The 114,586-nt window shown below is 64.9% G+C and carries 103 protein-coding genes (1 of these 103 only partly in view); 49 read left to right on the top strand and 54 right to left on the bottom strand.

Annotated features, from left to right (window positions below; genetic code table 11):
* The first annotated feature begins 26 nt into the window (after positions 1–26).
* Genes OC450_RS09505 through OC450_RS09490 form a run of 4 tightly spaced genes read left to right on the top strand, consistent with a single transcriptional unit; the run spans position 27 to position 4,890 of the window.
* Positions 27–3,446 (top strand): CHAT domain-containing protein, encoded by a 3,420-nt coding sequence (locus OC450_RS09505; RefSeq protein WP_410050507.1) that lies wholly within the window; start codon positions 27–29, stop codon positions 3,444–3,446.
* Between the two features lie 6 nt (positions 3,447–3,452).
* Complete coding sequence (locus OC450_RS09500) at positions 3,453–3,929, top strand: hypothetical protein (RefSeq protein ID WP_256806348.1); 477 nt, start codon at positions 3,453–3,455, stop codon at positions 3,927–3,929.
* A gap of 35 nt (positions 3,930–3,964) precedes the next feature.
* Positions 3,965–4,123, top strand: a complete 159-nt coding sequence (locus tag OC450_RS09495; protein WP_249128946.1) for a hypothetical protein — start codon at positions 3,965–3,967, stop codon at positions 4,121–4,123.
* A 2-nt stretch (positions 4,124–4,125) separates the two neighbouring features.
* Entirely contained in the window at positions 4,126–4,890 is a 765-nt protein-coding gene (locus tag OC450_RS09490; RefSeq protein WP_262047743.1) for a hypothetical protein, read from the top strand.
* Positions 4,891–4,989: 99 nt separating this feature from the next.
* On the opposite strand, the gene arsC is transcribed toward OC450_RS09490, so the two are convergent.
* The 3 genes from arsC to OC450_RS09475 are packed head-to-tail and all read right to left on the bottom strand — an operon-like array spanning position 4,990 to position 6,447.
* Positions 4,990–5,391, bottom strand: coding sequence for an arsenate reductase (glutaredoxin) (gene arsC / locus OC450_RS09485; RefSeq protein ID WP_211382918.1), 402 nt, complete (start codon positions 5,389–5,391; stop codon positions 4,990–4,992).
* Entirely contained in the window at positions 5,388–6,092 is a 705-nt protein-coding gene (locus OC450_RS09480; protein WP_211382919.1) for an aquaporin, read from the bottom strand. The genes arsC and OC450_RS09480 overlap by 4 nt, the downstream gene beginning before the upstream one ends.
* Positions 6,085–6,447, bottom strand: a complete 363-nt coding sequence (locus tag OC450_RS09475; RefSeq protein ID WP_262047742.1) for an ArsR/SmtB family transcription factor — start codon at positions 6,445–6,447, stop codon at positions 6,085–6,087. Before OC450_RS09475 ends, OC450_RS09480 begins: the two co-directional genes overlap by 8 nt.
* A gap of 123 nt (positions 6,448–6,570) precedes the next feature.
* Between OC450_RS09475 and OC450_RS09470 the strand changes: the two genes are divergently transcribed.
* The 4 genes from OC450_RS09470 to OC450_RS09455 are packed head-to-tail and all read left to right on the top strand — an operon-like array spanning position 6,571 to position 10,739.
* Entirely contained in the window at positions 6,571–6,888 is a 318-nt protein-coding gene (locus OC450_RS09470) for an ArsR/SmtB family transcription factor (protein ID WP_262047741.1), read from the top strand.
* Positions 6,889–6,938: 50 nt separating this feature from the next.
* Complete coding sequence (locus OC450_RS09465; protein ID WP_262047740.1) at positions 6,939–8,309, top strand: NAD(P)-binding domain-containing protein; 1,371 nt, start codon at positions 6,939–6,941, stop codon at positions 8,307–8,309.
* Positions 8,306–9,526, top strand: a complete 1,221-nt coding sequence (locus tag OC450_RS09460) for an MFS transporter (RefSeq protein ID WP_262047739.1) — start codon at positions 8,306–8,308, stop codon at positions 9,524–9,526. Before OC450_RS09465 ends, OC450_RS09460 begins: the two co-directional genes overlap by 4 nt.
* A 28-nt stretch (positions 9,527–9,554) precedes the next feature.
* Positions 9,555–10,739 carry an MFS transporter gene (locus OC450_RS09455; protein ID WP_262047738.1) on the top strand — a complete coding sequence of 395 codons (1,185 nt, stop codon included), beginning with the start codon at positions 9,555–9,557 and terminating at the stop codon, positions 10,737–10,739.
* Positions 10,740–10,806: 67 nt separating this feature from the next.
* On the opposite strand, the gene OC450_RS09450 is transcribed toward OC450_RS09455, so the two are convergent.
* Positions 10,807–11,607, bottom strand: coding sequence for an IclR family transcriptional regulator (locus OC450_RS09450; RefSeq protein ID WP_211382925.1), 801 nt, complete (start codon positions 11,605–11,607; stop codon positions 10,807–10,809).
* 190 nt (positions 11,608–11,797) lie between these two features.
* Between OC450_RS09450 and OC450_RS09445 the strand changes: the two genes are divergently transcribed.
* From OC450_RS09445 to OC450_RS09425, 5 genes are all read left to right on the top strand, one after another.
* Positions 11,798–12,958: an aminotransferase class V-fold PLP-dependent enzyme gene (locus OC450_RS09445; protein ID WP_262047737.1), complete on the top strand. Its 1,161-nt coding sequence runs from the start codon at positions 11,798–11,800 to the stop codon at positions 12,956–12,958.
* A 19-nt stretch (positions 12,959–12,977) separates the two neighbouring features.
* Positions 12,978–13,886 carry an amino acid ABC transporter substrate-binding protein gene (locus tag OC450_RS09440; RefSeq protein WP_262047736.1) on the top strand — a complete coding sequence of 303 codons (909 nt, stop codon included), beginning with the start codon at positions 12,978–12,980 and terminating at the stop codon, positions 13,884–13,886.
* 68 nt (positions 13,887–13,954) lie between these two features.
* A complete protein-coding gene (locus OC450_RS09435; protein WP_262047735.1) occupies positions 13,955–14,749 on the top strand; it encodes an amino acid ABC transporter permease in 795 nt (264 codons plus the stop codon).
* Positions 14,746–15,441 (top strand): amino acid ABC transporter permease, encoded by a 696-nt coding sequence (locus OC450_RS09430; protein WP_262047734.1) that lies wholly within the window; start codon positions 14,746–14,748, stop codon positions 15,439–15,441. Before OC450_RS09435 ends, OC450_RS09430 begins: the two co-directional genes overlap by 4 nt.
* A gap of 37 nt (positions 15,442–15,478) precedes the next feature.
* The gene (locus OC450_RS09425) at positions 15,479–16,249 is read left to right on the top strand and encodes an amino acid ABC transporter ATP-binding protein (RefSeq protein ID WP_315986385.1); all 771 of its coding nucleotides are present in this window, start codon (positions 15,479–15,481) and stop codon (positions 16,247–16,249) included.
* 291 nt (positions 16,250–16,540) lie between these two features.
* On the opposite strand, the gene OC450_RS09420 is transcribed toward OC450_RS09425, so the two are convergent.
* From OC450_RS09420 to OC450_RS09410, 3 genes are read right to left on the bottom strand one after another with little or no spacing between them, the layout of a single operon-like run.
* Positions 16,541–17,125, bottom strand: coding sequence for a DUF1254 domain-containing protein (locus tag OC450_RS09420; RefSeq protein ID WP_211382930.1), 585 nt, complete (start codon positions 17,123–17,125; stop codon positions 16,541–16,543).
* Complete coding sequence (locus tag OC450_RS09415) at positions 17,122–17,700, bottom strand: DUF1214 domain-containing protein (protein ID WP_211382931.1); 579 nt, start codon at positions 17,698–17,700, stop codon at positions 17,122–17,124. The genes OC450_RS09420 and OC450_RS09415 overlap by 4 nt, the downstream gene beginning before the upstream one ends.
* Positions 17,701–17,709: 9 nt before the next feature.
* Complete coding sequence (locus tag OC450_RS09410; RefSeq protein WP_211382932.1) at positions 17,710–19,998, bottom strand: transglycosylase domain-containing protein; 2,289 nt, start codon at positions 19,996–19,998, stop codon at positions 17,710–17,712.
* A gap of 293 nt (positions 19,999–20,291) precedes the next feature.
* On the opposite strand from OC450_RS09410, the gene OC450_RS09405 reads away from it, so the two are divergent.
* Entirely contained in the window at positions 20,292–20,807 is a 516-nt protein-coding gene (locus OC450_RS09405) for a YcgN family cysteine cluster protein (RefSeq protein WP_211382933.1), read from the top strand.
* A 156-nt stretch (positions 20,808–20,963) separates the two neighbouring features.
* A complete protein-coding gene (locus tag OC450_RS09400; protein WP_262047733.1) occupies positions 20,964–22,550 on the top strand; it encodes an MDR family MFS transporter in 1,587 nt (528 codons plus the stop codon).
* A 3-nt stretch (positions 22,551–22,553) separates the two neighbouring features.
* On the opposite strand, the gene OC450_RS09395 is transcribed toward OC450_RS09400, so the two are convergent.
* The 3 genes from OC450_RS09395 to OC450_RS09385 all read right to left on the bottom strand — a co-directional run bounded on the left by OC450_RS09395 (position 22,554) and on the right by OC450_RS09385 (position 27,338).
* Complete coding sequence (locus OC450_RS09395) at positions 22,554–25,052, bottom strand: GAF domain-containing protein (protein ID WP_262047732.1); 2,499 nt, start codon at positions 25,050–25,052, stop codon at positions 22,554–22,556.
* A 113-nt stretch (positions 25,053–25,165) separates the two neighbouring features.
* Positions 25,166–26,800, bottom strand: a complete 1,635-nt coding sequence (locus OC450_RS09390) for a thiamine pyrophosphate-requiring protein (protein WP_262047731.1) — start codon at positions 26,798–26,800, stop codon at positions 25,166–25,168.
* 142 nt (positions 26,801–26,942) lie between these two features.
* A complete protein-coding gene (locus OC450_RS09385) occupies positions 26,943–27,338 on the bottom strand; it encodes a hypothetical protein (protein ID WP_262047730.1) in 396 nt (131 codons plus the stop codon).
* A 219-nt stretch (positions 27,339–27,557) separates the two neighbouring features.
* On the opposite strand from OC450_RS09385, the gene OC450_RS09380 reads away from it, so the two are divergent.
* Complete coding sequence (locus OC450_RS09380) at positions 27,558–29,003, top strand: hypothetical protein (RefSeq protein ID WP_262047729.1); 1,446 nt, start codon at positions 27,558–27,560, stop codon at positions 29,001–29,003.
* 1 nt (position 29,004) lies between these two features.
* On the opposite strand, the gene OC450_RS09375 is transcribed toward OC450_RS09380, so the two are convergent.
* The 10 genes from OC450_RS09375 to OC450_RS09330 form a co-directional block, all read right to left on the bottom strand.
* Positions 29,005–29,688, bottom strand: coding sequence for a class I SAM-dependent methyltransferase (locus tag OC450_RS09375; RefSeq protein WP_211382938.1), 684 nt, complete (start codon positions 29,686–29,688; stop codon positions 29,005–29,007).
* Between the two features lie 8 nt (positions 29,689–29,696).
* Positions 29,697–30,692 carry a glycosyltransferase family 2 protein gene (locus tag OC450_RS09370; protein ID WP_211382939.1) on the bottom strand — a complete coding sequence of 332 codons (996 nt, stop codon included), beginning with the start codon at positions 30,690–30,692 and terminating at the stop codon, positions 29,697–29,699.
* Positions 30,693–30,864: 172 nt separating this feature from the next.
* The gene (locus OC450_RS09365; protein WP_262047728.1) at positions 30,865–32,427 is read right to left on the bottom strand and encodes a hypothetical protein; all 1,563 of its coding nucleotides are present in this window, start codon (positions 32,425–32,427) and stop codon (positions 30,865–30,867) included.
* A 251-nt stretch (positions 32,428–32,678) separates the two neighbouring features.
* Entirely contained in the window at positions 32,679–34,274 is a 1,596-nt protein-coding gene (locus OC450_RS09360; RefSeq protein WP_211382941.1) for an MBL fold metallo-hydrolase, read from the bottom strand.
* Positions 34,271–35,191 carry a ribose-phosphate diphosphokinase gene (locus OC450_RS09355; RefSeq protein WP_211382942.1) on the bottom strand — a complete coding sequence of 307 codons (921 nt, stop codon included), beginning with the start codon at positions 35,189–35,191 and terminating at the stop codon, positions 34,271–34,273. The genes OC450_RS09360 and OC450_RS09355 overlap by 4 nt, the downstream gene beginning before the upstream one ends.
* The gene (locus OC450_RS09350; protein ID WP_211382943.1) at positions 35,188–36,729 is read right to left on the bottom strand and encodes a thymidine phosphorylase family protein; all 1,542 of its coding nucleotides are present in this window, start codon (positions 36,727–36,729) and stop codon (positions 35,188–35,190) included. Before OC450_RS09350 ends, OC450_RS09355 begins: the two co-directional genes overlap by 4 nt.
* Before the next feature lie 153 nt (positions 36,730–36,882).
* A complete protein-coding gene (locus tag OC450_RS09345) occupies positions 36,883–37,047 on the bottom strand; it encodes a Flp family type IVb pilin (RefSeq protein ID WP_211382944.1) in 165 nt (54 codons plus the stop codon).
* A gap of 192 nt (positions 37,048–37,239) precedes the next feature.
* Positions 37,240–37,422 carry a hypothetical protein gene (locus OC450_RS09340; RefSeq protein ID WP_211382945.1) on the bottom strand — a complete coding sequence of 61 codons (183 nt, stop codon included), beginning with the start codon at positions 37,420–37,422 and terminating at the stop codon, positions 37,240–37,242.
* Between the two features lie 203 nt (positions 37,423–37,625).
* The gene (locus OC450_RS09335) at positions 37,626–37,862 is read right to left on the bottom strand and encodes a hypothetical protein (protein WP_211382946.1); all 237 of its coding nucleotides are present in this window, start codon (positions 37,860–37,862) and stop codon (positions 37,626–37,628) included.
* Positions 37,863–37,920: 58 nt separating this feature from the next.
* Entirely contained in the window at positions 37,921–38,904 is a 984-nt protein-coding gene (locus OC450_RS09330; RefSeq protein ID WP_211382947.1) for a Ku protein, read from the bottom strand.
* Between the two features lie 235 nt (positions 38,905–39,139).
* Between OC450_RS09330 and OC450_RS09325 the strand changes: the two genes are divergently transcribed.
* The 14 genes from OC450_RS09325 to OC450_RS09260 all read left to right on the top strand — a co-directional run bounded on the left by OC450_RS09325 (position 39,140) and on the right by OC450_RS09260 (position 56,505).
* On the top strand, positions 39,140–39,295 hold the full coding sequence (locus tag OC450_RS09325) for a hypothetical protein (protein WP_165448146.1): 156 nt from the start codon (positions 39,140–39,142) through the stop codon (positions 39,293–39,295).
* A 244-nt stretch (positions 39,296–39,539) separates the two neighbouring features.
* Complete coding sequence (locus OC450_RS09320) at positions 39,540–40,214, top strand: response regulator transcription factor (protein ID WP_211382948.1); 675 nt, start codon at positions 39,540–39,542, stop codon at positions 40,212–40,214.
* A 93-nt stretch (positions 40,215–40,307) separates the two neighbouring features.
* On the top strand, positions 40,308–41,684 hold the full coding sequence (locus OC450_RS09315) for a sensor histidine kinase (protein ID WP_211382949.1): 1,377 nt from the start codon (positions 40,308–40,310) through the stop codon (positions 41,682–41,684).
* Between the two features lie 161 nt (positions 41,685–41,845).
* Positions 41,846–43,246 carry a hypothetical protein gene (locus tag OC450_RS09310; RefSeq protein ID WP_211382950.1) on the top strand — a complete coding sequence of 467 codons (1,401 nt, stop codon included), beginning with the start codon at positions 41,846–41,848 and terminating at the stop codon, positions 43,244–43,246.
* A 98-nt stretch (positions 43,247–43,344) separates the two neighbouring features.
* On the top strand, positions 43,345–43,614 hold the full coding sequence (locus tag OC450_RS09305) for a hypothetical protein (RefSeq protein ID WP_211382951.1): 270 nt from the start codon (positions 43,345–43,347) through the stop codon (positions 43,612–43,614).
* 130 nt (positions 43,615–43,744) lie between these two features.
* The gene (gene ccmI, locus OC450_RS09300; protein WP_211382952.1) at positions 43,745–44,851 is read left to right on the top strand and encodes a c-type cytochrome biogenesis protein CcmI; all 1,107 of its coding nucleotides are present in this window, start codon (positions 43,745–43,747) and stop codon (positions 44,849–44,851) included.
* Positions 44,852–44,888: 37 nt separating this feature from the next.
* Positions 44,889–45,395: a cytochrome c maturation protein CcmE gene (gene ccmE, locus OC450_RS09295; protein ID WP_256806339.1), complete on the top strand. Its 507-nt coding sequence runs from the start codon at positions 44,889–44,891 to the stop codon at positions 45,393–45,395.
* The gene (locus OC450_RS09290) at positions 45,392–47,374 is read left to right on the top strand and encodes a heme lyase CcmF/NrfE family subunit (protein ID WP_256806338.1); all 1,983 of its coding nucleotides are present in this window, start codon (positions 45,392–45,394) and stop codon (positions 47,372–47,374) included. Before ccmE ends, OC450_RS09290 begins: the two co-directional genes overlap by 4 nt.
* A gap of 4 nt (positions 47,375–47,378) precedes the next feature.
* Positions 47,379–47,861: a cytochrome c-type biogenesis protein gene (locus OC450_RS09285; protein WP_211382955.1), complete on the top strand. Its 483-nt coding sequence runs from the start codon at positions 47,379–47,381 to the stop codon at positions 47,859–47,861.
* Between the two features lie 108 nt (positions 47,862–47,969).
* Positions 47,970–49,313, top strand: coding sequence for a methyl-accepting chemotaxis protein (locus OC450_RS09280; protein ID WP_211382956.1), 1,344 nt, complete (start codon positions 47,970–47,972; stop codon positions 49,311–49,313).
* A gap of 224 nt (positions 49,314–49,537) precedes the next feature.
* A complete protein-coding gene (locus tag OC450_RS09275) occupies positions 49,538–51,121 on the top strand; it encodes a Do family serine endopeptidase (RefSeq protein WP_211382957.1) in 1,584 nt (527 codons plus the stop codon).
* Between the two features lie 275 nt (positions 51,122–51,396).
* Complete coding sequence (locus tag OC450_RS09270; protein ID WP_038944287.1) at positions 51,397–52,077, top strand: response regulator transcription factor; 681 nt, start codon at positions 51,397–51,399, stop codon at positions 52,075–52,077.
* A complete protein-coding gene (locus OC450_RS09265; protein WP_262047727.1) occupies positions 52,061–53,521 on the top strand; it encodes an ATP-binding protein in 1,461 nt (486 codons plus the stop codon). The genes OC450_RS09270 and OC450_RS09265 overlap by 17 nt, the downstream gene beginning before the upstream one ends.
* Complete coding sequence (locus OC450_RS09260; RefSeq protein WP_262047726.1) at positions 53,518–56,505, top strand: bifunctional [glutamine synthetase] adenylyltransferase/[glutamine synthetase]-adenylyl-L-tyrosine phosphorylase; 2,988 nt, start codon at positions 53,518–53,520, stop codon at positions 56,503–56,505. Before OC450_RS09265 ends, OC450_RS09260 begins: the two co-directional genes overlap by 4 nt.
* On the opposite strand, the gene OC450_RS09255 is transcribed toward OC450_RS09260, so the two are convergent.
* Genes OC450_RS09255 through OC450_RS09235 form a run of 5 tightly spaced genes read right to left on the bottom strand, consistent with a single transcriptional unit; the run spans position 56,462 to position 62,430 of the window.
* The gene (locus OC450_RS09255) at positions 56,462–56,695 is read right to left on the bottom strand and encodes a formate dehydrogenase subunit delta (protein ID WP_211382960.1); all 234 of its coding nucleotides are present in this window, start codon (positions 56,693–56,695) and stop codon (positions 56,462–56,464) included. The two genes, OC450_RS09260 and OC450_RS09255, sit on opposite strands and share 44 nt — an antisense overlap.
* Entirely contained in the window at positions 56,685–57,512 is an 828-nt protein-coding gene (fdhD, locus tag OC450_RS09250; protein ID WP_262047725.1) for a formate dehydrogenase accessory sulfurtransferase FdhD, read from the bottom strand. Before fdhD ends, OC450_RS09255 begins: the two co-directional genes overlap by 11 nt.
* Before the next feature lie 4 nt (positions 57,513–57,516).
* A complete protein-coding gene (fdhF, locus tag OC450_RS09245; protein ID WP_262047724.1) occupies positions 57,517–60,390 on the bottom strand; it encodes a formate dehydrogenase subunit alpha in 2,874 nt (957 codons plus the stop codon).
* A 10-nt stretch (positions 60,391–60,400) separates the two neighbouring features.
* Positions 60,401–61,957, bottom strand: coding sequence for a formate dehydrogenase beta subunit (locus tag OC450_RS09240; RefSeq protein ID WP_256806335.1), 1,557 nt, complete (start codon positions 61,955–61,957; stop codon positions 60,401–60,403).
* Positions 61,954–62,430: a formate dehydrogenase subunit gamma gene (locus tag OC450_RS09235; RefSeq protein WP_211382964.1), complete on the bottom strand. Its 477-nt coding sequence runs from the start codon at positions 62,428–62,430 to the stop codon at positions 61,954–61,956. Before OC450_RS09235 ends, OC450_RS09240 begins: the two co-directional genes overlap by 4 nt.
* Before the next feature lie 224 nt (positions 62,431–62,654).
* On the opposite strand from OC450_RS09235, the gene OC450_RS09230 reads away from it, so the two are divergent.
* Positions 62,655–63,548 (top strand): LysR family transcriptional regulator, encoded by an 894-nt coding sequence (locus tag OC450_RS09230; protein ID WP_211382965.1) that lies wholly within the window; start codon positions 62,655–62,657, stop codon positions 63,546–63,548.
* Between the two features lie 2 nt (positions 63,549–63,550).
* Here the strand turns inward: OC450_RS09230 and OC450_RS09225 are convergent, their stop codons facing one another.
* The 13 genes from OC450_RS09225 to OC450_RS09165 all read right to left on the bottom strand — a co-directional run bounded on the left by OC450_RS09225 (position 63,551) and on the right by OC450_RS09165 (position 79,233).
* Positions 63,551–65,881 (bottom strand): PAS domain-containing sensor histidine kinase, encoded by a 2,331-nt coding sequence (locus OC450_RS09225; RefSeq protein WP_262047723.1) that lies wholly within the window; start codon positions 65,879–65,881, stop codon positions 63,551–63,553.
* A gap of 227 nt (positions 65,882–66,108) precedes the next feature.
* Positions 66,109–67,482 (bottom strand): cation-efflux pump, encoded by a 1,374-nt coding sequence (locus OC450_RS09220; protein ID WP_262047722.1) that lies wholly within the window; start codon positions 67,480–67,482, stop codon positions 66,109–66,111.
* 152 nt (positions 67,483–67,634) lie between these two features.
* A complete protein-coding gene (locus OC450_RS09215) occupies positions 67,635–68,603 on the bottom strand; it encodes a zinc-binding alcohol dehydrogenase family protein (protein WP_262047721.1) in 969 nt (322 codons plus the stop codon).
* Positions 68,604–68,628: 25 nt separating this feature from the next.
* A complete protein-coding gene (locus OC450_RS09210; protein WP_262047720.1) occupies positions 68,629–69,624 on the bottom strand; it encodes an NAD(P)H-dependent flavin oxidoreductase in 996 nt (331 codons plus the stop codon).
* Positions 69,625–70,807: 1,183 nt separating this feature from the next.
* A complete protein-coding gene (locus tag OC450_RS09205; RefSeq protein WP_262047719.1) occupies positions 70,808–71,455 on the bottom strand; it encodes a hypothetical protein in 648 nt (215 codons plus the stop codon).
* 58 nt (positions 71,456–71,513) lie between these two features.
* On the bottom strand, positions 71,514–71,714 hold the full coding sequence (locus OC450_RS09200) for a hypothetical protein (RefSeq protein WP_211382971.1): 201 nt from the start codon (positions 71,712–71,714) through the stop codon (positions 71,514–71,516).
* A 191-nt stretch (positions 71,715–71,905) separates the two neighbouring features.
* The gene (locus OC450_RS09195) at positions 71,906–73,312 is read right to left on the bottom strand and encodes a hypothetical protein (protein WP_211382972.1); all 1,407 of its coding nucleotides are present in this window, start codon (positions 73,310–73,312) and stop codon (positions 71,906–71,908) included.
* A gap of 173 nt (positions 73,313–73,485) precedes the next feature.
* The gene (locus tag OC450_RS09190; RefSeq protein WP_256806320.1) at positions 73,486–74,271 is read right to left on the bottom strand and encodes a fumarylacetoacetate hydrolase family protein; all 786 of its coding nucleotides are present in this window, start codon (positions 74,269–74,271) and stop codon (positions 73,486–73,488) included.
* A complete protein-coding gene (locus OC450_RS09185; RefSeq protein ID WP_262047718.1) occupies positions 74,271–75,290 on the bottom strand; it encodes a 2-dehydropantoate 2-reductase in 1,020 nt (339 codons plus the stop codon). The genes OC450_RS09190 and OC450_RS09185 overlap by 1 nt, the downstream gene beginning before the upstream one ends.
* A gap of 100 nt (positions 75,291–75,390) precedes the next feature.
* A complete protein-coding gene (locus OC450_RS09180; RefSeq protein WP_211382974.1) occupies positions 75,391–75,819 on the bottom strand; it encodes a CBS domain-containing protein in 429 nt (142 codons plus the stop codon).
* A gap of 178 nt (positions 75,820–75,997) precedes the next feature.
* The gene (gene oxlT, locus OC450_RS09175) at positions 75,998–77,320 is read right to left on the bottom strand and encodes an oxalate/formate MFS antiporter (protein WP_256806319.1); all 1,323 of its coding nucleotides are present in this window, start codon (positions 77,318–77,320) and stop codon (positions 75,998–76,000) included.
* Positions 77,321–77,561: 241 nt separating this feature from the next.
* The gene (oxlT, locus tag OC450_RS09170) at positions 77,562–78,848 is read right to left on the bottom strand and encodes an oxalate/formate MFS antiporter (protein WP_211382976.1); all 1,287 of its coding nucleotides are present in this window, start codon (positions 78,846–78,848) and stop codon (positions 77,562–77,564) included.
* Positions 78,849–79,095: 247 nt separating this feature from the next.
* A complete protein-coding gene (locus OC450_RS09165; RefSeq protein ID WP_262047717.1) occupies positions 79,096–79,233 on the bottom strand; it encodes a hypothetical protein in 138 nt (45 codons plus the stop codon).
* A gap of 311 nt (positions 79,234–79,544) precedes the next feature.
* On the opposite strand from OC450_RS09165, the gene OC450_RS09160 reads away from it, so the two are divergent.
* Entirely contained in the window at positions 79,545–80,876 is a 1,332-nt protein-coding gene (locus tag OC450_RS09160) for an Hsp70 family protein (RefSeq protein WP_262047716.1), read from the top strand.
* Positions 80,877–80,952: 76 nt separating this feature from the next.
* On the opposite strand, the gene OC450_RS09155 is transcribed toward OC450_RS09160, so the two are convergent.
* Both OC450_RS09155 and OC450_RS09150 read right to left on the bottom strand, forming a co-directional pair.
* Positions 80,953–81,396 (bottom strand): SRPBCC family protein, encoded by a 444-nt coding sequence (locus OC450_RS09155; protein WP_262047715.1) that lies wholly within the window; start codon positions 81,394–81,396, stop codon positions 80,953–80,955.
* A gap of 130 nt (positions 81,397–81,526) precedes the next feature.
* A complete protein-coding gene (locus OC450_RS09150; protein ID WP_262047714.1) occupies positions 81,527–82,216 on the bottom strand; it encodes a hypothetical protein in 690 nt (229 codons plus the stop codon).
* Between the two features lie 286 nt (positions 82,217–82,502).
* On the opposite strand from OC450_RS09150, the gene OC450_RS09145 reads away from it, so the two are divergent.
* From OC450_RS09145 to OC450_RS09130, 4 genes are all read left to right on the top strand, one after another.
* Positions 82,503–83,474, top strand: coding sequence for a hypothetical protein (locus OC450_RS09145; protein ID WP_211382981.1), 972 nt, complete (start codon positions 82,503–82,505; stop codon positions 83,472–83,474).
* Between the two features lie 324 nt (positions 83,475–83,798).
* The gene (locus OC450_RS09140; RefSeq protein ID WP_211382982.1) at positions 83,799–84,008 is read left to right on the top strand and encodes a cold-shock protein; all 210 of its coding nucleotides are present in this window, start codon (positions 83,799–83,801) and stop codon (positions 84,006–84,008) included.
* A gap of 97 nt (positions 84,009–84,105) precedes the next feature.
* A complete protein-coding gene (locus tag OC450_RS09135) occupies positions 84,106–84,348 on the top strand; it encodes a transcriptional regulator (protein WP_256806316.1) in 243 nt (80 codons plus the stop codon).
* Between the two features lie 56 nt (positions 84,349–84,404).
* Positions 84,405–84,629, top strand: a complete 225-nt coding sequence (locus OC450_RS09130; protein ID WP_211382984.1) for a hypothetical protein — start codon at positions 84,405–84,407, stop codon at positions 84,627–84,629.
* 87 nt (positions 84,630–84,716) lie between these two features.
* Here the strand turns inward: OC450_RS09130 and OC450_RS09125 are convergent, their stop codons facing one another.
* From OC450_RS09125 to OC450_RS09110, 4 genes are all read right to left on the bottom strand, one after another.
* Complete coding sequence (locus tag OC450_RS09125; protein WP_211382985.1) at positions 84,717–84,899, bottom strand: hypothetical protein; 183 nt, start codon at positions 84,897–84,899, stop codon at positions 84,717–84,719.
* 363 nt (positions 84,900–85,262) lie between these two features.
* Positions 85,263–86,540, bottom strand: a complete 1,278-nt coding sequence (frc, locus tag OC450_RS09120; RefSeq protein ID WP_262047713.1) for a formyl-CoA transferase — start codon at positions 86,538–86,540, stop codon at positions 85,263–85,265.
* A 62-nt stretch (positions 86,541–86,602) separates the two neighbouring features.
* Positions 86,603–88,336 carry an oxalyl-CoA decarboxylase gene (gene oxc / locus OC450_RS09115; RefSeq protein WP_211382987.1) on the bottom strand — a complete coding sequence of 578 codons (1,734 nt, stop codon included), beginning with the start codon at positions 88,334–88,336 and terminating at the stop codon, positions 86,603–86,605.
* Between the two features lie 74 nt (positions 88,337–88,410).
* Entirely contained in the window at positions 88,411–89,103 is a 693-nt protein-coding gene (locus tag OC450_RS09110; RefSeq protein ID WP_211383539.1) for a GntR family transcriptional regulator, read from the bottom strand.
* 347 nt (positions 89,104–89,450) lie between these two features.
* Here OC450_RS09110 and OC450_RS09105 point away from each other — a divergent pair, with 347 nt between their 5' ends.
* The 8 genes from OC450_RS09105 to OC450_RS09070 all read left to right on the top strand — a co-directional run bounded on the left by OC450_RS09105 (position 89,451) and on the right by OC450_RS09070 (position 99,637).
* Complete coding sequence (locus tag OC450_RS09105) at positions 89,451–91,580, top strand: acetate--CoA ligase family protein (protein ID WP_262047712.1); 2,130 nt, start codon at positions 89,451–89,453, stop codon at positions 91,578–91,580.
* 61 nt (positions 91,581–91,641) lie between these two features.
* Positions 91,642–92,490, top strand: coding sequence for an IclR family transcriptional regulator (locus OC450_RS09100; RefSeq protein ID WP_211382989.1), 849 nt, complete (start codon positions 91,642–91,644; stop codon positions 92,488–92,490).
* 105 nt (positions 92,491–92,595) lie between these two features.
* Positions 92,596–93,396, top strand: coding sequence for an NYN domain-containing protein (locus tag OC450_RS09095; RefSeq protein ID WP_211382990.1), 801 nt, complete (start codon positions 92,596–92,598; stop codon positions 93,394–93,396).
* 85 nt (positions 93,397–93,481) lie between these two features.
* Positions 93,482–95,284 (top strand): adenine deaminase, encoded by a 1,803-nt coding sequence (locus OC450_RS09090; RefSeq protein ID WP_262047711.1) that lies wholly within the window; start codon positions 93,482–93,484, stop codon positions 95,282–95,284.
* Between the two features lie 152 nt (positions 95,285–95,436).
* Positions 95,437–97,227, top strand: coding sequence for a glyoxylate carboligase (gene gcl / locus OC450_RS09085; protein WP_211382992.1), 1,791 nt, complete (start codon positions 95,437–95,439; stop codon positions 97,225–97,227).
* A 12-nt stretch (positions 97,228–97,239) separates the two neighbouring features.
* Positions 97,240–98,025 carry a hydroxypyruvate isomerase gene (gene hyi / locus OC450_RS09080; RefSeq protein ID WP_211382993.1) on the top strand — a complete coding sequence of 262 codons (786 nt, stop codon included), beginning with the start codon at positions 97,240–97,242 and terminating at the stop codon, positions 98,023–98,025.
* Between the two features lie 217 nt (positions 98,026–98,242).
* A complete protein-coding gene (locus tag OC450_RS09075) occupies positions 98,243–99,130 on the top strand; it encodes a 2-hydroxy-3-oxopropionate reductase (RefSeq protein ID WP_262047827.1) in 888 nt (295 codons plus the stop codon).
* A 123-nt stretch (positions 99,131–99,253) separates the two neighbouring features.
* Positions 99,254–99,637 (top strand): DUF1236 domain-containing protein, encoded by a 384-nt coding sequence (locus tag OC450_RS09070; RefSeq protein WP_211382995.1) that lies wholly within the window; start codon positions 99,254–99,256, stop codon positions 99,635–99,637.
* Between the two features lie 39 nt (positions 99,638–99,676).
* Here the strand turns inward: OC450_RS09070 and OC450_RS09065 are convergent, their stop codons facing one another.
* The 3 genes from OC450_RS09065 to OC450_RS09055 form a co-directional block, all read right to left on the bottom strand.
* Positions 99,677–100,054 carry a VanZ family protein gene (locus OC450_RS09065; protein WP_211382996.1) on the bottom strand — a complete coding sequence of 126 codons (378 nt, stop codon included), beginning with the start codon at positions 100,052–100,054 and terminating at the stop codon, positions 99,677–99,679.
* Positions 100,055–100,130: 76 nt separating this feature from the next.
* Positions 100,131–100,727, bottom strand: a complete 597-nt coding sequence (locus OC450_RS09060; protein ID WP_262047710.1) for a thiamine pyrophosphate-dependent enzyme — start codon at positions 100,725–100,727, stop codon at positions 100,131–100,133.
* Between the two features lie 22 nt (positions 100,728–100,749).
* A complete protein-coding gene (locus tag OC450_RS09055; protein WP_211382998.1) occupies positions 100,750–101,316 on the bottom strand; it encodes a thiamine pyrophosphate-binding protein in 567 nt (188 codons plus the stop codon).
* A gap of 246 nt (positions 101,317–101,562) precedes the next feature.
* Between OC450_RS09055 and OC450_RS09050 the strand changes: the two genes are divergently transcribed.
* Together OC450_RS09050 and OC450_RS09045 are read left to right on the top strand one after the other, a co-directional pair.
* Entirely contained in the window at positions 101,563–102,612 is a 1,050-nt protein-coding gene (locus OC450_RS09050; RefSeq protein WP_211382999.1) for a hydroxyacid dehydrogenase, read from the top strand.
* Positions 102,613–102,731: 119 nt separating this feature from the next.
* Positions 102,732–102,944, top strand: a complete 213-nt coding sequence (locus tag OC450_RS09045; RefSeq protein WP_211383000.1) for a hypothetical protein — start codon at positions 102,732–102,734, stop codon at positions 102,942–102,944.
* Between the two features lie 3 nt (positions 102,945–102,947).
* On the opposite strand, the gene OC450_RS09040 is transcribed toward OC450_RS09045, so the two are convergent.
* The 3 genes from OC450_RS09040 to OC450_RS09030 all read right to left on the bottom strand — a co-directional run bounded on the left by OC450_RS09040 (position 102,948) and on the right by OC450_RS09030 (position 106,825).
* The gene (locus OC450_RS09040) at positions 102,948–103,526 is read right to left on the bottom strand and encodes a GNAT family N-acetyltransferase (RefSeq protein WP_211383001.1); all 579 of its coding nucleotides are present in this window, start codon (positions 103,524–103,526) and stop codon (positions 102,948–102,950) included.
* Positions 103,527–103,532: 6 nt separating this feature from the next.
* On the bottom strand, positions 103,533–105,890 hold the full coding sequence (locus OC450_RS09035) for an Orn/Lys/Arg decarboxylase N-terminal domain-containing protein (RefSeq protein WP_262047709.1): 2,358 nt from the start codon (positions 105,888–105,890) through the stop codon (positions 103,533–103,535).
* A gap of 449 nt (positions 105,891–106,339) precedes the next feature.
* Positions 106,340–106,825 carry an Lrp/AsnC family transcriptional regulator gene (locus OC450_RS09030; protein WP_211383002.1) on the bottom strand — a complete coding sequence of 162 codons (486 nt, stop codon included), beginning with the start codon at positions 106,823–106,825 and terminating at the stop codon, positions 106,340–106,342.
* A gap of 134 nt (positions 106,826–106,959) precedes the next feature.
* On the opposite strand from OC450_RS09030, the gene ald reads away from it, so the two are divergent.
* On the top strand, positions 106,960–108,075 hold the full coding sequence (gene ald, locus OC450_RS09025) for an alanine dehydrogenase (protein WP_262047708.1): 1,116 nt from the start codon (positions 106,960–106,962) through the stop codon (positions 108,073–108,075).
* A 2-nt stretch (positions 108,076–108,077) separates the two neighbouring features.
* Here ald and OC450_RS09020 read toward each other — a convergent pair whose 3' ends face one another.
* From OC450_RS09020 to OC450_RS09005, 4 genes are read right to left on the bottom strand one after another with little or no spacing between them, the layout of a single operon-like run.
* A complete protein-coding gene (locus tag OC450_RS09020) occupies positions 108,078–108,713 on the bottom strand; it encodes a 2-hydroxychromene-2-carboxylate isomerase (protein ID WP_262047707.1) in 636 nt (211 codons plus the stop codon).
* Positions 108,714–108,724: 11 nt separating this feature from the next.
* The gene (locus tag OC450_RS09015; RefSeq protein ID WP_262047706.1) at positions 108,725–110,635 is read right to left on the bottom strand and encodes a flavin-containing monooxygenase; all 1,911 of its coding nucleotides are present in this window, start codon (positions 110,633–110,635) and stop codon (positions 108,725–108,727) included.
* On the bottom strand, positions 110,632–111,279 hold the full coding sequence (locus OC450_RS09010; protein WP_211383006.1) for a TetR/AcrR family transcriptional regulator: 648 nt from the start codon (positions 111,277–111,279) through the stop codon (positions 110,632–110,634). Before OC450_RS09010 ends, OC450_RS09015 begins: the two co-directional genes overlap by 4 nt.
* Positions 111,276–112,769: an AMP-binding protein gene (locus tag OC450_RS09005; protein ID WP_262047705.1), complete on the bottom strand. Its 1,494-nt coding sequence runs from the start codon at positions 112,767–112,769 to the stop codon at positions 111,276–111,278. The genes OC450_RS09010 and OC450_RS09005 overlap by 4 nt, the downstream gene beginning before the upstream one ends.
* 169 nt (positions 112,770–112,938) lie before the next feature.
* Here OC450_RS09005 and OC450_RS09000 point away from each other — a divergent pair, with 169 nt between their 5' ends.
* Complete coding sequence (locus OC450_RS09000; RefSeq protein WP_211383008.1) at positions 112,939–114,198, top strand: ABC transporter substrate-binding protein; 1,260 nt, start codon at positions 112,939–112,941, stop codon at positions 114,196–114,198.
* A 90-nt stretch (positions 114,199–114,288) separates the two neighbouring features.
* Positions 114,289–114,586: the beginning of a branched-chain amino acid ABC transporter permease gene (locus OC450_RS08995; RefSeq protein WP_211383009.1), read on the top strand. The gene runs 605 nt beyond the window's last position; the window shows 298 of its 903 coding nt (coding positions 1–298); its start codon is at positions 114,289–114,291; its stop codon lies off the right edge, out of view.

Here is a 114,586-nt window from a genome sequence, read left to right as displayed (position 1 = left end):
TCATTTTTCGCAAAAGGTCTTTCAAGATGAGCTTAGAGACCAGGAATCCGTTTGAAAGCCGTCTGGATTTCACCCTGCCGCGGAAGCTGCTGCCGTTTGCCATTTTGCTGGGGCTGACCGGTCCGGCCGCCGCGCTGACCAAGGAGGCGGCGCTCGAAAATTGCCGGATGACGGTCGGCAAGCCGATCGTGCAGGCGTGCATGCAGGCGCAGGGAGGCCGCAAAGCCGGTGCCGACATCGAGGGGTGCCGCGCCAAGGCGTCTCCTCAGGTCAGGGCTTGCGTGCTCGCCGCACTCAACGCTGCAAACGGCCGTGCCAACGTCGCCGTCGAGCTTCCGAAGGAGGTCGCGCCCAAGCTCGATCCGGGGGCCGCTTTGCCGAAGGGCTTCGTCGCGCCGCCTCGCAGCATCGCCGACATCACCGCGGTCCTGGATGGTGAAAAACCTGACGAGAAGATGCTTGCTGAATTGCGATCGGACGCCGACGCCGCGCCCACGGGGAAGGAATCGCGCCAGGACCTCGCACAATTCTATTTCGATCGGGCCAATGCGCGCGCACAGCTCGGCCGGCTCGCCGAATCCATCGCCGATGCAGACAAGGCCGTTGACGTGGGGCGCGGGCTCGTCGGGGCGAACCTGCTCGGTCGGATGATGCAACTCCAGTCGCTGCAGCACTCCCTTGCGGGCGATCCGAAGCGTTCTCTCGAGATCATGCAAAGACTTCTGCGCGAATCGGCCAGCATGCCAGGCGCCAAGGGATTGCAGTTCAATACCAACCGTGGGATTGCGTCCGTTCTCATTCAGATGGGCGACGTGGCGCAGGCCGAAGCGTATATGCGCCGCAGCCTGACCGCGATTCAGGAAGCGCGCACCAGCGGACTTCCCGGCTGGCGAGCCTCCTATGCCAAGTTCGGCCAGAGTTGGGAAGGTGAGCTGGAGATGTCCCGCGCCCAGATCTTCGAGGCGCGCGGCCAGTTTGCCGAAGCCGAGGCAGCCTATCGCACCGCGGAGATTCGCAAGCGGTCGAGCACGAAGGCCATCATGGATGCGGACAGTCCGCCCGCGGAAACTATTCTGCTGCAAGCTATCGACGGCATCGTGCTGAATCAGGCACGCATGAAGGCCCGACAGGGCAGGCTGGCCGAAGCCGAGGTCGACGCCCGCCGTGCGCTGCTGTCGCGCTTGAAGGACACCGGCAAGTACAATCCCGTCACGCCGCGCTTCGTGATCGGGTTGGCCAGCATTCTGGTCGATCAGGGCCGTTACGACGAAGCCGAGAAGCTGGGCCGTGTCGCCCTAGAGATCAACAAGACGGTAGGCGTGCCGGAGGACTCGCAGGCGACGGTGCAATTGTTCTCGCAGCTTGCCGGCATTCTGACGATCCAGCGCAAGACTGCCGAGGCGAACGACATGTTTGCGAGGATCGACAAGGCGATCGCCAATTGGGAGCCGCAGCGCCGCCAGGTCTTCGAGCTCAATCCGTCCCGGATCATGTCGCTCTACGGCGCTGGTCAATTGGACGCCGGGATCGCTGCCGCCGAGCAATTGGTGAAGAAGCAGATCGCTCGGGTCGGCGAAAACCATTTCGACGCCGCCTCGGCGCGCGGCACCCTGGCGGTCGGCCTGATGCGCGCGCGGCGCGACGCCGACGCGATCCGGGAATTCAAGGCGGCCATTCCGGTCATGATGGCGAACGCCAACGAAAACGCCGACGACGAGAACACGAGTGTGGTGGCGGCACGCAGCCAGCGGCTGCAGTCGATCGTCGAGAGCTACCTCCTGCTGCTCGCGAGGGCCGAGGGCAACGGCATTGGCGAGGAGACCTTCAGTCTCGCCGATGCCGTTCGTGGTCGTTCGGTGCAGCAGGCGCTCGCGGCCTCCAGTGCTCGCGCAGCAGCAAAGGATCCCGCGCTCGCCGAGCTCGTCCGCAAGGAGCAGGACCTCACCAAACAGGTCAACGCCCAGCTCGGCACACTCAACAACGTGCTCGCGCTTCCCTCGGCGGAACGCGACGACAAGGGAGTTCAGCAGATCCAGGCGTCGATCGCGGCCTTGCGCGGCGAACGCGACAAGGCGCGCCAGCAGATCAAGCAGAAGTTTCCCACCTACGCCGATCTCGTCTCGCCCCGGCCGCCGAGCGTCGCCGAGATTCGCGCGACGCTTGCCGACAATGAGGCGATGCTGTCCTTCTATTTTGGCCATAACGGCAGCTTCGTCTGGGCCGTGCCGAAGTCGGGCCCGGTGGCTTTCGCCGCGGTCAAGGCGGGTATCGGCGACATCGAGACGAAGATTCGCAAGCTGCGGGAGGCGCTCGAGCCGCAGGCCGCGATGATCTCGGATATTCCGCCCTTCGATCTCAAGCTCGGCTACGAGCTCTATGAGCTGCTGCTGAAGCCCGTCGAGAGCGGATGGAAACCGGCCAACAATCTCATCGTGGTCACCAATGGCGCCCTGGGCCTGTTGCCGCTCTCGCTGCTGCCGACCGCACCGGCCGAAGTTGCTCAGGACGAGGATCCGCTGTTCGTCGGCTACCGCAATGTGCCCTGGCTGGCCCGCACCCATGCCGTGTCGACGGTGCCGTCGGCTGCAGCCTTGCGCACGCTGCGACAATTGCCCCCTGGCAAGCCCGGCAGGGGAGACCTGGTGGCATTCGGCGATCCCTATTTCAACAAGGATCAGCAGGCCGAGGCTGAGGCCGAAGGCGATCAGGCCAAGGTTCTGGTCGCCGACGCCGCCGGCAACGTGACGCGCGGCGGGCCGCTCAAGCGGCGCAACAGTCCCAAGCTGGAGGGTGTCGACAGTGCCGAACTCGGTCTGCTGCCCCGGCTTCCCGACACGGCCGATGAGCTGAAGTCGATCGCGCTGGCCTTGCAGGCGGATCCTTCAAAGGTGTTGTTCCTCGGCAAGAGTGCGACCGAGAGCGTCGTCAAGACGATGGACCTCTCCGGCTTCAGGATTCTGGCCTTCGCCACCCACGGTCTGGTCCCGGGCGAGCTCAATGGATTGACACAGCCGGCGCTGGCCTTGTCATCCCCGACGGTGACTGGAGAGGGCGGTGACGGCCTCCTGACCATGGAGGAGATTCTCGGCCTCAAGCTCGATGCCGACTGGGTGATCCTGTCGGCCTGCAACACGGGTGCAGGTGCAGGTGCCGGCGCCGAGGCGGCGTCGGGGCTCGGCCGCGCGTTCTTCTACGCCGGAACGCGCGCCTTGCTGGTCACGAACTGGTCGGTGCATTCGCAATCGGCACGGCAACTGGTGACCGACCTGTTCAAGCGGCAGGCGGATGATCCCAAGCTGTCGCGGAGCCAGGCGCTGCGCGAGGCGATGATGGCCCTTGTCGACGGACCCGGCTATCTCAACAGCGAAGGCAAGACCGAGTTTGCCTATGCGCATCCGCTGTTCTGGGCGCCGTACACGATCATCGGCGATGGCGGCGTACGTTGATCGCAGGTGAAGGCAGGCAAGGGCATGGGTGAATTCACAATGAAGCGTCACATTCTGCTTGGGCTTATTGGTGCGGGTCTGTTGCTTTCGGGCGCATCGCGAGCGACACCTCTCATCACGGAAGAGGAAGCCAAATTGCCGCCGCCAAAGGGTGCGATCGCGGCGGACCGGCGCGGTATCATGCGCGGTCCAAAGGTGGAGTTCGTCTCGCCGGGCGACGCCGTCAACTCGCCCATGCGGCTCGTATTGAAATTCGAGTCGTATGGCGGGGCAAAGATTGATCCGGAGTCGGTGAAGGTGATCTTTCTGCGAACGCCGAATGTCGATCTCACCTCGCGGGTGAAGCCGTTTGTCCAGTCCGACGGCATCAACATGCAGGACGCGGAGTTGCCGCCGGGCGAATACACGGTTCGGGTCGACATCAAGGATAGCGATGGCAGGCCGGGCACGACCATCTTCACCCTGAAGGTCGCGCCCAAGTGATATGTCCGTACTGCCAATCCGTGAATGCGGATGGTGTGCTGGTTTGCACGTCCTGCTCGCGCGACATCGCCGTCCCCGCGACGCTGATCGCGGAGCGGGATGATCTCCTGCGCAAGCGCGATGAGCTGCGCGACGAGCTGAAGCGGGCCAGGGGCGAGATCGAGGCCATCATGCTGCGCCGGAAGTCGCGCTGACGATGGAATGTCCGTTCTGCGCCGAGACGATCAAGGACGAAGCGATCGCGTGCAAGCACTGCTCGCGGGACTTGCGCGTCGTGCGGCCAACGCTTCTCGAGATCGACGACATCGTTTCCGAACTGGACAAGCTCAGGCGCGATCTGGACCGCGTCAATGTCCGCCTTGAGCGATACAACAATCCGCTGCGCTATTTCGGAACGCATGCGCTGCTCTACGTCGTGATTCCGGCGGCGCTGCTGACCGTGGCACATGTCCTCGTGACCATCGCCTTCAACCTGTCTCCGATTCCGCTTCGGATTGCATCGATCGTCATCCCGCTGCTGTTCGGATTCGTCGCCTATCCCCTGCACAGGGTTTCGGCGATGGGGGCGTTTCTGCTGGCGGTCCTGGCCGCGAGCGTCAGCATCCTGGCGATGCTGACGGTCACTGGAATCCACGATCGCGTCCCAATCCTGCCGACGGTGTGGATTGAATGGCGGGAAGTGTTCGAATACGGGGTGAGCATCATGCTGGCCTTCGTCTCCGGAAACATCCTGGGCGTCTTGATCTTCCAGGTGCTGCCGCGTGTGCTTGCCCAGGGAGGCAAGCCGAACGCGTTCGCCTTCAGGATGGGGCGCTTGCTCGGACAGCATGTCGGTGAAGAACAGTTGCGTCGCAGGGCTCGATTGATCCAGGACCTCATGCAGACCGTGGGGCCGCTGGCCGGCATCGCCGCGACGGCCGTCGGCTCGATCTACGCCGGCTTGAAGGGCTTGCTGGGATAGCTGGCCGAGCGGTTCAGCGCCGTCGCCCGCTCCGGTCGGGTTTGCGCCGCTGCTTCTGCAGTTTTGCGACAAGATCCTTCAGCGCGTCCGCCAGCGCAGCTATCGCGTTTCGACCACCTCGCCGTCCTCCTTCACGAAGCGGCCGACGGGGTTGTCCAGGAGGTCGACCACCGCTTCCGAGGGCCGGCACAATCGCGTGCCCTTTGGCGTCACGACGATCGGACGGTTGATCAGGATGGGATGCGCGAGCATCTGATCGATCAGCTCGTCGTCGGACCATTTGGTGTCGTCGAGGCCGAGGTCGCGATAGGGCGTGCCTTTCTCCCGCAGCAGCGCGCGAGCGGACATGCCCATGGCCTTGACGAGCCCGACCAGTGTTTCGCGGGATGGCGGCGTCTTCAAATATTCGATGACGACAGGCTCGACGCCGCTCTGCCGGATCATCGCCAGCGTGTTGCGCGAGGTGCCGCAGTCGGGGTTGTGATAGATCGTGACGCTCATCGGGTCGTCTCCGCGATTGGGATGGGGCCTCGCGCCTCGGGCCGTCCGAGCAGCCAGTTCATCAGCAGCATGCCGGCAAGGGCTCCGCAGAGCTCCGCGAGGATGAATCCGGGCAGGTCGGCGGGACGTATGCCCGAGAACGTGTTTGTCAGCGACCTTGCGATCGCCACCGCCGGATTGGCAAACGAGGTCGAGGCCGTGAACCAGTACGCCGCCGTGATGTACAGGCCGACCAGCCAGGGGACGGCAGTGCGCTGGAAACGGATACCGGCCAGGATCGTTGCGACGAGGCCGAAGGCGGCGACGGCTTCGGCGAACCATTGCGGCCCTCCGGTTCGCACCTTCGTCGAGAGGTCGATCAGCGGGAGTCCGAACATCAGATGCGCTGCCATCGTTCCCGCAATGCCGCCGGCGATCTGCGCGGCCACGTAAAGTCCGGCCTCGTTCACCGGCAGTTCGCGCTTGCCGGTAAAGACCAGCGTGACCGCCGGATTGAAGTGCGCGCCGGAGATCGGTCCGAGCACGGTGATCAGGACGACCAGAATGGCGCCGGTCGGCAACGTATTGCACAGAAGCGCCAGAGCGGCGTCCTTGGTCAGCGTCTCGGCCATAATGCCCGATCCGACCACCGTGGCGACGAGAATGGCCGTGCCCAGCGCTTCAGCCGCGAGGCGGCGCGGAAGATCGAACTGGTCAGGCACGGCTTTTCTCCTTTCGTTTTGGCGAGCAGCAGGCTTGAAGGCTATCGACGACCGGCTCGCAAACTTCCGGCCGCCCGCCGCAGCAATCCCGCAGCAGGAAGACCGCGACGTCCCGGAATTCGGATAGGTTGGCGCGGTAGACGATCGAGCGGCTGCGGCGCTCGGAGGTGACGAGGCGCGCGCGTGTCAGGATCGACAGATGGGCCGACAGCGTGTTCGGAGGGACTTCCAGCAGGCGGGCGAGGTCGCCGGCCGCAAGGCCGTCGGGCTCGTGCCTGACGAGCGTCCGGAACGCCTCCAGGCGGGTCGACTGGGAGAGGGCGGCGAGCGCGAGAACGGCTTCTTCGGTTTCCATATATCCAGATTTATGGAAATACGAGGCTTCCGTCAACCGAATCCGGAGCGCCTTCTCGGTTCATATTTCGAATATTCTAGAAGTACGGTTGACGGCGCAGACGGTCGGACGCAATATGGAGCGATGAAGGTCGCTGACGCAGCCGCACGTCTGGAAGCCTTGGGCAATCAAACCCGGCTCCAGATCTATCGCGCCCTGGTCCGGGCAGGGCACTCGGGCATGTCCGTGGGCCGTTTACAGGAGAAGCTGAAGATCCCGGCGTCGACGCTGTCGCATCACATCAAGACGCTGGTCTCGGTCGGGCTTGTCAGTCAAGTCCGGGAATCGACGACCCTGGTCTGTCACGCGAACTTCGATGCGATGCGGGGGCTGGTCGATTTTCTGGCGGCGGAGTGCTGCGCAGACGAAGTCGGATGCAGGAATGCGCAGACGGCGGCGTGATCCTTCTCGGCCGATTTATTCGATCATTCTAGAATGACGGGAGTAGGGACATGAGCGACGTGAAGACAGTTGCCGTCGTCGGGGCGGGGCCGGTGGGTCTCGCTGCGGCCGCCCATGTGCTCGAACGCGGCATGTCGCCCATCGTGCTCGAGGCCGGACCCGAAGCGGGACACGCGGTTCGCCAGTGGAGCCACGTCCAGCTCTTCTCGCCATGGGAATACAATGTCGACAACGCCGCCGCGCGTTTGCTCGCACCGACGGGATGGAATTCGCCGGATCCCAAGTCCTATCCGACCGGCGGCGAACTGCTCGATCGATATCTGACGCCGCTCGCGAGGCGAACGCCGCTGCGCGAAGTGATCCGGACATCCAGCCGCGTCTCTGCCATCAGCCGCGTCGGTTTCGACAAGGCGAAGACCCGGGGACGAAACCAGGCGCCTTTCGAAATCCGCTACCAGAACGGCAAAGGTCCCGAAGTCCTGCGCGCGGATGCCGTGATCGATACATCAGGCACATGGTTCTCGCCCAATCCGGCCGGCCGTAACGGCTTGCCGGCGATCGGGGAGCGTGAATGCGATGGCTGCATCGCCTACGGCATGCCCGATGCCCGGGGTGCCGGCCGCGCCAGATATGCCGGCAAGACCGTCGCGGTGCTCGGCGCTGGTCATTCCGCGGTGGGCACGCTGATCGATCTCGTGCATCTCGCGGACGAGGTGCCGGGGACGCAAGCGATCTGGCTGTTGCGCGGCGCCGATCCCGCCAAGGCATTTGGCGGCGGCCGCAACGACAAGCTTGCCGCACGCGGCGAGCTTGGCAGCGCCTTCGCCGCGCTTGTTGCCGCCGGGAAGATCAAGGTCGAGACCGAATTCGGCGTCACGCATCTGTCCGAATCCGACGGTCGCCTCAGGATCGCGGCCGGCGGCTGTTGCGGCGCGCGAAGCGTGGTTGCGGATGAGCTGATCGTGTCCACCGGCTTTCGTCCCGATCTGTCGTTCCTGTCCGAACTGCGCCTGCGGCTCGATCCCGCCATCGAGGCACCGGCCGCGCTGGCGCCGCTGATCGATCCCAACGAGCACAGCTGCGGTACGGTGCGCCCGCACGGCGCGCGCGAGCTCGCGCATGGCGAGCCGGGTTTCTATCTCGCCGGCATGAAGTCCTACGGGCGCGCCCCGACTTTTCTCATGATGACGGGCTATGAGCAGGTCCGCTCGATCGCGGCCGAACTTGCCGGCGACAAGGAGGCTGCGGCGAGGGTCGAGCTCGTGCTGCCGGAGACCGGCGTCTGCACGCGCGGCGGCGTCGAGTCCATTGAAGCCGCATCAGGATGTTGCGGCGGGCCGGCGAAGCAGGAACCAACGGCCTGTTGCGCCGCCGACGAAGTGGCGAAGGAGGCAGGTGGCGCGGAGTGCGGTTGTTCATGACGCCGGTCCCTGCGGGCCAGGCCCGAGGTCCGTTCGCCATCGTGTTCGCGCTCGGCACCGCGCAAACCATCGCGTGGGCGTCGAGTTACTATCTCCCCGCCATACTGGCTGCGCCGATCGCGCGCGATCTCGGTCTTGCGCCGACTTACGTGTTCGGCGCGCTGTCGGGAGCGCTCGTGATCTCCGGGCTGCTCGGCCCGCGCGTCGGGCACGCCATCGATACGTTCGGAGGGCGAAGCCTGCTCGCCATCTCGAACCTCGTGTTCGTAGCAGGCTTGCTCCTGCTGTCCGTCGCCCATGGCGTAGCGGTCCTGATTGCAGCCTGGACGCTGCTCGGGATCGGCATGGGCATGGGGCTCTATGAAGCGGCTTTCGCGACGCTTGCGCGCATCTATGGCACCCATGCACGACGAACCATTACCGGCATCACCCTGATTGCCGGCTTTGCCAGCACCCTCGGCTGGCCCCTCACGACGTGGCTGGATTCCGAGTACGGCTGGCGTGTGGCCTGCCAGGTCTGGGCGGTGATCCATATCGGCCTTGCGTTGCCGCTCAATCTCTCGCTGCCGCGTGCGGTCCAGTTGGACCAGCAGTCCCGACCGGGCACCGGCGCGCACCAGCAGACCGGACGCCAGAGCGAGACTCTCGCCATGGTGCTGCTGGCCTACATGTTTGCGGCAGCAAGCTTCGTCAGTTCGGGAATCTCGGCCATTCTGCCGACCATGCTGGTTGCGTTCGGCGCGACACCGGCCCAGGCCTTGCTCGCGGGCGCGTTGGTTGGCCCTGCGCAGGTCGGCGCGCGCCTGCTGGAGGCAGGATGGCTCGCCCGGTTTCATCCGCTGCTCTCGGCGAGGCTGGCCATGCTGATGAATCCAATCGGCGTCGTTGCGCTGGTGGTGGGCGGACCCTTGCTCGCGTCGACTTTCACGGTGCTGTACGGTGCAGGCAACGGCATCATCACCATTGCCCGCGGGACGCTCCCATTGGTGCTGTTCGGGCCGGCCGGATTCGGCAGGCGCGTCGGCATGATCTCGCTGCCGTCCCGGGTGACGGGTGCCGCCGCGCCGCTCGCATTGGGGTTGATGGTGGAGCACATCGGCAGCGGTGCGCTGTGGATCAGCGCGCTGGTCTCGGTCTCGGCCTTCTTTGCGCTTCTGCTGCTTCGTACGGACCAGGCACCATCGAAGCCGCTTCAGGCGGGAGGACAGCATTCGTAACCTGAGCGGCCGGTCCCTGATTGCGGTGATGTGCATCGGCCAGGTCGGCAATCTGCTGCCGCATGTGACGTTGTCCGCGAATCTGGCGCAGCATCTGATGCCGGCGTGGGGGCTGTCGGCGGCCGAAGGCGGCTTGATGGCGAGCGGTTATGCGTTCGGCTACATGCTCGCCGTGCCCGTGTTGACGACGTTGACCGATCGGGTCGACGCACGGCTCGTTCTGCTCTGGGGCTCGATCGTCAGCGGGCTGGCGACCGTAGCGTTCGGAATCTTCGCGCAAGGGTTTTGGTCCGCGACCGCGATCTGGTCCCTTGCAGGGCTTGGATTTGCCGGTGCGTACATGCCCGGCCTGAAGGCGCTGACGGACCGGCTTCCTGCCGGCGACACCTCGCGCGCCGTCACGCTGTACACGTCGAGCTTCTCGGTCGGCGTCGGCCTCTCGTTCCTGCTCGCGCAAGTGATCGCCGACCGTTGGGGCTGGCGGACCGCTTTCCTTGTCACCGGCTTCGGTCCCGTCGCAATGGTCGTCGCGTGCCTCCTCATGCAGGGGCAGCGGCCTGCGCCGAAGGCCGGACGCCTCCTGAACTTCGCACCCGTCTTCGCCAACCGCGAGGCGCTCGGATACATATTCGGCTACGGCGCCCATTGCTTCGAACTCTACGGCATCCGCACCTGGCTGGTCGGGTTCTGGACCTTCGTCATCGCTCATCAAGGCGCGCCGTCGTGGCTGAGCCCCGTCTTGCTGAGCTTCTGCTTCGCAGTGATCTCGATGCCCGCCAGCATCCTCGGCAACGAGGCCGCGCTGAAGTTCGGCCGCCATCGGGCGATCACGATCGTGATGATCGCGTCGGCCTGCGTCGCACTGATCATCGGGCTCAACGCAACTGCGCCGGCATGGGTGCTCGCGCTGCTGCTGCTCGTCTACGGTTTGACGGTGCCGGCGGATTCGGGCGCGCTGACCGCCGGCATGTCGGCCGCCGCGACATCAGAGCATCGGGGTGCAACCCTGGCCCTGCACTCGACGGTGGGCTTCGGCCTGTCAGCGGTTGGGGCCTGGGGGACGGGCGCTGCGCTCGACATTGCCGGCGGCCCGCAGAGCGCGCACGGCTGGCTGCTGGCGTTCATCGTCCTCGCAGCCGGAATCGCGGTGGGGCCGCTCGCACTGCTCTGGGCGCGGAAGCTCCCACCACGGAAGCCGGTGTCGGTGGACTAGCGAGTCAGGTGCTCGCTTCGAGGGGAGTGCAGAACTGGACGGGGTGGAAATGGACAGGGGAACAGGATCAGAATTTCTCGGATGCATCGCTCCCCCCATCCTCATCAGCCTGGAGGATTGTTTCCGATAGCAACGCAGCGGCTTTCTGGAGTGGAGCTATGAACCGGTCCAACTCGGCGAAGCTCACGCGTGCCACGGGAACGGAGACGCCCAGGCACGCGATCAACTCGCGATCCGGAGACAGGATCGGAACAGCGCAGCCAACGACCCCTCTCACATACTCTTCGTTGGTCTTGGCCCAGCCGCGTTTGCGGGTCTCATCGAGGACCTTCATCAGGCTCTCGACGTCGATGATCGTCGTGTCGGTATATTTGGTGAGAGGGAGCGCCCAGCACAGCCTCTCACGCGCCCGCTCCGGCAACCGGCTCATGTAGATCTTGCCGGTGGACGTGCAGTGAAGTGGCGCTGCTTCCCCCGGGTTGAACTGGAGACCTTGAGGTTGCGACACGCGGACGCTGTCGACATACGCAACGACATTGTCACGCACGACGCCGATCTCGCACTGCTCGCCGATTTCAGTGGCGACTGCGCGGAGCACAGCATGCCGACGTGCGGTACGAAAAGCGGCGCCGATGACCCGGGCTGACAACGTGACCAGTTGATTGCCGACCACGTAGCGCTTTGTTCCGAGCGCTCTCTGAAGCAGCCCGCGCTGCTCCAGATTTCCGATGAGTCGATGCGCGGTCGGTAGCGGCAGAGCGAGCGCATTGGCGATTTCTGCGACCGAGACCGCCCTGACTTGACCGGCGACATGGCCGACGATGGCGAATGCACGGTCGAGAGGTCCTTCGGCGTTGTCTTGCGGCATTTTGCATCCTCTCAGGCGTAGTCGTCTCTGTAAGACAAATTATCATTTTTCGGAATTAAAACTACCAAAATATGAAAAATATCTTTGATGCGATCGCTTGTTACCCATATCGTTGGCTCTGCCGAAAGGTGAACAGGATTTGTGCAGCGCAAAGTGAAGCCCTGCCGGGCGCGCTCATCAGGAGAGTGGGATGTCTCGCCATTACAACGTCGATGCCGTGCGGAAGGAATTTCCGGCTGTCGAGCGGATCACCTATCTCGACTCCGGCTTCCAGACGCCCCTCTCGCGTCCCGTCAAAGCGGCGATCGACCTTTTTCTCCGCGAAGGCCTCGAGACGGCCGGTCCGAAAAGCGTGTGGCTCGATCGCGTCGAGCAGACCCGGGAAAAGCTGGCGCGGCTCCTCGGCGCAGCGACAGATGAAATCGCGTTCACCAAGAACACCTCGGAAAGCATGAACATCGCGGCCAACGCGCTGCCTCTGCGTGCCGGCGACAAGGTGCTGATGATCCACGGCGATCATCCGAATAACGCCTATGCGTTCCTCAATCTGCGACGCAAGGGCGTTACGGTCGAGTTTGTGCCGATGACGGCAGTCGTGAATGCCGAGAGCCTTCGTTCGCATATCGACGCGAACACAAGGGCGATCTCGATGTCGCAGGTGACTTTCCATGCCGGTCATCGTTTTGACGTCGAGAGCATCGGCGCCTTGTGCCGGGAGATGGGACTCTATTTCGTCGTTGACGTGATGCAGGCGATCGGCGTCGTGCCGATCGATGCGAAAGCCCTGCGCGCGACCTTCATCGGGTCGGGCAGCCACAAGGGATTGCTCGTGCCGCAAGGGCTCGGGCTCCTGTATTGGGACAAATCCAGGACCGAGCTCGAGCCCGCCTATCTCGCCGCCGCGAGCCTTGCCGAGGTCCCGGCCGATCTCATCGCCAGCTCCGACAAGCTCGACTTGGCCACCAGCGCGCGCCGCTTCGAGCTCGGCAACTTCAACCTCCCGGCGATCCATGCGCTCGGCGCCTCGCTCGACATGATCGAAGCGCTGGGCGTGCAGAATATCCAGAATCATTGCCTCGATCTCGGCGATCATCTCATCGCCCAGCTCGATGCTCTGGACATTCGCCTCGTCGGTCCCCGCAACCGGCAGCACCGCGCGCCGCATATCTACGTCATCGCGCTCCCTGCCGCCGAGTGGCTTGGCCATTTCGAGCAGAATGGTGTCCGCGTGTCGCCGGAGCGGGACGGCATTCGCGTGTCGTTCGGAATGTTCAACAATTTCGCGGATGTCGATCGCCTGATCGATGTCATCAAGCGGCGCGGCCTGAAGCCGTCATCCAGGGCCGCCTAGGCCGTCCATCAAAGGGGAGATGCACATGATGAATTTTGCACGTGTATTCGGTGTTCTGTCCGGCCTCGTGGCCGTCGGCGCCTTTATCCAGCCGTCGACCGCGGCCGATAGTCCCACGCTCGCCAAGATCAAGTCGAGCGGTGCCGTCACCATCGGCTATCGCGAGGCTTCCATTCCGTTCTCGTATCTTGGTCCCGATCAAAAGCCGATCGGCTTTTCGCTGGACCTCTGCGCCGCCATCGTCGAGCGCATCAAGGCCGAAATCAATCTGCCCAATCTCGCCGTCAACTACACTCCGGTGAACTCGTCCAACCGGATTCCGCTCATTCAAAGCGGTACCGTTGACATCGAATGCGGCGGTACGGCGAACGACAAGAAACGGCAGGAGCAGGTTTCGTTTTCGGTCGCGACATTCGTCAGCCAGCCGCGCTGGCTGACGAAGGCGGACAGCGGGCTGAAGACGGCCGGCGATCTCAAGGGCAAGACGATCGTCGTCACCCAGGGCTCCAATGCCGTTGGCTTCGCGCAAGGTGTGAATGCGAAGCAGCAACTCGGATTCAACATCGTCCAGGCGAAAGACCATGCGGAATCCTTCCTGATGCTGAATACCGGCCGCGCCGCCGCCTTTATGGAGGACGATATCCTTCTCGCCGGCCTCAAGGCCGCAGCTCCGAATCCGAACGCGCTGATATTTCTCCCCGAGGGTTATGCGAAGATCTATTATGGCCTGATGTTCACGAAGGGCGACGCCGGCTTCAAGGCGCTCGTCGACGACGTTCTTTCGAAACAGATGGCGTCGGGCCAGTTCGAAAAGACCTACACGAAATGGTTCACCCGGCCGATTCCGCCCAAAGGCGAGAATCTCGCGTTCCCGCTGACGGACGAACTCATGGAGCGGATCGCGCATCCGAGCGACGCGGTCGACTAGTCGAAATGATACCGGAGAATTTTTCGGCAAGCTGATCCTCTCTCGCATCCGGAGCCCCGAGGTTCGCCATGTTCGCAGTGCTTTTTGAGCAGACGGCGGATGGCCAGCGCTATATCGACTGGCTTCTGTCGGGTCTCGGCTGGACCTTGGCGTTGGCTTTCTTCGGCTGGTGGATTGCCTTTGCGGTCGGGGTTGTCGTCGGGATCGGCCGGACCGTGCAGAACCGGGTCGTCGCAGCGTTCGCGCGCCTGTATGTGGAGATATTCCGCAACATCCCCGTCCTGGCGCAGATGTTTCTCTGGTATTTCGTCCTGCCGGAGATCCTTCCGCCCGCGCTTGGAAACGCCATCAAGCAGATACCGCCGCCCTGGGGATCATTCTTCCCGGCGCTCGTGTGCCTGAGCCTCTACACCGCTGCGCGTATCGCCGAGCAGGTTCGTGCCGGGATCGAGGCCTTGCCGAAAGGGCAAACCGAGGCGGCAAACGCGCTCGGGCTCACCGGATATCTGACCTATCGGCACATCATCCTGCCGCAGGCGCTGCGTTTGATCATGCCAAGCCTGACCAGCGAGGTGATGGGCATCTACAAGAACACCTCCGTCGCACTCACGATCGGGCTGATGGAGCTTACGGCTCAGGCTCGCCAGATCAGCGAAGCGACGTTCCAGACCTTCACGGCCTTCGGCGCCGCGACGCTGATCTATCTCGCGCTGGCGCTGATCGCCTACCAGGGGATGGCGCTGATCGATCGGGCCGTGCGCATCCCCGGTGCCGCACGGGCTGGCGATGCGATCGAGCCGAGCCTGGTCGACGACGTCAAACGGGTCGGCTGCTTACCCGACGCGATGGAGGTCGCGAAATGAACAGCCTCGATTTCTCGATTGTTCTTCAGGCGTGGCCCTATCTCTGGTCCGGATTGCTGTTTTCGCTCGCGCTGACTGCTGTGGCTTTCGTGGTCGGCATGATCCTGGGCACCTGTTTTGCGCTCCTGCAGCACTTCGAGCTGCCTGTGATCGGAAAGATTGTGCGCGGCTACATCGCCTTGATCCGCTCGATCCCACTGATCCTCGTCCTGTTCTGGTTCTTCTTTCTGGTGCCGATCGTGCTTGGCCATCTCGCCGGCAACGGCCGTCCGGTTCCGATCGGCGCCACCTGGACTGCCTTCATCACCTTCGGCCTGTTCGAGGCGGCCTACTATTCGGAGATCATTCGCGTTGGATTGCGCGCCGTGAACCGGGGACAGTTTGAGGCGTGCCAGGCGCTCGCATTGTCCACCTTCGAGACGTATCGGAGCGTGATCCTCCCGCAGGTGCTCCGCGTGGCGAGCCCGATCATCCTCAGCCAGACCATCATCCTGTTCCAGGACACCTCGCTGGTCTACGTGCTTTCGCTGACTGACCTGCTCGGTGCAGCCTCGAAACTTGCGCAGCTCAACGGCCGTCTCGTTGAGATGTACCTCGTGGTCGTCGCGGTCTACCTCGCCATCAGTTCGGCGGCATCGCAGTGCGTCGCGTTGCTGCGCAGGCGCTATGCGATCGCGGGAGCGCATCGATGAGGAATCGTTCGAGAACCGCCGTCCTTGGGAGACGAAGATGATTCAGGAGATCGCCGCACACGAGACGAGCCGATCATCGGCCATCGTTGCCGTGGAGGGCGTGGTGAAGCGGTTCGGCCGTTTCACGGCCCTGAGCGACATCAATCTCAGTGTCGCGGCGGGCGAGAAGATCGTCCTTTGCGGTCCCTCGGGTTCTGGCAAATCGACGCTGATCCGCTGCATCAACCATATCGAGAAGCATGATGACGGCCGCATCGTCGTCGATGGCGTTGAGCTGACGGACCGGATGACCGACGTCAACAGCGTGCGCCGCGAGGTCTGCATGGTGTTCCAAAGCTTCAATCTGTTTCCGCATCTCTCGGTCGTCGAGAACTGCATGCTGGCGCCGATGAAGGTGCGCGGCCTGTCCCGCGTGGAGGCGTATGAGCGTGCGATCGGCTTTCTCCGGAAGGTGCGGATCCATGATCAAGCGACCAAATATCCGGGACAGCTCTCCGGGGGCCAGCAGCAGCGCGTTGCGATCGCCCGCGCCCTCTGCATGCAGCCGAAGATCATGTTGTTTGACGAGCCGACCTCTGCGCTCGATCCGGAGATGGTCAAGGAGGTGCTCGAAACCATGGTGGAGCTGGCGCGGGATGGAATGACCATGGTCTGTGTCACGCACGAGATGGGTTTTGCCCGCGAAGTCGCTGACCGGGTGGTCTTCATGGATCGCGGGTCGATCGTCGAGGAAGCCGATCCTGAAACCTTCTTTCGTGCGCCCAGGACCGAACGAGCGAAGGGTTTTCTCAGCCAGATCATCCATTAGGAACGGCGTCCGTGCAGGGTGTGGGCGCTGTGATCATGGCATCCCTTGCTCCGACATGAAAAAACCCGCGGCGGATTGCTCGGCGCGGGTGTTACGATCTTTCGATCTTGTCATTCTGCCAGTGTTTTGCCCGACGTGTCAAAGCTTCCAAGTCCATGGCGCCGCCGCTTCGCCCTGGGATCTGCGACGTGAGTTTTGGGTGATCGGATAGTCCAACGATTTCAATGACCCTGTACTGTGCATGGGGTTGTTTTCGCGCTTTTTGCTTTGAACTGCTGACGCAGCCCCACGTCAGCGCCGTCCGCGCGGCGCCTCGGCCTTGGCGGGCACCTCTGTCTGCGGCGCGCAGGTTGCAGCCTGAAGCGAGGCTTGCGCCTGCGGCATCAGGCCGGGCTCGGCGGCGAGCGCCTTCATGACGATGAGCCCGGTCGCGGTCGGGGAATCGATGATCAGGCGGTCGGCCGCGGTGATCTCCTCGTCCTCGGGCAACTCGCTGTGCTGCGCTTCCGTCATCAGGTCGAGCTCGATCACCTTCCTGCCGGCGGAGCGATCGTTGATGGCGTAATAGGCGATCTCGTTGCGGGTGTAGAACGACACCGAGGTGTAGGCCTGGCTCACCGGCACGGTGAGCTTGATCGGCCCGCTTGTGAGGTCATAGCGGCAGATCGCGAGCGCAAAGGCCGGGTCCATGAACGGCATCGGTGAGGTGTTGGGATCGGCGAGGGGAAGCTGGGTGACGCCGTTGAGCTTGGTCATCGGCGTCAGCCGTGAATAGGCGTCCTGGGTCGCGATCCGCGGCAGCGCCAGCACGCTGACGAGATGGACCACGAGGCCCAGCAGCACGCCCGCGACGATGGTGAACAGGAGCCGGATCATGAGCAGCCCACCGTCGAGATCGTGGGCATCGGCGCATCGCGCTGGGTGCGCGTCGCAACGCCGACCGGGGTGTCGTAGAGCCGCAGCATCAAGGCGTAGCGCTCGATGCCGCCGGTCGGCAGCCAGTTGCCGGCGCGCGAGCGCGAGGCGATGCGGATCTCGAACGTGCCGTCGGACCCCCGCACGATCTCCTGGCTGGTGAAGCCGTAGCGCTGCAGCGTGTTGGCGACGAGGTGGCCCTTGCGGTCGTAAAGCGTCAGCGTCCAGAACCGCGCCGGCGGCGTCACTCCGGAGACGACGACGTCGCAGCGGCCGTCGAGCGGCTTCTTCTTGTCGTCGGCGGTCGCGGTGAAGGCGACGCCGTCGCCGGTGCCGATCGGCAGCTCGCCGTTGCGCACGATGGTGGCGCGCGAATAGGGATCGACGTCCGCGGTGCCGGTGCGCGGGCGGGCGGTCCAGGGGCCGATGGTCAGCGCGCCGATCTCGGTGCCGCGCGTCGTCGTCATCCAGGTCGCGCCGACGCCCACCACGGTTGCGAGCAGAAGGGCCGTCAATGTGATCAGGATCAGCCGCACGGGTTTCGATCAGTTCTTGCGCGGGGCGGATGCGTTCGCATTCTCTTCCGCATAGTTCTGCGGGAAGGCGAGCGCGCTCGTGGACGCGGCCGGCTTGGCTGTCTTGCCGTCGTCGGCAGCGGACTTGTTGGCGGCCCGGGCCGCGTCATCCAGCAGCTTCTCGACGCGGACCAGAATGTCGGCGCCGCGCTTGGTCAAGACGGGCGGCGGACCGGGCTTGGTCTCCAGCACCTTCGGCGCAGCGTTGGCTTGCGCGTTGGCAACGCGTTCCGGCGGCAGCTTCTGGCCCATGCCGACGCCGGGGATCTCCCGGACCTCGACGCCCTGATGCGCCGCGACCATGATGTCGTGCCAGGTCTGTGCCGGCAGCGAGCCGCCGGTCATGCGGTTGGTCGGAGAGTAGTCGTCATTGCCGTACCAGACCGCGCAGGTGAAATTGCCGGTGTAGCCGACGAACCAGGCGTCGCGATACGCATTGGTCGTGCCGGTCTTGCCCGCGGTCGGAATGCCGTCGAGGGCGGCGCGGCGCGCGGTGCCTTCGCTGACGACGTGGCTCATCATGCCGGCCATGTCGGCGGCAATGTTCGGCGGAATGGCTTGCCGCGGCTTCGGCCCGTCGCGGTCCCAGCGCCAGACGAGGTCACCGGCGCCGGTGCGCACCTCCAGCACCGCATGCGGCGTCACCGCCTTGCCGCGGTTCGGGAAGGTCGCATAGGCGACGGCGTGCTCGAGCACGGTGACTTCGTCCGAGCCGATCGGCAGCGACGGCGTGTCGGGCAGCGGCGCCTTGAGGCCGAAGCGGCGGGCGACCTCGACGATCTTGGCGCGGCCGATCTTGGCCGGGTTCGGCGCCTTCGGCTGCTCCTTCTGGCCGATCGCGATCGACAGTTTCACCGGCACCACGTTGATCGAGCGCGTGATCGCCTGTGTCAGCGTCACCGCGCCAGAATAGGAATGGCCATAGTTCTGCGGGCACCAATTGCCGATGCAGACCGGTCCGTCGATCACGATCGAATTCGGCGTGAAGCCGTTCAGAAGCGCGGTGGTGTAGACGTAAGGCTTGAACGAGGAGCCCGGCTGGCGATAGGCGTCGGTGGCGCGGTTGAACTGGCTGGCGCCGTAGTCGCGGCCGCCGACCATGGCGCGGATGCCGCCGTCGAGATCGGAGACGACGGTCGCGGCCTGGGTCGCGTGATAGTCGCGGCCGAACTGGCGCAGCTGGTTCTCGACCGCGTCTTCCGCCGCCTTCTGCACGTTGGCGTCGATCGCGAGCCGCACCACGAACACGCGCTCGGTGTAGGATTTCGGGAAGGTGTCGACCAGCTTGCGCATTTCGTCGAAGGCGTAGTCGAGATAATAGTTCGGCGAAGCCTCGTCGCGGCGGTCGACCGCGAAGGCGGGATTGCGGCGGGCGCCGAACACCTGGCCCTCGGTCATGAAGCCGGCATCGACGAGGTTGTCGAGCACGACATTGGCGCGGGCGCGGGCTGCGGGCAGATTGATGTGGGGGGCGTATTTCGTCGGCGCCTTGAACAGGCCCGCGAGCATCGCCGCTTCCGCCAGCGTCACGTCACGCGCGGACTTGTTGAAGTAGAAATGCGCGGCGCCGTCGACCCCGAAAGTGCCGCCGCCCATATAGGCGCGATCGAGATACAGCTTGAGGATCTCGTTCTTGGTCAGGCGCCATTCGAGCCAGACCGCGAGGAAGGCTTCGTTGACCTTGCGCTCGATGGTTCGCTCGTTGCTCAGGAACAGGTTCTTGGCCAGCTGCTGGGTGATCGAGGAGCCGCCCTGGCGGACGCCGCCGGCCTGGGCGTTGGTGACGAGCGCGCGCGCGGTGCCGGCGATGTCGATGCCAAAATGCTCGTAGAAGCGGCGGTCCTCGGTCGCCAGCGTCGCCTTGATCAGCACGTCCGGAAAATCTTCCAGCGGGATCGAGTCGTTGTGCTTGATGCCGCGGCTGCCGATCGGGTTGCCGTAGCGGTCGAGGAAGGACACGGCGAGATCGGACTTCTTCAGCCAATCCTCGTCCGCGGTCTCGCGGAAGGCGGGGATGGCGAGCGTCAGCATCACGACCAGGCCGCCGAGGCCGAGGGTCGCGGCCTCCGACAGCGGCTCGATGAACACCCAGCGCTTCCACCGCCCGACATAGAAGCGGTCCATGAAGGTCGAGTAGCGCTCGTAGAGCTCGCGGATGCCCTTGGCCGAGGAGAACAGCGAGGAGTCGATGCGCGCATCGAGATCCAGGAAGAAATTCCGGACCTTCTGCTTCCAATGCGGTGGTATGATCTGGCGCACCTAGAACCCTTGAGGCTTGGTTCGAAAGCGTTCAAGCACCCGGCCGGGGCGGCATCGAGACGTCTTGCGGGAATGTTGCGGCAAACCCAAGGCGCCCGGTTCGCGTCCGTGGGGACTTGCCGTTCCTTCTAGCCGAGCAGGGCCTATAAACCAATGGTCACGCTTGCGATTTTGAACAACAGGCCTAATTGACCCCGGTTCATTACGGGCCTTCCGCGAGCGCTGCTTGCAGCCTTACGGCCGCACGCCCTAGATGGCACCAGCCGTAGCTCTTTCGAATCTTGTTGAGGCGCATGACCGCAGCTCCCAAACGACCTTCAGGCCAGGAAGGATTCTTCTGGAAAACCAAGACGTTGGAAGAGATGTCAGGGCCGGAATGGGAAAGCCTGTGCGACGGCTGCGGCCGCTGCTGCCTGAACAAGCTCGAAGAGGAGGACACCGGGGAGATCTATTTCACCCATGTCGGATGCAAGCTGCTCGATGCCGGGACCTGCGGCTGCAAGGATTACGCGAATCGTTCCGACAAGGTTCCTGACTGTGTCCGCCTGACCCCGGCCAATGTCCGCACCCTGAACTGGCTGCCCCCGAGCTGCGGCTACAAGCTCGTCGCGGAAGGCCGCGACCTCTATTGGTGGCATCCGCTGGTATCCGGCGATCCCAACACCGTGCATGAGGCCGGTGTCTCCGTGCGCGGCCGGGTCGAGGGCAGCGAGGAGCAGATCCCGGACGATGAGCTCGAGAACCACATCGTGCAGTGGCCGGCGCAGCTGCCGAAACGGGCGCGCCTGAAGCGACGCCCGAAGGACTGATCCGCCTGCAACGTCGGATCACGGCTTCGGGATGGCCGTGGGGTGGGATGCACCCATGCGCCGCGGTGCCTGCCCGGGAAGAACTTTGCTGTCTACATTGGGCCGCATAGAACGAATCCTTCGCGGCGTTGCGCCGCACCACGGTTTCCGATCGAGATGAACAAGTTCGACCGGCGGAGCAGTTCTGCCGATACCCAGGTGTTGCCCGACGATATCGCCGAAGAGCTATCGCGGCTTCCGAGCGAGGTCTTGAGCGTCGACGACGCTCCTTCGCTCGCGCCGCCGGCGCCGCTGTCACAGGACGAGGTGCGGACCATCGTGCTCAGCCTGATGCTGACGATGTTCCTGGCAGCACTCGACCAGACCATCGTGGCGACCGCGCTGCCGACCATCGGTCGCCAGTTCCAGGACGTCTCGAACCTGTCCTGGGTCATCACGGCCTATCTGCTCGCCTCGACCGCGGTTGCGCCGGTGTTCGGCACGCTCAGCGACATCTACGGTCGCCGCGTCATGATCATCATCTCGCTCAGCCTGTTCGTCGCCGGCTCGGTGCTGTGCGCGGTCGCACCGAACATGCCGATGCTGATTCTGGCGCGCGGCCTCCAGGGCCTTGGTGGCGGCGGCATCATGCCAGTGGTGCAGACGGTGATCTCCGACGTCGTGTCGCCGCGCGAGCGCGGCCAGTATCAGGCCTATTTCTCCAGCGTCTGGATGGTCGGCGGCATCCTCGGCCCGGTCATCGGCGGCGTGTTCGCCGAGCATCTGCACTGGTCGATGATCTTCTGGATCAACCTTCCACTCACGGCCGCGGCACTCGCGCTGCTGCTGCCGAAGATGAAGAAGATCCCGGTGTTCCATCGCAAGCGCAAGGTCGACTGGCTTGGCGGCGTGTTGTTGATGGCGTCCGCGGTGGTCTTCATGCTGGTGCTGACCTGGGGCGGGACGCGCTATCCCTGGCTGTCGTCGACCGTGCTCGCGATGGTCGGAGGCGCCGTCGCGCTCGTTGTCGCCTTCGTGTGGCACGCGCGGCGTGCGGACGAGCCGTTCCTGCCGCTGCCGCTGCTCGGAGGATCGGTCGCGCCGTTCGGGCTGATGGCCGGCGGCTGCGCGCTCGGCGCGATCACGGGCCTCACCGTGCAGCTCCCGCTCTATTACGAACAGGTCTATCACCTCAGCGCCAGCGAAGCGGGCCTCGCCCTGATTCCGCTCGCGGCGGTCTCGACCTGCGGCGCGGCGATCGCCGGTCGCACCATGGCGCGCGCCAAGCATTACAAGCGGGTCGCCATCATCGGCACGTCCTGGGCCGCGCTGTGCGGCCTCGGCCTCACGTTGACGACGCTGCCGCTATGGGCCCTGCTGACGCTGATGGCTGCGTTTGCGCTCGGCCTCGGCACCACTTTTCCGGTCTGCGTGGTCTCGCTGCAGAATTCGGTCGCCCGTCCGCAGGTCGGTACCATCACCGGCGCGTTGAACTTCTTTCGCTCGCTGATGTCCTCGTTCACAGTTGCGGCCTTTGCCGCCATCCTGCTGATCGCGCTCGGCACCGACATTCCGCTCGCCGGCGAGCATCACGCCGCGGGCAGCATCCCTGCGATCCCCGCCGACGACATGCGGCACGCGTTCCGCTATGTCTTCGGCGCCGCGACCGCGCTGATGACCGGGGCCGCGCTCTGCCTGATCATGATGGAGGAGCGGCCGCTGGCCGGCCCCTCCGTCACCAAGCATGTCGAGATGGTGGAGTAGGGCCTAGCCGCCCCGATCGGCAAAGCCGCTCTTTCGCGGCAACAGGATCGTGAACTCCGTGAACGCGCCGGGCTCCGTCGCGACGTCGATCGTACCGCCGTGCTGCTTCACCACGATGTCGTGGCTCATCGACAACCCGAGGCCGGTGCCTTCGCCGGCGGGCTTGGTGGTGAAGAACGGGTTGAACATCTTCTCCTTCACCTCGCGCGCAATGCCGGTGCCGTTGTCGCGGATGCGGATCTCGATCTTGTCGCCGCGGTCGCGCGTGGCCGCGATCACCGTCGGCTCGTAATCGGCGGTGCCGTTGTCCGATTTTCGCTTGGCGACCGCGTGGAAGCCGTTCGAGATCAGGTTCAGCAGCGCCCGGGTGATCTCCTGCGGGAACACTTCGGCTTGCCCGGCCTCGGGATCGAGCTCGCGCTTCAGCGTCACGTCGAATAGCGGCTTCTCGGCGCGGGCGCCGTGATAGGCGAGGTTGAGGCTCTCCTCGACCAGCGCGTTGATGTCGCTCAGCCGGTGCTCGCCGCCGCCTTCGCGCGAATGCAGCAGCATGTTCTTGACGATGGAATCGGCGCGCCGCCCGTGCTGCACGACCTTCTCCAGATTGTCCTTCAGAAGCCCGGTCAGCTCGTCGACTTCGTTGCGGACGTCGTGCGCGAGCCGGACGGGCGTCAGCACTTCGTTCAGCTCATCGGTCAGCTCGGCCGAGAGCGAGGCAAAATTGTTGACGAAGTTGAGCGGGTTCTTGATCTCATGCGCGATGCCGGCGGTGAGCTGGCCGAGCGACGCCAGCTTCTCGGTCTGGATCAGCCGGTCCTGCGCGGCGCGCAGATCCTCGAGCGATTTGGCAAGCTCGCTGGTGCGGTCCTGCACCTCGTTGAACAGGCGCGTGTTCTCGATCGCGATGACGGCCTGGTCGGCAAAGGTCTTGAGCAGGTTGATCGCCTTGTCCGGGAAAGCTCCTGGCTGCGGCCGAGTGACCGCAATGGTGCCGATCGCAACGCCGTCGCGCAGCATCGGCACGACCAGGATGCTGCGATAGCCTCTTATCCGCGCCAGTTCCCTCATGGCGTCCGTGAGGTCGGGTTCGCTCTGCATGTCGCCCCGGAACGCGAACTCTCCGCTCGTCGCCACGCGGCTGTGAATTCCCGGCGACGACAGCGGCGCCGGAAAGGAGCTCAGCAGATCCGCGTTGCCGGCTTCGTTGTCGGTGGTGAAGGCGGCCAGATGCAGCATGCCGTCGATGACGCGGGTGACCGTCGACGAATGTCCCCCGACCAGCGCTTTGGCGCTGTCGGAGATCGCCTGGAACACCGGCGTGACGTCCGCAGGCGAAGCCGCGATCACCTTAAGGATGTCGGCGGTTGCGGTCTGCCGTTCCAGCGCTTCCCGTGTGGCGTTGAACAGGCTGACATTCTTGATCGCGATCACCGCCTGGTCGGCGAAGGTCTGGAGCAGCCGCACATGATGCAGGGTGAACGCGCCGGTCGCGCGGCGCGTGGCGATGATCACGCCGATGGCCTCGCCCTCGCCCATCAGCGGCGCGAACAGCATGCTGCGATAGCCGCGGGCGCGCGCGATGTCTCGCGCGGCCGGCTCGAGCTCGGTATCGGGCAGTTGCGCCGCCGCACCATCGGCCATGAGCTGGTAGGGCGGGAACTGCGCGAACGGCACCGGGAATGAGGCCTGGAGCGCGCGGTCGCCGGCGGCATCCGTCGGCGTGAACGCGGCAAGATGCGCGGCGCCGTCGATGTAGCGCAGCACTGCGGTGGAAAAGCCGCCGATCAGCCGGTTGGCGTTGGCGGCGATGGCGTCGAACACCGGCTGCACGTCGGACGGCGAAGCGGCCATGACTTTGAGAATGTCGGCCGTGGCGGTCTGGCGCTCCAGCGTCTCGCGCGTCTCGTTGAACAGCCGCGCATTTTCGATCGCGATCACGGCCTGGTCGGCAAAAGTCTGGAGCAGCTGCACGACGTCGGCTGCGAACGCGCCGGGCTCGGCGCGCGTCACGCTGATCATGCCGACCGGTGTGCCACGGTTCATCAGCGGCATGAACAACACGCTGCGGAAGCCGCGCAGCCGTGCAAGGTCCCGGTTCAGCTCCGGGACGCCCTCGGCTTCGCTATCGGGAAATTGAATCGTCTCGCCGCCACGCACCAGCGCAAAGGTCGGAAAGTCCGCAATCTTGCGCGGGAACGCCGCCTTGAGCCCCTCGTCCGCCTCGAGGCTGGTTGGTGTATAGGCCACGAGGTGCAGCTCGTCCTCGATGAACTGAAGCACGGTGGCGGAGAAGCCGCCGAGCAAACGTTTGGAGCTGGACGCGATCGCCTCGAAGACCGGCCGGGCGTCGGAGGGCGAGGCCGCGATGGTGCGCAAGATCTCGGCACTGGCGCGCTGACGATCGCCGGCGATCGCAAGCTCGCTTCGAAGCTGCGCATTCTCGGCCGTGGCCGACTGCAATCGGCGCTCGAGTTCCTCGATATCGATGAAAGGGGTGGTCATTCGCGATCCGGCTTGATACCGCGACGTTCGCGGCACCAAGGCGGATTATCATATCTCCTGCGGCCGGGGCCAGCGCCTGCGACAGCAAGGTTTGCCGCCAAAACCGGCCGGGCTCACGTGCCGGGCCGCGACACCTCGGTCTCCTTGCTGGTGATGAACTCCAGCAGCACAGGGGTGCCTTCCTGCGTCTTCTGGATGCCGCGCTTGATCGCGGGGATGATGTCCTCAGGCCTGGTCACCCGTTCGCCGTAGCCGCCGAAGGCGCGCGCCATCGCGGCATAGTCGCCGGAAATATCGGTCGAGCGATATTTCTCGGTCGAAACCGGCATCACCTTCAGTTCGATCGCCATCGAGAAATTGTTCAGCAGGATCGACATGATCGGGATGCGCTCGCGCACCGCGGTCTCGAAATCCATGCCCGTGAAACCAATCGCCGCATCGCCCCAGACGTTGATGCAGAGCTTGTCGGGCTTTGCGAGCTTGGCGCCCATTGCAAGCCCGAGGCCGTAGCCGAGCTGCGTCGTCTTGCCCCAGCCGAGATAGGTGAGGGGCTCGACCGATTTCCAGAACGGCGAGAGCTGGTCGCGCGGGCTGCCGGCATCGTGCGTGATGATGGTGTTGTTGATGTCGACGGTGTGCTGCAGGTCCCACAGCACGCGATAGGGGCTCAAGGGCGCGTCATTACTGGTGAGTTTCGGCATCCATTTGGCCAGCCACTCCTTGTGCGAGGCCGCGATTTCGGCCGTGACCGCGGATGCATCGCGATCCGCAGTGATCGTCCTGCCGATCTCCTCCAGCAGCGCGTCGAGCACGAGCCCGGCGTCGCCGACGAGGCCTATTGTCGCCTCCACATCCTTGTTGAGGTGGTTCGGGTCGAGCGTCGAATGGATGATGGTCTTGCCTTTCGGCATCGCGATGCCGAAGTTTGTTTCGGTGAAGGAGCAGCCGATGCCGAAGATGACGTCGGCTTCAGCGAGGAATTTCGGCACCGCGCGCGGGACCGCGAGGCCGCCGGAACCGAGCGAGAGCGGGTGGGTTTCCGGGAACGACGATTTGCCTCCCAAGCTGGTGGTGACGGGGATGGCCAGCCGCTCGGCGAGCCGTTTCAGTTGCGGCCAGGCCTGCGCGTAATGCACGCCCTGGCCGGCATAGATCACCGGACGCCTGGCGTTGACCAGGAGGCCTGCTGCTTCCTTCACATGCACGGGATCGGCACCGTAGCGGGTGCGCAGCACCGGCGTGTAGTTCAGCGGCTCCGGCACCTCCTCGTTCCACATGTCCGAGGGAATCTCGACGATGACGGGACCGCCGCGGCCGTTCTTCAGTTTCGTGAAGGCGCGGCGAAAGATATTGGCGACCTCGGCAGCAAGGATGATCGGCTCGGAGGATTTCGCGAACGGCTTCATCGCCTCGCTGGAATTGAAGTTCGGCTCGATATGCGCAAGCCTGCGTTGATAGCCCATTGGCAGCACCAGCACGGGCACGGATTCGCCGTAGCATTGTGCGACGCCGCCCATCGCGTTTTCCGCACCGGGCCCGTGCTGCATGCAGAACGCGCCGATCGAACGCCCGGACGTCACCCGCGAGATCGCATCCGCCATGTGGATGCCGACGCGCTCCTGCCGCACCATCACGGGCCGGATCTCGGCTTTCGCCGCATGCTCGATCAGATGGTTGACCGGATAGCCGCAGAGGATCTCGATCCCCTCACGCTTCATGATTTCCGCGATCGCGGTGCCGAGCTTCATGGCGTCTCTCTCCCTGGCGATGCCGGTTGGTCCGGCCGATTAGGGAGAGAGGATCAGGAAATGGGAGGAGGGTAAAGCGCGGGCAGAGGATAGTCGCGGTAGGTCAGCTATGCAGCGAGCCGCGATCCGGGCCACGAAATTCCTATTTGCAGTTTTTGCAGATCGTCAGCCTTCGCCTCAGCGCCTTATCCTCCTCATCGAACGATGACTGGCCGGCGAGGCCTTTTGCTGTGCGTGAACCGGCAGGCGGCGTCACCTGACTGGCGGCGTCATTGTCATCGACGGTGCCTGCGCTGAAGCCATCATAGTCGGTGGCTGGAGTCTGCGCCGATGGAAGCCCGCCGATCACGGGTGGCGAAACCTCTCGGCCGGATGCCGCTGGCTGCTTCCTGGAATTTTTGGCACCCGCGCGCGGCGGAGATGCATCGGGCCGAGCAAGCGACACCGGAGGGGCAACCGACGTCTGTCCTCTCGCGCTGTCATGTGACCAGACGCCGGCAAACATGAGGCCGAGAGCCAGGAACGTCACGCGTCTCATCCGCATCCTCAAACAGCTTTGGTTCAATGGCCTGGTCGCGCCACGCCGCGGCGGACAATATCAGCAGCCCGATGGCCGTCAAAATTGGCCGAAATGGGGAACTCGCGCGTTCGTCGGACGGAACATGGTTCATGTAGGGTAACGATTTCGATCCCGCCTTGGGACGGGCGGTGAACTTCGAAGAAGAATTTAACGCTTGCGCCCTAATTTGCGCTCGCCATGAGTGACCAAGTCGTCCACAGCGAGGTTCAACCGTTTTCGGCGCGCGCGGCGCTGCCCTGGATGGTGAGCGTCGGCGTCTATGTCCTGCTGCTGATCCTCGGACCACGGCTGCTCAATGATCCCGACACCTACTCTCATATCGAGATCGGGCGCTGGATCATCGCGCATGGCGCGCTGCCGGAGAGCGACGCGTTTTCCTTTTCGATGCGCGGCGCGCACTGGATCACCTTCGAATGGCTCTCGGAGGTCATCTATGCCGGCGCCTATGCGCTTGGCGGCTGGCCGGGCGTCGTCGTCCTCGCCGCCGCCGCGATAGCGCTCGCCTTCGGGCTGCTCACCTTCTTCCTGCTGCGCGAGCTTTCGCCGACCCATACGCTGCTGATGGTGATCGCGGCCGTCATCCTGCTCGCACCGCATATGCTGGCGCGGCCACACGTGCTGGTGCTGCCGCTGATGGTGATCTGGGCAGCTGCCCTGGTGCGCTGCATGGATCGCGGAGGGCTTCCGCCATACTGGGCCTTGCCGTTGCTGGTGCTGTGGGCCAATCTGCACGGCAGCGTGATCCTGGCGCTTGGACTGATCGGCCCCGTGGGGCTCGAGGCGCTGCTGAACGCAAAGCGAAGCGAATGGCCGCGCGTCGTGCTGCGATGGCTGCTATTCACGGCTCTCGCGGTCGCCGCGGCCTGCCTGACGCCCCACGGGCCTGAGCCGCTGCTGATGCCGCTGACGACGCTCGGCCTCGGCCAGGCGCTCGGCTGGATATCGGAATGGCGACCGCAGGATTTCAGCCATATCAGCTTCTTCGAACTGCTGCTGCTGGGCGGCATCTTTGCGCTCTCGCGCGGCGTGACGCTGCCGGTCGTGCGGGCATTGGTGGTGATCGGCTTGCTCCATTTCGCGCTGGCGCAGATCCGCAATGCGGACCTGCTGGCGCTGCTGGCGCCGCTCTATCTGGCGGCCCCGCTCGGGCGGAAATTCGGCGGACCGGCCGGGGAGGATACGGCCGGCACGTCGCACGGCCTCGGTGTCGCCGCGCTCGGAGTGCTGGTCGTGATGAGCGGCGCGGCCCTGGCGCGCGACGTGCGGCCGGCTCCGATCATCACGCCTGCGGCTGCCATCGCTCAAGCCGACCTCGCCAGGACGGGGCCCGTGCTCAACGATTATTCCTTCGGCGGCTATCTGATCTTTGCCGGCATTCCCACCTTCATCGACGGTCGCGGCGAACTGTTCGGCGGGGCGTTCATCAACCGCTACAATCGTGCCGTGGCGCTGGTCGACCTCGGCGATTTTCTCAAGCTGCTTGACGACTACAAGATCGGCGCGACGCTGCTCACGCCGAAGACGCCGGCGGTCGCGTTGCTCGACCGGCTGCCCGAATGGCAGCGCGTCTACAGCGACGATGTGGCGGTCGTGCACAAGCGGCGAGATGCGCCGCAAAAATAGGTCAAGCGGTCCCGAAGGCGGCGTATTGGCCACCGAGCGACACGCCGCTGAGGGCATCTTCCAGACGCCGCGCCGGTTTGGTGTCCCAGGGGAGCAGCAGGAAATGGCGCGCGCCGATCTCGCGCAAGCCGCCCGCAGCCATCAACTTTCGCGTCGTGCCGGCACTGAGCAGGACGGCGTCCCGGTCGAACTCACAGCGCGCGACGGCAAGACGCGTCAACGGGTTGTACGGATTGTGCTCGATCACGCAGACGAGCCCCCCGGGGCGCACCACGCGCCGCATCTCGGCGATGAAATCCGGCCATTCGCGCGGCGCGATATGGTGCATCACGCAAACCGCCGTGACCAGATCGAAACTGGCGTCGTCGAAAGGAAAAGTGCGGCCGTCGAACTCGCGGTAGTCGACTGCACTGTTGTCAGCCCGAGCCTGCGCCAGGCTGGCCGACGAAACGTCGATGCCGTTCAAGCGGCCGACCATGCCGTGCAGCAGGGGATGAAGGCTGCCGACGCCGCAGCCGACGTCGAGCATTTCGGGCTTCTTCGCGTCCAGCCGCCGCGCGATCAGATCACGCAGCAGATCGGCTTTCGCGCGCATGAAGAAATGATGCGGCAGGCCGGAGAAGTCGATCGAGGATTGGACCACCTCACGATAATTGTCGTGATAGCCGTCGAAGAGTTCGGTCATGCGCCGGGTCACTCGTTGACGGCGTGGATCGCCGGTGCGTCCGCCGCCTCGTTGCGATCGAAGCCGGCTCGCGTCTGCACCACATAGAGCGGGCGTCGTTTCACCTCGGCATGGATGCGGCCGACATAAAGCCCGACGATGCCCGTCATCAGCATGTTGATTCCACACAGCAGGGACACGACGACGATCGTCGAGGACCAGCCGGTCACAAGGTGACTGTCCTGGCTGAGCCACAACACGACCACCCAGCCGCCGTAGAGCAGCGCGAGTCCCGAGACCGTCAATCCGCACCAGATTGCGAACCGCAGGGGCAGATCGGAAAAGCCGAGTGCGGCGTTCATCGCGAGCCGCACCATCTTGAGCAGCGGATATTTGGTCTCGCCCGCCGCGCGCTCGAGGCGGTGGAAGGCGACCTCGGTCTGGCGGAAGCCCAGCCAGGCGATCATGCCTCGTACGAAGCGGTCCTGCTCCGGCATCTGCCGAAGTGCGTCCAGCACCTTGCGATCGATCAGGCGGAAGTCGCCGACATCGGCGGGGATGCCGACCGAGGACATCTTGCCGAGTAGCCGGTAGAACAGATGCGCGGTCGCACGCTTGAACCGGCTTTCGCCTTCGCGCGACAGGCGGCGGGCGTGGACGATGTCGTTGCCCTCCTGCCATTTTGCGATCAATTGCTCGATCACTTCGGGCGGATCCTGCAAATCGGCATCCATCACGATGATCGCGTCACCTTGCGCGGCGTCCATGCCGGCGGTGATGGCGACCTGATGGCCGAAATTTCGCGACAGGCCGATATAGCGAAACCGCGGGTCGCGCGTGGCGAGCGACCGCAGCACGATCGAACTGGAATCGCTGCTGCCGTCGTCGACGAAGATCGCTTCGGCCGGCCCGTCGAGCCGGGACAATACCTGTTCGAGCCGGCGTAGCAGCACCGGCAGCACGGCTTCCTCGTTGAACACGGGGATGACGAGGCTGTAGCGGATCGATCTGAAACTGGCCGCCATGCGGAAGAGCCCAACTCGGTTCAAGGAGCGGGAGTTTAGTTCGTCGGTGGTTAAGGCGGCCTTGCCGCAACTGTTAAGGATCTAGGGCTCTGGGGCGATGCAGCCGGTCGACCCGCCCGAGAGCCGGGAGGCGCAGCCGGATGGTGACGCCCGATTAACCACGCTGTGCGGTCTAGGACCTGCGGCGGATCCTGTAGAGAACAAATCGCTCCGACGTGTCCAGCACCTCCAGCAGATCGGGAAGCGGGTTCGCGGCCGGCGGTCCAAGCATATAGAGATAGTCGTAATCCCGGTACCAGGTGCGGACAAAGGGCGGCACGTCTGCAGGCGGCTGGCTGGTCGCAATCGCGGCAAGCAGGTCTGCCGGCACCGGTCCTCCGTAGGGAATGGCAAGACGGCGCACGGTCTCGCGCGCCCGCACCGGCTGCTTGCCCGCTTCCGTGAATAAATTGGGCACGAACGCGTTGGCATAGTGCACGGCCAGCGTTGGCGCATAATACATGGGATACGAGGTCAGGTCGGCGAAGGGCGGATCTCCATTGTCGCCCGTGCTGCCGACGAGGACGCGTGAGCCGCGATCGATCTTGTCGAACGAGGCGACGATAGCCGCAAAGTCGGCGCGGTAAGGCAGCCACACCGCGAGCACGACGGCGAGGTTGACCAGGATGACGCCGCTGATCGCCGCGAGCGCCGCCATTCGCCATGCCCGGCTGGGCAGCGACAGCGAACAGAATGCCGGCAGGATCAGTGCCGCTGCGGGAATCATGCGGAGGTCGACAAACGAGGTTCCAAACAGCTTCGAGGGAATGGCCACGTAGAGGAGCGCAAAGCCGATCGCGATCCAGATACCGGCTGCCTCGAGCTTGAGAAAGCCACGTCTTGCGGCGAAGAGCAGCGCGATCATCAGCACCAGCCCGGTCGTTGCCGCGACCGTCAGATTATAGCCGTTCATGATGCGGAGCGGCCAAATCGGCTTGAATTCGAGGAACCAGTTCGTGCCTTTGCTTCCGATCGAGCCTGCGGTCATGTGCATGACCCCGAATAGAGCCAGCGCCGGCATGGCCAGCGCGCCGAGCCGTACCGCTGTGTCGCGGTACGATATCCGCCGGTGGCCGATGCGCCAGAGCTCGTAGAGGCCAAGCGTCGCGCCGTAGATGCCGAGCGAAAAGAAATGCGCCGCATACAGGGCGGCGACAAAGACCACGTTGGCAACGAAACGCAGCGGCCATGGGCCATCCGCCAGCATCAGATAGACGGCGATGCCGCAGAGCGCGAGGCCCAGTCCGAACTCGAAGTTCACGAAGCCCCAGCTGAACGGCAGGCAGTAAAGGAAGGCGAGCGCAGCGAAGCCGGCGAGATGGACCCGTCCCTTCCGGGCCCGTTCGAGCAAAAGCGCGCCCCCGACTATCAGGAATTGGCTCAGCAGCAGAAACAGCCGTGTGGCGTTCTCGACGCTCATCAGCCGCGCCAACTGCGGGACCAGCAGATCCATTCCAAGGTTGGGATAGAACGCCCAGGCCACCTCGTAATGCGGATTGGCGCTGGGGGTGCCGTTCTGGCTCAGAATATACATGCGGGCGAGGTGATTGGGATAATCGACCATCGCGGGAATAGGGGTCAGCAGCACCGGCAGGAACGAGACGGCCGCCAGCACGGCAAGAACGGTGATCGCCACGGATCGGTCCGAGCCAGGACGCGCCCGGATTGTCAGGATTGGCCTATCGGAAGTCACCATGTCGGGCCGCGGGATTTGAGTTTACGCTCTTGGCGCAAGAGCACGACACAATGCCATAGCGCGAACATCGTAAAGAACAAGCGTCACGCAGCAATTGAGCGTCGTTGCCTTGCGCTCAACATCAGGGAAACGGAAACTCCGCCGTGTTTGGGCCGTCGCATTAACGGAGGGGCAATTTTACCCCGCTAGCGTGGCAAGTGCGCCTTGGCATGGGTCCCGGCTCATGGCCTTCAATCTCATCTCGCGTCGCTCTACTCATTCTCCTCCAACGCGCGCCGCAGCCTGCGGATGATGACGCCGCGGGCGCGGTCGTCGGCGGCGGCCGCGACCTTGTCGCTGATGTCGAGCATCAGCTCCGACCTTTCGTTGTGCCAGTCGAGATGCGTGACGGCCTCGGGCGCCAGCCGGCGGCGATGGTCGACGTCGAGCACGCGCGGCTCGGGCGCCTCGAGCTCGTAGATGTCGTCGAGCAACGGCTGATAGATCTTTGCGGCCGGAAGAATGCGTTCGCCCAGCCGTTCGGCAAGACCGGCGATCGCATCCTGTTCGCCATGGGTGAGGAACAGGCCGCGGGCGATCGGGCGGCGCGCCGCGATCCAGCCGGCGATGCCGACGGCATCGGCATGTCCGGAATATTCGTCGATCACCCGGATGCGTGCGGCGACCCTGATCTCCTCGCCCTGGATCCGCACGGCCTTGGCGCCATCCTGGATGAAGCGGCCGAGCGTGCCGTGCGCCTGGAAGCCGCAGAGGAGCACGGTCGCGCGCTCGTTCCAAAGCCAGCGCTTGAGGTGATGGCGGATGCGGCCCGCGTCGCACATTCCGCTGGCGGAGATGATGATGTGAAAGCCGGTCAGGCGCATGATAGCCTTGCTCTCGGCAACCGTCTCGGTGAATTTGAGATGCGGAGAGTTGAGGAGGCGATCGACGTCGACGCTGGAATCGAGGCTCGCGGCATGCTGGCGAAAGACTTCGGTCGCATGGATCGCGAGCGGGGAATCGAGGAAGATCGGCGCCGCCGGAACTTCGCCGCGTTCCATCAGGTGTACGATATCAACGATCAGCTCCTGGGTCCGCTCGACCGCGAAGGCGGGGATCAGAAGGGCACCCTTGGCCGCGGCCGCGTCGCGGATCTCGCTTGCGAGGTGTTGCCGGCGTTGTTCGGGCGTCGTGACTGCGCGCACGCGGTCGCCATAGGTGGACTCGCAGATGACATAGTCGAGGTCCACCGGCGCCTGGGGATCGGGCTGGAGCAGCTTTGCTTCTGGCCCGACGTCGCCCGAGAGCAGGACGCGCAACGGGCGTTCCCGGCCGTCCCGGTCGAATTCCAGCTCGATCGAGGCGGAGCCGAGCAGGTGGCCGGCGTTCCAGTAGCGCGCGCGGACGCCGGGGATCACCTCGGTCCAGCGCTCATAGTCGATCGGGCGGAACGATTGCAGCGATGCCGTCGCATCCGCCTGCGTGTAGATCGGGGCGACCTCCTTCCGTCGGCGCGCCACATTGCGCCGGTTGAGCTGCGTGACCTCGGACTCCTGGATGCTGCCGGCGTCCGGCAGCATCCAGGAGCAGAGGTCGATCGTGCCGCGCGTCGCGATGATCGGGCCGTCAAAACCCTCGCGCACGAGCTTCGGCAGCAATCCGCTGTGATCGATATGGGCGTGCGTGAGCAGCACCGCCTGGATGTCGGCGGGCCGGAAGGGAAAGGCGCCGTAGTTGAGTGCCTTGAGCGTCTTCTGTCCCTGGAACAAGCCGCAATCGACCAGGAAGCGCCCCTTCGCGGTCTGGAACAGGTAGCTCGAGCCGGTCAAGGTGCGGGCGGCGCCGCAGAATCGAACAGTCACGCTCATGTCGTCGTCTCCGGCGGAGGTGTCGGGTTGAGCTCGCGCTCGAGGGTAGTGGCCAGAATTTCGTCGAGCGCGATCGCGTTGGTCGGATGCGGCACGCTGTCGCTCGAGCGAATGGAGCGGATGCCTGCATCGGCGAATGCGACGATCATCGCGGGCTGAAACAGCGCATGCGTCACGACCGAATCGACGGCGCTTGCGCCCATCGCTCGCAATGTCGTCGCTGCGACCATGAGCGTCGTCCCGGAGGAGACGATGTCGTCGACCATCAGCGCCGGCCGCCCCGCGAGCAGGGTGTCGTCGGCAAAGTCGATCTCAACGGAGCGGTCGCCGCGCCGCAATTTTCGCGCGACCGTGTGCTGCAAGTCCAGCCGCTTCGCGAGGTCTCGCACCCAAGGCTCGGATTCGGCATCGGGGCCGATCACGACGGTTGCCGGATCGATGCCGGCCTTCGCCAGCGTTTTCGCGATCGCCGGCATTGCCGACAGGTTCTCCGCCTCGATGCCGGGAAACACGGCGACGATGTCGGACGTGCGGTGCAGGTGCGCGTCCACGGTGACGACGCGATCCACGATCTCCGCAAGCAGAGCGCCCATGGCGTGCTGGCTGATGGCCTCGCCCGCATGAAACGCAATGTCTTGCCGCATGTAGCAGAGATAGGGGGCGACCAGGACCAGCCGCTTTGCGCCGCCGCGTCGCAGCGCCTCCGCGGCGAACCGCAGCGCGATCAGCTTGTCATTGGGTTGATCGAGCGCGGCATAGAGAATGGTGGTGTCGGCCGCCGGCGCGACCGTTACGCGCAGCTCGCCGTCCGGGAAGCGGTGCAGGCTGATCTCGTCGCAGGCAATCCCAAGCCGCGCCGCGAGACGCTTCGCGGCCTCGGTGCCGAACGGCAGGGTCTGGAACGCGACGGTGCTCACGACGCCGTCTTGCCCGGGAGGGCGTCGTGACCATCGACGGCGTAGCCGTTTTCCGCTGCCGCGGCGGAGGCTGCCAGATCATGCTCGGGCCGGTCGAAGGCGTAGACGCGATAGAGCGGCTCGCCCTGCTCGACGCGGTCGCCGATCTTCTTGAACAGGCGGATGCCGGCGCCCTTGTCCAGCGGTGCGCCGGCGGTGCGGGCGAGCCGGTTCAGCCGAAGACAGTCGATCGCGGACACCGTTCCGTCGTGCGCCGCCTTGACGTCGAAGCCAAGCGATCCCAGTTCGGTGCTGCATGTCGACGGTCCCTGGGCGTCGATGATCTTCTGCATCTGCTTCAGCGCCGCGCCGCTCTCGAGCAGCTCTCGCGCCCGCGCATAGCCGGCGCCGCCGCGCAGCTTCGGATCGTATTCCAGCAGATGGGCGGCCAGCCGCAGCGATTTCTCGCGCAGGTCGCGCGGGGCATCCGGATCGTTGCCGAGCACCGCCATCACATCATTGGCCTCGAGCACCGGCCCGATGCCGTTGCCGATCGGCTGGCGGCCGTCGGTCGTGATCACTTCGACCGTGCGGCCGAACCGGTCGCCGACGAATTCGAACAGCTTTCGCAGCCGCATGGCGTCGACGGCGCCGGTGACCTTCGCGGTCGGCCCGACCGGAATGTCGATCAGCAGGTGCGTCGAGCCCGCCGCGATCTTCTTGGACATGATGGAGGCGACCATCTGCTCGCGGGTGTCGAGGCTCAGCGGGCGCTCGACCGAGATCAGGACGTCGTCGGCCGGCGACAGGTTCACGTGTCCGCCCCAGATCAGGCAGCCGTTGCAGGCCGACACGATCGCCTTCATCTCCTCGACGCCGACGTTCACCCGCGCCAGAACCTCCATCGTGTCGGCGGTGCCGGCGGGCGAGGTGATGGCGCGCGAAGAGGTCTTGGGGATCGGCAGGCCGTGCGCGGCGACGATCGGCACCACCACCATCGAGGTGCGATTGCCGGGAATGCCGCCGATGCAGTGCTTGTCGACGACGACAGGGTCCGGCCACACCAGCTGCGTGCCGGCCTGGGCCATCGCCCCGGTGAGGGCCAGGAGTTCATCGCTGGTGATGAAGCTCGCCGAACCGATCAGGAAGGCGGCGATCTCCATGTCGGAGTAGCGATAATGCGCGAGGTCGTTGATGATCGCGCTGATCTCGGCCTGGCTCAGGGTTCGGCCGTGGATCTTCGCGCGCACCGCTTCGAGACTCTCGGGCGGCGTGGCGGGCGTCACCGTGACCAGCGCGCCGACCGGTTCGGCGAAACGGTGGAATGCGGGCTCGGAGAGGCCGATCTCGTCCTGGGCGGCCAAGGTATCGTCGTCCGTGATCAGCAGCGTCGCCAGCAGTACCTTGCCATCGAGACGGAGCTCGACGCGGCTGAAGCCGCGAAAGATCTCCGCGCGCAATGCCTTGGATTGCCTGGAGATGACGACGACGTTCTCACGGCCGGTATCGAGGCGAACGCGGCGGATTTTCAGTTGGGAGTGCGGGATGTCTGCTTGCATGGACGGGCCGGCAGGAAGGAAGCTTGGCCTCCATGCTTAGCCGTCGCAGTCCCGCTGCTGTTGACCCAGATCATGGTCTGCCACGCTGGCAGGCCCGCGTGCCGTCGCGGTCTCGCCGATGTCAGAAGGTGCATCGGGCCGGAAGTTTGCCGGTTACTTCACAGCCGCGCTGATCGAGTTGAACTTGCCGCTGAGGAGTGCGCTGCCCGTGTTGTTCACGGCGGTGATGATCGCGAGCGCGATGCCGGCGGCGATCAGGCAATATTCGATGGCGGTGGCACCGGATTCATCGGCAAGAAATGACCTGAGCAAAGTCATCGTCAACTCCTGTTCATCCGTCCAACGTAGGCTGGTGCCGTTTTCGGAATGGTAAATTGATTCACTAAGTTTTCGCGGGCGCGTCAAAATGCAGGTCGGATCGTCCTTCCCTGCCGTTTCATATGTTGTCACCGATTGACTTAAGGCTTCGTCACACAATTGGCGCGGATTTGGTGATGTCGTCGTCTCGTCTCAGGACGGGATCGGGCGCTCCGGCGCGGCCTTTCCGGGGCGTTTCAGGGCCGATGCAATGCGTCCGACCAGATAGCTGACCACGCGCGGCTGCGCGCGCGCGGAGCTGCGGGCGAGGCGTTCTTGCTCGGCCGTGTCGTTCACGATGCCGATGTAGTTCTTTTTGGCGTCCTGCTGCTGCACGGGCCTGAAACCCCCGGATTCAATCGAGGGGCGACCATGCTGTGCATCGCGGGAACCGACGGTTAATTTTGTCTTCCGTACGATTACGGGCCGCCGCCGCAATCGAAGGCGGGCGCCGAAAACGATGGCACGGCTTAACGGATTGTTGAGCCTATTCCCAGGGCTGCTCGGCGACGGTGCGGAGGTTATGCCCGGCGCCGCGCTCACTTGCGACGAAGCTCAGCGTGCAGCGCCCGCAACATCGCGATGCGGGCGAACATCATCCAGCCGCCGCCCGTCTCGGCCGCGTTGATCAGGGTCTCGATCGCGGTCTGCCAGTGGCTCGCGTGCTGCGTATCCTCGGGCAGCCGCATGATGTGGTCGGCAGCCTCTTGCAGCGTCCGGAGCTTGCGCCCGCCGCGCATGGAAATGGGATCGTCGAACGCGGCCGACCAGGGCATGTCAGATCGGCCGATCGGCGAGGGGAGACATCACGGCGAGGTCGAAAGATGCCTGCTGCTAGCCAGCCTTCTTCGCCCGCGCCGGCGCGCGAACCGGCTTGTCGGCCTTTTTGGGAGCGGCTTTTGCCGCGACGTCCTTGCCGCCCTTGCCGGAGATCGGCAGCAGCATCTCGCGCTGGCCTTCGACGCGCTTCTTCGGCTTCTTGCCCTTGACGGTCTCCCTGACGGTCTCCTTGGCGACCTTCGCTGCGGGCGCGGCGTCCTTCTCGTTCGCGATGCTCTTCTTCAAGGCGTCCATCAGGTTGATGACGTTGCCGCCGGTCTTCGGCGCGGCCTTCGCGGTGATGGGCGTGCCGCTGCGCTTCTTGTTGATGAGGTCGATCAGCGCGGTCTCGTAATGGTCCTCGAACAGCTCGGGCTCGAACGCGCCGGACTTCTTCTCCACGATATGCTTGGCAAGGTCGAGCATGTCTTCGGTCAGCTTCACGTCCTGGATGTCGTCGAAATACTCCTTTTCGCCGCGGACCTCGTAGGGGTAGCGCAGCAGCGTCCCCATCAGGCCGCTCTCGAGCGGCTCCAGCGCGATGATGTGCTCGCGATTGGTCAGCACCACGCGGCCGATCGCGACCTTGTCCATGCTGCGAATGGTCTCGCGGATCACCGCATAGGCATCGTGACCGACCTTGCCGTCGGGCACGAGATAATAGGGGCGGATCAGATAGCGGTTGTCGATGTCGGCCTTCGGCACGAACTCGTCGATGTCGATCGTGTGCGTGGAGTCGAGTGCGATGTCGTCGAGCTCGTCCTTGGTGACCTCGATGTAGGTGTCGGTGTCGACCTTGTAGCCCTTGACGATGTCCTCGGAGGTCACCTCGTCGCCGGTCTCGGCGTCGACCTTGAGGTACTTGATCCGGTGGCCGGTCTTGCGGTTGATCTGGTTGAAGGAAACCTTCTCGGTATCCGAGGTGGCGGGATAGAGCGCGACCGGGCAGGTCACGAGCGACAACCGCAGAAAACCCTTCCAATTGGCGCGGGGGGCCATGGGCTACTCCAAACGCAACGGGGACAGACTTATGAAGATACCATCGGGGAACACCGAATCATACATGGCTCAGTACGGAATCTTGCAACTGCGTTAACCGACCGCTGGGCGTGCGGTTGCCAAATTGCGAGCGGCAAAAAGCCGGAACATCACATCCAATCACGCGTTGCCACGGGACATCAAGCCGCGAGAAGGTCGCGGCCTTCCGACGCGACAGCCAGAGATTGAGGTCACCATGGCAACCACGCGAGACCAACACCAGATCGTGGAAACTGCGACCGAAGCGCGCCAGGGCGAGCCCGGGCCGTCGGTGGCAGCGTTGCTGGCCATATCAACCGGGCTTGCGATCCTGATCCTCGCCGTCATCTGGTTCGTGTTCTTCCGGACCTGACGACGGACTGAACGCCTTCCTATTCGCCGCGTAACGCGGCACATTGCGCCCGCCATGCCGCCGGACCGTCCGGCAGGCTTGGCGGGCGCAGTCGCGTCTGCGCCAGAGGACGGATACGACCAAGTTGCAGATGACCAAAAAGTAACGCGGCCGGTTCCCGGCGTTCATATTCAGTTCACGCCGGAATTGGTCATCTGGTGGTGTTCATGCAGCCTATTCCTGCAGCCTGTCTTTGGAGAGAAGCGTGCGCCTGCTCGTTGTCGAGGACGACCCCGATCTCAATCGCCAGCTGACCAAGGCATTGACCGACGCCGGCTATGTCGTGGACCGCGCCTTCGACGGGGAAGAGGGGCATTTTCTCGGTGACAACGAGCCCTACGATGCCGTGGTGCTCGACATCGGCCTGCCGAAGAAGGACGGCATCTCGGTGCTGGAGGCCTGGCGGCGCAACGGCCGCACCATGCCGGTCCTGATTCTCACGGCGCGCGACCGCTGGAGCGACAAGGTCCAGGGTTTCGATGCCGGCGCCGACGACTATGTCGCAAAGCCGTTCCATCTGGAGGAGGTGCTGGCGCGCATCCGCGCCCTGCTGCGCCGCTCAACCGGCCATGCCCAGAGCGAACTCAGCTGCGGCCCCGTCACGCTCGACACCAGGACCGGCAGGGTCAGCGTCTCCGGCAATCCCGTCAAGATGACCTCCCACGAATATCGGCTTCTGGCCTACCTGATGCACCATTCCGGGCGTGTGGTGTCGCGCACCGAGCTCGTCGAGCATCTCTACGATCAGGACTTCGACCGCGACTCCAACACCATCGAAGTCTTCGTCGGCCGCATCCGCAAGAAGCTCGACGTCGACATCATCCAGACCGTCCGCGGCCTCGGCTATCTCCTGACCCCGCCGCCCGCCCCGGGCGCTTGAGGTCTGTCGGGCTTGACGGAAGGCCGAACAGAGGCCTTGGTCCGGTAATGACGTCCGACGCCCTGCCATCCTGCGCTTGCCGGGACCTTTCCGATGCCCGCTAGCTCGCTTGCGACCCGCCTGTTCCTGTCGGCGACCGCCTGGCTCGTGGTGATCCTGGCCATCACCGGCGTGGTGCTGTCGTCGGTCTACAAGAACGCCACCGAGCGCGCCTTCGACCGCCGGCTCAATCTCTATCTGCGCACGCTGATCGCGGAGGTCGCCACCCCCGACGAGCCGCCGGACCGCCAGTTCCAGTCGCTCGGCGAGCCCCTGTTCGAGCTGCCGCTGTCCGGCTGGTACTGGCAGATCACGCGGACCGACACCGAAAAGCCGGAGGTACGGTCTTCGCGCTCACTCTGGGACAAGAAGCTGCCGAAGCTTGAGGAACAGGGCACCGAGCTCACCGCCGCCGGCATTCGCCTGGCCTATGTCGACGGGCCCGAGGGGCAGAATCTCCGCATGGTGGAGCGGCCGGTCGATCTCGGCGCGGACGGCAAGTTTCTCGTCAGCGTCGCCGGCGACGACACCGAGATTTTCGACGAGACGCGAAGTTTCGACTACTACCTCGGTGGCACCTTCACCGCGCTCGGCATCGTGCTGCTGCTGACGACGGTGTTCCAGGTCCGCTTCGGCCTCGCGCCGCTCAAGCGCATCTCGGAATCCATCGCCGACATCCGCTCCGGGCGGGCGGAGCGGCTCGAGGGCGAATTCCCGGTCGAGATCGCGCCGCTGGCGCGCGAGACCAACGCGCTGATCGATGCCAATCGCGAGATCGTCGAGCGCGCCCGCACCCATGTCGGCAATCTCGCCCACGCGATCAAGACGCCGCTCTCGGTCATCGTGAACGAGGCCGGGGTGCACGCCGCCGATCCGTTCGCGGCCAAGGTGATGGAGCAGGCGGATGTGATGCGCGACCAGCTCGCCCATCATCTCGAGCGCGCGCGCATCGCGGCGCGGGTCTCGGTGGTCGCCACGGTGACGGAGGTCGCGCCCGCCATCGAGGCGCTGCGGCGGACCATGCAGAAGATCCACCGCGATCGCGGCATCGTGGTCGAGGCCAAGGCCGATCCGTCGGCAAAGTTTCGTGGCGAGCGGCAGGATCTGGAGGAGATGGTCGGCAATCTCGTCGACAATGCCTGCAAATGGGCGGCCGCGCGCGTCTTCATCGAGGTCCTGGTGGAGGCGCCGCATCCGGCGGGCGCCGGCCCGCGTCTGCGGATCATCGTCGATGACGACGGCCGCGGCCTGTCCGAGGCCGAGCGCGCGCAGGTCTCCCGGCGCGGCCAGCGGCTCGACGAGTCCAAGCCCGGATCGGGGCTGGGGCTCTCCATCGTGACCGACCTTGCCGCGCTCTATGGCGGCAGCCTCTCGCTCGGCGGCGCGCCGACCGGTGGCTTGCGGGCCGAACTGGTCCTGCCCGGAATATAATCCCTTGTTCCCATGGAGCTATTCGCCGCGTTCGGCATCCGTCCCAAGGCGGTCGGAGGCATTCGGAGCCACTTCCTAAACGGCTTCTTAAGTGGGCCCCACCTATGATCGCGCCCGGACGCATCCCAGGTCCGCCATTTTACCGTGCATAACCCGGGCGCATGAGCCAGACATCAATCGAGCGGCTGAGGGAATATCTCGCGCAGCTCCCGCCGCAGGCGCAGGCTTTGCTGATGCGGGAGTTCGAGCGCGCGCTTGAGCGCGGCCAGGATACGGCCGTGGCGACCCTCGTGCTCGACCAGCTGCGCAAGATCGTCCGCAAGACCGAGGCCGAAGAGGCACTGCCGCCGCGCACGGATGATCTGTCGCGGCTGTTGTTCCAGGTACTGGAACCGTTCCTGGTCGAGGCGGGTACCCCGGTCCGGGTCGGCCAGATCCGCCGCTCCTCGCTCCATCCGATCTGGCAATGGCTCGGGCGTGACGGCGCCCCGGACAAGCTGAACGAATTCGAGGCGGCGCTGGCACGCATGCCGGCTGACAGCGCGGGGCAGGTCGAGGCACTGGCGCAGAAGCTCCAGGCGGTGGCCGCGGACGCCATCTTCGAGCTGACGGGGCCGGGCGGCGGCGACAAGTCGCGTGCGCTTGCCCGCGTCGGCCCGCCCAACGTGATCGAGGATCTCTATTCGGTCGGGGCGGTACTCGGGGTCCGGGACGCCATTGCCACCCTGAACGAGAAGCTGCCGCGCTTCCTGCGCGCTTTCGGCGATTCCCAGATCGCCTCGGTGAGCTCGGCGCTCAACATTCCCGTCCTCCAGACGCCGCAGATGCTGCCCTTCGCGCTGTCGATCGTCGTGCAGCGGATGACGGCGCCGTGGCAGATCATTCGCCTCGCAATCAAGATTGCCGCGTCCGACGACGAGATCCGTGTGGCGGCAACGCCCTATGGCGTCGCCGTCACGATCGCGCTGCACGATTTGTCCTGCGTGGCCGCGATTCTGCGCATGGACATCAAGCGCGGCCATTTCGACAACGTTGCCGGCAATCTCAAGGCGCTGCACGATGGCGTGCGCGGCCTGCGGACCGAACTCGACCTGCGCAACGATTCCTCCTGGGGCAAGCAGTTGACCTCGATCCGGGCCGACATCTCCAATGCGCTGCAATCCGAGATCGACAGCGTTCCCGGCCGCGTCCGCCGCATCCTGCGCCAGCGCGCCGAGAAGGACATTCCGCCGGGCGCGCGGATCGACAGCACCGAGGTCGAGGAGACCGTGGCGCTGATCGATTTCGTCGCGACCTGCCGCAACTATGCGAGCGAGCTTGCGATCAACGAGGTGACGCTACGCACCTATTCCGACCTTCAACAATATGTCGAGCGTTCCACCGAGCAACTGGTGCAGTCCCTGCGCGCCGCCGATCACAAGGTCCGCACCTATCGGCAGCAGCAGGTGCAGGCCGCGATCCGCTTCTGTCAGGTGTTGTTCGGCGATGATTATGCCTCACTGATGAGCAGGGCTGCGGAAAACGCGGCCACGGGCGAGCGCAAATCGTCGCGCGCAAGCTGATTCAGGCGAATTTTTCGTGATCACAATTTGAGGTTGACGATATCGGGGGCGGGCCGTACGGTCGCCGTGCAAACTTTTGGAATTCTATCTGTGGGCGCATGAAACCCGTTATCAGCTCCATCGAAGTCGAGAACCGGGTCGTCGTTGCCAAATATCAAAGGCTGATGGTCGGCGCGAAAGTGGTGATGGTCGAGAAGGCTAGCGGTCGGCAACTTCCCGAGACCGTCACCAGGGTTGCATCGCCCGTTCCCGTCGGGGCGTTGCGCATCAGATTGCCTGACGCAATCGAGCCGGGAACGTATTTCCTGAGAGCCTTCAACGGGCACGGCGAGGACGCCGCTCAAAGCGCGGACTTCGAGATCGCCTAAGTCGTTGGATTTTCACCGTTTCGGGATTGTGCGCGGTCGCGCCGATTGACAATTGTCAATTGCCGCATTGTCCGGCCGTGGTGTAAACGCACCTATGGGCGCGGCTCGCGCGCCGCCGGAAGTTTGCCAGATGACGTTATGGTTCGTGTTCGCGCTGATGACGGTCGCGGCGATTCTCGCCGTGCTCCTGCCGCTCGGCCGTAGCGGGCGCGCGCAAAATCAGGGCAGCGAGGTCGCGGTCTACAAGGACCAGCTGACCGAAATCGAACGTGATCTTGCCGCCGGCCTGATCGCAGCGCCCGAGGCCGAGGCCGCCCGCGTCGAGATCAGCCGCCGGTTGCTCGCCGCGGCCGACAGCGAGCCCGCAGCGGCGCCGAAATCCAGCCTCAAATGGCGCCGCGCGGCGGCCGTGCTGGCGCTCGTCGGCCTGCCGCTGGTCACGATCGGCGTCTACATGCCGCTCGGCTCGCCCAGGCTTGAGGACTTTCCTCTGGCGCAACGGGCGCGCGGGTCAGGCTCCGGCATGACGCTCGAGAATCTCGTCGTGCAGGTCGAGCAACATCTGGAAAAGAATCCGACCGATGGGCGCGGCTGGAACGTGCTCGCGCCCGTGCTGCAGCGGCTCGGCCGCTTCGACGAGGCGGTGCGCGCCTATCGCAACTCGCTCACCTACAACGGGGAGAGCGCAGAGCGCCGCTCCGATCTCGGCGAAGCGGTCTCCGCCGCCGCTGGCGGCGTCGTGACTGCCGAGGCCAAGATCGAATTCGAGCGCGCGCGCGCGATCAACGCCGACGATCCCAAGGCGAACTACTTCCTCGGTCTTGCCGCCGAGCAGGACGGCCACAAGGACGAGGCGGCCAATATCTGGCGCGCGCTGCTCGCCAAGGCACCCGCGGATGCGCCGTGGCGTCCCCTGGTGCAGTCCTCGCTGGCGCGGGTCGGTGGCGGCGGCACGGTGCCGGCGCTGTCGGACGAGACCATCGCCGCGTCCAAGGACATGAACGAGGGTGACCGCAACGCGATGGTCCGCGGCATGGTCGAACGGCTCGCCACGCGCCTCAAGCAGAACGGCGACGACGTCGAGGGTTGGCTGCGCCTGGTGCGCGCCTATCTCGTGATGGGCGACCGTGACAAGGCTGTGGGGGCATCGGCCGATGCCCGCCAGGCGGTCGCCAGCGATGCCGCGCGGCTGCGCCAGCTCAACGAAGGCCTCAAGACTCTCGGGCTCGACGGATGACGAATTTGCGACGAGACGAGCGAAGAACGGATATGCCATGACGCGCAAGCAGCGACGTATGACCATTATCGGCGGCTCGCTCGCCGTGCTCGCGCTCGCAGCCGCGCTGGTGCTCAACGCACTGCGCGACTCCATCGTGTTCTTCTCGACGCCGACCATGGTCGCCGAGAAGCACGTTGCGCCGGGCAAGCGGTTTCGTCTCGGCGGTCTGGTGCAGCCCGGCTCGCTCCAGCGCGGCGACAATCTCGCGGTGACGTTCGAGGTCGCCGACGGCGGCGCAAAGCTTCCGGTCGCCTACAAGGGCATTTTGCCCGATCTGTTCCGCGAAGGGCAGGGCGTCGTCGCCGAAGGCGTGCTCGACGCCAATGGCGTGTTCAAGGCCGACACAGTGCTCGCCAAGCACGATGAGACCTACATGCCCAAGGATGTCGCCGATGCCCTGAAGAAGCAGGGGCACTGGAAGGACGATTATGGCAAGGTTTCCGATGGCGGCAAGCCTGCGGCAACGACCGCGCAGGGCAATCCGCAGGGAGCAGTGCAATGATCGCGGAAACGGGACATTACGCGCTCGTGCTGGCGCTCGGTCTGGCGCTGATCCAGTCCATCGTGCCGCTGATCGGCGCGCGCCTGCGCGATGACGCGCTGATGAATGTGGCGCGCTCCACTGCGCTGGCGCAGCTTCTGTTCGTCGGTGCGTCGTTCATCGCGCTCGTGACGCTGCACGTGGTTTCGGATTTCTCGGTCGCCAACGTCTACGAGAATTCCCACTCCATGAAGCCGCTGCTCTACAAGATCACCGGCGTGTGGGGAAATCATGAAGGCTCGATGCTGCTGTGGGTGTCGATCCTCGCGCTGTTCGGCGGACTGGTCGCGGCCTTCGGCAACAATCTGCCGCTGTCGCTGCGCGCGCATGTGCTTGCCGTGCAGGCCTGGATCGCCAGCGCCTTCTACCTCTTCATCCTGGTGACCTCGAACCCGTTCCTGCGCATCGCCAACCCGCCGATCGAAGGGCGCGATCTCAATCCCGTGCTCCAGGACATCGGCCTCGCCGTGCATCCACCGATGCTCTATCTCGGCTATGTCGGCTTCTCGATCTCGTTCTCCTTCGCGATCGCGGCGCTGATGGAGGGGCGGATCGACGCGGCCTGGGCACGCTGGGTGCGGCCGTGGACGCTGGTCGCCTGGATATTCCTGACGCTCGGCATCGCCATGGGCTCCTACTGGGCCTATTACGAGCTCGGCTGGGGCGGCTGGTGGTTCTGGGATCCGGTCGAGAACGCCTCGCTGATGCCGTGGCTCGCCGGCACCGCGCTGCTGCATTCGGCGCTGGTGATGGAGAAGCGCAACGCGCTGAAGGTCTGGACCATCCTGCTGTCGATCCTGACCTTCTCGCTGTCGCTGCTCGGCACCTTCCTGGTGCGCTCGGGCGTCATCACCTCCGTGCACGCCTTCGCCACAGATCCCACCCGCGGCGTGTTCATTCTCCTGATCCTCTGCCTGTTCATCGGCGGCAGCCTGTCGCTTTTCGCGGGCCGCGCCGGGTCGTTGAAGCAGGGCGGCCTGTTCGCGCCGATCTCGCGCGAGGGCGCGCTGGTGCTGAACAATCTGCTGCTCACGGTCGCCTGCGCGGTGGTGCTGTTCGGCACGCTCTATCCGCTGGCGATGGAGTTGCTCGCCGACTTCAAGATGTCGGTCGGCGCGCCGTTCTACAACCTTACCTTCGCTCCGCTGTTCACGCTGCTGCTGCTCGCCGTGCCGTTCGGGCCGATGCTGGCGTGGAAACGCGGCGATCTGCTCGGCGTGACCCAGCGCCTGCTCGCGGCAGGCGTTGCCGGGCTCGTTGTGATCGCCATCGTCTGGGCATGGACGCGCGGCGGCAGCGCGCTGGCGCCATTGGCGATCGGGCTTGGCGTCTTCGTCATCGCCGGTGCCATGACCGATCTGGCCGAACGTACCGGCCTGTTTCGCCTGCCCTTCGCAACGACGCTGCACCGCGCCCGCGGCCTGCCGCGCTCGACATGGGGGAGTGTGTTTGCGCATGCGGGGCTCGGCGTCGCGCTGATCGGAATCGTCTGCGAGACCACCTGGAACAGCGAATACATCGCGACCATGAAGCAGAACGACGTCGCTCATGTCGCCGGTTACGACGTGAAGCTGGACGGCCTGTTTCAGCGCCAGGGCCCGAACTTTCGCGAGATGATCGCCGAGTTCAACGTCAGCCGCGAGGGCAAGACGCTCAGCGTCATGACGCCGTCCAAGCGCAGCTTCACCACCCGCGGCTCGTCGACGACCGAGGCCGCGCTGCTGACGCGCGGCGCAAGCCAGCTCTACATCTCGCTGGGCGATGCGACCGCCGAGGGCGCCATCGCCGTGCGCATCTATCACAAGCCGCTGGTGCTGCTGATCTGGTGGGGACCGGTGCTGATGGCGTTCGGCGGCATGCTGTCGCTGTCCGACCGGCGCCTGCGGGTCGGCGCGCCGAAACCGGCGCGGGCCAAGCAGCGCCTGCAGCCGGCGGAGTGACCCGATGCGCCGGATGATGGCCACGATCGTCGCGCTCGCGCTGCTGGCCTTGCCCGCGGCGCACGCCGTGCAGCCCGACGAGATCATGTCGGACCCCGCCAGGGAGTCGCGCGCACGCGATTTGTCGCGCGAGCTGCGCTGCATGGTCTGTCAGAACCAGTCGATCGACGATTCCGATGCGCCGCTCGCGCGCGATCTGCGGCTGCTGGTACGCGAGCGCATCGCAGCCGGCGACAGCAATTCTCAGGTGCTCGACTTCCTGGTCGCACGCTATGGCGAGTTCGTGCTGCTCAAGCCTCGCTTGGAGCGGCAGACCATCTTGCTGTGGCTGCTCGCGCCGCTGTTGCTGATCGGCGGCGGGCTGGCGCTGTGGCTGCAAATCCGTCGGCGTTCGCGAAGCGGTGCAGATGTACCAGCTCCGCCGCTTACGCCCGACGAGGAAGCGCGGCTCGCTGCACTGATGTCGGAAGAACCAAGGTCGTCATAGCGCTACGTAATGATACGTAGGCCGTCTGGCGCTGCATGTTTCATGCTCTGTTGACCTTTGTCTGGAAGCTTGTCGCGTCATTTGATTCCAGACCTTGAGTCCTCAACGATGTTCACGAACAGCAATCTGACGATCCGCTTTCTGGTCGGCGCCGTCGTCGCTGCATTATTGTTCCTGCTCGGCATCGGCGGCGGCACCGGCTTCGTCGCGGTGCTCTATCTCAACAACGAGATCACCAGCCTGTCATCGGACTTCGCCGCACTGAGCGGGCCTGCGCGCGACCACGCGATGCAGATCTATCAGCAGGCGCAGACAGCGTTCTCCTATTTTCTCGTCGCCTGCGGCGTGATCGTGGTTGTCGCCGGCGCGATCTGTCTCGCCACCTGGTTTGTCGTTCGCAACGGCATCCTCAGTCCCTTGGCGGCGATCGTGCATGCCATGCGGGAGGTCGCCGACCAGAAGTTCGAGACATCGGTTCCGGGGCTCGGCGGCACCAACGAGATCGGCCTGCTCGCCGGCGCATTGGAGGTGTTCAAGACCAATGGCCTGGAGCGGCGGCGCCTCACCGAGCAGCAGCTGCATGAAGCGCAGCACCAGGCCGAGCGATCGAAATTCCTGGACGCGCGGATCAAGCGCTTCAACGAGCTGGTCGCCAGCGTCGTCGACAGCGTGGCGTCATCGGCCGTGCATTTGACGAGCAATGCCGAGACGCTGTCGCAGACCGCCAACGACACCAGCACCAAGGCGAATGCGGTTGCGAGCGCGGCTAGCCAGGCCAGCGCCAGCGTGCAGACGGTGGCGGGCTCGGCCGAGGCGATGACGAATTCGATCGGAACGATCAGCCGCCGCGTCACGGACGCGACCCAGCGCGCCGAGGGCGCAGCGACGCAGGCCGAGAAGAGCCGCGATACCATCCACACCCTGTCGGACGCCGCCGACAAGATCGGCGAGGTCGTGCAACTGGTGCAGGCGGTCGCCTCGCAGACCAACCTGCTGGCGCTCAACGCCACCATCGAGGCGGCGCGGGCAGGCGAGGCCGGCAAGGGCTTTGCCGTGGTCGCCTCCGAGGTGAAGAATCTGGCGCACCAAACCAGCAAGGCGACGGAGGAGATCACCGCCCACGTCGCCAGCATCCAGGGCATCACAGCGGAGACGCGCGGCGCGATCGACGGCATCTCCAAGACGTTGTCGGAGATTTCGTCCATCATGTCCGGCATCGAGGTCGACACCGCTCAGCAGCGCAACGCCACGCAGGAGATCACGCGCAGCGCCCGGGACGCCGCCGGCGGCACGCTCGACGTCTCCAATCACATCGTCCAGATCACCTCGACCTCCGCCGAGACCGGCCGCATGGCCGCCGAGGCGCGGGACTCCGCGGTTGACCTGTCGCGGCAGGCCGAGACCTTGAAGCGCGAAGTCGACGAGTTCATCGTCAGCGTCAGGGCAAGCTGAGCGCCCCCTCAACGGGAGGCTTGCTCGCCGTTACGGGAACTTGATTAAGTTCCTGTAATACCACGATTTTCGGCCTGCGATAAACTGCCGCATCCGCGCCTCCCGTTCATTACGAAAGTTTAACCCCCCCGCCAGCGCGCGGTAAGGCGGGAGCCCCCATCTTCAGGTCCGCAAGGTGCTGGCAGCCGGCACCAAAAGGAATTCAAGGCCCTGGAGATCCCTGCATGACCGATCGTATCGACCTTAGGAACCTTCCGTCCTACCGGCAGCCGCGCCGGTCGGTTTTCTCGGCTCGCAGGATCGCGCTGATGGCTTCGGTCATCGCCGGTCTCGGGATCGCCGTCCACGGCTTCAGCCCGTCGACCTCCCCGAGCGACCTGTTCTCCAGCCCGGCGCATGCGCAGGTCAACAACGAGGTCCGGAAGGTCGAGCGTCCGATCGGCTTCGCCGATATTGTCGAGCGCGTGAAGCCTTCGGTGATCTCCGTGAAGGTCAATATCAAGCAAAAGACCGTAAGCAACGATGACGGCGACGATTCTTCCTCGCCGTTCCAGCCGGGCTCGCCGATGGAGCGCTTCTTCCGCCGCTTCGGCGGTCCGGATGGCGTCCCGGGCCTGAAGGGCGGTGGCGGCCGCGGCCGCGTCGTGCAGGGCCAGGGTTCCGGCTTCTTCATCTCGGCTGACGGCTTTGCCGTGACCAACAACCACGTGGTCGACGGCGCCGACAAGGTCGAGGTTACCACCGACGACGGCAAGACCTACTCCGCCAAGGTGATCGGCACGGACCAGCGCACCGACCTCGCCTTGATCAAGGTCGAGGGCAGCACGAACTTCCCGTTCGCCAAGCTTGCCGACGGCAAGCCCCGGATCGGCGACTGGGTGCTCGCGGTCGGCAATCCGTTCGGCCTCGGCGGCACCGTGACGGCCGGCATCGTTTCGGCCAGCGGCCGCGACATCGGCAACGGCCCGTATGACGATTTCATCCAGATCGACGCGCCCGTGAACAAGGGTAATTCCGGCGGTCCGGCTTTCGACACCAACGGTGAGGTGATGGGCGTCAATACCGCGATCTACTCGCCCTCCGGCGGCAGCGTCGGCATCGCGTTCTCGATTCCCGCCAGCACCGTGAAGAGCGTGGTGGCGCAGCTCAAGGACAAGGGCTCGGTCAGCCGTGGCTGGATCGGCGTGCAGATTCAGCCGGTGACGTCGGACATCGCCGACAGCCTCGGCATGAAGAAGGCCGAAGGAGCGCTGGTCGCTGAGCCGCAGGCGAATGGTCCGGCTGCCAAGGCCGGCATCGAGTCCGGTGACGTGATCACGTCGGTCAACGGCGAATCGGTCAAGGACGCTCGCGAACTCGCCCGCACCATCGGCGGTCTGGCGCCCGGCGCGACCGTGAAGCTCAACGTACTGCACAAGGGCCAGGACAAGGTCGTGAACCTCACCCTCGGCCAGCTGCCGAACACGATCGAGGCCAAGGCCGACACCGACAATGACGGCGGCAAGGGTGCGAGCAAGGGCACCGACGTGCCCAGGCTCGGCATGACGGTTGCCCCCGCCAATTCCGTGGCCGGCGCCGGCAAGGACGGCGTCGTCGTCACCGAAGTCGATCCGAAGAGCGCCGCGGCCGAACGCGGCTTCAAGGAGGGCGACGTGATTCTCGAAGTCGGCGGCAAGAGCGTGAGCAGCGCCGGCGAAGTCCGCGACGCCATCAATACGGCGCGGACCGACAACAAGAACAGCGTCCTGATGCGCGTGAAGAGCGGCGGCCAGTCGCGCTTCGTCGCCGTGCCCATCGCCAAGGGCTAGGCCTCAGGAGGCTTGCGAGATGAAGGGTGTCGGCCGGCATCAGTCGCCCCCGCCGACGGCGCCCTTCGGGGAAGCAGCGCAACGACTGCTTCCCCTGTCTACCTTCCGGTGGAATTACGCCCCCCTCCGTCGGAAGGCCTAGGGCGGTGAGGTCCCCCCAGCTTCACCGCCCGCCTTTTTTCTCGATCCGAGATCGTTCCGCTCGGCTTGCATGCGATTGCCGCTCGCGCCATGTTTAGAGAAGGTTCACTCCCTTGACCGTCGCCGAACGCACGATGCGCCTCCTCATTATCGAAGACGACCGCGAATCCGCCGACTACCTCGTGAAGGCGTTTCGCGAGGTCGGGCACATTGCCGACCACGCCGCCGACGGCGAGGAAGGTCTCGCCATGGCCGAGAACGGCGATTACGACGTCCTGGTGGTCGACCGCATGCTGCCCAAGCGCGACGGCCTGTCGCTGATCGGCGCGCTGCGCGACAAGGACGATTCGACGCCGGTGCTGATTCTCTCGGCGCTCGGCCAGGTCGACGACCGCATCAAGGGCCTGCGCGCCGGCGGCGACGACTATCTGCCAAAGCCCTATTCCTTTGCCGAGCTGCTGGCCCGCGTCGAGGTGCTGTCGCGCCGCCGCGGCGGCCCGGCCGAGGACACCCTTTATCGCGTCGGCGATCTCGAGCTCGACCGTCTGTCCCACCGCGTCGCCCGCGGCAAGGACGAGCTGACGCTTCAGCCGCGCGAATTCCGCCTGCTCGAATACCTCATGAAGCATGCGGGCCAGGTTGTGACCCGCACCATGCTGCTGGAGAACGTCTGGGACTATCATTTCGATCCGCAGACCAACGTGATCGACGTGCACATTTCGCGGCTGCGCTCCAAGATCGACAAGGGCTTCGAGCGGCCACTGCTGCACACGATCCGCGGCGCCGGGTACATGATCCGTGACGGCATTCGGTAAACTCGTCCGCACCACGGCGTTCCGGCTGACGCTGGTCTACCTGTTCCTGTTCGGGATCTTCGCGGCTTCGCTGCTGGGCTATTTCGCCTGGAATACGCGGCGGCTGATCACCGAAGAGATCACGCAGACGGTCAATGCCGAGACCTCGGAGATCAACGAGATCTACGGCCGCCGCGGTCTGGTCGGCCTCGTACGCGCGATCGAATATCGGGCACTGCGGCCGGGCGCCAATCTCTACCTCGTGACCACGCCGACCGGCCAGGCGGTTGCCGGCAATGTCGGCTCGCTGGCGCCGGGCGTGATGGCGACGCGCGGCTGGTCGGAGACCGCCTACCGGCGGATCGAGGACGCCGACGACCGCGACCATCGTGCGCTGGTGCGTGTCACCGAATTGGAAAACGGCTTCCGGCTTCTGATCGGCCGCGACCTCGCCGAGCGGCGTCGCCTGTTCGGCATCGTCGCCAAGGCGGCGCAATGGTCGATCCTGATCGTCGTCGTGCTCGGTCTCGGCGGCGGCATCTTCGTCGCGCGCCGTGTGCTCCGGCGCATCGACGCCATGACCGGCACCGCGCAGCGCATCATGACCGGCGATCTCAGCGGGCGTCTTCCCGTGGGGCGTAGCGGTGACGAGCTCGACCGCCTCGCCGAAAACCTCAATGCCATGCTGGAGCGGATCGAGGCGCTGATGGCGGGGTTGAAGGAGGTCTCCGACAACATCGCCCACGACCTCAAGACGCCGCTGACGCGCCTGCGCAACCGGGCCGAGGAGGCGCTGGCGAAATCGGGCAGCGAAACCGATTACCGCGCGGCGCTGGAACGGACCATCGAGGAATCCGACGGTCTGATCCGCACCTTCAACGCGCTGCTGATGATCGCGCGCGCCGAGTCCGGACAGGCGCGCGGCAACATGGATGATTTCGACGCGGCCGAGGTCGCAGGTGGCATCCACGAGCTCTACGAGCCGCTCGCCGAGGACGACGGCATGACGTTGAAGGTCAAGGCCGAGCCGACACCGGTTCACGCCAATCGCGAGTTGGTCAGCCAGGCGCTTGCCAATCTGGTCGAGAATGCGATCAAATACGGCAAGCCGGTCGCACAGACCGGCGGAACCGTGGTCAGCATGGACAGCAGGCAGATCACGATCGAGGCCAGGCGCGACGGCGATCAGGTGCTGCTCAGCGTCACCGATCACGGTCCCGGCATCCCCGAGAGCGACCGCAAGCATGCCGTGGAACGATTCGTTCGGCTGGAAGCGAGCCGCACCCTGCCTGGGTCCGGCCTCGGCCTCAGTCTCGCCTCGGCAGTTGCGACATTGCATGGCGGTGAGTTGAGGTTGGGCGACGCCCAGCCGGGTCTTATCGCTACGCTGGTCCTGCCGGTGCGCGCGGGGGCCGGCGACAGGGTTGCTCCGCCAATGCTGGATGTGCCACAGAAGGTGGCATGAACCACTCCGCGCCGGGAAACGCGGACAAGCATGGTGAGAGCCTGGCCGCGCGCTTCGCGGAAGCTCCCCATATTGCCGCTTCCACGAACGACGAACGACGTTTTAAGGACTGGCTGGCCGAGCTCGAGCCGGCACAATCGGCCCGTCTTGAAGCGCTGCTGGCTCATCCCTTCGCACGGGACATCCTGGCCGGCATCGCGGAATTCTCGCCCTATCTGTTCGATCTGGTGCGCGCCGATTCCTTGCGCCTGATCCGGCTTCTCGAATGCGATCCGGATGCGTATCTCGCCACGCTGATCGGGGAGGCGAGGGACGCGGTGCTCGCCGCGTCCGACGAAGCCGAGGTGATGCGGCTGCTTCGCCGCATGAAAGCGGAGGCCGCGCTGCTGACCGCGCTGTGCGACATCGGCGGGGTCTGGCCGGTGATGCGGGTGACTGCGGCGCTCACCGATGTCGCGGTGTCCTCGGTGCAGGCGGCGCTTCAATATTTGCTGCGGCAGGAAGCCGCACGCGGCAAGCTCTCGCCGCCCAATCCCGAGACCCCTGAGGAGGGCTGCGGGCTGATCGTGCTTGCGATGGGCAAGATGGGGGCGGCCGAGCTGAACTATTCCAGCGACATCGATCTCATCGTGTTCTTCGATCCCGACAACACGACGCTCGCGCCCGATATCGAACCCCAGCCATTCTTCGTGAGGGTGACGCAAGGGATGGCGCGCATCCTCCAGCAGCGCACCTATGACGGCTACGTCTTCCGCGTCGATCTGCGGCTGCGTCCCGATCCGTCCTCGACGCAGGTGGCGATTTCGCGTGACGCCGCGCTGAACTATTACGAGCGGGAGGGGCGCACCTGGGAGCGCGCCGCGATGATCAAGGCGCGTGCCTGCGCCGGCGATCCCAAAGCGGGCGAAGCACTGCTCGCCGAGATCGCGCCTTTCGTCTGGCGCAAGCATCTCGACTTCGCGGCGCTGGCCGACGTCCACGACATGAAGCGGCAGATGCAGACCTATCGCGGCCAGAGCGACGTCGCGGTCGAGGGCCATAACGTCAAGGTCGGCCGTGGCGGCATCCGCGAGATCGAGTTCTTTGCCCAGACCCAGCAGTTGATCGCCGGCGGCCGCCATCCGGAATTGCGGGTGCGGCCAACGCTCGCCGCGCTCGACATTCTCGCTTCCAGCAGCTGGATCACCTTCGCGGCGCGCGACGAACTGACCAAGGCGTACGAATTCCTGCGCCGGGTCGAGCATCGCCTCCAGATGATCGCCGACGAGCAGACCCACACGCTGCCCGAGGACAAGGGGGCGGTCGAGCGCTTCGCCCTGTTCTTCGGCTATCCGGATCGCGAGGCCTTTGCCCGCGATCTCCTGCGTCAGCTCGAGATCGTCCAAGGCCACTATGAAAAACTGTTCGAGGGCGACGATCCGACCGGCACGGCCAAGCTGCCGGCGCTCGACTACGGGGCGGGTCCCGAAGATCCGCGCCTGCTGCAATATTTGACGACGCTCGGCTTCAAGAAGCCTGCCGCGGTGGCGCAGACCGTGCGCGACTGGATCACCGGCGACTATCGCGTGTTCCGCGTCGAGGCGACGCGCAGCGCCTTCGTCGAATTCGTGCCGGCGCTGATCGACGGTCTCGCCCATGCCGAGGAGCCGGATCGCGCGGTCGTGGCGTTCGATCATTTCCTCGGGGCGCTCCAGCGTGGCGGCCGGCTGATCACGCTGCTCGGCCAGAACCGCGATCTCGTCGCGCTCGTGGCCCTGGTGCTCGGCGCGGCGCCGCGGCTCGGCGAGATGCTGGCGCGGCAGCCGCAGCTCATGGACGGCCTGATCGATCCGCGCTTCTTCGGCGCCATGCCCGACCGGCAGGAATTGTCGGGGCGGCTCGCGACGACCGTGCAGGACGCCGGCTCCTACGAAGAGTTCCTCGATCGCCTGCGCCTGTTCGGGCAGGAGAGTCTGTTCCTGATCGGCACGCGCATCCTCTCAGGCACGGTCTCGGCGCCGCAGGCGAGCACGGCCTTTGCCGACGTCGCCGAAGGCATCGTCCATACGGTGCATGGCCTCGTCGCCGACCGCTTCGCCGCGCAGCACGGCCGCATCAAGGGGCAGGAGACCGCGATCATCGCGATGGGCCGGCTCGGCAGCCGCGAGATGACGGCGTCGTCCGATCTCGACCTGATCCTGCTCTACGATTTCGACCGCGACGATCCCGACTCCGACGGTGCGAAGTCACTGCAAGGTGCGCATTATTTCGCTCGCTTCACCCAGCGCCTGATCAGCGCGTTCACGACGCGCACCAATTACGGCGTGCTCTACGAGATCGACATGCGCCTGCGCCCCTCGGGGCGCGCCGGCCCCGTGGCTTCGAGCCTGGTTTCGTTCGCGGACTACCAGACCAATGAGGCCTGGACCTGGGAGCACATGGCATTGACGCGCGCACGCGTGGTGTCGGCATCGCCCGAATTCGGGGAACGGATCGAACGCGTCATCCGGGATGTCCTGACCCGGCGCCGCGACCCCGCAATCACGGCCAACGATGTCGCCGACATGCGGCGCGCGATCGCCCAGGAGAAGGGCGAGGCCGATTGCTGGGATCTCAAGTATGCCGCCGGCGGCATGGTCGACATCGACTTCATCGCGCAATATCTCCAGCTCGTGCACGCTCACGACAAGCCGGACATCCTCGACGTCAGTACGATGCAGGTGCTGGAAAATGCATCAAGGCTTGGCGTGATGGCGCAATCGGAAACCGAGATATTGCGTGCCGCGGCGCGGCTCTATCACGACCTGACGCAGATCCTGCGGCTTTGCGTCAGCGACCGCTTCAAGCCCGAGACCGCCGGCACCGATCTTCTGCGTGTGATGGCACGCGCCGGCGATGCGCCGGATTTCTCGTCGCTGGAAGCGCGTGTGAAGGAGACGCAGGGCGAGGTGCGGCGCGTGTTCACGGCGCTGCTGGAAACGACGTCGCCTTCTTCAGCGAGGTAAGCGCCTCGCGCACGTTCGGCTCCAGGCCCGCGCCGCCGGCATCGAGATGGGCGAAGATCGCGCGCTTCATCCGGGGATCCCAGAACTTCCTGATGTGCTCGGCGATTCCCGGCACGGCCTTGTCGTGACCCTGGCTGCGGAAGAACGTGCCGATCTGGTTGGCCATGTAGATCAAACGGTCAGGCGACATCGGCAATCTCCGTGGCATGACGGGCGACAACCCGGCCGCCATGCGAAAACACTTCGAACCCGTCCTGGCGGGCAATGGCTGTCAACGTGATGCCGGCGGCCTCCGCCGTGCGCACGGCCAGCGCGGTCGGTGCGGAGACGGCGACCATCACCGGCACGCCGATGGCGGCGGTCTTCTGCACCATCTCGACCGAGACCCGGCTCGTCAGCAGCACCATGCCGCCGCTTGCAGCCGTGCGGCTGCGCGCCAGCGAACCGGCGAGCTTGTCGAGCGCGTTGTGGCGGCCGACATCCTCGCGCAGCGCGACGATACCGCCGGCGGGTGACCAGAACGCGGCGGCGTGAACGGCGCGAGTTTGCAAATTGATCGATTGCAGCGGCGCGATGGCCTGCACCGCCGCCATGATCTGCTCGGGCGTAAACGTCTGTCCCTGCGGCACGACGGCCGCAGGCCGCACGGCCTCGGCAATCGAATCGATGCCGCAGAGACCGCAGCCGGTCGGGCCGGCGATGTGGCGGCGGCGCTGGCTGATGCGTGCGGCATCTTCCGGCGCCAGCCACATGCGCAGCTCGATGCCATCGTCGAGGCGGACCACTTCGAGCGACTTGATGTCGTCGACCGATCTGATGATGCCTTCGTCCAGGCTGAAGCCGACGGCGAAGTCTTCCAGGTTCTGCGGCGTTCCCATCATGACGGCGTAGGTGCCGCCATTGTAGGTCAGCGCCAGCGGCGTCTCTTCGGGGATCAGCCGCGTGCCTTCGGACGCAGCACCGTCGCGCCAGATTTCGCGGTCGATGGCCTGGACCGGCACGTGCATGCCGCTACTCCGCAGCTTCTGCCGGTGCGATGCGACGGGAGTGCCGCGCCTGCTCATCATAGGCCTTCTGCCAGTCGGACGGTCCGTTCGACGGCGAGATCTGCACCGCCGTGACCTTGTATTCGGGGCAGTTGGTCGCCCAGTCCGAATACTCGGTCGTGATGACGTTGGCCTGCGTGTCCGGGTGATGGAAGGTGGTGTAGACGACGCCCGGCGCGACACGGTCGGTGATCTCCGCACGCAGCGTCGTCTCGCCGGCGCGACTCTTCAGCCGCACCCAGTCGCCGTCGCGCACGCCGCGCTGCTCGGCGTCGTGCGGATGGATCTCGAGCCGGTCCTCGGCATGCCAGATCACGTTCTCGGTGCGCCGCGTCTGCGCGCCGACATTGTACTGGCTGAGGATGCGCCCCGTGGTGAGCAGCAGCGGGAAGCGCGGGCCGGTGCGCTCGTCGGTCGCGACATATTCGGTGACGATGAACTTGCCCTTGCCGCGGACGAAGCCGTCGATATGCATCACCGGCGTACCCTCCGGCGCCTTCTCGTTGCAGGGCCACTGCACCGAGCCGAGCTCGTCGAGCTTGGCGTAGGATACGCCGGCGAAGGTCGGCGTCAGCGCCGCGATCTCGTCCATGATCTCGGACGGGTGACTGTAGTTCATCTCGAAGCCCATGGCCTTGGCGAGGGCGATGGTGACCTCCCAATCGGCCATGCCGTTCTTCGGCGTCATCACCTTGCGCACGCGCTGGACGCGGCGCTCGGCATTTGTGAAGGTGCCGTCCTTCTCGAGGAAACTCGAACCGGGCAGGAAGACGTGAGCGTAGTTCGCGGTCTCGTTCAGGAAGAGATCGTGAACGATCACGCATTCCATCGCCGACAACGCCGCCACCACATGCTTGGTGTTGGGGTCGGATTGCAGGATATCCTCGCCCTGCACGTAGATGCCCATGAACGTGCCTTCGATCGCGGCATCGAACATGTTGGGAATGCGCAGGCCCGGCTCCGGGTTGAGCTTGACGTTCCAAAGCGCCTCGAACTGGTCGCGCACGGCGTCGCCTGAGATGTGGCGATAGCCCGGCAGCTCGTGCGGGAACGAGCCCATGTCGCAGGAGCCCTGCACGTTGTTCTGGCCGCGCAGAGGGTTCACGCCGACGCCGGGACGGCCGATATTGCCTGTTGCCATCGCGAGGTTGGCGATCGCGATCACGGTGGTCGAGCCCTGGCTGTGCTCGGTGACGCCGAGGCCGTAGTAAATGGCGCCATTGCCGCCGGTGGCGTAGATGCGGGCCGCTTCGCGCAGATCGTGCGGGTCGACGCCGGTCAGGATGGCGGTTGCTTCCGGGCTGTTGTTCGGCTGGGCCACGAACGCCGCCCATTCCTCGAACTCGGTCCAGTCGCAGCGTTCGCGCACGAACGCTTCGTTGACGAGCCCTTCGGTGACGATGACATGCGCCAGCGCCGTCACGACGGCGACGTTGGTGCCGGGCATCAGGGGCAAGTGCAGCGCCTTCACATGCGGCGATTCCACCATCTCGGTGCGGCGCGGATCAATCACGATCAGCTTGGCGCCCTGGCGTAGCCGCTTCTTCAGGCGCGAGGCGAAGACCGGGTGAGCAGAGGCCGGATTGGCACCGATGATCACGGCGACGTCGGTATCCTCGACCGAGTCGAAGTCCTGTGTGCCGGCCGACGTGCCGAACGTCACAGAAAGACCATAACCGGTTGGAGAGTGGCAGACGCGCGCGCAGGTATCGACATTGTTGTTGCCGAAGCCGGCGCGGATCAGCTTCTGCACCAGATAGGTTTCTTCATTGGTGCAGCGGGACGAGGTGATGCCGCCGATGGCGTCGCGACCGTACTTCGTCTGGATGCCCCGCATCTTCGCTGCGGCAAAGGAGAACGCCTCGTCCCACGGCACTTCGCGCCAGGGATCCTCGATCCGCTCGCGGATCATCGGCTTGAGGATGCGTTCCTTGTGATTGGTGTAACCCCAGGCGAAGCGGCCCTTGACGCAGGAATGGCCCCGATTGGCCTTGCCGTCCTTGTACGGCACCATGCGAACCACTTCCTCGCCGCGCATCTCGGCCCTGAACGTGCAGCCGACGCCGCAATAGGCGCAGGTGGTGACGACGGAGTGCTCGGGCTGGCCGATCTCGATCACGGACTTCTCGGTCAGCGTCGCGGTCGGGCAGGCCTGCACGCAGGCGCCGCAGGAGACGCATTCGGAGCCGAGGAAGCTTTCGCTCATTCCCGGCGAGACGCGGCTGTCGAAGCCACGGCCCGAGATGGTCAGGGCGAAGGTGCCTTGGACCTCCTCGCAGGCGCGGACGCAGCGCGAACAGACGATGCACTTGGAAGGATCGTAGGTGAAGTAGGGATTCGACTCGTCCTTCGGCATCCAGGCGGCGTTGACCTCGCCGTTGGACTTCGCGAAGACGTGGTTCTCACCTTCATAGCCGTAGCGCACGTCGCGCAGGCCCACCGCGCCGGCCATGTCCTGCAACTCGCAATCGCCGTTGGCGCCGCAGGTGAGGCAGTCGAGCGGATGGTCGGAGATGTAGAGCTCCATCACGCCCTTGCGCAGCTTCTTCAGCCGTTCGCTCTGGGTGTGCACGACCAGGCCGGACATGACCGGCGTGGTGCAGGAGGCCGGGGTGCCGGCACGGCCCTCGATCTCGACCACGCAAAGGCGGCACGAGCCGAACGCATCGACCATGTCGGTCGCGCAGAGTTTTGGGATCTGGTGGCCGGCGTCCATGGCAGCCCGCATGATCGAGGTGCCCTCGGGCACGGTGACCTCGTTGCCGTCGATGGTCAGCGTCACCATCGTTTCCGATTTCGAGCGCGGCGTGCCGAAGTCGATTTCTTCGATCAGAGACATTGTCGTTCTCCTATTCAGCGGCCTGAAGCGTGGTCGGCGCCGGGACGAAGTCCTCCCGGAAGTGCTTCAATGCGCTGAGCACGGGGTAGGGCGTGAAGCCGCCGAGCGCGCAGAGCGAGCCGAATTTCATGGTGTTGCAGAGGTCTTCGACGAGCGCGAGGTTTTCGCTGACGCGCTCGCCGCGCATGATCTTCTCGATGGTTTCGACGCCGCGGGTCGAGCCGATGCGGCAAGGCGTGCACTTGCCGCAGGATTCGATGGCGCAGAACTCCATCGCGAAGCGCGCCTGCCTGCGCATGTCGACGCTGTCGTCGAACACGACGATGCCGCCATGGCCGATCAGGCCGTCGCGCGCGGCAAAGGCCTCGTAGTCGAACGGCGTGTCGAATAGCGCGCGCGGGAAATAGGCTCCGAGCGGACCACCGACCTGCACGGCACGCACCGGGCGGCCGGTGAACGTGCCGCCGCCGATGTCGTCGACGAGCTCGCCGAGCGTTACGCCGAACGCCGTTTCGAACAGGCCGCCATGGCGGATATTGCCGGCGAGCTGGATCGGCATCGTGCCGCGCGAGCGGCCCATGCCGAAATCGGCATAGGCTTTCGCACCCTCGGCGAGGATGAAGGGGATGGCCGCGAACGACAGCACATTGTTGATGACGGTCGGCTTGCCGAACAGGCCGTGATGCGCCGGCAGCGGCGGCTTGGCACGCACGAGGCCGCGGCGGCCTTCGAGGCTCTCCAGCAGCGAGGTCTCTTCGCCGCAGACGTAGGCGCCGGCGCCGACGCGCACCTCGAGATCGAAGCTGTATGTGGACCCGCCGATCTTGTCGCCGAGATAGCCGCCGCGCCTCGCTGCCATGATGGCGGCATTCATCGCTTCGACCGCGTGCGGATATTCGCTGCGGATGTAGATGTAACCCTTGGTGGCGCCGACGGTGATGCCGGCTGTGGTCATGCCCTCGATCACCAGGAACGGGTCGCCCTCCATGATCATGCGGTCGGCGAAGGTGCCGCTATCGCCTTCGTCGGCGTTACAGACGATGAATTTGCGGTCGGCCTTGGTCTGGGCAACTGTCTTCCACTTGATGCCGGTCGGGAAGCCCGCGCCGCCGCGGCCGCGCAGGCCGGATGCGGTGACCTCGGCAAGGATCGCATCGGAGCCGAGCGAGAGCGCGCGCTCCAGCCCCTTGTAGCCGCCATGGGCGCGGTAGTCGTCGAGCGAGCGCGGGTCGATGACGCCGCAGCGGGCGAAGGTGAGACGGGTCTGGCGCTTGAGCCATGGGATCTCGTCGGTCGCGCCGAGCCGCAGCAGGTGCGGCGTGTTGCTGGCGAGCGCGTCGAGCAGGGAGGGGACATCGGCCTCGGTGACCGGGCCAAAGGCGATCCGGCCCTGCGGCGTCGCGACCTCGATCAGCGGCTCCAGCCAGTACAGGCCGCGCGAGCCGGTCCTGACGATCTCGACCGCAACGCCGCGCTTGGCCGCATCCTGTTCCAGTGCCAGCGCAACCTCGTCGGCGCCGACGGCGACCGCACCGGCATCGCGTGAGACGTATAGACGCATGCTCATCGCTGCGCCTCCGCGACGAGTGCATCGATACGCGTTTCATCGAGCCTGCCGATGAGCCGGCCGTCGAGCATCGCGGACGGCGCGGTCGCGCACAGGCCAAGGCAGTAGATCGGCTCCAGCGTGACGCGATCGTCGGCCGTGGTGCTGCCTAGCGAAACGCCGAGCTTGGCCTCGGCTCGCGCCGCCAGCGCATCGCCGCCCGCCGCCTGACAAGCCTCCGCGCGGCACAGTTTCAGAACGTGTCGGCCGGCCGGCTTGTGGCGGAAATCGTGATAGAACGTGAACACGCCATGCACTTCGGCGCGCGACAGATTGAGCGCCTGCGCCACCATGGGAATGGCCGCCTCCGGCACGTAGCCGAACGCCTCTTGAAGGGCATGCAGGATGACGAGCGTCGCGCCCTCCTGCCTGGCATGCTCGGCGATGATCTCGGCACCGCGCGTTTCGTCCCAAGGTTCGTAAGCCGCTGTCATTCTTCGTTCTCAACCGGAGCGTTTCTGCCTCGCAAACTATTTGGAATCATTCGAAGATCAATAAAGCTGTCTCATGCTGCGATTGCGAATTCTGATCGATCGACGAGCGCGATCGGTCGATCTGAAATTGCAATTAAAGCCATTCCGCCGGGTGGTTTTTACGTGTTGGGAACGGGTGGGCATGCTAGCTTGCATGCCACGACACAATCCGAGGGGACGACCGGTTGCTCGACAAGCTTGAACTGCTGCTGGCGCTGGCGAAGGAGCGGCATTTCGGACGCGCGGCGGAGGCCTGCGGCGTGACGCAGCCGACGATGTCGACCGGGCTCAAGCAACTCGAGGAGATCCTCGGCGTGATGCTGGTCCAGCGCGGGTCCCGCTTCCAGGGTTTTACGCCGGAAGGCGAGCGGGCGCTGGACTGGGCGCGGCGGATCGTGGGCGATGCCCGTGCGATGCGCGATGAGATCAACGGGCTGAAGCACAAGCTCTCCGGGGAGATCCGCATTGCGGCGATCCCGACCGTGCTCGGCATGGTCGCCGCGCTGACCACGCCGTTTCGCGCCAGGCATCCCGAGGTGCGCTTCCGCATCCAGTCCACCACCTCGTCCGAGGTGTTGGGGCTGCTCGAAAATCTCGAGGTCGATGCGGGGCTGACCTATATCGAGAACGAGCCGATCGGCAAGGTTCGCACCATTCCGCTCTACAACGAGAGCTATCGCCTGCTGACCGCGCCGGACGGCATGTTCGGCGATCGCGAGACGGTGACGTGGAAGGAGGTCGGGCAGGTGCCGCTGTGCCTGCTTACGCCCGACATGCAGAACCGCCGCATCATCGACCGTGCGCTGCGCTCGGTCGGCGCTGAGGCGACGCCGACGCTGACCTCGAACTCGCTGCTCGTGTTGTTCACGCATGTGAAGACGGGGCGGTGGGCGAGCGTGATGCCGGCCAAGCTCGCCGAGACGCTCGGCCTGTCCGACACGGTGCGCTCGATCCCGATCACCGATCCCGATGTCAATTACAGCATCGGTATGGTGATCCCGCAGCGCGATCCGATGACGCCGCTGATCGCGGCGTTGGTCAATGTGGCGCGGGAAGTCGCGCCGTCGCTGCAGTCATAGCGTCAGGCCGCAGCCGATATCCCGGACGCCGCCTTGATCGCGTCGCGCGGCAGGGTCACGCGCACGACGGTGCCGACTTCGAGCTTTGAGCGCAGCCGCATCGAGCCGCCATGGAGTTGCGCCAGCGAGCGCGCGATCGCAAGCCCCAGACCCGAGCCGTGATAGGTCTTGGTGAGCTGGCTCTCGACCTGCTCGAACGGGCGGCCAAGCCGCGCCAGCGAATGCGGCGCGATGCCGATGCCGGTATCGGCGATCATCAGCACGATCCTGTCGTCGAGCTGCCGGCTGCGCACGACGATGCGTCCGCCGTCGGGCGTGAACTTCACGGCGTTGGAGAGCAGGTTGACGATGATCTGCTTGGTGGCGCGGCGATCGGCGACGACGCAGATGGATTTTGCGATATCGGCGTCGAGCGTCAGGTGCTTGTCCTGCGCCCGGCCGGTGACGACCCGCATGGATTCCGCGAGCGTCTGCGCCAGGTCGAGCTCCTCCATGTCGAGCTTCATGCGGCCGGCCTCGATCTTGGACATGTCGAGGATGTCGTTGATGACTTCGAGCAGATAGTGGCCGCTGGTCAGGATGTCGTGGCAGTACTCCTGGTACTTCTCCGAGCCGAGCTCGCCGAACATGCCCGACCCCATGATCTCGGAGAAGCCGATGATCGCGTTCAGCGGCGTGCGCAACTCGTGGCTCATATTGGCGAGGAACTTCGACTTGGTCTGGTTGGCCTCCTCGGCGCGGGTCTTCTCGCGCTGGTACTTCTCGGCGAGGTCGGCGAGCTCGCCCGCCTGGCGCTCCAGGGCGGCCTGCGAGCGCTTCAGGTCGATGACGGTGGCGCGCAGGCGCAGATCGTTGTCGACCAGCTTCTGCTCGTGCTCCTTGATCCGGGTGATGTCGGTGCCGACCGAGACGTAGCCGCCATCCTTGGTCCGGCGCTCGCTGATGTGCAGCCAGCTGCCGTCGTCGAGCTGCGCCTCGAAGGTGCGCGCCCCCGGGCCCTGGCTCGCGGTCTCGTTGTGGCGGGGGCGCACTTCCGGCATGCGGCCGACCTCGAGCACCGTCTCGTAGGAGGTGCCGGGAATGACGGCACTGTCGGGCAGCTTGTGCAGGCGCTGGAAGTGGGAGTTGCAGAGCACGAGGCGGTCGCTCGCGTCCCACAGCACGAAGGCTTCCGGAATGGTCTCGATCGCGTCGCGCAGGCGCAGATCGGCTTCCACGGTCTTCTCGGCGAGGCTCTTCTGCTCGGTGATATCGACGGCGATCCCGATCAGGTGCACGCTGGAATCGGTCGCCCCGCTCGTCTTCTCGCAGCGGACGCGGAGCCAGATCCAGTGGCCGTCGACATGCTGCATGCGGAAGGTCTGGTCGATGTGGTCGATCTTCTCGGAGATGAGCTGGTCGGCGATCTCGAACAGGTCGATGTCGTCGGACTTCACCAGCGCGTTGACCTCGCCGAAGGTGAGGAGCTCGTTGCGGCCGTCGAGACCGAGTATCGAAAACATCGACTGCGACCAGAAGATCCGGCCGCGCGACAGGTCCCAGTCCCACAATCCGCAGCGGCCGCGGTTGAGCGCGGTGTCGATCCGGCCGCGCACGGCGTCGTTGATCAGGTCGCCCTCGCGAGCGCGGGTGGACTGCCAGTGGAAGGCGAAGCCGAGGATCAGGACGACGAAGCCGGTGGTCGCCGACAGCGTCACCGAGAGCGCGGCGTCCGAGCCCCAGATCGGCTCGTTGCGCTCCTGGATCACGGTGACGAAGCCGGGCAGCGACTTGATCTGCTGCGAGGTCGCCATGGCGGCGTTGCCGTTCGGCAGCGTCATGTCGGAGATGTTGCCGTCGCGCGGCGGCGCCGCGAGCAATTGAGCCGTGGTGATCGCATCGAGCAGGTGGTCGTTGCCTGACGGATCGCTGTCGATCGGGATGCGGGCGAGGATGCGGCGGTCGATTCCGGCCGAGGTGACGATGACGTGGCGGCCCGAGGCGGTGCCCCAGGACGGAATGAGATCGGGCAGCTGCGTCGGCAGGTTCTCGATGTTCTTCAGCCGGTCCTGTCGCGCGGAGGTGAGGCGGTCGATGCGCTCGGCGAGCAGGTCGGCGAGCGCCGAGATGTCGTGGCGGATCACCAGGCGCTTCTGGCGCGTCTGGTCGACGACCTGCACGAAGGCGCCGAGGCAGATCGTGATCAGGAACGCGATGATGAGAGTCGGCACGGCGCGCCGCAGCGCCGGCTCCGCGATCAGGAGCCGATGATAGGCAGGTTTCGCGATCGATTGCGCCAATCCTTTGATCGAATCGGATTGGACGCACGCGTTCGCGGCGTCTGCACGCGCCATGCCTTCGGCCCCCTGAAAAGCTGCTTGCAACTTGAGTTCGGAAGCAGCCCCACATCGCTTCCGAATCATGCCCGATTTGAATCCAGTTTTCGCGGGCTGTCGAGAGTCAACGAATCGTTAACGCGAATTTATTCTTATCCAACGTGCAATTTGCGCGGCGCACGTCCGCAAACTTACGTGCGAGGCGAGTCCGAAACGAGAACGTGTGACTCCGCGCACGTTCTCAGTCACGCGCGCGGCGGCTCGGCGTGACTGATGACGCGCTTCACGCTCGGGAACGCGCGCCGCAGCGCGCGCTCGATCGCGTCGACATGATCGTGCACCTTGGTCACGCTCATCGACGGTTCGGCGCGGCAGTGGAAGTTGACGATCTCGCCGGCGTCGGTGTTGCGGACACGGACATTGTGGATGTCGTGGATCTCGCCGCCGGCGGCATATTCGGTCAGGGCGGCGGCGATGGACTGCACCCGTTCCGGCGCGGCATCGACTCCGAACGGGAGTTCCGGTTCCAATGGCTCGATGTGGACGTCGACCTCGACGTCGGGGCCGAACTCCTCCTGGATGTTGCGCTCCAGCGTGTTGGCGACGTCATGGGCGGCGTCGAGCTGCATCGCGGCATCGACCTCGAGATCGATGCCGACGATCAGCTTGGCGCCGAGATCGTGCACCGTGACATGGTGGACGGCGAGCCCTGAATTGTGCGCGATGACCATGATCCGGTCGCGCACCGTCTCGTTGTCGCGCGCGACGGGGACGGCGGTGAAGGTCAGATCGGCGTCGCCGAATGCCCTGTCGACGGCCGCCTGGGCCTTGCGCTTGATCTCCTCGACGCGGTCGATCGGATAGGTCCGCGGCACCTTCGCGATGGTGTCGATGAACGTGGTCGCTCCGACCATGCGGACGCGCAGCCGGTCGACGTCGATCACGCCGGCAACGCCCCGGATCGCGGCGGTGGCCTTCTCCTGCGCGCCCTCCGGGGCGCGATCGAGCAGTGTCTGCACGGTCGAGCCGGCCATGCGCAGTCCGAGCAGGGCGATCATCACGGCGACCGCGGCCGCTGCAGCGGCGTCGCCCCACCAGAAGCCGAGGGCGGCGAGGATCAGGCCCACGATCACGGCGAACGAGCCCATGACGTCGGAGGCGAAATGCAGCGCGTCGGCGGCGAGCGCCTGGCTCCGGGTCTCCCGCGCGGCACGGTGCAGGGCGCGGGCGCGCCAGAGATTGACGACGATGTCGATCACCAGCACCACGAACGGCACGGCCGAGATCGTCGGCGGCACGGTTCCCTCGCGCAGGCGGCTGTAGGATTCGACCAGGATGCCGCCGGCGAGCACGTAGAGCAGGGCGGTGACGCCCAGCGCCGAGATGCTCTCCAGCTTGCCGTGGCCGTAATGGTGCTCGTCGTCCGCCGGCTTGTCCGACACCCGCACCACCGCCCAGGTGATGATGGTCGCGATCAGGTCGACCGAGGAGTGCAGGGCCTCGGAGATCAGCGCGAGCGATCCGATCGCGATGCCGACCGCGAATTTGGCCGCCGCCATGCCGCCGCTGGCGAAGATCGAGATCGCGGCGACCGAGGATTTGTTGTGCTGGGAAGTCATGGCCGGGATGTAGCAGCCCACAGGTGAACATCAAGCGATGATCCACAGGAGTAGTCGCTAGTGATTTGCAGGAGCGGGCTCTGGCACCGTCATGCCGGCCATGACGAGCGGTGAGAGCGGCGACCCGTGCTGGCCCCGCCGCCCGCGGCTCCTCACATCGTCACGACGATCTTGCCGAGGTGCTTGTTCGCCTCCATGTGCTCGAATGCCTTGTCGATGTCGGCGAAGGCGTAGACCTTGTCGATCGGCAGCTGCAGTTTTCGCGACTCGACCGCGCCCCACATGTCCTTCTTGACCTCCTCGAAGATCTCGCGGACCTCCTCGATGGTGCGGGTGCGGAAGGTGACGCCGACATAGTCGATGCGGCGCGCCGCGTGCAGGTCGAAATTGAAGTCGGCATGGGTGCCGCCGAGCCGGCCGACATTGACGATGCGGCCCTTGATCTTCGTCGCGGCGAGGTTCTGGCTCGCGACCTTGCCCGAGACCTGGTCGACGATGAGATCGACGCCGTCGCCGCCCGTCGCCTTCAGCACCTCGTCGACCCATTTGGGGTCGGAGGAGTCGACGGCGAGGTCGGCGCCATACTCCTTCAGCCTGCCGCGGCGATAGGCATGGGTCGAGGAGCCGATCACGAGCCTGGCGCCCTTGAGCTTGGCAATCTGCATCGCCATCAGGCCGACGCCGGAGCTCGCGCCCTGGATCAGCACGGCCTGCCCGGGCTGTACGCCGCCGACGGTGACGACCGCGTTGTGCATGGTCGCCAGCGCGACGGGCAGGGTGGCGGCCTCTTCGAAGTTCATGTTCGACGGGGCGCGGAACAGCCGGCCATGATCGGCCAGCGTGTATTCAGCGAACGCCGCGCCGCCCGAGCCCATGATGCGGTCGCCGACCTTTACGCCTTTCGCACCCGGTCCGAGCTCGGCGACCTCGCCGGCCCATTCCATGCCGAGCACGGTGCCGGCGCCGCCGGCCGCGCCGTGGGCGTGGCCCTTGCGCATGCCGGTGTCGGCGCGATTCAGCCCGCAGGCGCGGACACGGACCAGCACCTGGGCGCCTTTAGGTTTTGGTTGAGCGACGTCGGAAATCCCAGCGCCGTCAGGGCCGTAGACATAAGCCTTCATGAATTGCTCTCGCTTCTTGCAGTGATTATTCCGCAGCCTGTGCGGTCGGATGAACGATCATGCCTTCGAGCCGGCCGCGGATGATGGCTTCGGCTTCGCGCACGATGCGCGAGATGAGTTCGGCGCAGGTCGGGATGTCCTGGATCAGGCCCTGGACTTGGCCGGCCGACCAGATGCCTTCGTCCGAATTGCCCGTCGCATAGACCATCTTGCCGCGGGCGCCGGCGACGAGCTCGCGGATGTCCTCGAACTTGGCGCCTTGCTTCTCCATCGCGACGACCTTGGTCGAGATCTCGTTCCTGGCGACGCGCGAGGTGTTGCGCATGGTGCGGAAGATCAGCTCGGTCTCGCGCTCGTCATTGGCGACGATCTTCTCCTTGATGAGCTGATGGATCGGGCTCTCCTTGGTGGCCATGAAGCGGGTGCCCATGTTGATGCCCTCGGCTCCGAGCGCCAGCGCTGCGACGAGGCCGCGGGCGTCGGCAAAACCGCCGGAGGCGATCATCGGGATCTTGATCTTGTTGGCGGCGGCCGGGATCAGGATCAGGCCGGGGGTGTCGTCCTCGCCGGGGTGGCCGGCGCATTCGAACCCGTCGATCGAGATGGCATCGACGCCCATGCGCTCGGCCGAGAGCGCGTGGCGGACGCTGGTGCATTTGTGCACGACCTTGACGCCGTGCTTCCTGAACTCGTCGACATGCTCCTGCGGCTTGTTGCCGGCGGTCTCGACCACCGTGATGCCGCTCTCGATGATGGCGGCGCGGTATTCGGCGTAGGGCGGCGGCTTGATCGCGGGCAGGATGGTGAGGTTGACGCCGAACGGCTTGTCGGTGAGGTCGCGGCAGCGCGCGATCTCCTTCCTGAGGTCCTCGGGCGTCGGCTGGGTCAACGCCGTGATGAAACCGAGCGCGCCGGCATTGGCGACGGCGGCGACCAGCTCGGCGCGTCCGACCCATTGCATGCCGCCCTGGACGATCGGATGCTCGACGCCGACGAGCTTGGTGAACCGTGTCTGCAACATGATCTGTTTTCCCCGCCTGCGTGGCGTCTTGTTGTCGGTTGATCGCGGCAGGATGCCGCCGGGGTCGGGAAAAGTCTATTGCGCGCGTGTGCGGTGGGGGCGGGGCGATCATGCGACGGGTGGGGGTGATTCCGTGAGGCGGATAATTGAGGTGTTGGCACCGGGGTGGCGCGAGGGTTTTTATGCGCCGCTGCTTCAATTCCGTCATTGCGAGCGCAGCGAAGCAATCCAGGCTGTCCCCGTGGAGGGAATCTGGATTGCTTCGCTGCGCTCGCAATGACGGAGGATGAGGAGCCTTCGGAGATCATCAAATTGCATTTCCGTCGCTAGGCACACCTTTGCATCCTCGCGGCGCATCCGCCCGAGCTTTGCTTCGTCCACATCGCCCTCATCGAGACAAGGGCGCAGGGAAGGCCGGGCGCCGGCTGGCACCCGCAGGTCCGTGCGCCAAAACAATGCACACGGTTTGGACCACAGGTCAGCCAATCGCCCGGCCTTCCCTGCGCGATGGTTTACGGCTTACTTCGCGCTCTCCCCGGGGAGCGATGCACTATTGCCCCCGTCGCCCTCGCGGATCGCTGATGCGTGTGCCCGGTCGGGCGGCACGCATCACCACAGGACTTGACGCACAGACCCCGGGCGTCAGGACCACACGACTTGGCCGTCCGCGCACGTCCTCGCTGGGACTTCGAGAGCTGGCGTGTGCTCACACCCGAAGCCATGCGAGGACGCTGTCGGCGCCGGGTCGTATGCGCGAAGGCCTTTGCTCACGGTTTCCCGCCCTGCAATGCCATTCGCGCCCGACGCCGTCGCGTCCATCGCACCCCAACCCGCGGTTCGTGACGATCGCGATCCGCCCCTTGTCCCGGGTCAGGGCGTCTTGTGTCTACGACAAATCCGAATTTCGGTAAAGTGGAATATATTTGCGACGGTGGGTTGACAGTCGCGGTGCAGATTTTGTGCGGGGTGTTTTGCCCGACGGGCGAAGCGAGGTTCCGGGCTCTACCGACGTATTGTGCGCCGCTGCTTCAACTTTGTCGTTGCGAGCCAACGGGTCCGCGCGAAGCGCGGCCCGATGACAGGCTTCGCGAAGCAATCCGGAATCCTTCCGCGGAGGGATTCTGGATCGCGTCGTCGCAAGGGCTCTTCGTGATGACGTGGTCGCCCGGTGCGCCCTGGCGGGCTACTCCGCCGACAGCCGCACCATCTGGCGGCCGCCGTTGATTTCCTTGAGGCTGTTGACGAAGTTTTCCGGACGCTGCCAGCGGTAGGGGACCTTCAATCCCATGTACTCGGCGATGTCGCCGATGAAGCCGGTGCAGTTGGTGGTCTCGGCGTTCCAGACCGGCGAGCTCGCCTGCAATTTCTTGATGTAGGCGAACACGCGCTTGGCGTCGGCTTCGTTCAGGTAGACGCGATAGTTCGCGGTCAGATATTCCGGGTCGAGATCGCCGTAGCTCGCGCCGGTCTCCGAGGGCACCCAGGTCAGATGTCCGAGCACGTAGGCAAGCGTGTCGCCGGCCGGCGTCAGGCCCGCGACCTCGACGGCGCGCTCGCTGGTCTTGCCGTACCAGACGAAGGCATGCCCCCAGCTCGCGGCCGTCCGGGCGCGGAAGTCGACGTAGTAGGGACCTTTCTCCGCGCGCCCGACGGGACGCCGCGTCGCTTGCGGCGCCGGTCGTGCGGTGTCGGTCGTGGCAAGCGCGTTCGCGTCGGCGACGCGCTTGTTAGCTTCGTGGGCCGAGGCCGAGGGCGTCGTGCACGCGACCATGGCCGCGAGCGCAAATCCCGCAAGGATGCAGGATCCCGATCGATCAGGTTTGTTCGTCACGCTGTGCCCCTCGACTGTCGGCCGCTTACGCCAATTCCGCGCGTCGTTCGCCAGCGCGTCAGTAGCGCGCCGCCACCGGGCCCGGCGCCTTGCCGATCGGGGCCTTGCCAATCGGGCTCTTGCCAATCGGCATCTTGCCGATCGGCGCCTGCTCAGAATAGACCGGCACGGGCTGGCGACGCGGCAGATCCGCAGCGTTCGCAGCCGTCACCAGAGCAAGCGTGGCACCCAGAACAATTACAATCTTCTTCACAGTCATACCCCTAGAAGGTTTGGTCGAAACACGGCCATGCCGTGCCCCCAGACACGCCTCACAGAAGGGCGGCCGAATGCGTCCACAGTGCGGCAAGCGCGGGACATGTCTGCGGCATATGCCGGGCGCGCGCAGATGTGATGTGTCCGGATGTTTCCGAGGCGGGCGATTGCGTGCGGCGCGCGGGTGGTCGGCCTTCACCCGATGCGGTTGAGGCTGTTGCGGATGGTCGAGAAGATGCCGCCGATGTCCTTGCGCAGGCCGTCGAGCGCATTGAAATTGTCGAAGATGCGGACGAGGCGGTCTTCGACCTCGCGCTTGCTCCTGGTCAGGGCGTCGACGCGCGAGGCGAGGGTGACGCCGCCGCTCGCCTCGATCTCGCCGACGGTTTTGGCGAGGAGGTCGCGCGTGGTGCCGACCTCGGCGATCAGGGCCTCGATGCCGAACACCGGCGCCTTCAGCGGGACGAGGTCGGCCTGCGATTTCGACAGCTCCGCCTTGAAGGCGTTCAGCGTCGCCAGCGTCTCCTGCAGCGCGCCGAGGCGCTGGCGCGACTGGACGACGAAATCGTTCAGCGCATTCTGGCGGTCGGCAAGGCTCCTGCCATCGGGGTCGGTTTCGACCTCGGCGAGGGAGCGATCGAGCTGGGTCTGGCGCTGGCCGAGCTCCTCGAAATCGAGCCGGATGGTTTTCAGGATGTTGAAGCTGTCGTCGACGCGGGCGAGGCGCTGCTCGATCTCGATCTTGTTCTTCGACAGCGTCTCGACGCGGGCGGAGAGCGGCGCTTCATTGCCGGTCTCGAGTTCGTCCATGGTCTTGGCGAGGCGATCGTGGCTGAGGCTGAGCTCGCCGATCAGGGCGTTGATGCCGGCGTCCGACGCGCGCAGCGGCACCAGCTCGGCGTGGGACTTGGCCAGATCTTCCTTGTACTGGTTGAGGGTCGCGAAAATGTCATGGACCCTGCCCACCCGCGTCAGCAGCACCGATACGTCGCGCGCGATCTCCTTGAGGCGGTCGGCGAGGTTGTTCTTGCGGTCGTCGGTCTCGAGATCGTGCAGGGAGCGTTCGAGCTGGTTCTGGCGGTCGCGGATCTCGGTGAAGACGGGCTCGACCGCGCGGCGCTGCTCGGCGACCTTGCCGACCATGTCGCGCAGTCCCTGCTGCCGGCGGCGGATCTCGGCGAGCTGGTCGTGCATGTCGGTGGATTCGGTGCGGCCCTGCTGGAGAAGGGCGCGCTGCTCGGTCTGGCCCAGCTTGTCGTGCAGCGCGGAGACGGCCTCCCGGGGATCGCTCTCGATCAAGTGCTGGACGGTGGCGTCGAGGTGGTTTTGCAGGGCGTGGGCGACGACGACGTCCTCGCGGGTCTTCTTGAGGCGGTCGCTGAGCGTGTCCAGGCGCCGGTCCTGGCGCGAGAGCCGCCAGGCGGAGGCGCCGATCAGCGCCAGTCCTGCCGCCAGGATCGTACCGGTCGCGATGCGCTGCGGCACGGGCAGGCCCGCGAACCAGGCGGCCAGGTGGGCGACGTCGTAACCGAACGCCTGCTGGGCGAAGACCGCGATGGCGGCGAGCAGGGCAAACCAGGCAACCAGGAAAAACAGCCACATCGTGACTTCCTCACGCCGGCACACATTTTCGCCATAGTTGCTATTGGAGTGCGGAACCCAGATCAAGGGGCGCGCCGGATCGTTGGCGGTTTCCGCGAGCACCATCCACGGCTGGATGCGTCAGACGATCGGTGGACGGGCGAGAAGTGCCGGGTTTTCCCGGAGTTGGGCGGCTACAGCCGAAACTCGTTGGTGAGCTCGCCGATGCCGTCGATCGCGACGGTCACCGTATTGACCGGCTCCTTCATCACGCCGACGCCGACCGAGGTGCCGACCGCGATGAGGTCGCCGGGGAGCAGGGTCATGTCGTGGGAGATACTGCTGACGAGTTCCTGCGCGGTGAAGATCATGTCCGAGATCGGATAGTTCTGCCGCTCTGCGCCATTGAGGATGGTGCGCACCACCAGCCTGGCCGGATCGAGGCCGGTCGCGATGACGGGGCCGAACGCGCCGTAATCATCGATGCCCTTGGCGCGGGCCCACTGAGGAAAGGTCGGGTCGCTGGTCAGGATGTCGTTGGCGGTGATGTCGTTGACGCAGGTGTAGCCGAAGATGAAGCTGTCCGCTTCCACAGGCGACACGCGGGCGCAGGTCCTGCCGATCACGATGCCGAGCTCGCCCTCATAGGTCGTCTTGCCGTCGTAATAAGAGGGACGGCGGATCACGGCACCCGGCGCCGTGATGCTGGTGGTGGCCTTGAGGAGATAGAGCGGCTCCGGCGGCTCGGGCTGATTCAGTTTTGCTGCGAGCGCGTGAAAATTGTTCCAGAGCGCGACGATCTTGCTGGGCGCGCAGGGCGCGAGCAGCTCGACCTCAGAGAGCGCCAGCGTCCTGCCGGTGGCGGCATTGCGGCCGAACATCTCGCCCTCATGAACGCTGATGCCCGACGGCGTCAGCGCGCCGAAGCCGGTCGCGCCGGCATGGCGGAAGCGCAGCCATTGCTTCATCTCGCCCGCCATCACGCCACCGCCAGTGCGCGCGGATCGGCCGGTGCCGAGACGCCGTCATAGAGGCCGGCGATGCGGGCGCGCTGGGTCACCATCGCCAGCACCGAGTCGAGCGCGGGCGTGGCGATGCCGGTCAGGCGGCCCATCTCCTGCACCACGGTGACGAGCGGGTCGATCTCCATCGGACGGCCGCGCTCGAGATCCTGCAGCATCGAGGTCTTGTGCGCGCCGACCTTGCGGGCGCCTTCGATGCGGCGCTCGACGTCGACGCGGAATTTGACGCCGAAGGTCTCGGCGATCGCTTGCGTCTCCATCATGATCGCGCGCGACAGCGCGCGCGTGGACGGATCGGTGCAGATCACGTCGAGCGTTGCATGGGTCAGCGCGCTGATCGGGTTGAAGCAGACATTGCCCCAGAGCTTGAGCCAGATCTCGTCGCGGATGCGGTCTAGCACCGGCGCCTTGAAGCCCGCGGCGACGAAGAGGTCGGAGAGGCGCTGCACGTCGGAGGTGATCTCGCCCGAGGGCTCGCCGAGCGGGAAATTGTTGCCGTAGACATGGCGGATCACGCCCGGGGCCTCGATCTCGGTGGCGGGATAGACGATGCAGCCGATGGCGCGCTCGGCACCGATCTCGCGCCATTGCCGGCCGCCGGGGTCGATGCTTTCCAGCGTCGAATTCTCGTAATCGCCGCCATGCCTGTAGAAGTACCAATAGGGGATGCCGTTGACGGCGGTGACGATGCGGGTGCGGGGTCCGAGCAGCGGCTGCATCGTCTCGATCACGCCGGTGATCGAGTGCGCCTTGAGGGTAATGATGATGTAGTCCTGCGCGCCGAGTTCGGTGGGATCGTCTGTGCAGCGCGGATGCACCGTGTGTGTTTCTTCGCCCGCGAGCAGCGTCAGGCCGCGCTCGCGCATCGCAGCAAGGTGGGCACCGCGTGCGATCAGGCTGACGTCGGCGCCCGCGCGCGCGAGCTGGACCCCGAGATATCCGCCGATTGCGCCGGCGCCGTAGATGCAGATCTTCATGAAATCCTCGCGGGTGACCGGAATTCGGGACGAAAGATCCGGTCCGGCTCGGACGGATCCGAGCCGGGGCCGGTAGTCGCAGGGGAAGGGTCGTGTGGCTTTAGGCGGCCGCTTGCGGCGTGCCGTTGATCGCTTCGTCCATGGCAGCGGCGATGTCGCGCATGCTGATGACCGAGACGAGGCTGTAATCGTCGATGACGGGCAGGTGGCGGATGTGATTCCGGTTCATCAAATGGCGGACGTGCTCGATCGTGTCGCTCGAGGTGCAGGACACGAGCTGCTGCACCGAGACGAGCTGCGAGACCTTGACGTTGACGGCATTGGCGCCGTGCTCGGCGACTGCGCGCACGACGTCGCGCTCGGTGAACATGCCGACCGCGGTGTTACCCTCGGAGCGGACCACGTCCTTGACCACCAGAGCGCTGATATTGTTGGCGCGCATCAGCTTGGCGGCGATACCCACCGTTTCGTTCATTCGCACCGTGACAACGCGCGGCGTCTTCTTGCGCAGAATGTCTCCGACCAGCATTGCAACCTCCCTGGGTGAATGATGGGGCAAGTGTGGTATACATAATGCCAATCGTCAAGCGCTGGATTTGGCTGATCCGAAAAATCTTGCGGCAGTAATGCTGACGTTTGTCGTCGCGCCAAAAAGAAGGGGCGCATCGCTGCGCCCCTTCTACAGCCGTGCAATGGCGTGTTGCGGCTTACGCCGTCTCGGTCTTGGGGTTGCCCGTTGCGGCATTGGCGCTCTCGGCTTCCTTGCCGAGGATGAAGGAGCGGCGCAGCGGCTTGATGACGAACAGCGCCATCAGCGCCGCCGTCGCGTTCAGCGCTACCGCCACCACGAACACCGCCTTCCAGCCGTAGGCTGCCGAGATCACGCTGGCGAGCGGGACGAGCAGGGAGGCGGTGCCCTTCGCGGTGTAGAGCATGCCGTTGTTGGTGGTCGCGTATTTCGAGCCGAAGGTGTCGCCGCAGGTGGCGGGGAACAGCGAGTAGATCTCGCCGAATACGCCGAAATACACCGCGGTCGCGAGCACGAACACGATCGGGACGTGGCCGTAGGCCGACAGCGTCAAGAGCATCAACGCCGCCGTGCCGAAGGCGATGAACATGGTGTTCTCGCGGCCGATCGTGTCGGAGATAAAGCCGAAGAACGGACGTCCGAAGCCGTCGAAGATGCGGTCGAGCGAGATCGCGAAGGTGAGCGCCGCCATCTGGAAGCCGGCAAGCGTCACCGGGGTGCTCGCGATCTTGAAGTCGTGCGCGATCGGGGCGATCTGCGCCGCGGTCATCAGGCCGCCGGAGGCGACCATGACGAAAACGAGATACATCACCCAGAAAATAGGAGCGCGCAGCACCTGCGGCGGAGTGAAGTCGATCTTGGTCTGCGGCAGGTTGAGCTGCTTCTTTTTCGGCGGGATCGAGATCCGTGGCGGCTGTATGAAGAAGGCGAGCACGAATACGATCACGCCCTGGCCGATGCCGAAGGTGAGGAACGCGTGCTGGTAGCCGCTCGTCGCGATCATGGTCGCGATCGGCACCACGGTGAGGGCTGCGCCCGCACCGAAGCCTGCGGCGGTCGCGCCGGCGGCGAGGCCGCGGCGGTCGGGAAACCATTTCAACGCATTGCCGACGCAGGTGCCGTACACCGCGCCTGCGCCTATGCCGCCGATGACGGCCGCCGTGTAGAGCAGCGGAAGGCTATCGGCGTAGGAGTTGAGAATCCACGAGAGCGCGATCATCACACCGCCGAACATGATGACGATGCGCGGGCCGTATTTGTCGACGAACCAGGCCTCGATCGGCACGAGCCAGGTCTCGGTGACGACGAAGATGGTGAAGGCGAGCTGGATCGCGGCGCGTCCCCAATGATGGGCCGCATCGATCGGATCGACGAACAGCGTCCAGCCGTATTGCAGATTGGCAATCATCGCCATGCAGACGATGCCCATGACGAGCTGAAGCCAACGGAAACCTGTGCGAAGGGGCGCAGCTGTCACGGCGCCATCCGTGCTGGAAATCATCAACAACCTCCCAATGCGCTTGTCTGGTCGACACCGGTTGCAAGATGACCCGATGTCGCAAATGTTGTGGCTTATCGTCGCAAGCGCTGCCTGGAGCTTGGTATACCATATTCCAGATTGCAAGCCCTATCTTGGCTTCCCTGTGACAAAATGCGCGGTTCCATCGCCATGGCGGCATCGCCCGCGCAAACGAAAACGCCCGGCCGAAAGGCCGGGCGTTTTGCAGGAATGAAGTCTGGTGTCAGACGGTCGACTTCGCGACCACGACCTTGCGCCAGGGCTTGAGTACCGCGATCGCGAGCAGAGAGGCCAGGATGTTTGCGCCGGCTGCGAGGATGAACACGCTGTCCCAATGACCGGAGGTCTGCTGCACGTAATTGGCCAAGGGAACGAGAAGGGCCGCGGTGCCCTTGGCGGTGTAGAGCAGGCCGGCATTGGTGGTCGCGAACTTCGCCCCGAACGTGTCGGTGCAGGTCGAGGGGAACAGCGAGTAGATCTCACCCCAGGCAAAGAACACCAAGCCCGACAGGATCACGAACCAGATCGGATCGTGGCCCCAGAGGTAGAGCATCCAGATGCCGACGCCTTCCATGCCGAATGCGATGAACATGGTGTTCTCGCGGCCGATCATGTCGGAGATCCAGCCGAAGAACGGACGCGTCAGGCCGTTGAGCACGCGGTCGATCGTGGCCGCGAACGTCACTGCGGTCATGGTCATGCCGATCAGCGTGACCGGGATGGCGTCGACCTTCCAGTCCACCGCGATCGGCTTCAGGTTCGCCGTCACCATCAAGCCGCCGGCGCCGACGATCACGAACATGAAGTACATCAGCCAGAAGATCGGCTGACGCAGCACCTCGGTCGGCTGATAGTTGCGGCGGGTCTGCTGCAGATTGGCGTTCGGCACCACGTTCGGCACCTGGCCCGGCTTCGGCGCCAGCAGGAAGAAGGCGAGAACGCAGATGATGATGCCTTGTCCGAGGCCGAAATAGAGGAAGGTGGTCTGGAAACCACTGTCCTTGATCATGGCCTGGATCGGCGCGACGGTGAGGGCGGAGCCCGCACCGAAGCCCGCGGCGGTGATGCCCGCGGCGAGACCGCGCTTGTCGGGGAACCACTTCAGCGCGTTGCCGACGCAGGTGCCGTAGACGCCACCGGCGCCGATGCCCGCGACGATCATGCCGAGATAATAGCCGTTCAGCGTGGTGGCCTGCGCATTGATCGCCCAGCCGACGGCGCAGAGCACGCCGCCGATCAGCACGACGAGGCGCGGACCGTATTTATCGACGAACCATCCTTCGACCGGCACCAGCCAGGTCTCGAACAGCACGAACAGCGTAAAGGCCCATTGGATCGACGCACGATCCCAGCCGAATTTCTTCTGGATGTCGGGGACGAAGAACGTCCAGCCGTATTGGTAGTTGGCGATCATCACCATCGCCGCTACACCGACTGCCAATTGCGCCCAGCGATACGTGTCGCTGACGCGCGCGGCTGTCGGGGCGGTTGCTTGCACCATGTCCGTCATAAAGCCTCCCGTGGCGCCTCTAATTTTTCTGCGAGCGCTGGAGGGGCATTCTTGTATGCATTATGCCAAGCTTCAAGCGCTGGTCCGGCCACCGTGCGCAAATGCCGCAGCACCTTGCCTGGTCGCGGGCTGTGACTCGGGACAGCACAAGTAGAAATGGCCCCGCGCTGCGGGGCCATTCATCAAAAGTAGTATGAGAGCGGCTCTGAAACCGCCGCGCGGTCCGGCCGCGCGGGGACGTACTGGCTTACAGGCCGAAACGCGGCAGGTCGCCGTTGTGATTCGAGATCTCGGCGCTCGCCATCAGGAGGCGGTCGACCGCGGCCATCAGGCGGGCGAACAGCGAGGAGGACGGAGCGAGAGCAACTGCGGCGGTCTTGGACATCGGAAATCCTTTCTTGAGACGGTCAGTATTGCTGTCTCATTTCGGAAGGGAATTTATGTATACCAGATGCCAATGTCCATGCACGTCATTGCATAGCAGCATTTAATCCGCTGCATTGCAGCATAACGCCGGGTTAACGAGGCCGTTTCGGCCTTAAAGTCGCAAATTTGTTGCCCAAGGACGTCGCTTGCTCCGCAAACACCCCACCGCCACCCCGAAAAGCTGCGCAAATGCAATGGACCGGGGTCTTGGCAGGGCGGATCAAAGCCGTTAGTGCTCTGCGCCCTTCCAATCATCTGTCAGAGTGGTTCATGTCGAGCGCCTCGGCCGCCGTCTCGATCGGCATCGATTTTGGGACCAGCAACACGGTCGTCGCGCTCGCGGCGGACAACCGCCGGGTCGAGGCCATCCGCTTCGACCATGGCGGACAGCGCCACAGCGTCTACGTCTCGGCCCTGTGCTTCTGGGAAGACCGCCCGGGAGCCGGCGCCCAGGCCGAAGGCGGCCCGTGGGCGATCGAGCAGTTCCTCGAAGGACGGCATGTCTACCGCTTCCTCCAGTCGTTCAAGACCTTCGCCGCGAGCAGCAGCTTCAACACCACCCAGGTGTTCCGGCAGCGCTACAAGTTCGAGGATATTCTGGCGGCGTTCCTGCGGACCCTGGCGCGCCATGGCGGCGACAAATTCGGTTTCGAGACATCGACCATCACGGTCGGACGCCCCGTCCGCTTTGCCGGCGGCAATCCCGACGAGGCACTGGCGATGCAGCGATACCGGGCGGCGTTCGAGCGCCTCGGCGCCGGCCATGCGCGCTACGTCTACGAGCCCGTGGGCGCCGCGTTCTCGTTCGCCCGCCGGCTGGAGCGCGATGCGACAGTTCTGGTTGCGGATTTCGGCGGCGGCACCAGCGATTTCTCGGTGATGCGCTTCTCGCGCGCGGGCGGCACCTTGCGCGCCGAGCCGCTCGGCCACGCCGGCATCGGGATTGCCGGCGACACGTTCGACTACCGCATCGTCGATCACGTCGTCTCGCCGCAGCTGGGCAAGGGCTCGAGCTTCCGCTCGTTCGACAAGGTGCTGCCGGTCCCGAGCGGCCACTACACCAACCTCGCGCGCTGGCATCAACTCGCGATGATGAAGAGCAACGGCGATCTGCGCGAGCTGCGGGAGCTTGCGCGCTCCGCGCTGAAGCCGGCTCTGCTCGAGGATTTCATCACCATCGTCGATCTCGACCTCGGCTTTTCGCTGTACCGGGCGGTGTCCGACGCCAAGGTCGCACTGTCGGCGCAGGATCAGGTGGACTTCCGCTTCAAAGGCGGCGGGGTCGAGATCGGATCGACCATCACACGGAAGAACTTCGAAGCCTGGATCGCCGACGACATCGCCCGGCTCGGCGCCACCGTCGACAAGGTGCTCGGCGAGGCCGGCATCACCGCGCGCGAGGTGGAGAAGGTGTTCCTGACCGGCGGCACCTCGTTCGTGCCGGCGGTGCGAAAACTGTTCGCCGAACGGTTCGGCAACGAACGGCTGATGTCGGGCGATCAGTTCGAGTCGATCGCCTACGGTCTCGCGCTGATCGGACACAGTCCCGACCCGGACCGCTGGACCGCGAGCGGCGGGCTCGCGCCGAGGGCGGGCGCGTAGGTTTTGGCGCCATTTGAGCGGGCGTCTCGAAGGATGGCCACAAGGAAGGTGCCCCTCAGGCCAGCCAGCTCTGCGGCTACTGGTTGATCTCCGGCTCGACGAGCTTCGCCAGATTCCGCAGCGATTCCTGCCAGCCGAGATAGCAGGCTTCCGGCGGGATGACGTCGGGAATGCCGGCCTGCGTGATGTCGAGCTCGGTGCCGACCGAGACCTTCTTCAAGATCACGGTGACCTGGATTTCGCCGGGCAGATTGGGGTCGTCGAATCTGTCGGTGTAGCGAAGACGTTCGCCCGGGACGAGCTCGAGATATTCGCCGCCAAAGGCGTGGCTGTTGCCCGTCGTGAAGTTACGGAACGACATCTTGAACGTGCCTCCGACCTTGGGCTCGAAATGATGGACGGTGCAGGTAAAGCCGTTGGGCGGAAGCCACTTTGCCAGCGCATCCGGCTCCAGGAAGGCGCGATAGACTTTCTGCGGGCTGGTGGTCAGGACGCGGTGAAGGCGGACAGTGCTCGGCATGATGATCATCCTCGTGGATCGACGGGCGCGAATTCAGCGTCTATGGCCCATTCATGTCTAGATGACGAACGAGACAGTGCCGATCCGACAGCGCGTCCCGAATTTTCTGAAGGTGGCCCGGCGGGAGTCGCTAGACCACCGCTACATCCTGCGGCGTCATCGTGAACGCCAGCGCGTAGCAGCCGGTCGTCGCATGGTTCCGCGCGCCCGCGCCGCGAAGTGTTGACGGCGAGAGCTGTTCGGCGATCACGCGCTCGACCGTGCCGGCATCGTAGCCGGATAGCAGCACGATCCAGTCGGCAGCGCCGTCTTTGCCGCGGATCTGCTGTTCGGTGGTGGGCAAGCTGGTCCGGGGCGTGTCCGTCACGAGGAGGTGGGCGCCTGTCAGTCCCGGCATCTGCGCCAATGTGCCGAGCATCTCCGAGAGGCGCGTCTGCAACTCCGCCTCGCGTCCGGCCTCCGGCGAAAGCCGGATGGTGGCCAGCGAGGTGGCGACGCCGCCGCCAAAGCTCGCGACGATCCGGCACTGGCTGCGCACCATCCCGAGATGATGCGGCATCATCCTGGTCGACCATGGGGTCGGCGCGTTGAGGCGATCGAGATATCCTCTCGATGTGAGCACCTCATATTGCTCCAGCTCGTAGAGCACGAAGAAGCCTTCGGTGTCGGTCGTGCTGGTCCAGCGCGATCCGCGGCGGAAGCCGGCAATGCTCATCCGCTCCGGAAAATGCTCGTGCGAATGCCAGTCGCCGAACTCCGCGCGCTGCTCCGGGCGGACGCTCCACCACATCGCGACGGCTGCCTTGCCTAGCAGTGACATGTTGACCTCGTCTTCTTCAAGTCGTTGCCTGTAGCCGCACCGTCGAGGACCGAAAGACGATCGCGATCGTTCCCGATGCTTCCGGCGTCGCGGGTCTCCACGGCGTGCGCTACGACGCGGCGCCATCTGCCTCACTTGCTTGCAGTGGTGCTCGATACGCTCCGTTCACACTTCGTAACGTTCAAGCCGAAATTTGGCTCAACTCGGCGATTAGCTATCGGCTGACTCCGTCCGGCGCCGACGGCGATCTCGCCGTGCATCCATCATAACCGAAGAGACTTACGACATGAAGCAGACGACGCTGCGCTACCGGGCCTTGCGCCGGATCCGCAGCCTGCCAGCGCAGACCACTTCGAGATTGCTTGGAATGCCGGCGATCAGCCGGAAATTGGATGAGGCTTACGAGAGGGCGCGGGCATCCTATAGGCCGCGCCTGCCCAAACTCTCCCCACTCGAGATGGATATCGTCGCCGGGCTGGAAAACAACGGGGTCCACATCACGTCGCTCGAAAAGCTGGATCTGCCTGGCACTGACGCGCTTTGGACATCTGCGACCGGTATCGCGAACAGCTATGCGCACCGTGCCAAACAGGGCGAGTTTGCCGGCGAATATACCGTGCAGGTCGGCGCCGAGGATATGATGCGCCATCCGCACATCGTCCGCTGGCCCCTTCACGATCGCATCCTCAACATCGTTGAAACCTATCTTGGCCTGCCTGCCGGATATGACACGCTGAATTTCTTCTATACCCAGGCCGACGGCCGGCAGGTGGGGGCACGCAGATGGCATCGCGATGTCGAGGATCGGCGGATGGTCAAGGTGATCGTCTACCTGCATGATGTCGACATGGATACCGGCCCGCTCGAAGTCCTGCACCGCTCCTTTCCCGGCAGCGACACGCTCGACGGCGCCAATTTTCCGGTCCTCACGCAGGAAATGCTGGAGGACAGGCTCGGCGCGACGCTGGGCAGCGGCGACGTCACGACCTGCACCGGCAGGGCCGGCACGGTGATCTTCGCGGACGTCGCAAGTCACTATCATCGCGGGCGCCCGGCGATCGCGCGCGACCGCTGCGCGCTCTTCTACAATTTTTTCTCTCACGCGCCGCTTCGGCCGTTCTACTGCGAACGGCATCTGTTCTCGCGGCAGCAGCTTTTGGAATTTGCCGCAGGCCAGACCGCCCGGGCGCGGGCCTGCTTGCTGTGGCACGCGAACGTACCTCTTCTCGCCCGGATCGTGCCGCGCGCGCGGCTCTAGAGATCAATGCTGAGTTCGATCGGGCGAAGTGTCGTGCCTTTGGCCTGCCGGCGTGCTCGAGAAGGCCCATCTTGCCTCTCCTCAGGCGCCCCCGCCGAGTCCGGGTCCTCAATCCTGCGAACCTTCCGCTGAGGCCTCCGGGCATTTAAATCCGGCCACGCCTTGCAAATGAGCGTGATGAGGTATACGGTGAGGTCTGTTCGTTCAGCCGCTGTGCCTTGTTGAATGCGCCCGCGGGCTCCTTTTCCATAGACATCGACGAATTGAATTTCATCTGCGCGACGATTCGCGCGGAATGCGCACGTATGCGCTTTGGAGAAGAAGATGACGACAGGTACTGTGAAGTGGTTTAACGGCCAGAAGGGCTTTGGATTCATTCAGCCCAACGACGGCGGCAGCGATGTGTTCGTTCACATCAGCGCGGTCGAGCGGGCTGGTCTTGCGGGTCTCGCTGAGGGCCAGAAGGTCAATTTCGAGCTCAAGACCGACAAGATGCGGGGTAAGGTCAGCGCAGAGAATCTCTCGCTGGCCTAACGACCTGGTGCCGTTTCACGGATGTACTGAAACGGCCGCGCTGCCCGCTCGATCCCCGGATTGAGCGGGTTTTGTCCGTTGTGGAACAGGGTGGATCATGAGCGCCAAGAAATCGGCCGAACCGACGCCCGAGGCCATCGCGCGCTCCAATCGTCAGCGTTTGGCTGTTGAAGAGGGGGCGCGAGCGATGGCGGATGCCGAAAGGCAAGCCGTGGATGTTCGCAAGAACATGGCGCGGCTTCGAGAGCTGCGCCAAGCCAAGGAAGCGGCCGACATAACCCTTCAGGCATCCCTGCCGGCACCCACCCCGGCCAAGCGCAAGAAGAAGCTGCCGCGATAGCCTGCGCACGTAACGCCATCGACAATCTCTGGACAGGGCCGGTCACATGCCAAAGAGTGCAGATCGTGCCTAGAATCAAGTTGGACGGTGGTGGCACGATCACGTTCTTTCTCGCGCTGGGCGCGGGCCGGCAAATGTGCCGACTGGCGACCACGTTCCTGACGCAGAAGCAGGCCTTCAGCTATCTTCAAAGGAACCGAACGGAATTCGAGCGCATCGCCCGGGCACGGCTGGCTTCAGGGGAGCTCGAAGACGGAATCGTCGTGCTCTCGATGCTATAGGTCGAGGTCAGGCGCCGATTTCGATGCAAGTCTTCGAGGGCACGGCTTCCGGCGCGATTGCGATCGAAGGCGGGTCCAGAGCCCTTCCTATTCGGAGCGGCTTCCCGGCTTGGCTTCGCGGGCCAATCGCTCCGCTTTCAAGCGCTCGCGGTTCTCGTTGAAGGAGTGCTGGTCCTTCGCATAGTCATTCATCGGCTTTTGCGGCTTGGCAGGCTTGAACGCCTTGTTGGCTTCACGCTTGGCGCGATCAGGGGATTGATCTTTCGACATTTCGACCTCGGTTTGATCAACGAGCGTGGTCCCGACGAGTGCCGGACGCGACAATATCCTCGCACAAGCCGACATGGATCGACACCCTCTGGGCGGAGAAGGCGGCCAATTCTTCAGCGTTGGGCAGGTCTCTTGCGAGGTGCTTGGTCACTCGCCGTGAAGACGGCGGACTCGCTTTTCCGGGAGCACGCCGTTTGAGAAGACAACGGGCGGCCACTGTGTCTGGTTCCCTGGGGACCGGTCTTTAATTTGGCCTTGGCTGGATCAACGCCCGAAGCGGACTGATTGCCGGCCCGGTCGATCTCGGGGTCGACAAAAAGGCCGCCGAAACCGGCGGCCTTTCGTGTCTTGAGATAAATCCGCTTACTCCGCGGCCTGCTTCTGCGGCGGGTCGAGCGCGCCGGACTTGTGGATCTCGGCGACCTGGTGGTCCGAGAAGCCGAGCACGCTGCGCAGGATCTCGTCGGTGTGCTCCCCGAGCAGCGGGGAGCGCTCCACGTCGCTTGGGGAATCCGACAGCTTGATCGGGTTCCCGACCGAGATGTACTTGCCGCGGGTGGGGTGATCGACCTCGACCACAGTGCCGGTGGCGCGCAACGACTGGTCCTCGGCGATCTCCTTCATCGACAGGATCGGGCCGCAGGGGATGTCGTCCTTGTTGAGGATTTCCATCGCCTCGAACTTGGTCTTGGTCATCGTCCACTGCTCGATGCGACCGAAGATCTCGTTGAAGCGCGGCAGACGGGCGGCCGGCTTGGCGTAGTTCGGATCGGTCTTCCAGGTCGGCTCGCCGATCACGTCGCAGATCTTCTCCCAGACCGGGGCCTGGGTGATGAAGTAGATGTAGGCGTTGGGATCGGTTTCCCAGCCCTTGCACTTCAGGATGCGGCCGGGCTGGCCGCCGCCCGAGTCGTTGCCGGCGCGCGGCACGGCATCGCCGAACGGAATGCCTTCGCCGAACTGGCTGTACTCCTTGAGCGGGCCGTGGGCGAGACGCTGCTGGTCGCGGAGCTTGACGCGGGCGAGGTTGAGCACGCCGTCCTGCATCGCGGCGGTGACGCGCTGGCCCTTGCCCGAATGCGTGCGCTGATAGAGCGCGGTGACGATGCCGAGCGCCAGATGCAGGCCGGTGCCGCTGTCGCCGATCTGTGCGCCGGTCACGAGCGGAAGACCATCGCGGAAGCCGGTGGTGGAGGCGGCGCCGCCGGTGCACTGCGCGACGTTCTCATAGACCTTGCAGTCCTCGTACGGCCCGGGACCAAAGCCCTTGATCGAGGCGACGATCATCTTCGGGTTGATCGCCTGGATCTTCTCCCAGGGGAAGCCCATGCGGTCGAGCACGCCGGGGCCGAAATTTTCCACCAGCACGTCGCACTTCTTGATCAGCTCGGTGAGGACTTCCTTGCCCTTGGGGTTCTTGGTGTCGAGCGTGATCGAGCGCTTGTTGTGGTTGAGCATGGTGAAATACAGGCTGTCCACGTTCGGGATGTCCTGCAGCTGGCCGCGGGTGATGTCACCCACGCCCGGGCGTTCCACCTTGATCACGTCGGCGCCGAACCAGGCGAGCAGCTGCGTGCAGGTCGGCCCGGACTGAACGTGGGTGAAGTCGAGAATGCGAACGCCCTCGAGCGCTTTGGTCATTATGTTGCTCCGTACTCTGTCTGCCCCTGCTAACCACAGGGAATAAAGGGTTGAGGGGGGACTTACTTCTTCTTCTGCAGAACGCTCTGCGGATTGAGGTTGCCGATGCGGCCGCTCTCCGAACCCGCGGCCGGATCGATCACCGCGTTGATGAGCGTCGGCTTGCCCGAGGCCATCGCCTCGTTGACGGCACGCTTGAGCTCGTCGGGCGAGGTGGCGTTCACGCCGACACCGCCGAAGGCTTCCATCATCTTGTCGTAGCGCGCGCCCTTGACGAACACCGTCGTCGCTGGATCGGCGTTGACGCTGTTGACGTCGGTGCCGCGATAGATGCCGTCATTGTTGAAGATGACGACGCAGATCGGCAAATTGTAGCGGCAGATGGTCTCGACCTCCATGCCGGAGAAGCCGAAGGCGCTGTCGCCTTCCACTGCGAGCACGGGGTGGCCGGTCTCGAGGGTCGCGGCGATCGCCTGGCCCATGCCGATGCCCATCACGCCCCAGGTGCCGACGTCGAGACGCTTGCGCGGCTTGTACATGTCGATGACGCCGCGGGCGAGGTCGAGCGTGTTGGCGCCCTCGTTGACGAGGATCGCCTCGGGATACTCCTTGATGACGTTCTTCAGCACGCCGAGCGCGCCGTGATAGTCCATCGGCGACTTGTTGTTCATGAGCTTCGGCGCCATCTTGGCGACGTTCTCTTCGCGCTTGGTCGAAATCGCCTTGGTCCATTCGGCGGGCGGGACGCTCCAGCCGGAGGCCATCGCCTGGTTGAAGGCCGAGACGACCGAGCCGATGTCGCCGACGACGGGCGCGACGATCTCGACGTTGGAGTCCATCTCCCGCGGCTCGATGTCGACCTGGATGAACTTCTTGGGTGCGTCGCCCCAGTTCTTGCCCTTGCCGTGCGAGAGCAGCCAGTTCAGCCGCGCGCCGATCAGCAGCACGACGTCGGAATCTTTCAGCACCGTGGAGCGCGCAGCACCTGCGCATTGCGGATGGGTATCGGAGAGGAGGCCCTTGGCCATGCTCATCGGCAGGAACGGGATGCCGCTCTTCTCGACGAAGGTCTTGATCTCCTCGTCGGCCTGCGCGTAGGCAGCGCCCTTGCCGAGGATGATCAGGGGACGCTTCGCCGCCTTGAGCACGTCGAGCGCGCGCTTGATCGAAGCGGGCGAGGGGATCTGCGCGGGCGCAGCGTCGATCACCTTGACCAGCGACTTCTGGCCGGCATCGGCGTTCATCACCTGGCCGAACAGCTTTGCCGGCAGGTCGAGATAGACACCGCCCGGACGGCCCGAGACCGCGGCGCGGATGGCGCGGGCAAGGCCGATACCGATGTCCTGGGCGTGCAGCACGCGATAGGCCGCCTTGCACAGGGGCTTGGCAATCGCGAGCTGGTCCATCTCCTCGTAGTCGCCCTGCTGGAGGTCGACGATCTCGCGCTCGGAGGAGCCCGAGATCAGGATCATCGGGTAGCAGTTGGTGGTGGCGTGGGCGAGTGCGGTGAGACCGTTGAGGAAGCCGGGCGCGGAGACGGTGAGGCAGATGCCGGGCTTCTTGGTGAGGAAGCCGGCGATGCCCGCCGCGTAACCGGCGTTCTGCTCGTGGCGGAACGAGATCATGCGAATGCCGGCGGCCTGCGCCATGCGGCCCAAATCCGTGATCGGGATGCCCGGCACATTATAGATGGTAGTAATGCCGTTCAGCTTGAGCGCGTCGATGACGAGATGAAAGCCATCCGTCAGTTCCTGCTCGGTGCCCGGTGCTTCGGACTTGGTCGCGGTATTCAGCATGGGCCTTGTCTCCCTGGTCTCAAGATGCCGTTTAGGCTTTGTGGGCGAATTGCTCGCCCTTCTGGTGAACGTTGCTAGAAGAGTTCCTGACCGTGCGCTTCGACGTAAGCTGCAAGGCCAAGGGTGTGGTCGCGAGCGCGCTTCTCGGCGAGGTCGGTATCGCGCGCCTCCAGGGCTTCGATCATGCCCATATGCTCGGGCAGGGAGGTCGCGGTGCGATCCTTGCGTCCGATCGTCAGTTGCCGGTAGCCGCGCACGTGCAGCAAGAGGTCATTGGTGAGGTCGACCAGCACCGGCGATTCCGACAGCGAGATCAGTGCCTGGTGGAAGGCGATGTTGGCGCGCGAATATTCCTCGACGTGATCCTCGGGCAGGCGGTCCTTGCTGAAATCCTTGAAGTAGTCGCGCAGCGCCGTGATGTCCTTCTTGCGCGCGGTGGTGGTGATGAGGCGGGCCGCCATGCTCTCCAGCGCCGCCCAGGCGCGGATCATGTCGACGATCTCGCTCTTGGTCCGGCGCACCACCATGATGCCGCGGCGCGGAACGGTCTTCACGAAACCGTCCTGCTCGAGCATCGCAATGGCTTCGCGGATCGGTGTGCGGCTCACACCGAGGCGTTCGGACAGCGCTCGCTCGTCGAGCATCACCGGCTCGGGCGTCGAGTAGATGTCCATCTTGAGGATGGCTTCCTTCAAGGCGTCATACGCCTTGTTCTTGAAGCTGCTCTCCGGGGCAATACGAACGATTGCGATATCTGCCTCGGCCATGTTCGGCAACGCCTTGGTTGGTTTCCGCAGTGACACGACGAATCTCCTCCAGTGGGAGTCGTCTTTTACAGGATTATTAACTGGAAAGTTTTTGGCATACCAAATGCCAGAATGTCAAGCTGCCTATTTTTTGCGGCATTCTAGGCAATGCGGTCGCTTGACAAATTGGCTTCTGGCATACCAAATGCCATCGCCAGCCATTTTTGATCCAAAGCGGCGGAGTAGCCTCGGCTTTATGCCACTCCATTCCGCGACATGGAACAGAGCGCGGCGAATGGCAAGCATCACGGGCAGCCGCACACGCGCGCGCTTTGAAAAGAACGAACCGAGGTCAAGGGAGAAGCCACATGTCCAATTCCAAAGATGCCGTCCGCAAGGTGCTCGACCAGGTCAAGGCGGACAACCGCACCAGCCTGACGGCGCCGGAAGGCAAGCTGGTCTGCGACGCCTACGGCATTCCGGTGCCGAAGGAAGGCGTGGCGAAGTCGGCCGGCGAGGCCGGCAAGATGGCCTCCTCGATGGGCTTCCCGGTGGTGATGAAGATCGTCTCGCCGGACATTCTCCACAAGACCGAAGCCGGCGGAGTCATCGTCGGCCTCAAGACGGCGCAGGATGCCGAGAAGGCCTACGAGACCATTCTCGGCAACGCCAGGAAGTACAAGTCCGACGCCAAGATCGAAGGCGTCCAGGTCCAGCAGATGCTGGCCGGCGGCACCGAGGTGATCGTCGGCTCGATCACCGACGGCTCGTTCGGCAAGCTCGTCGCCTTCGGCCTCGGCGGCGTGCTGGTCGAAGTACTGAAGGACATCACCTTCCGACTCGCGCCGGCGACCAGGGAAGATGCGCTCTCGATGCTCGACGGCATCCAGGCGCATGAGATCTTGAAGGGCGTTCGCGGCGGAGAGCCGGTAAACCGCACGGCGCTGGCCGATGTGATCGTCAAGGTCTCGCAGCTCGTCACCGATTTCCCTGAAATCGTCGAGCTCGACCTCAACCCGGTGTTTGCGACGGCGAAGGACGCGATCGCCGCCGACGTCCGCATCGTCGTCGATTTCGCCTATGTGCCCAAGCCGAAGCCGCGCCCGACCGAAGAGATCGTCGCGGCCATGAGCCGTATCATGCAGCCGAAGGGCGTCGCCGTGATCGGCGCCTCCGCCGAGGACGGCAAGATCGGCAACTCCGTGATGAAGAACCTGATCAACGGCGGCTACAAGGGCGAGATCTATCCGATCCACCCGAAAGCACCGGAGATTCTCGGCTACAAGGCCTACAAGAGCGTCAAGGACGTACCGGGCGTGATCGACACCGCGGTGTTCGCGATCCCCGCCAAGTTCGTTGCCGGCGCGCTCGTTGAATGCGGTGAGAAGAAAATCCCGGGTGCGGTTCTGATCCCGTCGGGCTTCGCCGAAGCCGGCGCGCCCGAGCTGCAGGCCGAGATCGTCGAGATCGGCAAGAAGTACGACATCCGCCTGATGGGGCCGAACATCTACGGCTTCTACTATACACCCGCCAATCTCTGCGCGACCTTCTGCACCGCCTACGACGTCAAGGGCCACGCGGCGCTGTCCTCGCAGTCGGGCGGCATCGGCATGGCCATCATCGGCTTCTCGCGCTCGGCCAAGATGGGCGTGTCCGCGATCGTCGGCCTCGGCAACAAGTCCGACATCGACGAGGACGATCTGCTCGCTTTCTTCGAGCAGGACCCGAACACGAACCTGATCGCTCAGCATTGCGAGGATCTCAAGGACGGCCGCGCCTTCGCGGAAGCCGCCAAGCGCGTCTCCAAGAAGAAGCCGGTCGTCGTGCTCAAGGCCGGCCGCACCTCGGCCGGCGCCAAGGCGGCCTCGTCGCACACCGGCGCGCTCGCCGGCAACGACAAGATCTACGAGGACGTCCTGGCGCAGTCCGGCGTGATCCGCGCCCGCAGCCTGCGGCAACTGCTCGAATTCGCCCGCGGCGTGCCGGTGCTGCCGACGCCGAAGGGCGAGAACGTGCTGATCATCACCGGTGCCGGCGGCTCGGGCGTGCTGCTGTCGGACTCCTGCGTCGACAACGGCCTGTCGCTGATGTCGATGCCGCCGGATCTGGATGCGGCCTTCCGCAAGTTCATCCCGCCGTTCGGCGCGGCCGGCAATCCCGTGGACATCACCGGCGGCGAGCCGCCGATCACCTATGTCAACACGGTCAAGCTCGGCCTGTCGGATGAACGCATCCACTCGCTGATCCTCGGCTACTGGCACACCATCGTCACGCCGCCGATGGTGTTCGCCCGCAACATGGTCGAGGTGAAGAAGGAGATGGAGGCCAAGGGTTTCGTGAAGCCGATCGTGGCCTCGCTCGCCGGCGACGTCGAGGTCGAGGAAGCTGCCGAATATCTGTACCAGAACGGTATCCCGGCCTATGCCTACTCGACCGAACTGCCGGTCGAGGTCCTAGGCGCCAAGTACAAATGGGCGCGCGGGGCAGGGCTGCTCTGAGACGACGATACCCATTCACCTCTCCCCGCGTGCGGGGAGAAGTGAGAACAGTCAGGTCGCGATGAGCAAGAACGTGATCCGGCGCAAATCGCTCGAGCCCAGGTCGCCCGTGGAGGCCGATCACGAGGCGCGCGACGGCGGCGTGCAGTCCGTCGACCGCGCGCTGTCGATCCTCGAGACGCTCGCCGAAGACGACGAGGGCTATCGCCTCAGCGACCTCGCCGTGCGGACCGGCCTGTCGGCCTCCACCGTCCACCGCCTGCTCGCCACGCTGGAAAGCCGCCGCTTCGTGCAGTTCGACCGTGCCGAATCCAAATGGCATGTCGGCGTGCGCAGCTTCACGGTGGGCGCGAGTTTTGCCCGGCGGCGCAATTTCACGGCGCAGGCGATTCCGTACCTGCGCAAGCTGCGCGATCTCACCCGTGAAACCGCCAATCTCGCTGTCGTCGACGACGAGTTCATCATCGTGCTGACGCGCATGGAGAGCCGCGAGATCATGCGCTCGCTGACCAAGGTCGGCGGCCGCGTTCCCATGGTGACGTCGGGCGTCGGCAAGGCGGTGCTCGCGACCTATTCCGACGAGGACGTCGGCGCCGTCATCCGTCATCACGGCATGCCGCGCCTGACGGAGAAATCCATCGTGCGTCCGAGCGACCTCTTCAAGGAACTCGCGACGATCCGGAAGCAAGGTTTTGCGGTGGACGACGAAGAGGCCGAGATGGGTCTGCGCTGCGTCGCCGCCGTGGTCTACAATGCGCTCGCCGAGCCGCTCGCCGCGATCTCCGTCTCAGGTCTGACCAGCCGCGTCACCGACGCCCGGCTGCCGGAGATCGGCCGCGTGGTGCGGGATGTGGCGGCGGAACTGACGGCGGCACTGGGCGGCGTGATGCCGGCGGCCAAGCCGGATTGAGCAGAGTTTGCGTTCCGGCGCGCCTCTTGAAAAATCAGGTCTGGCGGCAAGAGCCCCAACATCGGTATATCGATCAACCGTTGTCGCATCCTTTTGGGGAATGTCATGCCGTCCGAGCTCCGTTCGCCCCGTCTTGCCGTCCTGATCGATGCCGACAACGCGTCCGCCAAGATCGCGGATGGACTGTTCGAGGAGATTGCCAAGATCGGCGAGGCCAGCGTTCGCCGCATCTACGGCGATTTCTCCAATGCCAGGTCCAGGGGCTGGGCCGACATCCTGTCCAAACACGCCATCATCCCGCAGCAGCAGTTTGCCTATACGACTGGGAAGAATGCGTCCGACATCACCCTGGTCATCGACGCCATGGACCTGCTTCACAGCGGCCGGTTCGACGGCTTTTGCCTGGTGTCGTCCGACAGCGACTTTACCCGCCTGGCCGCCCGCATCCGGGAGCAGGGCATCGACGTCTTCGGGTTCGGCGAGCAGAAGACGCCGGAGAGCTTCCGGCAAGCCTGCCGCAGGTTCGTCTACACGGAGAACCTGCTGGCCGCCCCAGCGAACACACAGGAGGCCGCCTCGAGATCGGCGTCGCTTCAGCCGCTTGATGCGGCGACCCCCATCATCAAGAAGGTCATTACCCAGATGGAGAGCGAGGACGGCTGGGTGACGCTCGGGGAAGTCGGCCGCCAGCTTGCCAACCTCGCTTCCGATTTCGATCCGAGAACGTTCGGCTTCCGCAAGCTGAGTGACCTCGTGCGAAAGACGAATTCCTTCGAGATCGACGAGCAGAATGGGAGGTCGATGCGGATCCGGGTCAAGCCCGCTGCCGCACCAGCCCCGAGACGGCGGAACTCGCGCAGACCTGCAAGGCCAGGGACGCCAGGCGGTTCGCCGCCCAAGGCGTAAGCAGGACCTGCCGTTATATTTGCGCTTGCCCGGTCCGGCGCAGGGCGTAACCATCGCGTGGCCATAACGCCATGCGAGGGTCCCGATGACCAAACTCACCCGCTTCGCCGTCGCACCCCTGCATTCGATGACCCGGCGTCTGGCCGATGTCGCTTCCGCGCGTCTCGGGCCGGATCTCGTCGTCACCGGCGCGCGGGTGCTCTCGACCTATTCGGAACGCATTCATCCCGGGCGGGAGGTCTGGATCACCGGTGGCCGCATCGCTGCCGTGAAGCCGGCCGGCACGGCCAGGAAGGTGTGGAGCGACGTTGCGGTTTATGACGCGGCCGGCGGCATCATCGCGCCGGGGTTGGTCGACCCGCACATCCACATCGAATCCTCGATGGTGACGGCCTGCGCCTATGCCGAGGCCGCGCTCCTCAACGGCACCACCACGATCTTCTGCGACAGCCACGAGATCGGCAACGTCATGGACGTCGCCGGCGTCGAGGCGATGCTCGAGGATGCGCGCGAGGCGCCGCTCTCGATCTTCCTGACGGTGCCGTCGACGGTGCCGGCCACGTCGGCGGAACTGGAGACCGCCGGCGGCGATCTCACGCCCGACAAGATCGCCGCCCTGTTCGACCGCTGGCCGGAAGCCGTCGCGCTCGGCGAGAAGATGGATTTCGTGCCTGTCGCCATGGGCGACGAGCGCAGTCATGCGATCCTCGCCGCCGCCTTGAAGCGCGGACGCCCGGTGTCCGGACACGTCTACGGCCGCGAGTTTGTGGCCGCCTATGCGGCGTCTGGCGTCACCGATACGCACGAGGCGATCGACCGCGACATCGCCGACGATTTGCTCGATGCCGGCGTCTGGGTCTTCCTGCGCGGGGGACCGCCGACTACGCCGTGGCACTCGCTGCCGCAGGCGATCCGGACCATCACCGAGCTCGGCGCCTCGCACAAGCGCACCGCGGTGTGCACCGACGACCGCGATGCCGACGACCTCCTTCTGTTCGGTCTCGACTGGGTGGTGCGCGAGGCCGTGAAAGCGGGGATGTCGCCCGAGCAAGCATGGTCGATGGGCTCGCTTCATGGCGCGACGCGCTTCAACATGGACAGCGACATCGGTGGGCTCGGCGGTGGCCGCCGCGCCGATCTGGTGCTGACGGACGACAATCTAAAGCCGCAATGCACCTGGTATGGCGGCGAGCTCGTGGTCGAGAACCGCAAGATCACCTCCCGGCTCGATCAGGCGCTGTCGCAGCGCTATCAATATCCAAAGGCGGCCTATGCGACCGTGAAGCTGCCCGAGAAGGTCAAGCTGACGCCGGCGCTGCCGGCCAAGGCCTGCACCGTCAACGCGATCAGGACCGCACTGCCGGGCATCACGCTGATCCACGAGAAGGTCGCGATCGAGCCCGCAAAGGACTGGCCGTCGCTGTTCGCGCGCTATGGCCTGTGCTTCGTCACGGTGGTCGAGCGCCACGGCAAATCCGCCGGCAACGTCGCCTATGGCCTGCTGAAGGACTTTGGCCTGAAGCGGGGCGCGGTCGCTTCCAGCGTCGGGCACGACAGCCACAACATCATCGTTGCCGGCACCAACGAGGGCGACATGCAAGTGGCGATTGCCGCGATCAAGCAACACCAGGGCGCCGTCTGTGTCGTCGCCGACGGCAAGGTGAGGGCGCTGGTTCCGCTGCCGATCGCCGGCCTGCTGTCCGACAAGCGCGTCACCGAGGTGGCCGAAGAGGTTAAGGTGTTGAAGAAGGAATGGGCGGAAGCCGGCTGCACCATCCCCTACATGGGCTTCAATCTGATTCCGCTATCGGTCATTCCGGAAATTCGCATCACCGACAAGGGCCTCGTGCTGGTGCCGCAGATGGAGCTGGCGCCGCTGTTCGAGTGATCCGCTTTCACGCCTGTCTTCGCCTAACTGACTGAAGCCGCCGCGATTTTTCCGCGGCTGCCGCATCGTGGAAAATAAAATCGATCTCGTTGAGATCGCATCTTGCGCGCCTGATGATCCCGCTCGCTGACGCAACCTGAGCGAGGTCCGATATGGCGAAGATGCGAGCTATCGATGCTGCCGTGCGTATCCTGGAGAAGGAAGGCATCTCGACCGCCTTCGGCGTTCCCGGGGCTGCGATCAACCCGCTTTACTCGGCGCTGAAGAAGCGCGGCTCGATCCGCCACATTCTTGCGCGCCATGTCGAGGGCGCCTCGCACATGGCCGAGGGCTACACGCGGGCGAAGGCCGGCAATATCGGCGTCTGCATCGGCACGTCGGGGCCGGCGGGAACCGACATGATCACCGGGCTCTATTCGGCGATCGCCGATTCCATTCCGATCCTCTGCATCACCGGCCAGGCGCCGCGCGCACGGCTCTACAAGGAGGATTTTCAGGCGGTGGATATCGAGTCGATCGCAAAGCCCGTGACCAAATGGGCGGTGACGGTGCGCGAGCCGGCGCTGGTGCCGCGCGTGTTCAGCCAGGCGTTTCACGTGATGCGCTCGGGGCGGCCGGGACCGGTGCTGATCGACATGCCGCTCGACGTGCAACTCGCCGAGATCGAGTTCGACGACGAGACCTATGAGCCGCTGCCGGTCTACAAGCCAGCCGCGACGCGCAAGCAGGTCGAGAAGGCGCTGGACATGCTCAACGCCGCCGAGCGTCCGCTGATCGTCGCGGGTGGCGGCGTCATCAACGCCGACGCCTCGGACCTCCTGGTCGAATTCGCCGAGATCGCGAACGTGCCGGTAGTGCCGACATTGATGGGGTGGGGCGCCATCCCCGACGACCACGTGCTGATGGCCGGCATGGTCGGCCTTCAGACCAGCCACCGCTACGGCAACGCCACGATGCTCGAATCCGATTTCGTGCTCGGTATCGGCAACCGCTGGGCCAACCGTCACACCGGCTCGGTCGAGACCTACACCAAGGGCCGCACCTTCGTGCATGTCGACATCGAGCCGACCCAGATCGGGCGGGTGTTCAATCCCGATCTCGGCATCGTCTCGGACGCCAAGGCCGCGCTTGAACTCTTCGTCGCCGTCGCCAGGGAGTGGCGCCGGTCGGGCAGGCTCCGCGAGCGCCAGGCGTGGCCCGCGGCCTGCCGCGATCGCAAGCGATCGATGCTGCGCAAGAGCCATTTCGACAACGTCCCGATCAAGCCGCAGCGCGTCTACGAGGAGATGAACAAGGCTTTCGGCCGCGATACCACCTATGTCACCGTGATCGGCCTGTCGCAGATCGCCGGCGCGCAGTTTCTGGGTGTCTACAAGCCGCGCAACTGGATCAATGCGGGGCAGGCAGGTCCGCTCGGCTGGACGCTGCCCGCCGCGCTCGGTGTGCGTGCGGCGTGTCCCGATCGCGCCATCGTCGCGCTCTCCGGCGACTACGACTTCCAGTTCCTGATCGAGGAGCTGGCGGTCGGCGCGCAGTTCAATCTGCCCTACATCCACGTCGTCGTGAACAATTCCTATCTCGGCCTGATCCGTCAGGCCCAGCGCGGCTTCGACATGGACTACCACGTCCAGCTCTCCTTCGAGAACATCAACGCGCCCGAACTCGGCGGCTACGGCGTCGACCATGTCGCAGTCGCCGAGGGGCTCGGCTGCAAGGCGATCCGCGTCACCGACCCGAAGGACTCGCAGGCCGCATTCGCGACCGCGCGCGAGCTGATGGCGAAGCATCGCGTGCCCGTGGTGGTCGAGTTCATCCTCGAACGCGTCACCAACATCGCGATGGGCACGGAGATCGACAACATCGTCGAGTTCGAGGAGGTGCTGGATCTGCCACTCGACGAGGTCGAGCGGGCGCGGCCGGGCGTGTTGCAGCCGGCAGAGTAGGAGCACAGCATCATGCCGAAATTTGCCGCCAACCTCACCATGCTCTTCAACGAGATGCCGTTCGTCGACCGCTTTGCCGCGGCGAAGGCGGCGGGCTTTTCCGGGGTGGAGTACCTCTTCCCCTATGATTTCGACAAGGCGCTGTTGCGCGAGCAGCTCGATGACCATGGGCTGACGCAGGTGCTGCACAATCTGCCAGCCGGAAACTGGGCAGCGGGTGAGCGCGGCATCGCGATCCTGCCTGATCGCGTCGCCGAATTCCGCGACGGCGTGTTCCGCGCTATCGACTATGCCAAGGCGCTCGATTGCGAGCAGCTCAACTGCCTGGTCGGCATCGCGCCTGTCGACGCCGATCCGCGCGAGCTCAACGAGACGCTGGTCGGGAACCTGCGCTTCGCCGCCTCGACGCTGGCGCGGGAGAACATCAAGCTGCTGGTCGAGCCGATCAACACGCTCGACATTCCCGGCTTCCACCTCAACGGTACCGAACAGGCGGTGCAGCTGATCTCCGAGGTGAGGTCGAACAATCTCTTCATCCAGTACGACATCTATCACATGCAGATCATGGAGGGTGATCTTGCCCGCACCATGCAGGAATATCTGCCCCGGATCGCGCACATCCAGCTCGCCGACAATCCCGGCCGCCACGAGCCCGGCACCGGCGAGATCAACTATCCGTTCCTGTTCCGCCACCTCGACGCGATCGGTTATCGCGGCTGGATCGGCTGCGAATACAAGCCGCGCACCACGACGCTGGAAGGCCTTTCCTGGCACGCCGCGCAGACATTCGAGACATGAAACTGTGTCCACAGCGACGGTGCGCTCCCCCTCCCGCCTGCGGGAGAGGGTTGGGGTGAGGATGCCTCTGCGATGGGGCTCATTGAGGTGCACTGAGAAAATCCCCGGTGGAAAGAGCTCTCTCCCGGCGCTTTGCGCCGACCTCTCCCGCAAGCGGGAGAGGTGCACCGAGCGCGTGGATGAAACTTCGCTAATGCAACTGAGAGAAACCAAAACCATGATCGACATCGGCTTCATCGGACTTGGCACCATGGGACGGCCGATGGCCGGCCATCTTCTGGCCGCAGGTCATCGCGTTCTCCTGCATGACGTCGCCCCGGTCCCGCCCGAGCTGATCGCGGCCGGCGGTGTCGCCTGCAAGTCGGGCAAGGAGGTCGCGGAGGAGGCCGATGCCGTCATCATCATGGTGCCGGATACGCCGCATGTGGAATCCGTGCTGTTCGGCAAGGACGGCGTTGCCAGCGGTATCTCCAAGGGCAAGATCGTGGTCGACATGAGCTCGATCTCGCCGCTCGCAACGAAAGAGTTCGCAAAGAAGATCGAGGCACTCGGCGCGGATTATCTCGACGCCCCGGTGTCGGGCGGGGAGGTCGGTGCCAAGGCGGCGAGCCTCACCATCATGGTCGGCGGCCCCGAGCGCACCTTCAACACCATGAAGCCGGTCTTCGACAGGATGGGCAAGAACGTCACCCGGGTCGGCGCCAATGGTGATGGCCAGACGACGAAGGTAGCCAACCAGATCATCGTCGCGCTGACGATCGAGGCGGTGAGCGAAGCGCTGCTGTTCGCATCGAAGGCCGGCGCGGATCCGGCGCTGGTGCGGCAGGCACTGATGGGCGGCTTTGCGTCGTCGCGCATTCTCGAGGTGCATGGCGAGCGCATGGTGAAGCGCAATTTCGATCCGGGTTTTCGCATCGAGCTGCACCAGAAGGATCTCAACCTCGCGCTCGAAGGCGCCCGCGCGCTCGGCCTGTCGCTGCCGAGCACGGCAGTGGCGCAGCAATTGTTCTCGTCCTGCACCGCGCATGGCGGCAAGGGTTGGGACCACTCGGCGATGGTGCGCGCGCTGGAACTGATGGCAGGGCACGAGATTTCGGCGGCGTAAGTGTTACACAGTAACACTCTCCAGATTTGCCAGATTTGGCCTGTCTTTCGTCACGCGGGAACCGGAACAATGGTCCGGCCCCGCGGGTTGTGAGCGCAGGACAATCACTGGAGACATAAGCACATGAAAACCCGTCTTGCGATTTCGTTGGTTGCCGCGTCACTGCTGGCGTCGAGTGCAGCCTTTGCTCAGTCGACGACCGAACAAGGCGCCAGGAACGGCGCACGCGCTGGCGGCGACATTGGCGGCCCGGTCGGAGCCATGGTCGGCGGCACGGTCGGTGCGGCCGTCGGTGCTGGCCTGGAAATCCCGAATGCGATCCTGGGTGGAATCCCGCGCGATGACTCCGTGGTGGTTCACGAGCGCGTCGTGGTCGGCGAGCCGCTGCCCGCGACCGTGGTGCTGCGCCCCGTGCCCAACTACACCGAATATCGTTATGCGGTTGTGAACGATCGCCGCGTGATCGTGGAGCCGCGCACACGCCGCGTCGTCAAGATCATCGACTGATCGGACGTTGAGCTTTGAAGAGGCGGGCCCTGCGGAGCATCACTCCGCGGGGCCTTGGCTTGTCAGGGCCGAATTTGCGCGAAACCGGGTCCTGACCCAATCGGCGATGGCCGCGAGCGTGAAGCCGACGCAGGCGGTGCCAGCATCGACCAGAAAGTCCTCGAGCCGCGCGTGCCGTCCCGGCGCCCAGAATTGCATCAGCTCGAGCAGGCCGATCAGGACCACCGAGATGGCCGCGACGGACGTCCGGCGGCTCCGGTAGGCGAGGCCGAAGGCGAATCCCACCAGGATGAACGCAAGGGCATGTTCGCCGTCCTGGCCGAGGTCGGAATGGGGCCGCAGGCCGGGCGGGCCGAGGGTTGCAAAGGCGACGGCGGCGGCAAGCAGCCAGGCGGAGGAGCGAACCAAAATGGACATCCGATCCGCTTAGCACGGATTGCAGCAGCCTGCCGGGGCGCCGGCATCAGATCGCCGTGTAGTTAATGACGAAACTTTAAAGTGGCTCGCGCACGCCGAGCCCGTGCATGAAGCGTTCCCGGATCTGCACGGGATCCCTGCGGGTGGCCCCCACGCCCGGCTTGTCGTCGATGCGGACGGCGATCAGGCTGGGCTCGCCAGCCGACATGGCCTCGTCGACCAGCCGCTCGAAATCCTCCTCGTCCGCCGCCCAGGCGCTGTTGCCAAGGCCCGACCCGGCAGCGATGGCGACGATGTCGGCCACGCTGGACGCCGGCGTCGGCTGCGCGCCGGTGATCTGGTAGATGCCGTTGTCCATCACGATCATGATGAGGTTCTTCGGCTTCAAGGCCGCGATGGTCGAGAGCGCGCCGAGCTGCATCAGCAGCGAGCCGTCGCCTTCGAGCGCGAAGACGCGGCGATCGGGCTGCGCCAGCGCCACGCCCAGCGCGATCGGGAAAGCGAGGCCCATGCTGCCCAGCATATAGAAATTCTGCGGGCGATGGCCGGCGGCCCAGAGGTCGAAATTGGTGTTGCCGATGCCGCCGATCACGGCTTCCTCGTGCTTGAGTTTTGCGATCAGGCGCGAGGTCACATCGAAGCGGTTCATCACCTTGGTATTGCGCGTGTTCATTTCAGAACTCATTTGGCCGACCTCACTTGTCGAAAGTCTTGCCGCCGGTGAGCAGCGGGTTGAGGATCAGCGCCACCGGCGCCTGCGTGGTGACGGCCTGCTTGATCGAGCGGTCCGCAATGAATTCGAGTTCGTCGAGCCGGGTGATGGTGTGGTGTTCGAGCGCCAGCGAATCCAGCACCGGACGCATGGTGCGGCAGACCAGCGACTGGCCGTAGTTGAACTCGCCGAGCGTGCCGCGCTCGGAGACGAACATGATCAGCGGGATCTGGTAGGGCACCGCGAGCGAGGCCAGCACGTTGGCGAGCGTGGCAAAGCCGGACGTCTGCATCAGCACTGCGCCGCGTCGTCCGCCCATCCAGGCGCCCGAGACGATGCCGACGGCCTCCTCCTCGCGGGCGGTGGCAAAGGTGGTGAAGAACGGATCGGCGTGCAGGTTCTTGATCAGCGGCGTCAGCACGCGGTCGGGCACGTAGGGGATCAGGCTGATCTCGTTCCGCTTCAGGGTTTGCTGCACGATGCCGTGCCAGCTCCTGTCGCTGGACTCCTGTTTCGCCTGGGGCGAGGACTGCTGTTCCGCAATCGCCATTGCGTTCTCCCTTCAGCCGCGCATGCTTCTTGGTTTTTCGGACGTCACGGCGGTCTGCCGAACTTGACGCGGCGGGCCGGATTGTCAACATGTCCGGGCCGGACCGTGATCTGCGCCAGATGGCCTGCCGCGGCCGGCACCGCCATGTCATAGGGGGCGGCAACGAAAAAAAGCGGAGGGACGCATGGAAGGGGTGCTCGATGCGCCGGCCTTGCGGATCTCCTCGAGAGAGCCGGAAGGGTCCTGATGTCCGTCAACAGCAAGCGCGTCTTCTACTCCAATTATTTGGCCAATCCGATCTACATCGACATCCTGAAGGCGCGGCCCGACGTCCGGCTCGATCGCATCGAGAACGAGAGCCCCGAGGATTTCTACGCGCCGATCATCAGTGCCGCCCATGTCTACCAGATCGGCGCCGCCCGCGACGAGCTCGCGCCTCATTTCCATGTCGACGCCGCCTTCCTGAAGCGGACGCCGAACCTGCTGCTCGTCTCCAGCAACGGCGCCGGATTCGATCCGGTCGACGTCGAGGCCTGCACGGACGCGGGCGTGCTGGTCGTCAACCAGTCCGGCGGCAACGCCCATTCCGTGGCCGAGCACGCGCTGGCGATGATGCTGACCTTGTCCAAGCGCATCATCCAGTCCGATCGCCGCCTGCGCCGCGAGCGCGACGTCAACCGCAACGAGCTCGTCGGCAACGAGGTCGAACACAAGACCGTCGGTATCATCGGGCTCGGCAATGTCGGCCGCCGCATCGCCGCATTGTGCAAGGGCCTGCTCGGCATGAAGGTGCTGGCCTATGATCCGTACCTGTCGGCCGAGGTGATGGCCGAGCGCGGCGGCGAGAAGGTCGAGCTCGATGAGCTGTTGCGCCGCGCAGATTTCGTCTCGATCTCCTGCCCGCTCAACAAGGGCAGCCGCAACATGATCAGCGTGCGCGAGTTTGGGCTGATGCAGCCGCATGCCTATTTCGTCACCACGGCGCGCGGCTTCATCCATGATGAGGACGCGCTGCTCGGGGCGTTGCGCGACAAGCGTATTGCCGGCGCCGGCCTCGACGTCTGGTCCAAGGAGCCGCCGCCGCCGGAGCATCCGCTGCTCCAGCTCGACAACGTGCTGGCGAGCCCGCATACCGCAGGCGTCACCATCGAGGCCCGCCAGAACATGGGCCGGATCGCCGCCGAGCAGGTTCTTGACGTGCTGGACGGCAAGCGTCCGCCGCGCCTGATCAATCCGGAGGTCTGGCCGGTCTACGCGGAGCGTTTCAAGCAGGCCTTCGGGGTGACGCCGGGGTAGGGGCCGCCGGAACGACACGGTGGCGAGAACCGCCCTCCCACCTTGATCCGCGTCAAAATCCCCCTCCCGCAGTCAGGCTAAATGGGATTAGAGTGCCGCCGGGGCAGGCAGGAGGTCCCATGTCAACTTATGTCGTCAGGTTCATGAAGGACGTGCTCGGCCAGTACGGCCGGCAGATCGAGGTGTGCCAAGGCACGCTCGAGATCGACGCCTCCGATGAGGACGAGGCCCGGGAGCGGGCGAAGGCCAGGTTTTGCAAGGACCAGGCGTTGCATCACTGGTCGTTGCATGCCGACCGCATCCAGGTCAGACCGGCTGACTTTCCGTCGTGAGACCTACCGGCCAGGAGTCGTGACAGGCGGGGGGGCCGTCGTCCCGGCGCCGAGCGACCGTTGCACCATGACGGTGTCGGACCAGCGGCCGTGGCGATAGGCGACACCGCTGAGCAGGCCGGCGCGCGTGAAACCGAACCGCTCGTGCAGCGCCAGCGACGGGGCGTTGTCGGCATCGATATAGCCGATCATCTGGCGGAAGCCGGCCGCGGCACAGGCGTCTATCATTCCCTGGAGCAGCAGCCGTCCGACCCCACGGCCGAGATGCGCGTGGTGGACGTAGATCGAGTGCTTGGCCGTATAGCGATAGGCCGGACGCTTGCGGAACAGCACCGCATAGGCATAGCCCACCACTTCGCCGCGATAGGTCGCAACCAGATGCGGCAGGCGCGTCTGCTTCAGATTCTTGCGCCGGTCGCGCAGATCGTCGGGCTCCGGCGCGCCGGTTCCCTCGACGTCGCGCGGCACGCCAGTGCGGACGTGATGGCGGTAGATCGCCAGCATCGCCTCGACGTCGCTTTCGCGTGAGGTGCGGACCAGCACCGGCTCGTCATCCTGACGTGCAACCGCCGTCTCGTTCATCGGCAACTACTCGGCAACGACGTACGTATAGAGCCCGATACGCCCCTGCGCATCGATCTCCTTGTAGACGCCCTGGATTTCCACATCGAAGCCCGGAAACGTGTTGAAGCAGGTCTCGAACATCTTGAGATAATCCACCATGGGCTTGGCCCGTTCCGTCAGCCGCTCGCCGGGCACGATGGTGGCAATGCCGGGCGGATAAACCACGAACGGCGTGGTGGCGATGCGACCCGCGATCGCCTCGATCGGCAGATAGTCGACGTCGTTGCGGAACAAATAACGCGCGGCATCACGGGGCGACATCGCGATCTCGGGCATGTGCTCGGGCATGAACTGCCGAGCCTGGAGCGCGCTGACATCGGCGGCACGGAAGAAGCGGTGCATCTCGCCGCAGAGGTCGCGCAGCCTCACGCCGGCATAGCGCGCCTGTCGCCGCTGATAAAATTCCGGGATCACGTCGGCCAGCAGCGCGTTGTCGTCGTGCAGCCTCTTGAATGCGACGAGACCGGAGATCAGCGTGCCGGCCTTGCTCGCCTCGACCCCGGGCGTGAGCAGGAAGAGCAGGGAGTTGAGATCGTTCTTCTCGGGGACGATGCGGTTTTCGCGCAAATATTGCGCGACGACCGGCGCGGGAATGCCGTGCTCGGCATAAGCGCCGCTGGCGCGATCGAAGCCGGGGGTGAGCAGCGTCAGCTTGTTCGGATCGGTCATGGCAAAGCCTTCGCTGAGGCCAGGAAAGCCGTGCCAGTTGGTATCGGGAGAGAGCTGCCACAGTGCGGGATTGGTGGCGAGCTCGTCGGTGGAGAGCGTTTCCCAGGCGACATTGTGCGCCGCGCCGGGACGGCTGACATCGGGAATGGCGACGCGATCGGGAACGAAGGGTTCGAAGAACCAGCGCCGGTCCGGTTTCTGCTCCTTCTCCTCGAACTCCCGGCGCATCGCGCGGATCTTCTTGCGCAGCTCGATACCGAGGCGGATCGTGTCGTCCCACAACACCTCGCCGGAGCGGCCCTTCATCATCTGCGCACCGACGTCGAGCGAGGCGAACAGCGGATAGAAGGGAGAGGTCGAGGCGTGCTGCATGAAGCTTTCGTTGAAGCGGCGGTGCTCGACGCGCCGCTTCTGGCCGCGGATGTGGCGGTCCTTGACGTGGATCTGGGAGGCCTGTGAAAAGCTCGCGAGCTGCTTGTGGGTCGACTGCGTCGCGATGATGCCGGGCGCCTCGGGGGAAAGGTTCGCAAGCCCCATGGCGAAGCGGCCGGCATAGAGCGGGTGGAACTTCATGAAGCCGGCCCAGGCCTCGTCGAACAGGATGTACTCGCAGAGATGGCCGATGCGCTTCAGGATCATCTCGGCGCTGTGGATCGTGCCGTCATAGGTGCACTGCTCGACCACGGCGACGCGGAACGGCCGCTCCTTGCGCCAGGCATCCTTGTCCGTGACCAGCGGATGGTTGCGGATCGCCTCGCGCAAGGCCTTCTCGTCGAGCATATCCCAGCGCATCGGGCCGATCAGGCCCCAGGCGTTGCGGATGGTCGGCACGTAGACCGGGACGCCGCCATTGATCATCAGCGCGCCATGATGAGCGGCCTTGTGATTGTTGCGGTCGAACAGCACGAGGTCGCCGTCGGTCACGAGCGCGCCGAGCGCGACTTTGTTCGAGGTCGAGGTGCCGTTGAGCACGAAATAGGTCTTTTCCGCACCGAAAATCTGGGCGGCTTCCTTCTGCGCCTTCAGTGCCGGTCCCTCATGGGTAAGGAGGTCGCCGAGGTCGAGCACGGAATTGTCGAGATCGTCGCGGAAGACGGATTCGCCGAGATGCTCGACGAAGACCCGGCCGATCGGGCTGCGGTTGTAGAACACGCCGCCATTGTGGCCCGGACAGGTCCACAGCTGGTTGCCTTCCTCGGCATAGTCGACCAGCGCGCCGAAGAACGGTGTCTTCAGCGTCTCGGCATATTGCTTGAGCCGGCTGATCAGGTTCTTGGCGATGAAGGTCGGGGTTTCCTCGGACAGGAAGACGTAGCCGTCGATGAAGTCGAGCACCTCGACGGGGAGATCCTCAAAGCGCTTGCGCCGGATCAGGAGGATGATCGGGAAATCGAGGCCGCGCCGCCGCATCAGATTGATCAGCGCCGAGGTCTTGCCCTCCAGGCCCTTCTTGCCCCAGTCCACCACCATGCAGCCGATCGCGGCATCGGTCTGCACCGCGATTTCGGCGTCCTCCAGCTTGCGGGCCCGGACCACCTCGAAGCCGGAGCGCTGGATCTCCTCGATGATCTGGTTGAAGCGGATGCCTTCGAGGTCGTCCGCGTCGAACACGGGTGCGGCGAAGAGGAAGTTGAAGCGCTTGAAATAGTCCATGTCAGGTCCCGAATGTGCAGGGACCGACAGGTCTCTGCGTATTCGATGACAGTTCTATGACGGAGCCAAAAGGCCGGTGTTGATGAGCCAATGGCGGTTCGCGGGTCAGGGCACGTGAGTGCGCATGATGAAGGAACCCCACACCCAGCCGTTCGAGAACTGACACCAATCGTCCGTCCGGCATCCCACAAGCGGAAACTTCTGCCCCTTGCGGAGGACGCCGATCACTTTCCCGACCCCGCCGGGAATGTCGTAGAGATCGACGTCAGAGATGATGGCCGTGGTCTTCTGGGCGGGGGCACCCGTACCGAGGACGCGGGTGTGGGTCGCGAGGCGCGGGGTGTCTTCAACCGTTCGGTTGATCTCGGTGCTTGCGTGTGATGGGAACTCGCGTATTCCCTGGCGCGTGTAACTCTCCAGTCACGAGCCGGGTGTGCCGACGGAAGCCATCAGCCTTGTCGCTTTGCCTCGCCGAACACCACGGTCGGCACCGCGCGGTTGACGACGTCGCGTAGCGCGAAGCTCGATTGCACCCGCGCCACCCGCGGCAGGCGCGACAGCTCGGTGCGGTGGATGCGTTCGAAATCCTGGATGTCGCGGGCAAGCACGATCAGGATGTAGTCGTCGTTGCCCGACATCAGGAAGCAGCGCACGACGGAGGGGCATTTCACCACCTCCGCCTCGAACGCCTTCAGCGCCTCGTCGCTCTGGCTTTCCAGCGCGATCCGGACCAGCACCGTCGTGGTGAGGCCGAATTGCGCGAGGTCGAGCGCGGCCTGGTAGGCCTGGATGTAGCCGTCGTCCTCCAGGGTTTTCTGCCGCCGCGCCAGCGCCGTGCTCGACAGGCCGACCTTGGTGGCGAGCTCGGTGTGGCTGGCCCGCGCATTGGTGGTGAGTTCCGCAAGGATGGCGAGATCTTTCCGGTCCAGGGCCAAGGTTTGGTTTCCAGCGTGAAAGGGGACTTCCGCGCCTGAAACCGGCGCGGGGAGGGCAAAGCTAGCGGATATTTGCACGAAACCAAACCGGGCACGTCGTTACGATGATCGGAGTGAAGCAAAAGGAGCCCAGGATGCGCGTCGGTGTGCCCAGGGAGATCAAGGTGCAGGAATATCGCGTCGGGCTCACCCCGGGCGCGGTCCGCGAATATAGCGCGGCAGGACACCAGGTGACGGTCGAGACCGGCGCCGGCAGCGGCATCGGCGCCTCCGACGAGGTCTATCGGCGGGCAGGGGCCTCCATCGCCGACAGCGCCCACGATATCTTCGCGAAGTCCGACCTGATCGTGAAGGTGAAGGAGCCGCAGAAGGTTGAGTGGGCCCAGCTTCGCGAAGGCCAGATCCTGTTTACTTATCTGCATCTCGCGCCGGATCCCGAACAGGCCAAGGGCTTGCTTGCCTCCGGCTGTACGGCGATCGCCTATGAAACCGTCACCGACGCGTCCGGTCGCCTCCCCCTGCTCGCGCCGATGAGCGAAGTCGCCGGCCGCCTCGCCATCGAGGCCGCCGGCGCCGCGCTCAGGCGTTCGGCTGGCGGACGCGGGCTGCTGCTGGGCGGTGTCCCCGGCGTTCAGCCAGCGCGGGTCGTCGTGCTCGGCGGCGGCGTGGTGGGAACACAGGCCGCGCGCATGGCTGCAGGGCTCGGCGCCGAAGTCACCGTCATCGACCGCTCCATACCGCGCTTGCGTGAACTGGACGATCTCTTTGCCGGACGCGTGCGCACCCGGTTCTCGACGATCGAATCGGTCGAGGAGGAGGTGTTCGCCGCCGACGTCGTGATCGGCGCGGTGCTGGTGCCGGGCGCCAGCGCGCCAAAGCTCGTCACGCGCGCGATGCTGAAATCGATGCGGCCGGGCGCCGTGCTGGTCGACGTCGCGATCGACCAAGGCGGCTGCTTCGAGACTTCCCATGCGACCACGCATGCCGATCCAACCTATGAGGTCGACGGCGTCGTGCATTATTGCGTCGCCAACATGCCCGGTGCGGTGCCGGTGACATCCAGCCAGGCGCTGAACAATGCGACGCTGCCGTTTGGCCTGATGCTCGCGAACAAGGGCTTTGCCGCGGTGCTGGAAAATCCGCATCTGCGCAACGGCCTCAATGTCCATCGCGGCCGGATCACAAACAAGGCCGTGGCCGAAAGCCTCGGGCTTGAGTTCGCGCCCGTGGAGAGCGGGCTGGCGGCGTAGGACTATGTCGGCTTGCGGTGGCGGCTGCCGAGTGCGGCTTCGATCGTCTCGGGTCTCTCGATGCGCTCGATCAGCATGTCGATGCGGTCGCCGCCCCAGAACAGCTCGCCGTTGAAGACCATGGTCGGCACGCCGAACACGCCGAGCGCTTCGGCCTCGTCGATGATGCGGTCATGCTCGGCGCGGGCGGGGCCGCTGACATAGGCCTCGAACTCGCTCGCCGAGCCGCCGCAGGACGTGATGACATCCGTGATCGCGGTGAGATCGTCGATCTCCAGCTCATGGCTCCAGAACTTTCGGAACACCGTGTCGTGGTAGGGGCGGAAGAAGCCGTGGGCTTGCGCGAACAGCATGCCGACGCTGGAATAGAAGGCATCGTAGATCCGCCTCGGGCCCTTCATGACAAGCCCCTGCGCATTGGCATAGCGCCGCGCGTCCATATAGGCGTAGCGCACCTTGCGCCAGAAATGCGGCTTGCGCTCCTCCACCGTCCCCATGAATTCGGCGACGCGTAATGTGTAGGGCAGCCATTCGAGCTCGACGCCGTGCGTCTTCTCGAGTGCGAACAGGCGCTTGTTCGCCACGAATGCGTAGGGGCTCTTGTAGTCGGTGTAGATGCGCACGCGGGGTGTGGGCATAGGCGGATTCCTTACGCCTTCGTCAGCCTGTACTGCCTCAGATCCGGATCATGCGTCATGCGCCAATAATCCACGAACCGCCAGGGCATCGCCGAAAACACGCGGCCGCTGCTGTTGCGATAGTAGGTGCTCATGCCGGGATGAGTCCAGATCATGGCCTCGTGCTCGGCATCGACCTTCTGGACGTAGTCGTCGAGCACCTCCCTGCGGACGTCGATGGCGGCGACGTCGTGCTCGATCATGTCGGCGAGGCAGGCGGAGATGTAGCGGCTCTGGCATTCCGACTGGAAGATGACGCTGCCGCCATGGGCGGGCCCGGAGTTGGGGCCCAGCATGCAGAAGAAATTTGGAAAGCCCGGCACGGTGAGGCCCAGGAACGCGGTTGGATTGTCGTTGGCCCAGGCGTCGCGCAAATCCTTGCCGTCACGGCCGCTGATGTTGAGACGCGCCGCCATCTCCGTGACCTTGAAGCCGGTCGCCACCACGATGATGTCGGCGGGGCGGTGCTTGCCGTCGGCCGTGACGATGCCATCGCGGTCAATATGATCGATGGTGTCGGTGACGAGCTCGACATTCTGCCGCGTCAACGTCTTGAACCAGTTGTTGTCGAGCAGGATGCGCTTGCCGTAGGGCGGGTAGGTCGGGACGCATTTTTCGATCAGATCGGGCCGGTCTTTCAGCTCCAACAGGATGAAATCGGTCAGCTCCTGACGATGCCGGTCATTGCCCTTGTTGACGGCGCGCTCGGGATGCGGCCAGGCCGGGTCCTTGCGCAAGAAGGGCAACAGCCCGTCGCCGTAGCGCCAGAACATGTTGAAGCGATACCACTGCACATAGAACGGCAGGTGCGCGAGTAGCCAGCGCGCGCCGTCGCTGATCGGATCGGCATAGCCCTTCACCGGCCGCGCCCATTGCGCGCTGCGCTGATAGACCGTGACCGAGGCGACGCGGCATGCAATCGCCGGCACCAGCTGCATCGACGTGGCGCCGGTGCCGATCACGGCGACGTGCTTCCCGTCAAAGTTGATGTCGTCGGACCACAGCGCCGAATGCAGGATCGTTCCCTCGAACTCTTCTTCGCCCCTGAAGCGGGCGCGGGAGGGATCGTTGAGCTGGCCGGTCGCGGAGACCAGCGCGGTGGATTCGAAGGTCTCCTCGCCACTGTTTGTCTTGAGCGTCGAGATCCAGCGCCGCTTGCCTTCGTCCCAGCGCGATGATGTCAGCTCGGTGTTGACGCGCAGATGCTTGCGGATGCCGTATTCCTCCGCGACCTTCTGCAGGTAGCCGAGCAGTTCCTCGCGCAGGCAGAAATAACGCGTCCATGCATTGCCCGAGCCGAACGAATAGGAATAGGAGTGGTTTGGCGTATCGACGCCGCAGCCGGGATAGCGGTTGATCCACCAGGTGCCGCCGAGCTCGTCGTTCTTCTCGACGATGGTGTAGGGGATGCCGAGATGGCCGAGCGCGACCCCAAGCGCGATGGCGCAGACGCCGGCACCGACGATCAGGACATGCTGGTCGGCGAGCTTCTCGTCGGAGGGACGCTTGGTCCAGCGCGGCTCGCGCGGCACAAAACCCATCTCCTCGCGCATCAGGGGCGCATATTCCGGCGCGACGTTCTCGCCGAGGCAGGCGCGCATCATCTTGAGCAGCAGCTCCTCGCCGGGGTCGGCAATGACTGGCTTCGGCGTACCATCGGCAAAGAGCTCGACGACCGCTGCGCGAATTTCGTCCTGGACCTCCTTCGGCACCCCGGCCTCGGGATCGGGAATGAGGCGGATGTCGCGTCTGGGTAAATACGGCGGCGCGAGCCATTTGTCGTCGCCGGTCATGTGGACCAGCACCATCAGGAGGCAGCGGATGTCGCCCTCGGCGATGGTCGAGGCGAGGTCGAGCGGCTTGTGCGGAGATTCGATGTTCATGGCGTGTCCTGATCTCCGGATGCACGAAAGAGGCCGCGCGTCATCAGCTTGCGGTAGGCGGAGATGACGTGCTCGGGCACGGCGGTGACGCCGCCTTCCGAATAGGAGTAGCGGCGGCTGAGATAACCGCGCGATCCCATCAGCATGTGGACGATGGCTTCGAATTCCTCGTCGCTGTAATCCGCGATGGCGCCCGAATGTCGTGCGCGCCGCAAAATGCGGACATAGGCGACCGAGATGTTGTCGAGATGCTTCTGGTATCCGACCGGCGCAAAGAACTCGGCTTCGTTGAGGATGCGCAAGAACTCCGGCACCTCGCGGATGAAGTCGAAGAAGGCGGAAAAGCGCGCGATCTCCTGCCGTGCCGCATCCGCCGTGCCGGTGCGGGCGCGGATGAACTCGACCATGTCGAGGCCGATCTTGGGCAGCAGCTGGTCGAGCAATTCCTGGCGGTTCTCGAAATGATTGTAGAAGGTGCCTTGGGCGACGCCGGCCTGCTCGGTGATACGGGCGACCGAGGCCTCGGCATAGCCGTGCTTGCCGACGACCTTCGTCGCGGCCTCGAAGATCTTCTGCTTGGTCCAGGCGTTGCGCTCGACCCGGTTGAGTTTTGTGATTTTTGCGGTGGCGGGGCCTTGCGTCATGCCACGGTCTCCAGTTCGGCGCGCAGCACGCGCTTGAGAATCTTTCCTGAGGGATTGCGCGGCAGGCCGTCGCGAATGATGAGCTCTTTGGGCACCTTGAAGCTCGCCAGCCGCGCCCGGCAGTGCTCGGTGAGGGCAGGGAGCTCGAGGCTCGCGCCCTCGGCCAGCACGACGATAGCCACCGGCCGTTCGCCCCAGCGCGGATCACGCAGGCCGATCACCGCGACCTCGCGCACTTCTGATAGCTCGTAGATGACGCGCTCGACCTCGGAGGAGGCGATGTTCTCGCCGCCGGAGATGATCATGTCCTTCTTGCGGTCGGTGAGATACAGGAAGCCCTCCTCGTCGAGATAGCCGACGTCGCCGCTGCGGAACCAGTCGCCGAAGAAGGCGGAGGCCGTATTCTCCGGATCCTGCCAATAGCCGCGCGTGATCTTTGGGCCGCGCAGGCAGATCTCGCCGTTGACGTTCGGCGGCAGGGTCTTGCCGTTCTCGTCTCGGATCTCGATCTCGACATGAGCGATGGCGCGTCCGGTCGAGCCGATCTTCTCGATCTCGCGGCCGGGCTCCATGAAGGTGTCGCCGCCGACGGTCTCGGTGAGGCCATAGGCGTCGATGTAGCGCGCGTTGCGGAAATACTCGGAAAAGGCGCGAATACGCGTCTCCGGCGTCTTCTCGCCGCCGCCGATCGCCCATTCCAGGCTGGAGACGTCGTAGCGGTCTCGGGTGGGGCAGGTGAGCATCGCGGTGGTCATTACAGGCGCGAACCACGCGGCGTTGAGCTTGTCCTCGGCGATCGCTGCGAGCGCGGTCTCCGGCTCGAAATTGCGTTCGATGTGGATGAACCCGCCATGCCAGAGCACGGCGATGCCGGGCAAATCGAGCGCACCGACATGATAGAGCGGGCCGACGACGAGAAGGCGCGTCTGCGCGCTCAAGCCCAGCGCAATAGTCTGATCGGCGGACTTCCAGTAGAAATTATCGTAGGTGAGCATCACGCCCTTGGGGCGGTCGGTGGTGCCCGAGGTGTACATCAGCCGCATCAGGTCGGATGGAGCGCGGACATGCATTGGCGCTGCCAAAACATCGCCCACGAGGCGCGTGAGGCTCTGTTGCGCGGCCTCATCGAGTACGACGATCTTCGCGCCCGCTGCATTCGGCGCGAGTTCTTCATCGACGATCAACAGCCGCGCGCCGGCATTGCCGGCGATGTAGCCGACCTCGTCGCGGGAGAGGCGGAAGTTGATCGGCAGAAGCACCGCGCCGAGATGGCTGGTCGCGAAGACGAGCTCCAGAAACGCCGCGCTGTTCTTCATCAGCACGGCAACGACGTCACCGGCGCCGATACCCTGTACGGCGAGCCAGCCGGCCGCCTGCCGGATGCGCGCATCGAAAACGGCGTAGGAGATCTCCTGGCCGCGATATTTCAGCGCGGGCCGATCCGGCGAGCGCCGGGCATGGAAGGCGATGAAGCTCGAAAGGTTGATCATGCTGCGGTTTCGGGCCGATTGCCGGCCTCGTTTCCTCCCATCTGAATAGTGACTCATAATTCATGTTTGTCTTGACGTCACCCCCTACCTCTGGAATTGTTGGAGCCACGGAGACGCGACGATCTCCGACTGGGATCAGGAAACGCCGACCCGACAGAGGGAGGGGAAATTGACGAGAACCCGCACACCGGGCATCAGCCGCCGTTCATCACTGGCGCTGATGGGCGCCGGTGCAATCAGCGTCGCCGCGCCGTGGGTGGCGCGTGCGCAAGCCAAGACCATCAAGATCGGCATGCCGACGATTCTGTCGGGCCGCGTCGCGCAGCTCGGCACGTCGTCGCGCAATGCGGTGATGCTCGAGGTCGACAAGGTCAATGCGGCCGGCGGTCTTGCCGGCCGGCAGATCGAGATGGTGATCCGCGACTCCAAGGGCCAGCCGCAGGAAGCCGCGCGTGTCGCGCGCGAACTCGTCAACACCGACGGCTGCGAATGGCTGATCGACGGCGAGGCGTCGTCCGGATCGTTCGCGGTGCACGAGGTGGCGCGCGATCTCGGCGTGCTCTGTGTCCATACCTGCTCGGAAGCGTCCTCGCTGACTGCCGATCCGAAGCAGCACATTCCGAATGCGTTCCGCTGCGTGAGGCAGGGCATTCACGATTCGATCGTCGGCGGCAGCTATGCGGCCGCGATCGCCAAGACCAAGGGCCTGAAGAAATGGGCGACCTGCTCGCCGGATTATGCCTATGGCCGCGACACCACCGGCGAGTTCACGCTGTACTTGAAGCGCTTCGCGCCCGACGTCGAGCTCATCAGCGAGTCCTGGCCAAAACTTTTCCAGCCCGACTACACCGAGGTGGTGACCAAGATTTTGCAGGCCAAGCCGCAGGCGCTGTACTCCTGCCTGTGGGGCGGTGATCTCACCTCCTACATCGACCAGGCCAACATCTACGCGATGTTCGGCCAGATGGAGGTGTTCGCGGTCAACATGGCCGACTACACCGCGCTCACCGTGGTGAAGAACCTGCCGAAGGGCATCCACTCCGGCAATCGCTACATCAAGACCTTCCCGGCCACGCCGGAGAACGCCGCCTGGGGCGATGCCTACAAGGCCAAGTACAACGAATATCCGACCAACTGGTCGTGGCAGAACGCCACCGCCGTGATGTTCCTGGCCGAGGCCGCCAAGAAGGCGAATTCCACCGACGGCAAGAAGATCGCGGAGGTGCTGGCCGGCCTCACCATCAAGTGCCCGTTCGGCGCCGACGGTACCGTGACGATGCGCGGCGACGACCATACGCTGGTCGGCTACGCCATCGGCTGGGGCACCACGATCCCGCAGGAGCCGTACGTGCCCGAGGTCAAGGCCGGCGACTGGAAGACCATCTTCGAACTCGAAGCCGAGTGGAAGAAGAGCAAGGGCTACACCTGATCACGCACAAGGCGGAGACGGCCGACCGTCTCCGCCTGCTTCGTTTGGCTCTCCGCGCCGGATCCGGCGCGACGCAATGAAAGTGCTCCCGTGGATCTCGACGCGCTTGCCGGTTGCCTCTCCAGCTCCGCCTGCCTGGTGACGCAAACCACCAGCGGCCTCATCATCGGCATGCTGCTGTTCCTGGTCGCGGTCGGGCTGACGCTGATCTTCGGTGTGCTCAAGATCGTCAATTTCAGTCACGGCGCCTTCTACATGTTCGGCGCCTATTTTGCGATGACGGCATATCAGCTCACCGGCAGCTTTGCGCTGGCGATGTTCGCGGGTGCGGCCGGCACCGCCGTTCTCGGCCTGATCTTTGAGCGCGTCTTCATGAGCCGCGTCTACG

The organism is Bradyrhizobium sp. Bra78, from assembly GCF_024519855.1.
In the GTDB taxonomy this organism is placed as follows: Bacteria; Pseudomonadota; Alphaproteobacteria; order Rhizobiales; family Xanthobacteraceae; genus Bradyrhizobium; species Bradyrhizobium japonicum_G.
This window is presented reverse-complemented; position numbering and strand designations above follow the sequence as displayed.

Bases quoted from the DNA above. Each gene is read 5' to 3' on its own strand.
- ccmI (WP_211382952.1), top strand. From the start codon at position 43,745: ATGACGTTATGGTTCGTGTTCGCGCTGATGACGGTCGCGGCGATTCTC.
- OC450_RS09260 (WP_262047726.1), top strand. From the start codon at position 53,518: ATGAACCACTCCGCGCCGGGAAACGCGGACAAGCATGGTGAGAGCCTG.
- OC450_RS09285 (WP_211382955.1), top strand. From the start codon at position 47,379: ATGCGCCGGATGATGGCCACGATCGTCGCGCTCGCGCTGCTGGCCTTG.
- OC450_RS09105 (WP_262047712.1), top strand. From the start codon at position 89,451: ATGTCCAATTCCAAAGATGCCGTCCGCAAGGTGCTCGACCAGGTCAAG.
- OC450_RS09315 (WP_211382949.1), top strand. From the start codon at position 40,308: ATGCCCGCTAGCTCGCTTGCGACCCGCCTGTTCCTGTCGGCGACCGCC.
- OC450_RS09335 (WP_211382946.1), bottom strand. From the start codon at position 37,862: ATGCCCTGGTCGGCCGCGTTCGACGATCCCATTTCCATGCGCGGCGGG.
- OC450_RS09195 (WP_211382972.1), bottom strand. From the start codon at position 73,312: ATGTGGCTGTTTTTCCTGGTTGCCTGGTTTGCCCTGCTCGCCGCCATC.
- fdhD (WP_262047725.1), bottom strand. From the start codon at position 57,512: ATGCACGTGCCGGTCCAGGCCATCGACCGCGAAATCTGGCGCGACGGT.
- OC450_RS09065 (WP_211382996.1), bottom strand. From the start codon at position 100,054: ATGTCCATTTTGGTTCGCTCCTCCGCCTGGCTGCTTGCCGCCGCCGTC.
- OC450_RS09325 (WP_165448146.1), top strand. From the start codon at position 39,140: ATGGCAACCACGCGAGACCAACACCAGATCGTGGAAACTGCGACCGAA.
- OC450_RS09125 (WP_211382985.1), bottom strand. From the start codon at position 84,899: ATGTCGAAAGATCAATCCCCTGATCGCGCCAAGCGTGAAGCCAACAAG.
- OC450_RS09210 (WP_262047720.1), bottom strand. From the start codon at position 69,624: ATGTTGCAGACACGGTTCACCAAGCTCGTCGGCGTCGAGCATCCGATC.
- OC450_RS09430 (WP_262047734.1), top strand. From the start codon at position 14,746: ATGAACAGCCTCGATTTCTCGATTGTTCTTCAGGCGTGGCCCTATCTC.
- OC450_RS09225 (WP_262047723.1), bottom strand. From the start codon at position 65,881: ATGGCGCGTGCAGACGCCGCGAACGCGTGCGTCCAATCCGATTCGATC.
- OC450_RS09505 (WP_410050507.1), top strand. From the start codon at position 27: ATGAGCTTAGAGACCAGGAATCCGTTTGAAAGCCGTCTGGATTTCACC.
- OC450_RS09140 (WP_211382982.1), top strand. From the start codon at position 83,799: ATGACGACAGGTACTGTGAAGTGGTTTAACGGCCAGAAGGGCTTTGGA.
- OC450_RS09330 (WP_211382947.1), bottom strand. From the start codon at position 38,904: ATGGCCCCCCGCGCCAATTGGAAGGGTTTTCTGCGGTTGTCGCTCGTG.
- OC450_RS09380 (WP_262047729.1), top strand. From the start codon at position 27,558: ATGAGTGACCAAGTCGTCCACAGCGAGGTTCAACCGTTTTCGGCGCGC.
- oxlT (WP_256806319.1), bottom strand. From the start codon at position 77,320: ATGATTTCCAGCACGGATGGCGCCGTGACAGCTGCGCCCCTTCGCACA.
- OC450_RS09050 (WP_211382999.1), top strand. From the start codon at position 101,563: ATGTCCGTCAACAGCAAGCGCGTCTTCTACTCCAATTATTTGGCCAAT.
- OC450_RS09365 (WP_262047728.1), bottom strand. From the start codon at position 32,427: ATGGTGACTTCCGATAGGCCAATCCTGACAATCCGGGCGCGTCCTGGC.
- OC450_RS09400 (WP_262047733.1), top strand. From the start codon at position 20,964: ATGAACAAGTTCGACCGGCGGAGCAGTTCTGCCGATACCCAGGTGTTG.
- OC450_RS09280 (WP_211382956.1), top strand. From the start codon at position 47,970: ATGTTCACGAACAGCAATCTGACGATCCGCTTTCTGGTCGGCGCCGTC.
- OC450_RS09345 (WP_211382944.1), bottom strand. From the start codon at position 37,047: ATGACTTTGCTCAGGTCATTTCTTGCCGATGAATCCGGTGCCACCGCC.
- OC450_RS09220 (WP_262047722.1), bottom strand. From the start codon at position 67,482: ATGACTTCCCAGCACAACAAATCCTCGGTCGCCGCGATCTCGATCTTC.
- OC450_RS09390 (WP_262047731.1), bottom strand. From the start codon at position 26,800: ATGAAGCTCGGCACCGCGATCGCGGAAATCATGAAGCGTGAGGGGATC.
- OC450_RS09035 (WP_262047709.1), bottom strand. From the start codon at position 105,890: ATGGACTATTTCAAGCGCTTCAACTTCCTCTTCGCCGCACCCGTGTTC.
- OC450_RS09370 (WP_211382939.1), bottom strand. From the start codon at position 30,692: ATGGCGGCCAGTTTCAGATCGATCCGCTACAGCCTCGTCATCCCCGTG.
- hyi (WP_211382993.1), top strand. From the start codon at position 97,240: ATGCCGAAATTTGCCGCCAACCTCACCATGCTCTTCAACGAGATGCCG.
- OC450_RS09165 (WP_262047717.1), bottom strand. From the start codon at position 79,233: ATGTCCAAGACCGCCGCAGTTGCTCTCGCTCCGTCCTCCTCGCTGTTC.
- oxc (WP_211382987.1), bottom strand. From the start codon at position 88,336: ATGCTGAATACCGCGACCAAGTCCGAAGCACCGGGCACCGAGCAGGAA.
- OC450_RS09045 (WP_211383000.1), top strand. From the start codon at position 102,732: ATGTCAACTTATGTCGTCAGGTTCATGAAGGACGTGCTCGGCCAGTAC.
- OC450_RS09475 (WP_262047742.1), bottom strand. From the start codon at position 6,447: ATGGAAACCGAAGAAGCCGTTCTCGCGCTCGCCGCCCTCTCCCAGTCG.
- OC450_RS09155 (WP_262047715.1), bottom strand. From the start codon at position 81,396: ATGCCGAGCACTGTCCGCCTTCACCGCGTCCTGACCACCAGCCCGCAG.
- OC450_RS09200 (WP_211382971.1), bottom strand. From the start codon at position 71,714: ATGACTGTGAAGAAGATTGTAATTGTTCTGGGTGCCACGCTTGCTCTG.
- arsC (WP_211382918.1), bottom strand. From the start codon at position 5,391: ATGAGCGTCACGATCTATCACAACCCCGACTGCGGCACCTCGCGCAAC.
- OC450_RS09490 (WP_262047743.1), top strand. From the start codon at position 4,126: ATGGAATGTCCGTTCTGCGCCGAGACGATCAAGGACGAAGCGATCGCG.
- OC450_RS09060 (WP_262047710.1), bottom strand. From the start codon at position 100,727: ATGAACACGCGCAATACCAAGGTGATGAACCGCTTCGATGTGACCTCG.
- OC450_RS09420 (WP_211382930.1), bottom strand. From the start codon at position 17,125: ATGATCCGGCTCCTGTTCACCATCGTCGCGGGCGTGCTGCTGGGCCTC.
- OC450_RS09180 (WP_211382974.1), bottom strand. From the start codon at position 75,819: ATGCTGGTCGGAGACATTCTGCGCAAGAAGACGCCGCGCGTTGTCACG.
- OC450_RS09305 (WP_211382951.1), top strand. From the start codon at position 43,345: ATGAAACCCGTTATCAGCTCCATCGAAGTCGAGAACCGGGTCGTCGTT.
- OC450_RS09055 (WP_211382998.1), bottom strand. From the start codon at position 101,316: ATGGCGATTGCGGAACAGCAGTCCTCGCCCCAGGCGAAACAGGAGTCC.
- OC450_RS09235 (WP_211382964.1), bottom strand. From the start codon at position 62,430: ATGACAGCGGCTTACGAACCTTGGGACGAAACGCGCGGTGCCGAGATC.
- OC450_RS09290 (WP_256806338.1), top strand. From the start codon at position 45,392: ATGATCGCGGAAACGGGACATTACGCGCTCGTGCTGGCGCTCGGTCTG.
- OC450_RS09075 (WP_262047827.1), top strand. From the start codon at position 98,243: ATGATCGACATCGGCTTCATCGGACTTGGCACCATGGGACGGCCGATG.
- OC450_RS09150 (WP_262047714.1), bottom strand. From the start codon at position 82,216: ATGTCACTGCTAGGCAAGGCAGCCGTCGCGATGTGGTGGAGCGTCCGC.
- OC450_RS09435 (WP_262047735.1), top strand. From the start codon at position 13,955: ATGTTCGCAGTGCTTTTTGAGCAGACGGCGGATGGCCAGCGCTATATC.
- OC450_RS09375 (WP_211382938.1), bottom strand. From the start codon at position 29,688: ATGACCGAACTCTTCGACGGCTATCACGACAATTATCGTGAGGTGGTC.
- OC450_RS09190 (WP_256806320.1), bottom strand. From the start codon at position 74,271: ATGGCGGGCGAGATGAAGCAATGGCTGCGCTTCCGCCATGCCGGCGCG.
- frc (WP_262047713.1), bottom strand. From the start codon at position 86,540: ATGACCAAAGCGCTCGAGGGCGTTCGCATTCTCGACTTCACCCACGTT.
- OC450_RS09070 (WP_211382995.1), top strand. From the start codon at position 99,254: ATGAAAACCCGTCTTGCGATTTCGTTGGTTGCCGCGTCACTGCTGGCG.
- OC450_RS09270 (WP_038944287.1), top strand. From the start codon at position 51,397: ATGCGCCTCCTCATTATCGAAGACGACCGCGAATCCGCCGACTACCTC.
- OC450_RS09395 (WP_262047732.1), bottom strand. From the start codon at position 25,052: ATGACCACCCCTTTCATCGATATCGAGGAACTCGAGCGCCGATTGCAG.
- OC450_RS09460 (WP_262047739.1), top strand. From the start codon at position 8,306: ATGACGCCGGTCCCTGCGGGCCAGGCCCGAGGTCCGTTCGCCATCGTG.
- OC450_RS09095 (WP_211382990.1), top strand. From the start codon at position 92,596: ATGCCGTCCGAGCTCCGTTCGCCCCGTCTTGCCGTCCTGATCGATGCC.
- OC450_RS09350 (WP_211382943.1), bottom strand. From the start codon at position 36,729: ATGCAAGCAGACATCCCGCACTCCCAACTGAAAATCCGCCGCGTTCGC.
- OC450_RS09020 (WP_262047707.1), bottom strand. From the start codon at position 108,713: ATGCCCACACCCCGCGTGCGCATCTACACCGACTACAAGAGCCCCTAC.
- OC450_RS09445 (WP_262047737.1), top strand. From the start codon at position 11,798: ATGTCTCGCCATTACAACGTCGATGCCGTGCGGAAGGAATTTCCGGCT.
- ald (WP_262047708.1), top strand. From the start codon at position 106,960: ATGCGCGTCGGTGTGCCCAGGGAGATCAAGGTGCAGGAATATCGCGTC.
- OC450_RS09425 (WP_315986385.1), top strand. From the start codon at position 15,479: ATGATTCAGGAGATCGCCGCACACGAGACGAGCCGATCATCGGCCATC.
- OC450_RS09160 (WP_262047716.1), top strand. From the start codon at position 79,545: ATGTCGAGCGCCTCGGCCGCCGTCTCGATCGGCATCGATTTTGGGACC.
- OC450_RS09040 (WP_211383001.1), bottom strand. From the start codon at position 103,526: ATGAACGAGACGGCGGTTGCACGTCAGGATGACGAGCCGGTGCTGGTC.
- OC450_RS09145 (WP_211382981.1), top strand. From the start codon at position 82,503: ATGAAGCAGACGACGCTGCGCTACCGGGCCTTGCGCCGGATCCGCAGC.
- OC450_RS09465 (WP_262047740.1), top strand. From the start codon at position 6,939: ATGAGCGACGTGAAGACAGTTGCCGTCGTCGGGGCGGGGCCGGTGGGT.
- OC450_RS09090 (WP_262047711.1), top strand. From the start codon at position 93,482: ATGACCAAACTCACCCGCTTCGCCGTCGCACCCCTGCATTCGATGACC.
- ccmE (WP_256806339.1), top strand. From the start codon at position 44,889: ATGACGCGCAAGCAGCGACGTATGACCATTATCGGCGGCTCGCTCGCC.
- OC450_RS09405 (WP_211382933.1), top strand. From the start codon at position 20,292: ATGACCGCAGCTCCCAAACGACCTTCAGGCCAGGAAGGATTCTTCTGG.
- OC450_RS09470 (WP_262047741.1), top strand. From the start codon at position 6,571: ATGAAGGTCGCTGACGCAGCCGCACGTCTGGAAGCCTTGGGCAATCAA.
- OC450_RS09360 (WP_211382941.1), bottom strand. From the start codon at position 34,274: ATGAGCGTGACTGTTCGATTCTGCGGCGCCGCCCGCACCTTGACCGGC.
- OC450_RS09100 (WP_211382989.1), top strand. From the start codon at position 91,642: ATGAGCAAGAACGTGATCCGGCGCAAATCGCTCGAGCCCAGGTCGCCC.
- OC450_RS09010 (WP_211383006.1), bottom strand. From the start codon at position 111,279: ATGACGCAAGGCCCCGCCACCGCAAAAATCACAAAACTCAACCGGGTC.
- OC450_RS09110 (WP_211383539.1), bottom strand. From the start codon at position 89,103: ATGGCCGAGGCAGATATCGCAATCGTTCGTATTGCCCCGGAGAGCAGC.
- OC450_RS09135 (WP_256806316.1), top strand. From the start codon at position 84,106: ATGAGCGCCAAGAAATCGGCCGAACCGACGCCCGAGGCCATCGCGCGC.
- OC450_RS09455 (WP_262047738.1), top strand. From the start codon at position 9,555: ATGTGCATCGGCCAGGTCGGCAATCTGCTGCCGCATGTGACGTTGTCC.
- OC450_RS09015 (WP_262047706.1), bottom strand. From the start codon at position 110,635: ATGAACATCGAATCTCCGCACAAGCCGCTCGACCTCGCCTCGACCATC.
- OC450_RS09450 (WP_211382925.1), bottom strand. From the start codon at position 11,607: ATGCCGCAAGACAACGCCGAAGGACCTCTCGACCGTGCATTCGCCATC.
- OC450_RS09310 (WP_211382950.1), top strand. From the start codon at position 41,846: ATGAGCCAGACATCAATCGAGCGGCTGAGGGAATATCTCGCGCAGCTC.
- gcl (WP_211382992.1), top strand. From the start codon at position 95,437: ATGGCGAAGATGCGAGCTATCGATGCTGCCGTGCGTATCCTGGAGAAG.
- OC450_RS09440 (WP_262047736.1), top strand. From the start codon at position 12,978: ATGCACATGATGAATTTTGCACGTGTATTCGGTGTTCTGTCCGGCCTC.
- OC450_RS09255 (WP_211382960.1), bottom strand. From the start codon at position 56,695: ATGTCGCCTGACCGTTTGATCTACATGGCCAACCAGATCGGCACGTTC.
- OC450_RS09385 (WP_262047730.1), bottom strand. From the start codon at position 27,338: ATGAGACGCGTGACGTTCCTGGCTCTCGGCCTCATGTTTGCCGGCGTC.
- OC450_RS09005 (WP_262047705.1), bottom strand. From the start codon at position 112,769: ATGATCAACCTTTCGAGCTTCATCGCCTTCCATGCCCGGCGCTCGCCG.
- OC450_RS09215 (WP_262047721.1), bottom strand. From the start codon at position 68,603: ATGAAGGCTTATGTCTACGGCCCTGACGGCGCTGGGATTTCCGACGTC.
- OC450_RS09275 (WP_211382957.1), top strand. From the start codon at position 49,538: ATGACCGATCGTATCGACCTTAGGAACCTTCCGTCCTACCGGCAGCCG.
- OC450_RS09185 (WP_262047718.1), bottom strand. From the start codon at position 75,290: ATGAAGATCTGCATCTACGGCGCCGGCGCAATCGGCGGATATCTCGGG.
- OC450_RS09240 (WP_256806335.1), bottom strand. From the start codon at position 61,957: ATGAGCATGCGTCTATACGTCTCACGCGATGCCGGTGCGGTCGCCGTC.
- fdhF (WP_262047724.1), bottom strand. From the start codon at position 60,390: ATGTCTCTGATCGAAGAAATCGACTTCGGCACGCCGCGCTCGAAATCG.
- oxlT (WP_211382976.1), bottom strand. From the start codon at position 78,848: ATGACGGACATGGTGCAAGCAACCGCCCCGACAGCCGCGCGCGTCAGC.